The organism is Streptomyces sp. NPDC096323 (assembly GCF_040302845.1).
Classification (GTDB): Bacteria; Actinomycetota; Actinomycetes; order Streptomycetales; family Streptomycetaceae; genus Streptomyces.
In genome coordinates this window covers 342,631-454,679 of record NZ_JBEOSI010000004.1, presented here as the reverse complement: position 1 = coordinate 454,679, position 112,049 = coordinate 342,631, and the positions used below count along the sequence as shown (strand labels likewise).

Sequence of the window (112,049 nt, the reverse complement as noted above, 5' to 3'; positions counted from 1 at the left end):
CGGCGGGACGAGTTCATCACCCGCGTCAACGCCGCTTACGGCCGCGGGGACGAGGCGCTGCTGAAGGAACTGGCCCAGGAGTGGGCGGCCGGCCCGGTCGTGCCCGAGGCGGAGCTCGGCGAGGCCGATGAGCTCTACGCCCGGCTGAACTGGCTGACCCAGCGCAAGGAACTGCTGACGGTGCTCGCCCAGGAGCTGGAGCAGAGCGCGATCGGCGCCATGCTGCGCATGGCTCCGGACGATCCGGACCATCTGCTGGAAGAGATCGCCGAGCAACTGCTGGGCGAGGTCTCACAGCGTGAGACCGAGTTGGCCGGCCTGGTGCAGTAGCGTTTCCGGTGACTTCGGTGCGCATTGACGAGAGAAGGCATGACCCATGAATTTCGCCCAGCTTCCCGCGGTCGACGTCACGGCGGTGCCGGCGGACGGTTTCGTGCTCGACGTCCGGGAGGACGACGAATGGGCGGCCGGGCACGTCGACGGCGCCCTGCACATTCCGATGAGCGACTTCGTGGGCCGGTTCGGTGAGCTGACCGAGGCGGCACAGGACGGTCGGCGCGTGCATGTGATGTGCCGGGTCGGCGGCCGGTCCGCCCAGGTCACCCAGTACCTGGTGCAGCAGGGCATCGACGCCGTGAACATCGACGGCGGCATGCTCGCCTGGGACGCTGCGGGACGTCCGATGGTCACCGACAACGGGGCTCCCGCGTTCGTCGCCTGAGCCTGCTCGGTCTTGCTTGATCTTGTTCAGTCGAGGGCGTGTGCGGCCAGCAGGTCGCCCAGGGCCTCCTCGTGCGCCGCGGCCGGGCCGAGGGACAGCTCGATCTGTTTCGCCCAGGCGTGGAAGCGGTGCAAGGGGTAGTCGGTGTCCGCGCCGAGGCCGCCGTGCAGGTGCTGCGCCGTCTGCACGACGCGGCGGACCCCTTCGGAGGCCCAGATCTTCGCCACCGCGACATCGCCTGCCGGTGGCAGCGGGCCGGTCCCGCCGACGCCGATGCGCCAGGCCGCCTGCCAGAGGGTGACCTCCATGGCCCGCAGGTCGATGTAGCGGTCCGCGGTCTGCACGGCGACGGCCTGGAAGGTCGCGACGGGGAAGCCGAACTGCTCGCGCTTGCCGGTGTACTGGCTCGTCATGGCCAGGACGGCCTCGCCCAGGCCCAGTGCGCGCGCGCACGTTCCGGTGGTGAGCACGGAGCGCAGCCACTCCCAGGCGCCGGCGGCGTCGATCAGCCGGCGGCCCTCGATCCGGACCGCGTCCAGCGTCACCTCGCCGAAGAGTTCGCCGCTGGTGGAGACCTGCTCGGCGATGGTGACCCCGGCGTCGTCACGGCGGACCAGGGCTACCACGGTGCGGTGGTCCAGGGTGTGGGCGGGCACCGCGATCCAGTCCGCGGCCTGGGCCCATGGGACCGCCGACTGCACGCCGTCGAGCACCCATGATGTCTCCGTGCCGTTGGTGGCCCGGCTGCCGCTGCCGCTGCCTCTGCTGGTCCTGTTGCTGTTGCTGTTGCTGCCGCCGTCCGGCCTTGCGGTGACGGCGAGTTCGGCCGGGTCGTGGCCGGTGCGGCCGTTGGCGCCGACCGTGAGCACCAGGCTCCCCCGGCCGACGAGCGGCAGGAGTTCGGCCGCCAGTTCCCGGTCGCCGTACCGCTGGACCGCCATCGCGACCGCGCACGTCTCCAGCAACGGGACCCGGGCGAGAACCTTCGCGGACTCGCGCAGCACCAGGCAGAGCGCGACCATGTCCAGGCCCGCTCCGCCGTGCTCCGGAGCCAGTGTCAGGCTCAGCAGGTCGCCCGCGGCGAGCCCGGCCCACAGGGGACGGTCGATGTCCTCGGCCACCGCTCCCGGTACGAGCGCCGGACTGGCCACCCCATCGGGGGCGACGCCGGAGAAGACCGCCCGCGCCGCCTCGGTGGCTGCCCGCTGTTCCTCGGTGAAGGTGAAGTCCACTGTCCCGGCCTCCCGCGAACCGCTGCGCCCGTACATGACCTGACGGAGCGTCAAGATAGAACAGGTTCTAGAAGAAGGGAAGCCCGCGGTCAGCGGTCGAAGTCGAGCTCCACCTCCCCGGTCACCGGGTGCGACTGGCAGGCGAGCACATAGCCCGCGTCCGTCTCCTCAGGCTCCAGCGCGAAGTTGCGGTCCATCCGCACCTCGCCGGAGACCAGGAAGGCCCGGCAGGTCCCGCACACCCCGCCCTTGCAGGCGTACGGCGCATCGGAACGGCTCCGCAGCACGGTCTCCAGCAGCGACTCGTCCTCCCGCACCGGCCACTTTCCCGAGCGGCCGTCCAGGGTCGCCGTGAGGGTGCTGTGCGTGGAAGCCGCGACCCGTGGTGCCCCGACCGAGGGGTCCGGGCTGTCCTCGACGTGGAAGATCTCCTGGTGGACGCGGGTCCGGTCGACGCCCAGATCGCGCAGCGCGCCTTCGGAGGCCCGGACCAGGCCGAGCGGACCGCAGAGGTACCAGCCCTCGACATCGGCCACCGGGAGCAGCGCGGGCAGCAGGCCGGTGAGCCTCTCGCGGTCCAGCCGGCCGGAGGGGAGGCCCGCCTGCTGGTCCTCCCGGGAGAGCGCGGTGACCAGCTGGAACCGGTCCGGGTAGCGGTCCTTGAGATCGGCGACCTCGTCCAGGAACATCGTCGAAGCTGCGGTCCGGTCGCTCCGGATCAGGCAGAACGAGGCGTCGGCCTCCCTGGCCAGCAGGGTCGACGCGATGGACAGCACCGGAGTGATCCCGCTCCCGCCGACGATCGCCGCGAACTGCCCGGCGCGCGGTGCGAGGACGAAGCGGCCCATCGGAGGCATCGCTTCCACCTGGTCGCCGACCGCCAGCTCCTTGAGCGCGTACGTGGAGAAGGCGCCGCCGTCGACGAGCCGGATGCCCACGCGAAGTGCGGGTTCGGCGGGGTGCTCGGTGGCCGGGGCGCAGATCGAGTACGAGCGCCGGATCTCCTCGCCGCCGACGGCGTAGCGGATGTTGAGATGCTGGCCGGGCTTGTGGCGGAAGGTCTCGCGAAGCTTCGGCGGCACGGCGAAGGTGACGGCCACCGAATCGTCCGTGAGCCGCTCGATCGCGCTGACCCGGAGCGGATGGAACATCTACAACTCCTTGAAGTGGTCGAACGGTTCACGGCACGCCACGCAGCGGCGCAGCGCCTTGCAGGCGGTCGACGAGAACCGGCTCAGAAGCTCCGTGTCGGTCGAGCCGCAGTGGGGACAGCGCACGGACAGGGTGAGGGGTACGGGCCCGGCGGCCGCGGCATCGTGGGGCCGCGGGGGCGCTATGCCGAACTCGGCGAGCTTGCGCCGCCCCTCCGCGCTGATGTCGTCCGTGGACCAGGCGGGGGAGAGGACGGTGACCACGGAGACCTCCGTCATGCCGTGGTCGTACAGCACCCGCTCGATGTCCGTGGACATGGCCTCGATCGCGGGGCAGCCGGTGTAGGTCGGGGTGAGCCGCACCGTGACGCGGCCCGGCGCGAGCACCTCCACGCCCCTGAGCACGCCCAGCTCCTCCAGGGTCAGTACGGGCAGCTCCGGATCGGGGACGCCGCCCGCGAGGCTCCGCAGCTCCTCCTCCAAGGTCGTCCAGGTCACCATGACGCCCCCGGGTGGCTGCGGTGCAGATGCTGCATCTCGGCGATCATCGGGCCGAAGGGTTCCGTGTGGATGCCCTGACGGCCGGCGCCGGCGGTCCATGCGCCGGTCTGCGGTCCGGTCGGCACGGTCAGCGTGGCCCGCTCCAGCAGGGGGGTGAGGGAGTCCAGCCAGCGGCTGTGCAGAGCCTGCCAGTCCACGTCGACGCCTTCGACCGGCTGGAACAGCTCGCCGGTGAAGCGCCACAGGGCGTCCACCGCGCGCTGCATGCGCTCGTGGCTCTCGGCTGTGCCGTCGCCGAGGCGCAGGGTCCACTGCTCGGCGTGGTCCCGGTGGTAGGCGACCTCCTTGACGGCCTTGGCCGCCAGACCGGCGAATGCGCCGTCCCCGGCTGCCAGCTGCTCGTACAGGCCGTGCTGGTGGAGCGAGAAGTACAGCTGACGGGCGATGGTGTGGGCGAAGTCGCCATTTGGCTGCTCGACCAGCTGAACGTTGCGGAAGGCGCGCTCCTCGCGCAGATACGCCAGCTCGTCCTCGTCACCCGCCAGGGAGAGTAGGACCCGGGCCTGACCCAGCAGGTCGAGGGCGATGTTGGCGAGAGCCACTTCCTCCTCGAGCACCGGGGCGTGGCCCGCCCACTCCCCCAGCCGGTGCGAGAGCACCAGCGCGTCGTCGCCGAGGGCGAGGGCCGCGGTCACAGGTGCTTCACCCCGTCCGGGATCGCGTAGAAGGTGGGGTGCCGGTAGGGCTTGTCACCCGCCGGTTCGAAGAAGGTGTCCTTCTCGTCGGGCGAGGAGGCCGTGATCTGGCTGGACGGTACGACCCAGAGGGAGACGCCCTCGGAGCGGCGTGTGTACAGATCGCGCGCGTTGCGAAGGGCCATTTCGGCGTCCGGGGCGTGCAGGCTGCCGGCGTGGGTGTGGGAGAGCCCTCGCCGTGAGCGCACGAACACCTCCCACAACGGCCAGTCGGTCGAGCTGCTCATGCTGTCGCCTCCCCGTTCGGTGCGGCCGTGTCGTCTGCGGCCGTGCTCGGTACATCCGTGTGGTTCTGTGCGGCGGCATGCTTCTGTGCGTACGCGGCGGCTGCGTCGCGGACCCAGGCGCCTTCCTCGTGCGCCCGGCGGCGCTGGGTGAGGCGCTGCTCGTTGCACGGGCCGTTGCCCTTCAGGACCTCCTGGAACTCCGTCCAGTCGATCGCCCCGAAATCGTGCCGGCCGTGCTCCTCGTTCCACCGGAGGTCCGGGTCGGGGAGGGTGAGACCCAGGACCTCGGCCTGGGGGACGCAGATGTCCACGAAGCGCTGCCGCAGCTCGTCGTTGGAATGCCGCTTGATCTTCCAGGTCATCGACTGCGCCGAATGCGACGAGGCGTCGTCGGGCGGGCCGAACATCATCAGGGACGGCCACCACCAGCGGTTCACGGCGTCCTGGGCCATCTCGTGCTGCGCCGGCGTGCCGTGGCTGAGGGCGAGCAGCAGTTCGTAGCCCTGGCGCTGGTGGAACGACTCCTCCTTGCAGATGCGCACCATGGCCCGGGCGTAGGGGCCGTAGGAGCAGCGGCAGAGAGGGACCTGGTTGGTGATCGCGGCGCCGTCCACCAGCCAGCCGATGGCGCCGACGTCCGCCCAGGTCAGGGTCGGGTAATTGAAGATCGATGAATACCGCTGGCGGCCCGCGTGCAGCTTGTCGAGCAGCTCCTCGCGGCTCGTGCCGAGCGTCTCCGCGGCGCTGTACAGATACAGCCCGTGTCCCGCCTCGTCCTGCACCTTGGCCATCAGGATGGCCTTGCGGCGCAGCGAGGGGGCGCGCGAGATCCAGTTGGCCTCCGGCTGCATGCCGATGATCTCCGAGTGGGCGTGCTGGGCCATTTGCCTGACCAGCGAGGCGCGGTAGGCGTCGGGCATCCAGTCGCGTGGCTCGATGCGATCGTCGGCCGCCACCGCGGCGTCGAAAGCCGCCTCCAGGGCCCCGTCCGCCCCATCGGTACTGCCTGCTGCCGCCTGCGCTGTCTGGCCCGCAGTCACTGCCGCCATCCCGGACTCCCTACCGACCGATCGTTCGGTTCAATGTCTTCAATGGTGAGTCTGCGGCCCGTAGGGTGTCAACCCTGTGGATAACTGACAGGGATCGACGGGGATCGGGGCGGGATGGATTCGTACGACGACAAGGGCGTCGGCGGGGGCACCGGCGGAAGTGTCGGCGGCGGCAGCGAGGCTGCGGCCGATCTCGACCCGCGGACGGTTCCCGGGCCCCGTGGCGAGCCGGGTCCGCGCGCCGTCGGAGGCCGCCCGGCGACTCCCCTTGATCCGGGCCCCGCGGAAGACGGTCCGCGTACGGCGGACGGTCCGCGTACGGACGAAGATCCGCGTACGGACGAAGATCCGCGCGTCCGTGTGGGTCCCGGTGCCGGGGCCGGGCCGCGAGTCGGTATGGCCGGGCTCTCGTTTCCGTACCAGGTCGTCGCCGCTGTGGCCCTGTCGGTGATCGGGCTGCTGGGCTGTATCCAGCTGGGCATGGTGTTCCTGCACGTCGCCCCCGCCAACACGCTGACCAAACAGCACGGCGAGGCGGTCGACCAGTGGATCTATCCGGAGTTCGAGCAGAACTGGAAGCTCTTCGCGCCCAACCCCCTGCAGCAGAACATCGCCGTGCATGTACGCGCCGAGATATCCGGCCCGGACAAGCGCCGGACCACCCCCTGGATGAGCCTCTCCGGCGAGGACGGCAAGGCGATACGCGGCAATCTGCTGCCCAGCCACGTCCAGCAGAACGAGCTCCGCCGGGGCTGGGACTTCTATCTCGGCTCGCACGACAACCAGAACCGGGCCAACGGACTGCGGGGCAGACTCTCCGAGCAGTACATTCGGCGCATCGTGATGCTGCGCCTCAGTGAGCACGACTACGGCGGCGACGTCCTGAGGATCCAGGTCCGGTCCGAGACCCGGTCCGTGGCGGCCCCCGCCTGGAGTGGCGAGACGATCAGCACGAAGCCGTCCTACCGGGTACTGCCCTGGTGGACCGTCACTGCGGCCGACCTTCCCCAGGGCTCGGCCGCCTCCGTGGAGGCGGACCAGTGAGTACACCCGACTCCGACCGTGCGCTCGCCCGCGGCATCCAGCGCATCACGGCCTCGTCCCTGGGGCCGTACCAGAGCGCCGTCATCCGGATCGGCTTCTCCGCCACATACTTCCTGTTCCTGCTGCGCGAGCTTCCGCACCGGCGGGAGCTGTACGGCCCCGATGCCCCGTGGCGCTGGGACATGGCGCAGCAGCTCATCTCCGGCAACCAGGCCTTCACCACCCTGATGTGGTCGGACAGCGCCATCTGGTTCGAGGTCGTGTACGCGCTCGCCCTGGCCGCCGCCGCTCTGCTGATGGTGGGCTGGCACACGCGGGCCATGTCCGTCCTCTTCATGGCCGGCGTGCTCTCCCTGCAGAACCGCAGCATCTTCATGGGCGACGGCGGCGACAACGTCATCCACCTCATGGCGATCTACCTGGTGCTGACGCGGTGCGGGCAGGTCTGGTCCCTGGACGCCCGCCGTGCGCGGCGGGCGGTCGGCGAGGACCCGGGCCCGGGTGGTGTGGCCGGTTCGCGCGGCGTTGCGGGCCCGTTGCTGTGGGTGGCCCTCGGCGCGGTCCTCTGCGGCGCCACGGTGACCGACAGCCTGGGCGGGACGGCCTGGCTGCCGCTCTTCTTCTGGCTCCTGTGGATCGGGCACGGCGTCTGGTGGGCCGTGAACCGGTACGCACCGCACAGCGAGCCGCGCACGCTGCTCGACGTCATCGCCAACCTCGCTCACAACGCGACGCTCGTCGTGATCATGGCCGAGGTCTGTCTGATCTACGCGACCGCCGGCTGGTACAAGATCCAGGGGTCGCGGTGGCAGGACGGCACGGCGCTGTACTACCCGCTCAAGCTGGACTACTTCACCCCCTGGCCGGGGCTCTCGGACCTTCTCGCGTCGAGCGGTCTGATGGTGATGGTGCTGACGTACGCCACGGTCGTGGTGCAGGTCGCCTTCCCCTTCACTCTGTTCAACCGGCGCGTCAAGAACGTGCTGCTCGTCGTGATGATCTGCGAGCACGCGGGCATCGCCCTGTTGCTGGGGCTGCCCTTCTTCTCGATGGCCATGATCGCCGCGGACGCCGTCTTCCTGCCGACCGTCTTCCTGGTGTGGATCGGTGGGCAGGCGGTGCTCGGGTGGGATCTGCTTCTGCGCCGGCTGCGGTGGCGTGGGCGTGGGCGTGGAGAGGTGCCGGGGCCGCGGGAGGGTGGTGGCGGTGCTGCCGGTGCTGCGGGTGCTGGTCCGGGGGAACGGGAGGCACCGCAGCAGCGCGGCGGTGAGGGCCATACGCTCGTCGGGTGAGCGAGACAGGCAGTACAGGCAGCACTGAGGGTGCGGGCGCAGCGGACGAGCCGTTCGTGGGCTCGGCGACGGGCGAGCCCGCGCAGTACGACGAGGGGTTCGGGACGGAGATCGGCGTCGGGCCGCATCCGCTGCCCTGGCCCGAGGGTGAGCGGTACGACCCCGAGCTGCTCGCCCACGGCGACCGGCGCAATGTGGGCGATGCGTACCGCTACTGGACCCGGGAGGCGATCGTCGCCGACCTCGACCTGCGGCGGCACGACTTTCATGTGGCGGTGGAGAACTGGGGCCACGACTTCAATATCGGGTCCGTCGTACGCACCGCGAACGCGTTCCTGGCCAAGGAGGTGCACATCGTGGGGCGGCGGCGCTGGAACCGTCGCGGAGCGATGGTCACCGACCGCTACCAGCACGTCCGTCACCACCCGGACACGGCGGACCTGACCGCCTGGGCGGAGGCCGAGGGGCTGCCGATCATCGGCATCGACAATCTGCCGGGCGCGGTGCCGCTGGAGCGGACCGAGCTGCCGCGGCGCTGTGTGCTGCTCTTCGGGCAGGAGGGTCCGGGGCTGACCGAGGAGGCCCGCAAGCACGCGTCGATGGTGTGCTCGATCGCGCAGTTCGGGTCGACGCGGTCGATCAATGCGGGGGCTGCGGCGGCGATTGCGATGCATGCGTGGGTGCAGCGCTATGCGGATATTTCGGGGCCGGGTGGTGGGCCCGCCGGGCCCGGGGGCGCGGCCGGGGCGTAAGCGCTGGGCGGGGTGCGCGGGGTGCGCCTGCGGCGGGCCTTTCCCCTACCCGCCCCTTCCCGTAACCGGGGCTCCGCCCCGGACCCCGCTCCTCAATCGCCGGAGAGGCTGAGAAGGGGGCCCGGGGAGCGGTCGGAACCGGGAAGGGGCCAGCCCCCATCCGGGGTCCGCCGCCCTCCTCAGCGCTGGCGGCGTACTTCTACGGTGCGGAAGCGGTTGGACACGAACGCGCCGTCGCACAGAGCCGCGTTTGCCGCCGGGTTTCCTCCCGAGCCGTGGAAGTCGGAGAACGCCGCGGTCTGGTTGACGTACACCCCGCCCGTGAGGTTCAGGGAGAGCTGGGCCGACTCGTCCAGGCAGACGTCCTCGACCGCGCGCTCCACCTCCGGTGAGGTGGTGTAGGCGCCTACCGTCATGGCTCCCTGGTCGCGGATGGTGCGACGCAGCAGCTCCACCGCGTCCGCCGTCGAATCGACCGCGACCGCGAACGAGACCGGGCCGAAGCACTCCGACAGGTAGGGCGGCTCGTCGTCCTGCTTGCCGCCGTCGAGCTTGACGATCAGCGGGGTGCGGACGACCGCCTCGGGGTAGTCCGGGTTGGCCACTTCCCGCGAGGGCAGAGCGACCTCGCCCAGCTGCGCGGCCGTGTCCAGGCGGGCCTTCACCTCCGGGTTGACCAGGGCGCCGAGCAGGCCGTTCGCCCGGGCGTCGTCGCCCAGGAGGCCGGTGACGGCGGCGGCGATGTCGGTGACCACGTCGTCGTACGACTTGTCGCCGACATCCGTCGTGATGCCGTCCCGGGGGATCAGGAGGTTCTGCGGGGTGGTGCACATCTGGCCGCTGTACAGGGACAGGGAGAACGCCAGGTTGGCGAGCATGCCGCGGTAATCGTCCGTGGAGTCGAGGACGATCGTGTTGACCCCGGCCTTCTCCGTATACACCTGGGCCTGGCGGGCGTTGGCCTCCAGCCAGTCGCCGAACGCGGTGGAGCCGGTGTAGTCGATGATCCTGATCTCCGGACGCACCGCCAGGGTCTTGGCGATGCCCTCGCCCGGATACTCGGCGGCCAGCGCGACCAGGTTGGGGTCGAAGCCCGCGTCCGTGAGCACTTCGCGCGCCAGCTGAACGGTGAGGGCCAGCGGGAGCACCGCACGGGGGTGCGGCTTGACCAGGACCGGATTGCCGGTGGCGAGGGAGGCGAAGAGGCCCGGGTAGCCGTTCCACGTGGGGAAGGTGTTGCAGCCGATCAGCAGCGAGATGCCGCGCCCTGCCGCGGTGAACGTCTTGTGCAGGTCGATCGGGTCGCGCTTGCCCTGCGGCTTGGACCAGTCGGCGGTCCGGGGCGCGCGCATCTGCTCCTCGTACGCATACGCCACCGCCTCCAGGCCCCGGTCCTGGGCGTGCGGGCCGCCGGCCTGGAACGCCATCATGAAGGCCTGCCCGCTGGTGTGCATCACCGCGTGGCCGAACTCATGCGTGCGGGCACTGATCCGCGCGAGGATCTCCAGGCAGACCAGGGCCCTGGTCTCCGGGCCGGCCTCGCGCCAGGCGGGGACGGAGGCCCGCATCGCCGGGAGCAGCACGTCGAGGTCGGCGTGCGGATACTCGACGGCCAGCTCCGGACCGTACGGAGAGGTCTCGCCGCCCGTCCAGCCGTCGGTCCCGGGCTGGTTCAGGTCGAGACGTGTGTACAGCACGGCGTCGAAGGCGGCCTTGCCCTCGGCGGCGCCCAGGCTGCCGGGTGCGCCGCCTTCGCCGTACGCCTTCGGATGCTCGGGATGCGGTGACCAGTAGGCCCGCGTACGGATCGCGTCGAGGGCCCGGTCGAGCGTGGGACGGTGCTTCTCGGACAGCAGGTGCGGGGAGAGCGCGGCGGTCATGACGGACCCACTCCTCATCGAGCTGGGCAGGGACGGGCGGACAGAGTTAGAGTAACCGAACGATCGGTCGGGACAAGGGGCCCCACGAAACCTGTGGATAACTCGTAGGGGAGGATCGCGGGCATGACCACGGCCAAGCGGGACACGTACACCCCGGAGACTCTCCTCGCCGTCGCCGTCCGTGTGTTCAACGAGCGCGGCTACGACGGCACGTCGATGGAGCACCTGTCGAAGGCGGCGGGCATCTCGAAGTCGTCCATCTACCACCATGTCACCGGCAAGGAAGAGCTCCTTCGGCGTGCGGTCAGCCGGGCGCTGGACGGACTCTTCGGAATCCTCGACGAGCCGGGCGCGACGCGGGGCCGCGCGATCGAGAGTGTCGAGTACGTGACGCGCCGCACCGTCGAGGTGCTGATAGCCGAACTGCCCTACGTCACGCTGCTGCTGCGGGTGCGGGGCAACACGAGGACCGAGCGCTGGGCCCTTGAACGGCGGCGCGAGTTCGACCAGCGGGTGGCCGATCTGCTCAAGGCGGCGGTCGCGGACGGCGATCTCCGCTCCGACGTGGACATACGGCTGGCCACGCGGCTGCTGTTCGGGATGGTGAACTCGCTGGTGGAGTGGTTCCGGCCGCTGCCCGACGGTGGCGCCGAGGGAGAACGGCTCGCCGATACCGTCGTACAGCTGGCGTTCGAAGGCATGAAGTCCAGCCGTGGATCAACCCGGCCGTTGATCAACCCGGCCGTTGATCAGTCCAGCCCTTGATCAGTCCGGCCGCTGATCCGTCGTCCCGAGGGCGGTGCGCCCCGGTCAGGTGAGTTCCGTGGGGCGGTCGGAGCCCGGGGCCAGGTCCGTCTCCTCGAACACCAGCAGGGTGCGCGTGGACAGCACCTCCGGAATGGACTGGATCCGCGTCAGGACCAGCTCGCGCAGCGACCGGTTGTCCGGAGTGTGCACCAGCAGCAGCACGTCGAAATCGCCGCTGACCAGCGCGATGTGTGTGGCGCCCGGCAACGCCTGGAGCTGTTCCCGGACCGTGCGCCACGAATTCTGGACGATCTTGAGCGTGATGTACGCGGAGGCTCCCTGCCCCGCCCGCTCATGGTCCACCCGCGCGCTGAAGCCGCGGATCACGCCGTCGTCGATGAGCCGGTTGATGCGGGCGTACGCGTTGGCCCGCGATACGTGGACGCGGTCGGCCACCGACCGTATCGATGCGCGGCCGTCCGTCTGGAGCAGTCGGAGGATGGCGCGGTCGATGGAGTCGAGCGGCCTTGCCGGGTTGATCTCGCCGGGCTCCCCGCCCCCGTCGGCCATTTGTTCAGCTGCCATGTTCCCGTGCCTCCCCGTCCTGGACGACCTGTTCCCATCCCAGGCTGTGGAGAACCGTTTGTCCACAGGCTGAAGGTGCCTGTAGCCAAATTGCGCTCGCGACCGAACAATCGGTAGGTGAGGCACACCACATCCACGCCTCGCACGGCTTTCGTTATTTCGACATATATCAACACCACTCGGCGCCGGGCACCCCCGGGCCGCCGGATGCCGCTCGATACCCCTCGACGCCAGGAGGTGCTTGTCATGACGGTCCAAGAGCTGCCCGGCGCGGCCGCCTACCGGCCCACGCCGCCCCCGGCCTGGAAGCCGCTCACCGATCCCGCGCCCCTGCTCCCGGACCCCGAGCCGTACCGTGTGCTCGGTACGGACGCCGTGGCCGACGCCGACCCCGGGCTGCTGTTGCGGCTCTACGCGGAGCTCGTGCGCGGCCGGCGGTACAACGCGCAGGCGACCGCCCTCACCAAGCAGGGACGGCTCGCCGTCTATCCGTCGAGCACCGGGCAGGAGGCCTGCGAGATCGCGGCCGCCCTGGTGCTGGAGGAGCGGGACTGGCTCTTCCCCAGCTACCGCGACACGCTCGCGGCGGTGGCACGGGGCCTCGACCCCGTCGAGGCCCTGACCCTGCTGCGCGGCGACCGGCACACCGGGTACGACCCGCGCGAGCACCGCATCGCCCCCCTGTGCACCCCGCTCGCCACCCAGTTGCCGCACGCGGTGGGTCTGGCTCACGCGGCGCGGCTCAAGGGGGACGACGTGGTGGCGCTCGCGATGGTCGGTGACGGTGGCACCAGCGAGGGCGACTTCCACGAGGCGCTGAACTTCGCGGCCGTCTGGCGCGCCCCGGTCGTCTTCCTCGTGCAGAACAACGGCTTCGCCATCTCCGTCCCGCTGGCCAAGCAGACCGCGGCGCCGTCCCTGGCCCACAAGGCCGTGGGGTACGGAATGCCGGGCCGGCTGGTCGACGGCAACGACGCGCCGGCCGTGCACCAGGTGCTGTCCGAGGCCGTGGCACGGGCCAGGAGCGGCGGCGGGCCGACGCTCGTGGAGGCCGTCACCTATCGCATGGACGCGCACACGAACGCGGACGACGCCACGCGCTACCGCGGCGACAGCGAGGTCGAGGCCTGGCGCGCCCACGATCCGGTCCAGCTCCTGGAGCGCGAGCTGACCGGTCGTGGACTGCTCGGCGACGACGGCATCGAGGAGGCGCGCGTGGCCGCGGAGCGGATGGCGGCGCAGCTGAGGGAGCGGATGAACGCGGACCCGGTGCTCGACCCGATGGACCTCTTCGCCCATGTGTACGCGGAGCAGACGGCACAACTGCGCGAACAGGCGGCCCGCCTGCGGGTCGAGCTGGACGCGGAGCACCACGGACACGGCACGGAAGACGGGGGTGCGGGGCGATGACCACCGCAGCGGCCACGGCCCGGGAGTGGACGGCGAAGGCCAAGCCCGCGACCATGGCGCAGGCACTCGGGCGCGCGCTGCGCGACTCGATGGCCGAGGATCCCTCGGTGCACGTCCTCGGTGAGGACGTCGGGACGCTCGGCGGGGTCTTCCGGATCACCGACGGCCTGGCGAAGGAATTCGGCGACGAGCGGTGCACGGACACTCCGCTGGCCGAGGCCGGCATTCTCGGGGCAGCCGTCGGCATGGCGATGTACGGGCTGCGGCCCGTGGTGGAGATGCAGTTCGACGCCTTCGCCTATCCGGCGTTCGAGCAGCTCATCAGCCATGTCGCCAAGATGCGGAACCGGACCGGGGGCGCGATGCCGCTGCCGATCACGGTCCGGGTCCCCTATGGCGGCGGGATCGGGGGCGTCGAGCACCACAGCGACTCCTCGGAGGCGTACTACATGGCGACCCCGGGTCTCCATGTCGTCACGCCCGCCACGGTCGAGGACGCGTACGGGCTGCTGAGGGCCTCGATCGCCTCCGACGACCCCGTGGTCTTCCTGGAGCCCAAGCGGCTCTACTGGTCGAAGGCGGACTGGTCGCCGCAGGCCCCGGCCGCCGTCGAGCCCATCGGACGTGCGGTCGTGCGCCGACCGGGCCGCAGCGCGACGCTGATCACGTACGGGCCGTCGCTGCCGGTCTGCATGGAGGCTGCGGAGGCCGCCGTCGAGGAGGGCTGGGACCTCGAAGTCGTCGACCTGCGTTCGCTGGTGCCGTTCGACGACGAGACCGTGGCCGCGTCCGTACGGCGTACCGGCCGCGCGGTTGTCGTCCACGAGTCCACCGGCTTCGGCGGCCCCGGCGGCGAGATCGCCGCTCGCATCACCGAGCGCTGCTTCCACCACCTGGAGGCGCCGGTCCTGCGCGTCGCCGGTTTCGACATTCCGTATCCGCCGCCGATGCAGGAGCGCCACCATCTGCCGGGCGTGGACCGGGTGCTGGACGCCGTCGCGCGACTGCAGTGGGAGGCGGAGAACTGATGCCGCAGGTGCTCGAATTCAAGCTTCCGGACCTCGGTGAGGGCCTGACCGAGGCGGAGATCGTGCGCTGGCTGGTGGAGGTCGGCGATGTCGTCGCCATCGATCAGCCGGTCGTCGAGGTCGAGACGGCCAAGGCGATGGTGGAGGTGCCGTGCCCGTACGGGGGTGTGGTGACCGCCCGGTTCGGCGAGGAGGGGACGGAACTTCCCGTCGGCGCCCCGCTGCTGACGGTCGCTGTCGGGACCATGGAGCCCTCGGGCCCGGTGACGGGTGACGGGCCGGGCTCCGGTACGGCGGACACCGGCGCGGAGCCGTCCGGGTCCGGGAATGTGCTGGTGGGGTACGGGACGGGGGCGCCGCCGGTACGACGACGGCGGGTCCGGCCCGAGGGTCTTCGGACTCCCGCGGCAGCGGCCGGCGCGCCGGTCGCCGCGTCCCCGGTCGCCGGCGCGCCTGCGGAGACCGCGGGATCCACACGGGTTCCGGACGGCGTACGGGGTCCGGTCGCCGTCGTCTCTCCGCTGGTGCGGAAGCTGGCGCGGCAGCACGACCTCGATCTGCGGCAGCTCGCGGGTTCGGGGCCCGATGGGTTGATTCTGCGGGCCGACGTCGAGTCGGCCATCCGGTCGGCGACATCCGGTTCTCCTGTCGCTGCCCCTGCTGCTCCCGCCGCTTCTTCTGCTCCCGCCGCTTCTGCCGCTCCCGCCGTGTCGCCGGGGGTGCGGTCCGCGGCTGCTCCTGGCGCCGAGCGGATCGCCTTGCGCGGGGTACGGGGTGCGGTCGCCGACAAGCTGGCGCGCAGCCGGCGTGAGATCCCCGACGCCACGTGCTGGGTGGACGCCGATGCCACTGAGCTGATGGCGGCCAGGGCGGCGATGAACGGCACCGGCGGGCCCGGTGCGGGCCCCAAGGTGTCGGTGCTCGCGCTCCTCGCCCGCATCTGCACGGCGGCCCTGGCCCGTTACCCCGAACTCAACTCCACGGTGGACATGGAGGCGCGCGAGATCGTTCGGCTGCCGGGCGTCCATCTCGGGTTCGCGGCCCAGACCGAGCGCGGTCTGGTCGTCCCCGTCGTCCGCGACGCGCACACGCGCAACGCGGAGTCGATCGGGGCGGAGATCGCCCGGCTGACCGAGGCGGCGAGGACCGGGACGCTGAAACCGGCCGAGTTGACCGGTGGCACCTTCACGCTCAACAACTACGGGGTGTTCGGGGTCGACGGATCGACGCCGATCATCAACCACCCGGAAGCGGCGATGCTCGGCGTCGGCCGGATCGTCCCCAAGCCGTGGGTGCACGAGGGCGAACTGGCCGTGCGCCGGGTGGTGCAGCTCTCGCTGACCTTCGACCACAGGGTCTGCGACGGCGGAACGGCGGGCGGATTCCTGCGGTACGTCGCCGACTGCGTGGAACAGCCGGCGCTGCTGCTGCGGACGCTGTAAGCGGGGCGTACCTCGCCCCGTGCCCGCTCCGTCCACGTTCCGCGTTGATCCACCGGAACGTGGACGGGCACGATCCACCGGGCGTTGGGCACGCATACTCGGGGCATGGGCATGACCGCGTATGACGCCATCGTTCTCGCCGGAGGGGCCGCCAAGCGGCTCGGCGGCGCCGACAAGCCGGGACTCCGGGTCGGCGGCCGCGCGCTGCTCGACCGAGTGCTCGGCGCATGCACCGGAGCCGCGACCACCGTGGTGGTGGGTGGACGGCGGCCCACCGCGCGTGCGGTGACGTGGACGCGCGAAGAGCCGCAGGGCGGCGGCCCGTTGGCCGCGCTCGGTGCGGGGGTTCGGCACACGGCGGCGGAGCGCGTACTCGTGCTCTCCGCCGATCTGCCGTTCCTGGGCGCGGAGACGGTCGGCGCGTTGCTGGACGCGGCCGGTCAGGGGGACGCCGAGGGCGCTGTCTGCACCGACCCGGACGGCCGGGACCAGCCGCTGGTCGCCGTCTACCGCTCGGAGCCGTTGCGCCGCGAACTGGCGCTCATAGCCACCGAGCACGGCAGCCTGGCCGGGCTGCCGCTCCGGCTGCTCACCCAGGAGCTGAGGCTTTCCAGGGTGGCGGCGGACCCGCTCGCGTCGTTCGACTGCGACACCTGGGAGGACATTGCCTCGGCGCGGGCCCGGATCAGGGAGCATGGGACCGTGCTGGACGAATGGATCACCGCAGTCAAGAACGAACTGGGCATCGAACTCGACGTCGACACCGGCGTTCTGCTCGACCTCGCCCGTGATGCCGCCCATGGCGTCGCCCGCCCCGCCGCGCCCCTGACGACCTTCCTGGTCGGCTACGCGGCGGCGAAGGCGAGCGGTGACGGTGGTGGCCCGGAGGCAGTGGCCGAGGCCGCCCGGAAGGCCGCCGCGCTCGCCCTCCGGTGGGCGGACGAGACCGAGACGCCATGACAGGCCCCAGCGGCAACGGCGAATGGCCGGCCGGGTCGGACCGGTTGCCGCCCACTGCGTCGGACGGGTTGCCGCTCACCGGGTCGGACTGGCTGCCGTCGACCCCGGAGGGCCGGCTTCCGCCGGAGGGGGGTGGCGCGGCACGGGAGACCGGGCGAACAGCTCCGGGGCCCGGCCGGGTGGCCGGGCGCACCAGCGCCGCCGAAGCGGAACCGGAAGCCGAAGCGGAACCGGAAGCCGTAGCCGAAGCGGAAACGGAAGCCGAAGCCGAAGCCAAGGCAGAGGCCGAAGCCGAGGCCGACGAGGAGCGGGCGGTGGCGCAGGCCCTCGCGCTGGTCGGCCGACGGGCCCCGCAGAGCGCGGGCGCAGGGGGCGAGCCGGGCCCCGGGCTCCAGGCCTCCGGCCGGCCCCACAGCCGCCCCGGCGCCACGGACCCGCCCGGCACCGATTCGGCCCGGACCGATCCGGCCGCTTCCCCGCCCGACCGGGACTCCCCCGCAGCCTCCCACCGCGCCACCCCCGACTCCCCCGCACCGCACGGCCGGGCGCATGGCCGTGCGATCGCGTGGCGCGAGGCCTGTGCTGTTGCCGCCAGGGCCGGGCGTGCGGTGCTTCCTCGCACCGTGAGGCTTCCGCTCGACCAGGCGCTCGGGCAGGTGCTTTCCGAGCCGCTGGCCGCGCTCACCGATCTTCCGTCCTTCGACACCTCCGCCATGGACGGGTGGGCCGTCGCGGGGCCGGGGCCATGGACCATCCGGGACAACGAGGGGATCCTCGCCGGCCATGCCGCGCCCGCCCCGCTCCCCGACGGCGAAGCCCTCCGCATCGCCACCGGAGCCCGTATCCCGGCGGACGTGACCGCTGTCATCCGTAGCGAACACGCCTACGCCGACGAGGCCAAGGGGTTGCTGCACGCGCAGCGCCCGGTGGATCCCGGTCAGGACATCAGGCCGCGTGGACAGGAGTGCCGCTCGGGCGACGAACTCCTTCCCGCCGGGACGCTCGTGACGCCCGCCGTCCTCGGACTGGCCGCGGCAGCCGGATACGACGAGCTGCCGACCCTGCCCCGGCCGCGCGTCGACGTCCTCGTCCTGGGCGACGAGCTCCTCACTGCCGGGCTGCCGCACGACGGGCTGATCCGGGACGCTCTCGGGCCGATGATCGGTCCCTGGCTGCGTGCGCTGGGCGCCGAGGTCTCCGCACCGCGTCGCCTCGGCGACGACGCGGAAGCCCTGCGCCAGGCACTCACCGGCTCCAAGGCCGACCTGATCGTCACCACCGGCGGCACCGCCGCAGGTCCCGTCGACCATGTGCACCCCGTCCTGGCCCGGATCGGTGCCGAACTGCTCGTCGACGGGGTCGCCGTACGCCCGGGCCACCCCATGCTGCTCGCCCGGCTCGGCGACCGGGGCCCCTATGTCGTCGGGCTGCCCGGCAATCCCCTGGCCGCGGTGTCCGGACTGCTCACCCTGGCGGAGCCGCTGCTCGCAGGGCTGGCGGGCCGGACCGCGGAGGCCCCCTACCGCGTGCCCGTAGGCGACGACGTGCACGGCCACCCGCACGACACCCGTCTGGTCCCCGTGGTCCATCGCACGGCCCGTACCCCTGGTCCGGGGCACGCCTCGGCAACTCACCCGGGCGGCACGGGAACCGGCGGGGATACGGAGTACGTCGTACCCCTGCATTACAACGGTCCTGCCATGCTGCGCGGCGTCGCCGCCGCGGACGGGCTGGCTGTTGTGGAGCCGGGCGGGGTACGGTCCGGCACCGAGGTGGAGATCCTCGATCTACCGTGGGCCCCGGCGACGCCGTGGACGGAAGGGTGTTTCACGTGAAACTTCCCGGCCATGACGCGATGGCCAGGCGCGCCGACGAACATGTCGTCCCCACCCGGGTCATGCTCCCGCGCAGGGTCGTCGACGGACCGGCCCGTCAGGTCGTCAAGCGGCTGATGATGGCTCTGATGGTGCTCGCCATCACGGTGTTGATCGTCTGGCTCGACCGTGACGGCTACCACGACGCGGCCGACGACAAGGTCGACCTCCTGGACGCGGTGTACTACGCGACGGTCACCCTCTCCACCACCGGATACGGCGACATCACCCCGTACGACGACGGCGCCCGGCTCGTGAACGTGCTGCTCGTGACCCCGTTGCGCGTGCTCTTCCTCATCATCCTGGTCGGCACCACCCTTGAGGTCCTCACCGAACGGACCCGCGAGGACTTCCGGCTGAAGCGTTGGAGAACCAACTTGCGTGACCACACCATCGTCGTCGGCTTCGGCACGAAGGGCCGTTCGGCCATCCAGACCCTCTGCTCCACCGGGCTGCGGAAGGATCAGATCGTCATCGTGGACCCGGCGTCCAAGGTGATAGAGATCGCCAACGCCGAGGGCTTCACCGGAGTGCTCGGGGACGCGACACGCAGCGATGTGCTGCTGCGGGCCGAGCTGCAGAAGGCGCGTCAGATCATCATCGCCACCCAGCGCGACGACACGGCGGTACTGGTCGCACTGACCGCACGCCAGCTCAATCGCGGCGCGAAGATCGTGGCGGCGGTGCGCGAGGAGGAGAACGCTCCGTTGCTACGGCAGTCGGGTGCGGACGCCGTGATCACCAGTGCCAGTGCGGCGGGCCGGCTACTCGGCCTCTCCGTGCTCAGCCCCAGCGCGGGCACGGTGATGGAGGACCTGATCCAGCAGGGCAGCGGGCTCGACCTCATCGAACGGCCGGTGATAAAGGCCGAGGTGGGCCGGAGCGTCCGGGAGACGGATGACCTCGTGGTCAGCGTCCTGCGCGGCCATCGGCTCCTGGGGTACGACGATCCGGCGGCCAGTCCCCTGCAGCTGACGGACCGGCTGATCACCATCGTGCGCGCCTCCAACGAACCACCTCTGAACCACCCGCCGCACACCGCCCCCCGGGGCTGAGCGAGCGCCCCTGCGAGCGACCGTTCGAGAGTCCTGCCCCGGGACGGGCCGCACCGCGGTGGTACGCCGCCGGAACAGCGCCACGGAGTAGCCTCGCGGCCATGCATGCGATCACGATCCCTGAACCCGGTGGCCCCGAGGCGCTCGTGTGGGCCGAGGTGCCCGATCCCGTACCCGGCGAGGGCGAGGTCCTCGTCGAGGTGGTGTCCAGCGCGGTCAACCGGGCCGATGTGCTCCAGCGGCAGGGCTTCTACAACCCACCGCCCGGCGCGTCCGCCTACCCCGGCCTGGAGTGTGCGGGCCGCGTCTCGGCCCTGGGCCCCGGCGTCGTCGGCTGGTCGGTCGGCGACGAGGTGTGCGCGCTCCTCGCGGGCGGCGGCTACGCGGAGAAGGTCGCCGTCCCCGCGGGGCAGTTGCTCCCCGTGCCTGACGGGCTCGATCTCACCCTCGCAGCGGCGCTGCCCGAAGTGACCTCCACCGTCTGGTCCAACGTGTTCATGGTGGCGCATCTGCGCCCCGCCGAGACGCTGTTGATCCATGGTGGGTCCAGCGGCATCGGCACGATGGCGATCCAGCTCGCCAAGGCGGTCGGCGCCCGGGTCGCCGTGACCGCCGGCGGCCCGGAGAAGCTCGCGCGCTGTGCCGAGCTCGGCGCCGACATCCTGATCGACTACCGGGAGCAGGACTTCGTCGAGGAGATCCGCAAGGCGACGGACGGCGCGGGCGCGGACGTCGTCCTCGACATCATCGGCGCGAAGTACCTGGACCGGAACGTGCAGGCGCTCGCCGTCAACGGGCGGCTCGCGATCATCGGCCTCCAGGGCGGGGCCAAGGGCGAGCTGAACCTCGGCACCCTGCTGAACAAGCGTGCCGCGGTCACGGCGACCTCGCTGCGCGGGCGCCCGCCGGCCGAGAAGGCCGCGATCGTCGCCGCCGTACGCGAACACGTCTGGCCGCTGATCGCCGACGGCGTCGTCCGGCCGGTCGTGGACCGCACCCTGCCGATGCGGGACGCCGCGGAGGCCCACCGGGTGATGGAGTCCAGCACCCACGTGGGCAAGGTGCTCCTTCGGACGGCCGCAACGAACTGAGCCCGGCGGGATCCGGAAAGCGCGAAGGGCCCGGCACAAGCAGGCGTGCCGGGCCCTTCGCGCGAAACGGTAGATACGGTAGATACGGGTCCGGCCTGATTTCAGCCGTGAATTCAGCTGCGATTTCAGCCGGGATTGCAGCCGGGGCCAAGGCCAGGACTACAGGTAAGGGCCGGAGCGGATCGCCCCGTGCGGGTCCGCGCCGCCGCCGTCCTCCTCCTCGTGCCCACTGCCGGGAGGCAGCGCCCGGCGCATCTGCTCCAGCTGTGCCCGGGCCGCCATCTGCTGGGCGAACAGCGCCGTCTGGATGCCGTGGAAAAGGCCCTCCAGCCAGCCGACCAACTGAGCCTGCGCGATCCGGAGTTCGGCCTCCGAGGGAACCGACTCCTCGGTGAACGGCAGGGAAAGCCGCTCCAGTTCCTCCACGAGCTCCGGCGCGAGGCCGTCCTCCAGCTCCTTGACCGAGCTGGCGTGGATCTCCTTCAGGCGCACGCGGCTCGCCTCGTCGAGGGGAGCCGCCCTGACCTCCTCCAGGAGTTGCTTGATCATGCTGCCGATGCGCATGACCTTCGCGGGCTGTTCGACCATCTCCGTCACCGGGACCTCACGCGACTCGTCGTCAGTGCTACCGCCACCGCCGCCGATCGCCATTCCGTCCTGCCCCACCACGAGGACTTGGGGGTGCTCCTGCGACCGTTCATTCCTCGGCATCTCCATGTCACCCATTGTCTCGCACACGGGCCGTACAACACTGTGGTGCCCCCGGAAACGGATGATCCACCGTTTCCGGGGGCACCGGATGTGCGTCGAAGCCGCCGGTCAGGCGGCCGTCGCGATCTGCCGCCCGTTCACCCGGCGCGCCGGGCCAGCGTCAGCCGGGAGCGGGTGAGCCCCGCCGCCAGCACTCCGGCCAGCAGTGGAACGACCACGGCGAGCAGCCCGATCGTCGCCCAGGGCAGCACGATCGGCGTGAAGGCGGACTCCATGGGCTCCTCCCGCATGGCCGCCATCGCGTCGCGCAGGTCGACCAGGCGCAGAGCCACAGCCGGTACCAGGCCCGCCCCCGTACCGAGAAGCACCCCGGTGAGCGCGACCACCACGCACTGGAAGCCCGAGAGCGTCCGTCGTACCCGCGGGGGCGCCCCGACCGCGCTCAGCGTGGTGAGGTCGGCCTCCGCGTCGGCCTTGGCAAGGCCGGTGGTGATGGCCGCCGCACCCAGGGTCACCACACCGGCGAACAGGGTGAGGATCAGCAGAACGATGCTGTCCCGGTCGCCCTGTCCGGATTCGGTCTGGAGCCAGATCCCGCCGCCGGCCTGCTCGAGGGCGGCCGAGACGCGCTGCTCCTCGGCGTCCTTGGGCGGGTGCGGCACGGCGTAGACGGTGCCGGAGGGCTCGGTGTGCAGGCCGAGCCGCTCGGCGGTCCGCTGCGGAAGGACCATGCGCATGCCGGGAGTGGCGGCGTACCCGGCGTCCGCGACGTACACCTTCAGCCGGTCCGTGGACGTGCGGGCCGGGCCGGGATGCAGCTTGTAGTTCTTCTTGTCCTTGGCCGCGTACTTGTGGACGACCTTGAGCGTGATCTCGCCGTCCTTCGCGTACGCCCGGTTCAGCAGGACGGGCGTGCCGGCCTTCAGCGCCGCGGCGGCCGCGGGGTCGTCGAGTTTCGCGTACGTGCGGAGCAGGTCCGGGCCGCCCACCACGATGTTGTTCGGCTCGGAGGTGAAGCTGCCCGAGGAGAGGTACTCGTCCATGCACTCGGGGGAGCGCATCATCTTCCGGTGCTCCTCCGCGGAGAGCTGTGCGGCGAGCTTCTTGGCGCCCTCGGCCTGGAGCGGGCACGTGTGGCCCTTACCGGTGGGCTTGACCAACTCCAGGGTGCCGCAGCCGTTCTCCTCCTCGTAGTAGACGCTGCAGTCGCTGCCCGCCCAGACCCGGGAGAAGTCGGCGGGAGCGCCGGTCACCGCGATGTTCCGCTCGACGGACGTCCGGGCCAGCGGAAGGCGCTCGGCCGACTTGGCGTCCATGGACGACAGGACCATGGTTCCCTCGGTCAGCATGGGCATGTAGTCGTAGTCCGACTCGGCCAGACTGCTCGACATGTACGTCGCGATGGCCACCGACCCCGCGACGGCCGCCATCACGGCGGCGACCGCCGGAGCGGTGCGGCCCCGGTTGCGGGCGGCGTCGCGCAACGCCATCCGCGGCGAGAGCGGCAGCCTGCGGCCGAGCCGGCCCAGCAGCCCGACGATCACGGGAATGCAGGCGAGCAGACCCAGTTCGGCGACGACGGAGCCGCCGGCGACCCACGTGGAGTCGCCGGTGGTGCCTCCGTAGACGGCGACGGCGATGCCGAGGGCCAGCGCACAGGAGCCCACGGTGGGCAGGACCCGCGAACTGCGGCGCACCCCGCGGCGGCCGGTGAGCGATTCCAGTACGGACTGCCGGGCGGCCACGATCGCCGGAGCGAACGCCGCCAGGAGTCCGGTGACCAGACCGAGTGCGGCGATGACGAGGAGCTCCGTCGGTTTCACGACCAGAGAACCGAAGCGCTGCCCGGCCCAGCCCTCGATCAGCGGCCGGAGGGCCACGGTGAGCACCAGACCGGCCGCGACGCCGGTCACCGCCCCGACGGCGCCGAGCACCAGCCCGCCGGAGAGCACCACGGCGCGTACGTGGCGCCGGTCGCCGCCGCAGGTGCCGACGAGTCCGAGCTGACGGCGCGAGCGGCGCGCGCCGACGGCGAAGGCCGGTCCGGCGAGCAGGACGATCTCCAGGAGGGCCATGGCGACGACGGTGACGACGGCCGCGCTCGTCTCGCCGGAGCCGCTCATGTCGTAACTGTGCACCGACTGCGCCAGCGGGACCTCGGAGTCGGGCGGCGGGTCCAGGACCACCTGACGGGACAGGACGAGGGCGCCGGCCTTGTTGGCCGCGAGCACGTCGTTCCAGTCGATTCCCGCCCGGCCGGGCCCCTTGACCAGCCACTCGGGCGAGCCGGTGTTGGGCGGCAGCACCTTTTTGTCGCGGTCGGCGGCGGCCTGCCAGGGGGCGATGACGGCGCCCGGGTCGGCGTAGAGCTTCTGCGCCTTCAGGTCGTCGGGCTGTTCGACGACACCGGTGATGGTGTACGTCCGGTCGGCGCTCTTCACGGTGGTGCGGGAGCCGATGTGCAGCCCGGACGATTCCAGGAACGGCTCGGTGGCCGCCATCTCGCCGGTGCCGCGAGGGAACTCGCCGTCGACCAGGTCGACCTTGCCGCGGGCCAGGGGGTCGGAGGTGGGGAACTCCACGATGTCGGTGTTGGTGAGGCCGTACGCGGTCGTGACGCTCGCGGGCACGGACCGGATGGTGATCGCCCGCGCGCCCTTGGGGAAGGCGGTGCGCATGTCGACCGGCGGGACGTCCCCCTCGGGAGGGGTGTCACCGGCCACGTCGTACTGGTTCCCGTCGGGCATCTGCTGCAGCGGCCCCATGCGCGGGTCGCTGAACAGCGCGTCGGCCGAGCCCATTTCGGCCGTCAGCCGCTCGGCCTCGGTGGAGGTCGCACTGCGGTACGTGACGTCCGCGGCCGTCACCCCGAGCACGGGCAGCGCGATCATCGCGACGACCAGGGCGCTGCGGCCCTTCGCCCGCAGGGCGTCGCGGCGGGCTATCCGGAGGGCGGCGCGCCACCCCGTGAACGGGCTCACTCGGCGCTCCCGGCGGCCAGCAGCGAGTCGGCCCCGACGGTCAGGGTCTGGTCGACGATCGAGCCGTCCCGCAGGAAGACGACCCGGTCCGCCCAGGCGGCGTACCGGGGTTCGTGCGTCACCATCACCCCGGCGGCGCCCTGGTCGCAGCGGTTGCGGAGCAGGGCGAGGACGGCCTCGCCGGTCTCGGAGTCGAGGGCCCCGGTCGGTTCGTCGGCGAGCACCAGGCGGCGGTCCCCCACGAGTGCGCGGGCGATCGCGACGCGCTGCTGCTGGCCGCCGGACATCTCGTCCGGGAAGCGGTCGGCGACGTCCAGGAGGTTCATCTCCTCCAGCGCCGCCCGCGCCTCCTTGCGTGCCTTGCGGACCGAGACCCCGTCGAGTTCGCGCGGCAGGGCGATGTTCTCGGCGGCGGTCAGGGCGGGGATCAGGTTGTAGTCCTGGAAGACGTAGCCGACGCTGCGGCGGCGCAGGGCGGCTATGCCCTTGCGGCCGAGCGTGGAGATGTCCTGGCCCTCGATGACGACCTGGCCGCCGGTCGCGGTGTCGAGGCCGCCGGCGAGGGTCAGCAGGGTGGACTTGCCGGAGCCGGAGGGGCCCATGACGGCGACGAGCTCACCGGGGTGCACCGCCAGGTTGATGCCGCGCAGGGCGTGCACTTCGGCGATGCCGGTGCCGTGGGTGCGGGTGAGGTCGCGCAGTTCCAGCACGGGCGCGTCCACCGACAGGGGTGGGGCGGCCGGGGACGGGACGTTCGAGGACATGACGGTGGGTTCCCCCTCGGAACAGGTCTGTGGTCGGTGCCCGGCGGTCGCCCGGGCCCGGGGTGGAGCGGGGTGGGGCACCGGCTCAGCGGCGGGTGCGGGTGTGGGGCCGGGCCGCGGTGCGCGGGGACGCGTTCGGCTCCGGCTCCGTGGCGGCGGCCTCGGCGAGGCGGACCAGCCGGGACTCGCAGTGGTCCAGCCAGCGGGCCTCGGCCTCGGCCTGGAAGATCAGCTGTTCCAGTACGAGCAGCCAGGCGACCTCGTCGCGGTTGGCGGGTACGTCGCTGAGGGCCTGCGCCTTGAGCCGGGTGTAGTCCTGCATCGCCTTCACCGTGTGGTGGCGCTGGGACTGGATGACGGCGCGGATGTCGACGCCGGGGGCGCCGACGGCCATGGCGAGCTTGATGGCCAGCTCGTCACGGGGCGGGCTGCTGCGGTCGACGGGCGTCTCGAACCAGGCGCGCAGTTCGGTCCGTCCTTCGTCGCTGATCGAGTAGAGCGCGTGCCCCTGGTCGTCCTCGCCGTCCTGGACGACCAGGCCGTCGCGTTCGAGTCTGCTGAGCGTCGTGTACACCTGCCCGACGTTCAGCGGCCAGGTGGAGCCGGTGCGCGACTCGAATTCGGTGCGGAGCTGGGAGCCGTACCGAGGCCCCCGCTCCAGGAGGGCGAGGAGCCCGTGACGGATCGACATACTGAGTATGTATACCGAGTATGTTGCTCAGTGCAAGTCGCCCCGGCCGGTGCCGCGGCGGTCAGCCGGAGCGGCGCATGCGGAAAGCGAGGAAGCCGAGACCCAGTCCGACCAGGGCGATTCCCGCGCCGAGCGACACCTGCTGGACCTGCTCGACGGCCGGTCCCTCAAGAGCCTGCTGTGACATCCGGCCGGTTTCGGGGGACGTCCGCGCGGCGGGAGTGATGACCGGTACGGCGGCGGGCCGCGTCTCCGCGGCCTCCTCGGCGGCCTCTTCGAGCGCGTCGGCCCGGGCGATCTCCTTGGCGGTCATCGTCCGTCCGGGCCGCGGCCGCCCCTCCCCGGCGGGCCGCCCGGCCAGCGGCGACCACGTGCCGTCCGGGCGCGGCGATCCGGCGCTCGGTGAGGGCGTTCCCGAGGCGGCGGACGAGGACGCCGTGGGGGCGTGGGGCGGCGCCGCGGGGTGCGCGGGCGCGGAAGGGGAGTGGGAGGCGGACGGCGGCGGCGCCGGGTGCGCGGGCGCGACCGACGGGCCGGCGGGCGCGCCGGGGTGCGAGGCGGAAGGGGAGGGGGACGCCGACGACGGAGCAGGCGACGGCGCGGGTGCGGACGGCGAATCCGACGGCAACGGCGCCCGGAGTGTCACGGATGCCCCGGCCGTCGCCGGACCCCGGAGGGCTGCGCGCTGCCCGGCCGCTTGCGCCTCTCCAGCGGTCATGGCCCCCAGTGCCGCGGCTGCCGTCAATGCCAGGCAGGCCACGCACCTTGAGGGCCGTGAGGCGAGGTGTCCTGAAGCCATGACGTCAGCGTCACATGTGACGGTATGTCCGGCATCTCAGGTAATCCGGACGGATGGCGCGGGGACCTGAGCAGGGCCCTCGCCCCCGCCGACCCCACTCAGAGACGTAAACGGGCAGCTCCTTGCGCCGGAGCGCAAGGAGGGCGGCTAAATGGGCAGCGCCCTGCGCCGGGGCGCAAGGAGCCCCGCAGGGCGCCCCTACGCCGGGTCGCCGGTAGCGATGCGCAGCTCGAAGTGGGCGCCCGTCTCCGGAACCGCGGTCCCGGGCGTGGGGAACTGGTCGACGACCTGGTCCTCCGCGTAGGCGTTCCCGGGGACCTTGATCTGCTTGATGGTCCAGCCCGCGGCGTCCGCACACGCGCGCGCCGAAAGGATGTCCTTGTAGAGGAAGCTCGGAGCGTCGACCTTGTTCGGGTCGTCGCTGTTCTCCCTGGCGTCCGTGCAGTCCTCGGTCTTCATCGTGCGGTTGCGCTCGGGATCCTTGTGGTCACCGGACGGGGACTCGCTCGAGGTGGCCTCGGCGCCCTTGCCCGGGTCGTCGTCGTTCAGCGCGAGCGCCGTGATCAGGCCGCCGATCGCGATCAGGGCGACCACGATCGAGCCCACGATGACCGGCATGTTCCGCTTGGAGCCGCCGCCGGAGGACGGGGCGTGCGTCTGCGGGGAGACCGAGTACGGCGCCGGGGTCTGGTGCTGCATCGGCGACATCGCCGCCGGCGTCTGGTACGCCGGAGCCGACTGCGGATAGCCGTAGCCCGGCGCCGGGGTGGGCGTGCCGTAGGGGCCGGGCTGCTGCTGCGACTGGTAGGGGCCCGGCTGGTACGGCGTCTGGACGTTCTGCGGGGCGGGGGCGGACTGGTCGACGGGCGGGAAGACCGCCGAACCGACACCCGAGCCGCTGTTCGCCGGGGCGCCCGAACCGCTGACGATCACGGGGGCGCCGCTCTGGCCGCTCGCGCTCAGCACGCGCGCGATCTCGTCCTGCATCGCGGCGGCGCTCGGAAAGCGCTCGTTCGGATTCTTCTTCAGGGCGCGGGCGACGAGGGCGTCCATCGCCGGGGTGAGCGACCGGTTGATGGTGGACGGGGCGACCGGCTCCTCCTGCACATGCGCGTACGCGATGGCGAGCGGGGAGTCCGCGTCGAAGGGGATGCGGCCGGTCAGCAGCTGGAACAGCATGATGCCGACCGAGTACAGGTCGGAGCGCGCGTCCACGCCGCGGCCGAGGGCCTGTTCGGGGGAGAGGTACTGCGGGGTGCCGACGACCATGCCGGTCTGCGTCATCGACGTGACGCCCGACTGCATGGCGCGGGCGATGCCGAAGTCCATGACCTTCACGATGCCGCGCTTGGTCACCATCACGTTGCCGGGCTTGATGTCGCGGTGGACGAGGCCCATCTCGTGGCTGGTGTCCAGCGCGGCCAGCACGTCGGCCGTGACCTTGAGCGCCTTGTCGGCGGGCATCGCGCCGTAGGTGCGGATGTCCGCCTGGAGGACGGAGCCGAGCGGCTGGCCCTCGACGTACTCCATGACGATGTACGGCATCAGCGCACCGCCGAGCTCGTCCTCGCCGGTGTCGAAGACGGAGACGATGTTGGTGTGCTGGAGCTTGGCGACGGCCTGTGCCTCGCGCCGGAACCGCTCGCGGAACGACTGCTCGCGGCCGAGCTCCGTGTGGAGCGTTTTGATCGCGACCTGCCGGTCGAGGGCGGAGTCGTAAGCCAGGTATACGGAGGCCATGCCGCCTTCGCCCAGCAGGTCGCGCAGCTGGTAGCGGCCGCCGGCGACCGAACCGCCCGCGTAGCGACCCTGGGCACCCTGTGCGCCGTCCTGGCTCATGACTTGCTTCCCCCTAGGGCGCGCGACAGCGCGAAGATCCGTATTACTGGCCAAGTCTGCCCGAGGGGTACGACACGTCAAGCCAGGTGCCCGTTCCGTGACCCTACGCACAAGAAGCGTCTCGGAAGCGTTACAGGAACCGTACGGAATTTGCGCGGAGGGCGCGCCAGCCGGTTGGATGACCCGTCCCTCTCGGAAACGGTGTGTCCGACGAAGGCTGTAGCGTGACGTGGCAATGCAGCAAGGCACCGTGAGAACCCGCGGACGCGCGGACAGAAACGACGGCGAGGACTGATGGCACCCGAACCCGAAGCAAACGGCGGCGGAGTTCCGGATGGCAGCGACTCCTTCGGCATCGGCGGTGTCGTCGGCGACGGACGCTACCGGCTGTCCGGCCGCCTGGGCCGGGGCGGTATGGCCGAGGTCTTCGCGGCCGAGGACGTCCGGCTGGGACGTACCGTCGCGGTGAAACTGCTGCGCTCGGATCTTGCCGAGGACCCGGTCTCCAAGGCCCGGTTCACGCGCGAGGCGCAGTCGGTCGCAGGCCTCAACCACCACGCGGTCGTGGCGGTGTACGACTCCGGCGAGGACACCGTGAACGGCCAGACCGTTCCGTACATCGTCATGGAGCTGGTCGAGGGCCGCACCATCCGCGACCTGCTCCTCAACGCCGAAGCCCCGCCTCCCGAGCAGGCGTTGATCATTGTCTCCGGGGTGCTGGAGGCGCTCGCCTACTCGCACCAGCACGGGATCGTGCACCGCGACATCAAGCCCGCCAACGTGATCATCACGCACTCCGGCGCGGTCAAGGTGATGGACTTCGGTATCGCCCGTGCGCTGCACGGCGCGCAGTCGACGATGACCCAGACCGGCATGGTCATGGGCACGCCGCAGTACCTCTCCCCCGAGCAGGCGCTGGGCAAGGCCGTCGACCACCGCTCCGATCTGTACGCCACCGGCTGTCTGCTCTACGAACTCCTCGCGCTGCGGCCCCCGTTCACCGGCGAAACGCCACTTTCCGTGGTTTATCAGCACGTTCAGGATATTCCGGTCCCGCCCTCGGAGATCTCGAACGGGGCGGTGCCGCCGGAGCTCGACGGGCTCGTCATGCGTTCGCTCGCGAAGGACCCGGACGACCGGTTCCAGAGCGCCGAGGAGATGCGCGGGCTGGTCCAGTACAGCCTGCAGATGCTTCAGGTGCAGGGCGGCCACACCGGTACGTGGAACACCGGCCCGGTCGTGATGAACGACGGCCCCGGCACCCCGCCCCGGGGCATGACCGGCTCCACCCGCGCGATGGGGTACCAGCAGCAGGGGGACACCTCGCAGGGCCCGATCCTGCCCCCGATGAACCCGGACGACGGCGGCTACGCCGGCGGCAGCACCCGGCAGGGCGGCAGCGGCAAGGGCAAGCTCTGGCTGTTCGTCGTCCTCGCGCTGATCGCGATCGGCGCGGGTGTGGCCTTCGCGGTCAACGCGACGCAGAACCACACCAAGAAGCCCGAGCCCACGACGACCTCGCCCTCCAGTACCCCCTCCCCGACGAAGACGTCGGCTTCGCCGACCGAGGAGGAGACGACGGCGGACACCGAGCAGCCGGGCAACTCCAGCGGTGACCAGCACGAGACGCCGGTGAAGCCGTCGTACACCCCGTCGTTCACCGCGAGCGAGACCACCGACCCGACCCCCTCGGCCACGCCGACGGAGACGGCCACGGAGGGTACGACCGAGGGCAACACGAGCGAGGGCAACACCGACGAGGGCGCGGACGCGGGTGCCGACGGGGGCGCGGACGCCGGTACGGACGCGGGCGCGGACGCCGGTACGGACGCGGGCACGGATGCGGGCACGGGCACGACCACCGGCACCACCACGGGCACCGGAACCACCGCCGGAAACACCGCTGCCGGAGCCGCCGCGGGCGCCGACGGTGGCACCACCGATTAATCGCACCCCGCAGTAACCCGTCTCACCCCGTGAACGCGTCGCGCACCGCCTCGTATTCACGGGTCCACCAGACCGCCAGGGCTGACACCGCAGGGAACTGCGGGTCGGCCCTGCGGTCGTTCAGGCAGTAGCGCCAGTGCAGTATCCAGAAGTCGTTGAGCCGCTCCCACCACACCCGGTGCACCGCCGCGGCCAGTTCGTCCGCCCCCGCCCCGGCCGCCCGCCGGTAGGCGCGCGCGTAGGCCCGTACCTTCGCCAGCTCCAGCTCCCCGGCGGGCTGCACGAAGAAGATCGCCGCGGCCCGTACCGCCTCCTCCGCGCGCGGCTGCACCCCCAGCCGGTCCCAGTCGAGGATCGCCACCGGATCGGCGCCCCGGTAGAGCACGTTCAATGGGTGGAAGTCGCCGTGCACCCAGCCGGTCGCCGGACCGTCCGGGGCGGGCGGCCGGCGGTCCGCGTGCTGTTCCAGCAGGGTGCGCCGCTCCAGGAGCCGGTGCTCGGCCAGTTCGTCGAAGGCGGACCGGGGCCGGCGACCGCGCGCGGCGGTCAGCAGCTCGTCGATCAGCGCGAAGGTGTCGGCGGGATCGGGGCTCGCATGGCAGGACCGCCCCCCGGCCCCCGCTCCCGGCTCCATCACCTGCTCAAGACCCGTGTGTACGGCTCCGAGCAGCGCCCCGAGACGCAGCGACTGGGCGAGGGTGAGCTGGGCGCCTGCCCGGTGCAGCCCGTCGACCCAGGGGTGCAGGGCGTAGCAGCGGCCGCCGATCTCGGTGACGGTGTCGCCGTCGCTGTCCACGACGGGCGGTGCGACGGGCACGCCGAGTGACTGGAGCCGCTGGGTGGCACGGTGCTGGCGGACGATGGTGGCGCGGTCGCCGGTGGAGTCGTCCAGGTGGTGTTTGAGGAAGTAGGAGCCGCGGGTGGTGGACACCCGGTAACCATGGTTGAGCAGGCCCTGGTCGACGGGCTCGCAGGTGAGCGGTTCACCGGCGCCGGGGTAGCGGCGCAGCACCTCGCCTACCGGAGGAACAGGCGGGAAGGTTACAGATGAGCGCGGCACCCGACAGATGTTAGATCACGCTGTGTTGCGGGATCTGCGGAGTTGCGTGGAAGTCCAGAGTGTGCACGGTGACGAAGTGCGGGTCGAGCCGGAGGTAGGCCGGTGCGTAGGGCTCCCCGTTGACCTCGCTCGGGGTGGGGCCGAACAGCTCGCGCTGGGCGCACGTCGGCTCGATGATCCGCGCGGGTCCGGTGAATTGCACGGACCACAGGTCGCGGCTCCCCGCGGAGGTGGCGGCGTTGTAGTTGTCCGCTCCGTACGCCACGACCGCGCCGTCGCAGGCGTCGTGGTAGCCGAGGCCGCTGTGCATGCGCAGCAGGACGCGGCCGCCGGCCACGATGTGGCGGGCCACCGTCAGGATCGGGAGGGCGCGCATGCTGGTCGCCAGCCGGCCGTAGGGGACCCGGCCGAGCAGGTCGATCGCGTGGAGTTCCTCGGAGGACATGCCCTCCACTGTCCGTCACCTGTGTGGGCGGGATAAGAGGCCGGGGCCCCGGGTCGGCCGGGACCAAAGTCCCGAACCGGGCGCTCCGCCCGCCCGCTCGGGGCCGAACCCGCATCCCGCGGCCGGCGCTTCTTCGCCCCACCCCTCAGCGCTTCTCGGCCTGGAGCCGGGCCACGTATGCGGCGGCCTGCGAGCGCCGTTCCATGCCCAGCTTGGAGAGCAGGCTGGAGACGTAGTTCTTGATGGTCTTCTCGGCGAGGTGGAGCCGCTCACCGATCACCCGGTTCGTCAGCCCCTCGCCGATCAGGTCCAGGATCTTGCGCTCCTGGTCCGTGAGGCCCGCGAGTTTGTCGTCGCCCCGGCCCTTGTTCCCGTCGCGCAGCCGTTCCAGTACGCGTGCTGTCGCCACCGGGTCGAGCAGCGACTTCCCGGCCGCCACGTCCCGTACCGCGCTCAGCAGCTCATTGCCGCGGATCGCCTTCAGCACATATCCGGAGGCACCCGCCATGATCGCGTCGAACAGCGCCTCGTCGTCGGCGTACGACGTCAGCATCAGGCAGTGGATCGACTCGTCCTGCGAGCGGATCTCGCGGCAGACCTCCACCCCGCTGCCGTCCGGCAGCCGTACGTCGAGGACGGCCACATCGGGCCGGGTCGCGGGGATGCGTACCAGCGCGTCCGCTGCCGTACCGGCCTCGCCCACGACCTCGATGTCGTCCTCGGAGGCGAGCAGCTCATGGACGCCGCGGCGGACGACTTCGTGGTCGTCCAACAGAAAAACAGTGATTTTTCCTTCTTTGCGCACAAACGCAGTCTCACACACTCCCCTCTTCCCTGCCGCTGTCCGGCGGGATAACGTGCCGTTGTTCCGGCGGCCTGCAAGGCTGTTACCAGTGCTGTGACCAGCGAGAGTTCCCGAATTCCTCGATTTACTTGGATATCCAAGCAAAATCGCAGGTCAGGAAGGGTTTCGCAGTTATGCGAAGCACTGGGTAACGTGCCTTTGACAGGGCGCTCGCCGGGGCACCTGTCACGCCTGTTCCCGGACCGAGCGGCACCCACCCCGTGCACGGGTACGGACACAGGCGAGCCGCACTGGTCTCCCGGCAGACCCCGGGGGCCGGACCGACGGAGGAGCACGCACGTGACCGTGGAGAGCACTGCTGCCGCGCGTAAACCGCGACGCAGCAGCAAGCGGACCAGCGCCGCGAAGACGCCCGCGAGGACGCCACAGAGTTCCGGACCCGAACTCGTACAGCTGCTGACGCCCGAGGGCGAGCGGATCGAGCACCCGGACTATTCGATCGACCTGACCACGGACGAGCTGCGCGGGCTGTACCGGGACATGGTCCTCACCCGCCGCTTCGACGCCGAGGCCACCGCGCTGCAGCGGCAGGGCGAGCTGGGCCTGTGGGCCTCGCTGCTGGGCCAGGAGGCCGCCCAGATCGGCTCCGGCCGGGCGCTGCGCGACGACGACTACGTCTTCCCGACCTACCGGGAGCACGGCGTCGCCTGGTGCCGCGGCGTCGACCCGACCAATCTGCTCGGGATGTTCCGCGGCGTGAACCACGGCGGCTGGGACCCGACCACCAACAACTTCCACCTGTACACGATCGTCATCGGCTCGCAGACCCTGCACGCCACCGGCTACGCCATGGGCGTGGCCAAGGACGGCGCCGACTCGGCCGTGATCGCGTACTTCGGCGACGGCGCCTCCAGCCAGGGCGATGTCGCGGAGGCGTTCACCTTCTCCGCCGTCTACAACGCGCCCGTCGTGTTCTTCTGCCAGAACAACCAGTGGGCGATCTCGGAGCCGACCGAGAAGCAGACCCGGGTGCCGCTCTACCAGCGCGCCCAGGGCTTCGGCTTCCCCGGCGTCCGGGTCGACGGCAACGACGTCCTGGCGTGCCTCGCCGTCACCCGCTCCGCCCTGGAGCGGGCCCGGCGCGGTGAGGGACCCACCCTCGTCGAGGCGTTCACCTACCGCATGGGCGCGCACACCACCTCCGACGACCCGACGAAGTACCGGGCCGACGAGGAGCGCGCCTCCTGGGAGGCCAAGGACCCGATCCTGCGCCTGCGTACGTACCTGGAGAACGAGGGCGCCGCCGACGAGGCGTTCTTCACCGCTCTCGAAGAGGAGAGCGAGACCCTGGGCAAGCGGGTGCGTGAAGCGGTACGGGCCATGCCCGACCCGGAGCCCCTGGCGCTGTTCGACCACGCCTACGCCGACGGGAGCCCCCTCGTCGACGAGGAGCGCGCCCAGTTCTCCGCCTACCAGGCATCGTTCGCCGAGGAGGGCAAGTAGCCATGGCCATGGAAAAGATGTCCATCGCGAAGGCGCTCAACGAGTCGCTCCGCAAGGCCCTCGACACCGACCCCAAGGTCCTCATCATGGGTGAGGACGTCGGAAAGCTGGGCGGGGTCTTCCGGATCACCGACGGCCTCCAGAAGGACTTCGGCGAGGACCGGGTGATCGACACCCCGCTCGCCGAGTCCGGCATCGTCGGCACGGCGATCGGCCTCGCGCTGCGTGGCTACCGCCCCGTCGTGGAGATCCAGTTCGACGGCTTCGTCTTCCCCGCGTACGACCAGATCGTCACGCAGCTCGCGAAGATGCACGCCCGCTCGCTTGGCAAGATCAAGCTGCCCGTCGTCGTGCGGATTCCGTACGGCGGTGGCATCGGCGCCGTCGAGCACCACAGCGAGTCGCCCGAGGCGCTGTTCGCGCACGTCGCGGGCCTGAAGGTCGTCTCGCCGTCCAACGCGTCCGACGCGTACTGGATGATGCAGCAGGCCGTCCAGAGCGACGACCCGATCATCTTCTTCGAGCCGAAGCGCCGCTACTGGGACAAGGGCGAGGTCGACACCGAGTCCATCCCCGGCCGACTGCACCGGGCGTCCGTCGCCCGCACCGGCACGGACCTGACGCTCGTCGCGTACGGCCCGATGGTGAAGGTCTGCCTGGAGGCCGCCGCGGCCGCCCAGGAGGAGGGCAAGTCGATCGAGGTCGTGGACCTGCGCTCGATGTCCCCGATCGACTTCGACGCCATCCAGGCCTCGGTCGAGAAGACCCGCCGGCTGGTCGTGGTCCACGAGGCGCCGGTGTTCTACGGCTCCGGCGCGGAGATCGCCGCTCGCATCACGGAGCGGTGCTTCTACCACCTGGAGGCGCCCGTGCTGAGGGTCGGCGGCTACCACGTCCCGTATCCGCCGGCGCGGCTGGAGGACGAGTACCTTCCGGGTCTCGACCGCGTGCTCGACGCCGTCGACCGCTCGCTGGCGTACTGAGGACTGGGACGTGACAACGATGACCGACACTTCCAACGCTGCTCGCTTCCGTGAGTTCAAGATGCCCGACGTGGGCGAGGGACTGACCGAGGCCGAGATCCTCAAGTGGTTCGTCCAGCCGGGCGACACCGTCACCGACGGCCAGGTCGTCTGCGAGGTCGAGACGGCGAAGGCCGCCGTGGAGCTGCCCATCCCGTTCGACGGCGTGGTGCACGAGCTGCGCTTCCCCGAGGGCACGACCGTCGACGTCGGCCAGGTGATCATCGCGGTGGACGTGGCGCCGGGGTCGGATGACGCGGTGCCGGCGCAGCCGGCCGCGGAGCCGGCGCCCGCGGTTGCGGCCGCCGAGGCCGAGCCCGAGGCGCCGAAGGGCCGTCAGCCGGTCCTGGTGGGTTACGGCGTGGCCGAGTCCTCCACGAAGCGGCGCGCCCGCAAGGGCACGGAGGCGGCTCCCGCGGCCGCTTCCGCCGCGATCCAGGTAGAGATGAACGGCCACGGCCCCGCCGCGGTCGCCGAGTCCCGTCCGCTGGCCAAGCCGCCGGTCCGCAAGCTCGCCAAGGACCTGGGCATCGACCTGGCGACGGTCACCCCGACCGGCGACGGCGGGGTCATCACCCGCGAGGACGTGCACGCGGCGGCGACGCCCGCGCCCGCCCCGGTGCAGGCCGAGGCTCCGGCCCCGGCCGCGGCTCCGGTCGCAGCGGCACCCGTGGCGTCGGGTGCGCGCGAGACGCGTATCCCCGTCAAGGGCGTGCGGAAGGCCATCGCGCAGGCCATGGTCGGCAGCGCGTTCACCGCGCCGCACGTCACGGAGTTCGTGACCGTCGACGTGACGCGCACGATGAAGCTCGTGGCGGAGCTCAAGGAGGACAAGGACATGGCGGGGGTGCGGGTCAACCCGCTCCTGATCATCGCCAAGGCCCTCCTCGTCGCGATCAAGCGGAACCCCGAGGTCAACGCCGCCTGGGACGAGGCGAACCAGGAGATCGTGCAGAAGCACTACGTCAACCTGGGCATCGCCGCGGCCACCCCGCGCGGCCTGATCGTCCCGAACATCAAGGACGCCCAGGACCAGACGCTGCCGCAACTGGCCGCGTCCCTGGGCGAGCTGGTCTCCACGGCGCGCGAGGGCAAGACGTCCCCCGCCGCGATGGCGGGCGGCACGGTGACCATCACCAATGTCGGCGTCTTCGGCGTCGACACGGGAACGCCGATCCTGAACCCGGGCGAGTCCGCGATCCTCGCGGTCGGCGCGATCAAGCTCCAGCCCTGGGTGCACAAGGGCAAGGTGAAGCCCCGACAGGTCACCACGCTGGCCCTCTCCTTCGACCACCGTCTGGTCGACGGCGAGCTCGGCTCCAAGGTCCTGGCGGACGTCGCCGCGATCCTGGAGCAGCCGAAGCGCCTGATCACCTGGGCGTAGGTACGTGAGATGGGCCCGCGCCGTGTTGTGCGTGGGCCCATCGGCATGTCCGCGAGGTGTTCCCCTTGCGGACTGGGTGCGCGGGTGACGTAAAACCGCGGAGGGTGTGGGGCGGGCGGCGGCGGAAGCCGCCACGAGACGGGCAGACGGCGGGCCGCCGCCGGCCCCGGCCGTCGAGGTGGCAGCGGGCGGTCAGGCGTCAGGGTCGACTTCGGGGTGCGTGAACCGCACCGGTTTGCCCAGCGACCGGGCGTAGTCGATTTCGGCTCGGGTGCTGTCTCCGATGTAGTCGCCGACCACGAGCGCCTCATCAGCGAGCCGGATCTTCGCCCGGTGCAGTTCGTCGAGCTGAACCTTCAGCGCCTCGGCCTCGACAGGATCGGACCACAGTTCGTGCGGCGACTTCATGTCGCAGCCCGGTTTGACGACGATCCTTCCGGCTTTGGTCTCCCGCACGTCGGCCTCGTTCATTTCGGTCATGAAGCGGGTGGAGCCGCAGATCACGACGATGCGCGGGAGGCCCAACTGCTTCTTCGCGTCGGTGAGCTTTGCCTCGGAGGTGAGCAGTTGCGGGTATGACACTGGTTGCTCCTGGCGGTGTGGCCCAAGGGGGACCTGCGGAGACGAGAGCGAGGGTTGTCCAGAACGTTCGGTCAACGGTCGACGGCCCAGCGCGCGTCCGCAGGCCAAGACCCTGTCCTGACGATGTGGTCGACGATCCTGAACGCCTCTTCAAGCGGCACGGTATCCACGTCCGGGTATTCGTCGTACTGCCCATTGGACAGGACGAAACCGCCGCTCCATCCCTCGGCTCCGGGGTCGACGGCGTGCTCGCCGGCATCATCCTCGCCCTCCATCAACACGACCATCGCGCGCTCGGCGTTGGTCACGAAGGCCAACTTGCGGCCGGACGAACTAGCCAGCCATGTCTCGAGCCGGCCTTCGCTGACTTTCGCGCGAAGCGTGTCCAGTAGCACCTCTCCAACGCTTCCGTCATCGACAGCCCAGGACTCGGTCATGAGCCCGACGATGCCATAGACATCTGAGGAACAGTCCCCAGCCGGCCAGGGGGCGGTGACCCGGAATCGAGATCGATGTGGGCACTTTTTCACCCCCACAGGGCCTTCAAATGCGCCCACATCGATCTCAACTTCGCTGCGGGCCACCGGCGACGGGCCGCACGGTGAGTTCGGCGAAGACGGTCTGCTGCGAGTTCTACGGTCTTCAGGATGCGAAGCTCGTTGGCCGGCTGCTGGAGGTGGCCCGGCTGGACCGGGAGCGTCGCAAGGCCAAGGGCTGGTGGAATCAGTACCCGGAGCTGCGATCGCTGGTCGAGTACGTTGCCCTCGAAGACATCGCGACGGCGGTCAGGACGTGGCAAGGGGCCTTTGTGCCGGGCCTGCTTCAGACGCCGGACTACGCTCGGGCTCTCGCGGTGGGCAATGCGGACTGGGATGACCCGGACGAAATCGAGCGGTTCGTCGAAGCGAAGATTGCTCGGCAGGTGCGCCTCACGGACGACAGTCCGCTTGCGCTGTGGGCGATCGTTGCCGAAGGTGCCCTGCGGCAATTGGTCGGCGGGCGCGAGGTGATGCGCATCCAGTTGGCGCGTTTGACGGAGGTGGCTGACGAGCCAAATGTCACCGTGCAGGTTGTCCCCCCCCTGGCTGGTTCTCACCCGGGCATGACCAGCGCTTTTAGCGTCGTGTCGTTTGGTGAACCCGGTGCGGTGGACGTTGTCTACATGGACACGACGTCGTCTACGCTGTGGCTGGAGAGCGAGACGGATGCCGCGCGTCATAACGCCACATTTGGGCGCATCGCCAGAAGCGGGCTCGCACCCCGCGATTCCATCGCTCTCATCGAGCGTATTCGTAAGGAGCTGTAACCGTGCCGCACTTCGAGTTCGTCAAGTCCAGCTACAGCAGCGGCAATGGCGAGTGCGTCGAAGTGGCCCGCAACATTCCCGGCACCGTCGCCGTCCGCGACTCCAAACTGCTGAGCGGCGCTGTACTGGTGGTCACCCCCGCTGTGTGGGACGCTTTCCGGCACGGCCTGGGTAGGCAGTCGGCCATGGGGATGAAGCGCTGAGGGGCCAGCGATGACTGGTTTCCGCTTTACGAAGTCCAGCTACAGCGGAGGCAACGCCGGACAGGAGTGCGTCGAGGTCGCCCGCAACATCCCCGGCACCGTTGCCGTCCGCGACTCCAAGTCCCCCGCCGGCCCCGTCCTTCTCCTCGCCCCTGCCGCGTGGGACGCCTTCCGGGCGGGCTGCGTCCGGCCTGACGTGGTCGTCCTCCGCCGTGTAACAAGGATGTATTAGCCACGAGTTGGGCGCAACGCATCACCGCCCCAGACAGTTCTTGTTGATCAGAAGCGCTCGCTCGTACGTCTCGTACCGAGCAGCCGGCACTGTCAACGGATACTGAGGACGAACCATGCGCGCTCACAAGTTCACCTTCGCAGCCCTGGTCGTCGCCGCGGGGCTTTCACTCACGGCCTGCCAGAACGACGATGCCGCCGTGGGGCAGACCGACCCGTCGACCGCGGCGTCCGCGTCGGCCACCGGTGGTGGTTCGGACGCGGAGAGCGGGAAAGAGTCCGCCGGGGCGAGCCCTGGTGGGAAGAGCACCGCTGCCCCCGCCGGTTCCGACGACAGCGGCAAGGTCGCCAAGTGCAGCACCGACGGGCTGGAGATCACCGCGAAGGACAACTTCATCGGCGGCGATCCCGACGGCACCGTCGTCGTGGAACTCAAGAACCGCAGCGGCGGCGACTGCGTGATCTCCGGTTTCGCGGGCGTCGACCTGAAGACCACTGCGGGGACGCTGTCCGCTACGCGCACGGGAGAGCCCGGCGATCCGTACGTCCTCAAGGGCGGCAAGGTGATCGCCTTCGCCGTCAACTACCCGCTGAATGAGACGGGTGGCTCCGGCGTCCGCATCACCGGGCTGGTGGTGACCCCGCCGAACGAGACGAAGTCGGTCACCCTCGCCTGGCCGGGCCAGGGTTCGCTGCCCGTTACGGACGGCTCCGACTCCGGCTCCGTGAAGGTCGGTCCGATCGGCAGCGCCGGGCAGGGCGGCTGAGCGTACGGCCAGGGCGGCTGAGCCAACGGCCGGGCGCGGCGTCCGGAGGAGATGCCGGACCTCTTTACGGGTAACCCCCGGGACCCCCCTGACGGCAGCGCCTCCGTGCGTCGGGGGAGGGCCGGATGGGCGGATCGCCTCGCCACTGGTGGGATGGGCCGACCACAGGCCCTCGGCGCTGAAGAGCCGGGGGCCAGGGACGGAAGAGGCCCCTCATGCAGGTGTTACGAAGGCGTCGGCGCGCGCTGTTCGTCCTGACCGGCCTGGCCACGATCCTCCTCGCCACATCGAGCGCGCTGCCGGCGGCGGCGAACCCGCGGCCGCCCGATCCGCTCCAGCGGCAGGTGGACGCGATCCACGCCACCGGAGCCGTCGGTGTTGCCGCCGAGGTGACAACATCACCGCGGACACGGAACCGGGCGCGGGCAGGGACGGCCGAGCGGGGAACCAGGAAGCCGATGCCCCGTAACGGCCGGTTCCGGATCGGCAGCGCCACCAAGACGTTCACCGCCACGGTCGTGCTGCAACTCGTCGGCGAGGGGCGTATGTCCCTGGAGGACACGGTCGAGCGGTGGCTGCCGGGCGTGACGGGAGGCGACGGCCTGGACGGCAGGGCGATCACCGTGCGACAGCTGTTGCAGCACACCAGCGGGATTCCCGAAGTCCTGCCGGAGGTTGCCGCGTTGAACAGTACCGGGGGGTACTGGGCCGAGCGGTTCCGTACGTACACCCCGCAGGAATTGGTGGGGCTGGCGATGCGGCGCTCGGAGGGTGTGCCGACCGATGCGGCGTGGTCGTACTCCAACACCAACTACATTCTCGCCGCGATGATCATCCGTGAGGTGACCGGCCGGAGCTGGGACCGGGAGGTGGAGGACCGGATCATCCGGCCGCTGGGCCTGAGCGGTACCAGCACACCTGGCACCGCGCCGTTCATCCCCGGCCCCCACGCCCGGGCCTACGCAGCCTTCGGCACGGGCGCGGGCACCGGCATCGACGTCACGGCGCTCAACACGAGCATGGCCATCGGCTCCGGTGCGATGATCAGCACCACGCACGACCTCGGCCGGTTCTACGCCGCACTGCTCGGCGGCCGCCTCCTGGAACCGGCGGAGCTGGCCGAGATGACGGCCACCGTGGCCGCACCCGGCCTGGGCGTGCGGTACGGGCTCGGCCTGGGGGAGATCCGGCTGACCTGCGGCGGCACCTACTTCGGGCACCCGGGCGAACTGCTCGGCTACCGCACCTGGGCCGGTATCACCCGGGACGGCTCCAGGACGGCCGTGGTGTACGCCACGAGCGACGGCGGACCGGACACGCAGCAGGCGATGAGGACGCTCGTGGACCAGGAGCTGTGCGGGGCCGCCGCCCCTGGGGAGGGGCGTACCGGCTGAGGGAGCGACCGTCCCGGGACCCGGTGCGCGGAGAGGCCCGGCGTATGCGGTGTGCGTACGCCGGGCGTCTGCGTCACGCGCGGTTGATATACCTCGTGAACCCGTAGTCCATGAGCTTCTTCGCGTCCGCCGTGCGGGTCGCCTCCGAGGTGGAGGTCAGGACCGCGCCGATGACCGTCTTGCCGTTGCGGGTCGCGGCGAAGACCAGGCAGTACTTGGCCGTCGGGCCGGAGCCGGTCTTCACACCGATCGCGCCGCTGTAGGTGCCGAGCAGCTTGTTGGTGTTGGTCCACGACATGTAGCGGTATCCGCCGGTCTTCGTGGTGACCTTCTGCTTCGTCGACTTCGTCTTCACGATCGTGCGGAACGCGGAGTACTTCATCGCGCTGCTTGCGATCTTCGTCAGGTCGCGCGGGGTCGAGTAGTTGGACCCATTGTCTATGCCGTCGAACGAGTCGAAGTGCGTGTTCTTCAGACCGAGGCTCGTGGCCGTGCTGTTCATCTTGCCGATGAACGACTTCACCCGGGCCGCGCGTGTCGAGCCGGAGCCGAACTTGTCGGCGAGCGCGTACGCGGCGTCGCAGCCGGACGGCAGCATCAGGCCGTACAGCAGCTGACGGACCGTGGGCTTGTCGCCCACGACAAGGTGGGCCGAGGACGCGCCCTTGGCGACGATGTAGTCGCTGTACGCCTTCTGGACCGTGACCCTGGAGTCCAGGTTGAGGCCCTTCTGGGCCAGCACCACACGAGCGGTCATGATCTTCGTGGTGGAGCCGGTGGAGCGACGGGTGTCCGCGGCCTTGGTGAACAAGGTCTTCCCGCTGCCGTCGCTCATCACGAAGCCGCCCTTGGCGACGATCGTCGGAACCGGCGGCGCGGCGGCCTGCGCCGTGGTGGCGAAGGCGCCGCCGGTGAGGACGGCGCCCGCGGTGAGAGCCACCGTGGCGGTTACGGAAACGCGCCTGACGCGTTGAATGCCGAGTTTCAAGTTGACGCTCCAAAGGCCCTTGGAATGCGGCTACATGGGGGTGCCGCGCGCTGATGAGACCGATGGGGCAGGCAAAAGGTTGTGGCGTGCGGGAGGGTGATTTTGTACGACATCCGGGGGCTCGCGTTCCGGATGCCCGGCACCGGGCCGGCCGTCCGCATCGTGGAACCGGTTCACTCTTGCGTGCATGTTGTATCTATGCTGTGCGCATGCCTGCGCCAGCCCACTCGCCCGTCCGCCCGCCCGTGAAGCAGCCCCCTGCCGCCGAACGCGTCTACGCCCATATCAAGGATGCGGTCCTGGACCGCCGCTACGAGGGCGGGACGCTCCTGACCGAGGGCGACCTCGCCGAGGCCGTGGGGGTCTCCCGTACGCCCGTGCGCGAGGCGCTGCTGCGGCTGGAGGTCGAGGGGCTGATCAAGCTCTACCCGAAGAAGGGCGCCCTGGTGCTCGCCGTGTCCGCGCAGGAGATCGCCGACGTGGTGGAGACCCGGCTGCTCGTCGAGGAGTTCGCGGTGCGCAAGGCGGTGCCCGCGTCGGCGAAGCTGATCGCCCGTCTGGAGCAGCTCCTGGAGGAGCAGCGGCAACTGTCCGAGGCCGGTGACCTGGCCGCCGTCTCCGTGAAGGACCGCTGCTTCCACGCCGAGATCGTCAAGCACGCGGGCAACGAGATCCTGTCCCGCCTCTACGACCAGATGCGCGACCGTCAGCTGCGGATGGGCGTCGCCGTCATGGAGTCCCACCCGGGCAGGATCGCCGCCAACATCACCGAACACGGTGAGCTGCTGGAGGCGATCAGGGCCGGTGACGCGGACGGTGCCGCGCAGGTCGTGCGCCGCCATGTCAGCCGGGTCAAGGTGCTGGTCCGGGGTGAGGACCGGTGAGCTCCGCCGCCGCACCCGGCCTGTCCCTGCCCGGTGATCCGCCCGGTGGCCGGCGTGCCGCCCGGGTCTGGGGCATCGGCGTCGCCGTCTACTTCGTCGCGATCATCTTCCGCACCAGTCTCGGTGTCGCGGGGCTCGACGCCGCCGACCGCTTCGACGTCAACGCCTCGGCGCTCTCCACCTTCTCGATCCTCCAGCTGCTCGTCTACGCGGGCATGCAGATACCCGTGGGCCTGATGGTGGACCGGCTGGGCACCAAGAAGGTGCTCGCCCTCGGGGCCGCCCTGTTCACCCTCGGCCAGCTCGGCTTCGCGCTCTCCCCCTCGTACGGCACCGCACTGGCCTCCCGCGCGCTGCTCGGCTGCGGCGACGCGATGACGTTCATCAGCGTGCTGCGGCTGGGGGCGCGCTGGTTCCCGGCCCGGCGAGGCCCGCTGATCGGCCAGGTCGCCGCCCTCTTCGGCATGGCGGGCAACCTCGTCTCGACGCTGGTCATCGCCCGGTCCCTGCACGGCTTCGGCTGGACCACCACCTTCGTCGGCAGTTCGCTGGCCGGAGTCATGGTGCTCGTGCTGCTCCTGCTCTTCCTCAAGGACCACCCCGAGGGGTTCGAGCCGCCGCCCGCGGAGCACGCCGGCGCCACGTACGTACGCAAGCAGATCGCCGCCTCCTGGCGGGAGCCCGGCACCCGGCTCGGGATGTGGGTGCACTTCACCACGCAGTTCCCGGCCATGGTGTTCCTGCTGCTGTGGGGCATGCCGTTCCTGGTCGAGGACCAGGGGCTGAGCCGGGGCACGGCGGGGGAGCTGCTCACCCTGGTGGTGCTCTCCAACATGGCCGTCGGCCTCGTGTACGGGCAGGTCATCGCCCGCCACCACGCGGCCCGGATCCCGCTCGCGCTGGGGACGGTCGCGATGACGGCGCTGCTCTGGGCCTCGGCCATCCTGCACCCCGGGGACCATGCGCCGATGTGGCTGCTGGTCACCCTGTGCGTGGTGCTCGGCGCGTGCGGGCCCGCCTCGATGATCGGTTTCGACTTCGCCCGCCCGGCCAATCCGCCGGAGCGCCAGGGCACCGCGTCGGGCATCGTGAACATGGGCGGGTTCGTCGCCTCCATGACCACGCTGTTCGCCGTCGGCGTCCTGCTGGACGCGACCGGCGACAACTACCGCATCGCGTTCGCCTCGGTCTTCGTCCTGGAGGCGCTCGGCGTCGTCCAGATCCTGCGGCTGCGGCAGAAGGCCGCGCACCGGGAGCGCGAGCACCATGTGATCAGCCGTGTGGAGGCCGTGCACGTGCCGGTGTAGCAGCTCCGGAAACGGCGGCGCGCCCGTCCCCCGTGCGGGGCGGGCGCGCCGTGCCGGGGCTTTAGGGGGTGATGGTGAAGTTCTGCAGGATGGCCGCGGCCAGGTCCTGATCGCCCTCGGCCTTGATGCGGTCCGCCACCGCGCTCGCCCGCACCCGCCCGCACGCCAGGCGGACGTACGTCTCCCAGTCCATGGCCAGCGTCACCGCGGGGCCCAGTGACGGCGCGCCGTCCACCGAACCGCGGCCCTCCGCATCGACCCTGACGGTGCGCAGGAACTCCATCGGCCCGTGCACATCGAGCACGACCGCCGAGTTGGGCGGGGCGCCCGCGTCCTTGGCCACGACCTTCGGCAGCGCCAGGAGCAGCGCGTCCCGGACGATCGCGGCACCGGGGGAGTCCAGATTGCCGGGCTTGCCCAGGGTCGTCCGCAGATCCTGCTCATGCACCCAGACGTCGAAGGCGCGCATCCTCAGCGCCTGTTCGAGGGTCTGCTCGGCGCCGAGCGGCGCCCGCGTCATGGTTTCGGGGTCACGCGTCTCGTTGCGCAGCTGACGGGCCCGGCGGATGATCGTGTACTCCAGCTCGGAGGTCATCTCCGGTGCGGTGTGGTGGCGCCGCACGTCGACCTGCATCTCCATGTAGCGGGCGAAGTCGCTCTGCACATGGAAGAGATCACGCGGAAGCGTGTGGATGGGGCGCGGATCGCCGAGCTGCTCGCACTCCATGCCGATGATGTGCGAGACGATGTCGCGCACCGACCAGTTGGGGCAGGGTGTACGGCCGTTCCACTCGCCCTCGGTGAGCGGGCTCACCAGCTCGGCTATCGACTCGATGGAGTGGGTCCAGGCGTCGGCGTAGGTCTGGAGGCTGGGATGGACGGTCACGGGACCCCTCGTGCGGTTCTGCGGTGCATGGGCTGGAGAGCTGGACGCGGACGGGATGCGGCCTGCGGGCTGCGATGAGGTTCGGTCGCTAAGTTACGCTGCGAGCAGGCACCCCGGCAGTGCTTTCGTGTGACGATCGTAGGCCCGTGTTGACGGCTCGAATGCCAGGACGGTGGTAGTGTGCGCGCCTCCCTCATCCAGATCGCAGTAGACCCGGACGAATCCGTCAATTCCCGTAGGGAACGCGCCGCTTCGCTGGTAGCGGCCCAGCGGGGCGCGGATCTGGTAGTTCTGCCCGAACTCTGGCCGGTGGGAGCCTTCGCCTACACGGCGTTCGAGGACGAGGCCGAACCACTGCAGGGCCCCACGCACGAGGTGATGGCCAAGGCCGCCGCCGAGGCCGGGGTCTGGCTGCACGCGGGCTCCTTCGTCGAGCGGGCAGCCGACGGCACCCTCTACAACACCACCGTGGTCTTCACGCCCGAGGGAGAACGGGCCGCCGCGTACCGCAAGATCCACCGCTTCGGCTTCGACAAGGGCGAGGCGGTCATGATGGGCGCCGGCGACGAACTGGTCACGCTCGCCCTGCCGCACACCACGCTCGGCCTCGCGACCTGCTACGACCTGCGCTTCCCCGAGATGTTCCGCGGTCTGGTCGACGCGGGTGCCGAAACCCTCGTGGTCGCGGCCGGCTGGCCCGAGCGCCGCCGCGCCCACTGGACGCTGCTCGCCCAGGCCAGGGCCGTGGAGAACCAGGCCTATGTCCTGGCCGTCGGCTCCGCCGGCACCCACGCGGGGATCCAGCAGGCGGGGCACAGCATCGTTGTCGACCCCTGGGGCGAGGTGCTCGCCGAGGCGGGTGCGGACGAGGAGGTGCTGACCGTGGAATTCGACCCGGCCAAGGTCGCCGCCACCCGGGAGCAGTTCCCCGCGCTCAAGGACCGCCGCCTGGGACTCGAACGGCCGAGGGGCCGGGTGTAGCCAAGCGCAGGGCCGCCCTTGTTTCACGTGAAACAAGGGCCGTCCTCTCTCACTCCTCCTGCTCCTTCTCCGCCAGCACGATCACGCACACCGCCACCGCGATCAGCAGCCCGGCATCGGCGTCCTCGCGCACGATGTCGATCCCGTACGTGTCCCGAACGGTCAGCCAGCGACGCGAGATCTGGGCCAGCAGCTCCCCGTCGTAGTCCACGGCGAACTCGCGGTCCAGGATCTTGCCGCTGACGTCGAGTTCGGTGCCGTCCACCAGCGTCACCCGGTAGTGGTTGCGCAGCAGTGACAGCCGCTTCCGCTTGACCTTCGCGAGCTGCTCGCCGTCCCGCTCGATGAGCATCGTGTCGCGCAGGCTGAGCAGCTTCTGCCTGATCTCGACGACGATCCGGCCCTGCGCGTCCTTCAGCTGGAAGGTGTCGCGCATCCGCATGGCCTTGCCGTCGACGAGGAAGGCCTTGCGGCCGTCCGCGTCCTCGATCCAGTAGTCGTCGCCGATGCCGAACAGCCGCTCACGCACGAGAAGTCTCATGGCTCACAGGTTCCCCGAGGCCCCTGCGGAATGTGTGGACGCCACGGTGATGTTGACTCTCCACATGGCAACACGTGCGCGCGTCAGGGCCCCCGAACTGATCGGCAAGGGCGGCTGGCTCAATACAGGCGACCGGCAGTACACCCTCGCTGATCTGCGAGGACGCATTGTGATCTTGGATTTTTGGACGTTCTGCTGTGTGAACTGTCTGCATGTCCTCGATGAGCTGCGCGAGCTGGAGGAGAAGCACCGCGACACCGTGGTGATCATCGGCGTGCACTCGCCGAAGTTCGTCCATGAGGCGGAGCACCAGGCCGTCGTCGACGCCGTCGAGCGGTACGGGGTCCACCACCCGGTGCTCGACGACCCCGAGCTCGCCACCTGGAAGCAGTACGCCGTCCGCGCCTGGCCGACGCTCGTCGTCGTGGACCCCGAGGGTTATGTCGTCGCCCAGCACGCCGGTGAGGGGCACGCCCACGCCATCGAGAAGCTGGTCGAGGAGCTGGAGGCCGAGCACGCGGCGAAGGGCACCCTGCGCCGCGGTGACGGGCCCTACGTGGCGCCCGAGCCGGTGGCCACGCATCTGCGGTTCCCCGGCAAGGCCCTGCTGCTCGCCGACGGCGGTTTCCTGGTGTCCGACACCACCCGCCACCGCCTGGTCGAGCTGGAGGCGGACGGCGAGAGCGTCAGGCGGCACTTCGGGTCGGGTGAGCGCGGACTCGTGGACGGTGGGCCCGACGAGGTCGGGTTCAGCGAGCCGCAGGGGCTGGCGCTGCTGCCCGACGGCCGGATCGCCGTCGCCGACACGGTCAACCACGCCATCAGGGCGCTCGACCTCGCGACCGGGGTGACGACCACCCTCGCGGGCACCGGCCGCCAGTGGTGGCAGGGTGCGCCCACCAGCGGCGCCGGTCACGAGGTCGACCTGTCCTCGCCGTGGGACGTCGCCTGGTTCGACGGCCGGCTGTGGATCGCCATGGCGGGCGTGCACCAGCTGTGGACGTACGACCCCGAGGACGGCACCGTACGGGTCGCGGCCGGGACTACCAACGAGGGCCTGGTCGACGGTCCGGGCGCTGAGGCATGGTTCGCCCAGCCGTCCGGGCTCGCGGCGACCGAGGACCGGCTGTGGGTCGCCGACTCGGAGACGTCCTCGCTGCGGTACGTCGACCGTCAGGGCGCCGTGCACACCGCCGTCGGCACCGGGCTCTTCGACTTCGGCCACCGCGACGGGGCTGCCGCACAGGCCCTGCTCCAGCACCCGCTGGGTGTCACCGCGCTGCCGGACGGGTCCGTCGCCGTCTGTGACACGTACAACCACGCCCTGCGCCGCTACGACCCCGCGAGCGACGAGGTCACCACGCTGGCCACGGACCTGCGCGAACCCAGTGACGCGGTGCTGGTGGACGGCGACCTCGTGGTCGTCGAGTCCGCCCGGCACCGGCTGACCCGGCTGCGGCTGCCCGAGGAGGCGGTACGGGTCGCGGACCAGGCGCACCGGACCCAGCGCGCGGCGACCGGGATCGCCCCGGGCACGCTCCGGCTCGACGTCGTCTTCCAGGCGCCCGCCGGTCAGAAGCTGGACACCCGCTACGGGCCCTCGACCCGGCTGTTGGTGTCCTCGACCCCGCCGGAGCTGCTGGCCGGGGGCGAGGGAGCGGGGACCGACCTCTTCCGTGACCTGGTCCTTGCCGACGGCGTGACCGAGGGTGTCCTGCACGTCTCCGCGATGGCCGCGTCGTGCGACGACGACCCGGCGAACGAGTACCCGGCGTGCCACGTCCACCAGCAGGACTGGGGGGTCCCCGTCACCGTGACCGCCGAGGGGACCTCGCGGCTGCCGCTGGTGCTCGCGGGCATGGACGAGCAGGGCTGAGCCGTCCGTACCGGGGCGGGGCCACGAAGGCCCGCCCCGGTGACCCTCACGCGTCGCCGGCGAGGCGCCTGACCGCGTCCTCGTACCGGCGCACGTACTCCGGCGCCGAGGCCACCCGCAGCAGCGCCTCCAGGGCCCGCACCGCGCCCTCGTCGTAGCCGGCGCGTTCGGCCTCCGTGGCCGCCAGGTCCAGCAGCCGGATTCCCTCGTCCTCCGCGCCCAGGGCGATCCGGGCCTCGCCGCTGACGGTCGTCAGCAGCACCCGGCGGCCCGCCTCCTCGTGCTCGGGACCCAGGTCGAACGCGGCGCGGGCGGAGTCCAGGGCGTCCTGCGGGCGGCCCGCGGTGAGCTGCATGCGTGCGAGGTGCTGAAGGGCGAGCATCTCGGTGTGCGCGTCGGGTTCCGCCCTGGCCAGCTCCAGGGCCTGCTCGCAGCCCTCCATCGCCACGTCGAGACCGCCCTGCTCGGCCTGGACGATCGCCAGGTTGATCAGGGCCGTCGCCTCGCCGAGCCGGTCCCCGGCCTGCCGGGCGAGCCCCGGCGAAGGCTCCAGGAGGGCCACCGCCTCGGCGGTCCTGCCCTCTTCCGACAGCACCCACCCCAGCAGATTGCGCACCCGGGACTCGGCGTACGGATCGCGGCGCGCGGCCGCGGCGGCCAGGGCCAGTTCCAGCATCGGCGCCCAGCCGTCCCGCGGCCGCCACACCACGTGCGGCCACTGGAGCAGGATGATCCGCCAGGCCCGGTCCTCGAGCCCTGCGGCGCGGGCGGCGGCAGCGGCCAGGGCGAGGTCCTCGCGTTCGGCCGCGAGCCAGGCCATCGCCGCCTCCCGGGCGGTGAAGTCCCGTACGGCGGCGGGCCGCCGGAACCCGTCCGGCAGCACGAAGCAGGGCTCGCCACCGGGTTCGGCCGTGTCCGCGGCGGCCAGCGCGGTGGCGATGTAGTGGTCGAGTACCCCGGTCAGCGCGGCGGTCCCGGCCTCGGCGTCGAGCCCGCGGGCGTAGAGCCGCACGAGATCGTGCAGTATCCAGCGCCCGGACCCGGCCTCGGTGACCAGGTGCGCGGCGGCGAGCCGCTCCAGTGCGGCCGCGGCGACGACCGGGTCGGTGCCGGCGAGGGCGGCGGCCGTGTACGGGTCGAAGTGGCCGCCCGGGTGGTGGCCGAGCCGGGCGAGGTGGTGGACGGCGTCCGGCGGCAGTTGCTGCACGGTCAGCCGCAGGGCGGCGGAGACCCCGGTGTCCTCCACGGCGAGATACGTGAGCCGGCTGCGCTCGTCGGCCAGTTCGTCGGCCATGTCGGCGAGCGTCCACTGCGGGCGGCCCGCCAGCCGGGCCGCCGTGACCCGCAGGGCCAGGGGCAGTCCGCCGCAGAGCTCGGCGAGCCGCCGGGCCGCCACCGGCTCGGCGACGACCCGCTCCTCGCCCAGCACCCCGGCCAGCAGCGCGGTGCCGTCCACCGGCTCGAACACGTCGAGCGGTACGGGCACGGCGGCGTCCGAGGCGATGAGCCCCTCCAGCCGGTGCCTGCTGGTGATCAGCGTGACGCAGTCGGCGCCACCCGGCAGCAGATGGCCGACCTGGGCGGAGTCACGGACGTTGTCGAGGACGACGAGCAGGCTGAGCCGGTCGGTCAGCGAGCGGAACAGCGCCGCGGCACCGGCGACGGACTCCGGGATCCGGCGGGGCGCGACGCCGAGGGCGAGCAGGAACTCGCGCAGGACTTCCAGGGGCGTCGGCTCGCCGGTGTCGGAGAACCCGCGCAGATCGGCGAAGAGCCGCCCGTCCGGGAAGGCCGCGGGGGACCGGCGCGCCCAGTGCAGGGCCAGCGCGGTCTTGCCCACCCCGGCCGGTCCGGTGACCAGGCAGACGGGCGCCTCGCCCGCCGCGGCCCGGGAGAGCGCGGTGAGCTCGGCCCCGCGCCCGTGGAAGCCGCGGGGAGCGCGCGGCAGCAGATCCGTGGGGTGGGGCGGGGTGCCGGGGTGCGCCGGCGAAGGCAGGACGCGCGGCGGGCGGGGCGGTGCGGCGGCCTCCACCGCCAAGGGCTGGGCGACCTCCGCGGCGGCCGTCGCAGTGGAGGCGCCCCCGGCGGACGGACCACCGCCGGCCACCGGAACGGCTCCCGAACCGGACGGGGGCAGCGGATCGGCTCCCGAGCCGGACGGGGATACCGGAACGGCTCCCTGGCCCGATGCCGGGCCGCCTCCCGCCACGGACTCCGGTTCGCCGCGCAGGATCTGCGCGTACGCGTCGGCCAGCTCGCGCCCCGGATCGATGCCCAGTTCGTCGGCGAGTAGCCGACGGGTGCGGTGGAACCGGTCCAGCGCCTCGGACTGCCGCCCCGACCGGTACAGCGCCGTCATCAGGGCCGCGGCGAGGGACTCCCGCATGGGGTGGGCGTCGGCCTCGGCCCGGAGCACCGCCGCCGCCCGGTGGTGCTCCCCCAGCACCGCGTAGGCCCGCGCCAGTTGCTCGACCGTCGTGAGCCGGGACTCCTCCAGCGTGTGCGCGGCCGCCTGGAGCGGTGCGCTGGCGTACGTACCGGTGAGCGCGGGTCCCTGCCACAACGACAGGGCCTCCTTCAGCATGAGCACCGTGTCGGCTGTGTTGCGCTGCTCGCGGGCCAGCATCAGCAGTTCCTCGAACCGCTGGGAGTCCAGCAGGGTTTCCGGCGCCCGCAGCACGTACGCGTCGCCGAGCGTGGCCAGCTCGACCCCGTACGCCTCCGCGTCCGCCTCCACCAACAGGGCGCGCAGCCGGGAGACATGGCCCTGGATGACGGTGCGGGCGTGCAGCGGCGGGGAGTCGTCCCACAGGCAGTCCGTCAGCCGTGCCATCGACACGGGCGTGTTGGCGCGCAGCAGCAGTGCGGCGAGCAGGCTGCGGCGCTTGACGGGGCCGAGCGGCAGCGGCCCGGTCAGCGTGTCGACGCAGACCGTGCCGAGCAACCGGAACTCCACGAGCGGCTTCCCTTCCGGGTGTGACGCGCCCGGTTCCGGGTCACGGACAGGCACCCAGAATATCGGGGACCACGAGCTGCCCGTGAAGGGGTGCGCCCGGGGGGCGGGGCATACCCACGCAGGTCACAGCCGCAGTGAACGGGGCGCGCCCCCGCAGGTCACAGCCGCCGTTCGTCGTCGGACACCACGGTGGTGGTGGGCGGCACGACCATCCGGCGCCGTCGCATCACGCTCGCGTAGACGCAGACCCCGATGATGCCGACGATCATCATGATCCAGCCGACCAGGTCGACGTTGACGGTGTCCATGTGCCAGTCGGTGGCGAAGGCGAGGATCGCCCCCGCGCCGATGAGGATGATGCATCCTCCGAGTCCCATGAGATCCGCCTCCTTCGGACCCGGAAGCTCCGGGCCGTGTACGCAGCGGGTACCCGGCCCGGTGGCGGGCATTCCCCGGAACACCCCCGCAGAAATCGTCAGTTCAGGGAGCCCTGCGAAGGGACGACGACCCCGTACAGGTCGGCGATGGTGGCGAGGGCGCTGGAGTGCACCTGGTCGGCGTCCAGTTCGATGCCGGTGACCGGAAGGGCGCGGGTGGCGCAGGCATCGGCGACCACGGTGGGGCGGTTGCCGCGAAGGAAGGCGCCCTGAGCGGTGAACTGGACGCACATGTGGGTCATGAAGCCGGCGAGGACCAGGTCGTTCTTCCCCGCGGCCTCGACGTGCTCGGCCAGGTCGGTGCCGACGAACGAGTCCGGCACCCGCTTGACGACGACAGTCTCCCCCTCGGCCGGTGCGACGCTCGGGTGGATCCGGCCGATCTCGGCCCGGATGTCGTACGGGCTGCCCTCGCCGCCGTCGTTGATGACGTGGATGACCGTCGTGCCCGCCTCGCGGGCCCGGGCCAGGAGCCGGGCGCCGGCGTCGAGCGCGGACTGCCAGCCGTCCAGTTCCATCACGCCGGTCGTGTAGGTGTTCTGGTAGTCGATGAGGACGAGGGTCGAGTCGGCGAGGGTCGCGGGGGTGTCGTCGAGGCCGTTGAGGCGGCGCAGTGTGGTTCGGGGCATGGCTGTGGCACCTGTGATTTCCGGTCGGGGAGGGCGGGCCCGCCGGTCCGGCGGCCGCACTACGACGTTACGACCCGCCCGTCGTGTCGGCAATGTCGTCTAACATGCAGAAACCGACACCGCGCCGCGTCGGAGCAACAGGACGGCAGGAGGCCCATGAGTACCATCGACCGGCTGATCGTCATCGTTCTCTTCGAAGGCGTCGACCTGCTCGACGTCACCGGGCCGCCCGAGGTCTTCTCCCTCGCCCGCCGCGAGACGGAGGAGGCGGCGGGTTACGAGGTCGTCCTCGCCGCCGAGACGACGGCCCCGGTCACCACCTCGGCCGGGGTCCGGATCCTCCCCGACGCCACCTTCGACGACCTCGCCGACAGGAGGATCGACACCCTCATCGTCCCCGGAGCCGTGGAGACCGACGGCCAGGGGCGCGTGCATCCGCTCACCGACCCGGCCGTGGTGCGCCGGGTGGAACAGCTCGCCGGGCGCACGCGCCGGGTCACCTCCGTCTGCGTCGGCGCGCACATCCTCGCCGCCGCCGGACTCCTCGACGGCAAGCGGGCCACCACGCACTGGTCGACCGCGCAGCGGCTGGCCGCCGACCACCCGCTGGTCGAGGTGGACGCCGACCCGATCTTCATCCGCGAGGGGAACGTGTGGACCGGGGCGGGGATCAGTGCCTGCCTCGACCTGTCGCTCGCCCTCGTAGCCGACGATCTGGGCGAGGCCGTCGCGCTGCGGGTCGCCCGGCAGCTCGTGATGTACCTGAAGCGGCCGAGCGGGCAGAGCCAGTTCAGCGTTCCGCTGGAACAGGTCTCCATGACCCGGCGCATCGAGGACCTGCGGCACTACATCCTGCGCAACATCGGCGAACCGCTCACCGTCGCGGACCTCGCCGGGTACGGGCACATCGGCGAGCGGCAGCTCACCCGGATCTTCAAGTCCGAACTCGGCACGACACCGCACGCCTACATCGAGTCCGTCCGCGTCGAACGGGCGCGCAATCAGCTCGAATCGACCGATGCCACCCTCGAACGGGTCGCCGCCTCCTGCGGGTTCGGCACCACCGACACCCTGGTCAGGGCGTTCCGCCGCAGGCTCGACACGACACCGACCGAGTACCGGCGCCGGTTCCGCACCGGCCCGGAATGACAGGGGCCTGCCGTCGCCGACAGGGGGCCCACCGGACCACACGTGTCGTCAGCCGGCGAGGAAGGCGGCCAGCGCGTTCGCCAGGAGGAACGGGTCGTCGGCGCCGCACAGTTCACGGGCGCTGTGCATCGACAGGATCGCCACACCGATGTCGACGGTCTGGATGCCGTGCCGGGCGGCGGTGATCGGGCCGATCGTCGTGCCGCAGGGCATGGCGTTGTTGGAGACGAACGTCTGCCACGGCACGCCCGCCTTCTCGCACGCCGCGGCGAACACGGACCGGCCGCTGCCGTCGGTCGCGTACCGCATATTCACGTTGATCTTGAGGATCGGCCCGCCGTTGACGACGGGGTGGTGCGTCGGGTCGTGGCGCTCCGCGTAGTTGGGGTGGATCGCGTGGCCGGTGTCGGAGGAGAGGCAGACGGTGCCTGCGAAGGCGCGCGCCCGGTCCTCGTACGTACCGCCGCGGGCGAACACCGAGCGCTCCAGGACCGTGCCGAGCAGCGGCCCGTCCGCGCCGGTGTCGGACTGCGAGCCGTTCTCCTCGTGGTCGAAGGCGGCCAGCACCGGGATGTACGGGAGCTCGGAGTCGGGCTGCCCGGCGACGGCGGCGAGCGCGGCGGTCGCCGCGTGCACCGACAGGAGGTTGTCCATGCGCGGCCCGGCCACGAGTTCGCGGTCGCGGCCCAGGTAGGACGGCGCCTCGACGGGGTGCGGCATCAGGTCCCAGCCGGTGATGTCGCCGGCGTCGACGCCCGCTTCCTCGGCGACGAAGCGGATGAGGTCGCCCTCCTCGACGTCACCGAGCCCCCAGATGGGCTGCATGTGCTTCTGGCGGTCGAGCTTGAGCCCGTCGGTGTTGGCCGACCGGTCCAGGTGCACGGCCAGCTGCGGGACGCGCAGCAGCGGCCGGTCGATGTTCACGAGACGGTGCGTGCTGTCGCGCAGCGTGATCCGGCCGGCGAGACCGAGGTCGCGGTCCAGCCAGGTGTTGAGGAGCGTGCCGCCGTAGATCTCCACGGCGACCTGCCGCCAGCCGTAGGCACCGGAGTCGGGCAGCGGCTTGACGCGCAGGTTCGGCGAGTCGGTGTGCGCGCCGACGATCCGGAACGGGGTGTGCGCCCCGGCTCCCTCCGGCACGTACCAGGCCACGATCGCGCCGCCGCGCAGGACGTACTTCCCGCCGGTGGTCCCGTCCCAGGCCGCGGTCTCCTCGACCTGCCGGAAACCGGCCTTCTCCAGCCTCGCCGCGGCGCTCGCGACGGCGTGGTACGGGGAGGGGGCGGACATCAGGAAGGCCATCAGGTCGTCGGTGTGGCCGCGGTCGAAGAGGAGGGAGGGACTCATGTTCTTCACTGTAACCAGGCCCGGTCCGCAGGATTCACCGTAGTGCCCCGCAGGCCGCCGCTATCCTCCGGCGACGGCCGCGGAGGGCTTCTCGCCGTTCTGCGCCTGCTGGGCCCGCTCGGCGAACATGGCGGCGAAGCCCTTCGCCTCCTGGTCGGCAACCGCCTCCTTGGCCGCTGCCGCAGCCGGCGAGCAGCAGCAGGGCCGCCCCGGCTTCCGCAGCCGTATGTACCACCGCTTGTTCGCATGACCCACGCGCCGGCCTCCCCCTCGTCAACGAGGACCGATCGTAAGGAAGAAGGCGCAGGCAGCGGCTGCTACAGCGCGTCGATCGCCGTCAGATCGATATCGATGTCGTAGGGAACCGAGAGCTTGAGCCGGTCGTGGTGGACGCCGGTGGAGACATAGGTCTTGTGCATCGCGTCGTACTCGTACGTCCACACCGCGGGCCGGTCGTGCTCGCCGCTCATCTCGACCCGCCAGAAGTGCGGGATGCCCGCCGCCGCGTACTTGGTCGGTTTGGCCGCGCGATCGCGTTCCTCGGAGTCGGGCGAGACGACTTCGACGGCGAGCAGGACGTCAGCGGCTTGGTAGCGGGTCTGCCGGAGGCCCCCTGCGCCGTCCGCCTTCACCACGACGAGATCCGGCTCAGGTACATTTCGCCTGCCCAGTACGACGGCCATCTCCCGGCGCACCCGCAGAGCCTCGGGAACGCGCAGGCGCAGCCCTTGCTCCAGCAAGTACATCGTCAGCGTGTGGAAATTCCGCTGCGGACTCACGAAAACCAGGCTCCCGTCGATCAGCTCTGTGTGCGGCGGGAGGTCAAGCGTGAAGAATTCGTCCACGGTGTAGCCGTCCGTCGGCGGGACCGGCCACTTGGAGCCGTCCGGCTGGCGGTGCGGCGAGTCGGGCAGTGCCTCGGCAGTCATTGGTTCCTCCCATGGACGGGATTCTCGGACCTGCACTCAGCGTACCCAGCCGATACGACGACACCGCCACCCGAAAGCGTGTCCGGGTGACGGTGCGTGTTGACGATCTTGGCGGCGCGGGCCTTAGAACGCGGCCTCGTCCAGCTCCATCAGGGAGTTGTCGACGGCCTCGGCGAGCGCGCGCTCGGCGCCGACGCCCGGCAGGATGTTCGCGGCGAAGAACTTCGCGGCGGCGATCTTGCCCTGGTAGAAGGCGACGTCCTTCGGGGAGGCGGTGGGCAGCTTCTCGGCGGCCACGGCCGCGCCCCGCAGCAGCAGGTAGCCGACGACGACATCGCCGGAGGCCAGCAGCAGACGGGTCGAGTTGAGGCCGACCTTGTAGATGTTCTTGACGTCCTCGCCGGTCGCGGTGAGGTCGGTGATCATCGTGCCGACGATCGCCTCCAGGTCGACGGCCGCCTTCGCGAGGTGGTCCAGCGCACCGGACAGCTCCTCGTTGCCGTGGGCGCCCGCGAGGAACTTCTTGATCTCCTCGGAGAGCGTGTTGAGCGCGGCGCCCTGGTCGCGGACGATCTTCCGGAAGAAGAAGTCCTGGCCCTGGATGGCCGTCGTTCCCTCGTACAGCGTGTCGATCTTGGCGTCACGGATGTACTGCTCGATCGGGTACTCCTGGAGGTACCCGGAGCCGCCGAACGTCTGGAGCGACTGGGCGAGCTGCTCGTACGACTTCTCGGAGCCGTAGCCCTTCACGATCGGGAGCAGCAGGTCGTTGAGACCGTTCAGCGCCTTGGCGTCCTCGCCCGCGGCCTCCTTCTCCTGGATCGCGTCCTGGACGGAGGCGGTGTACAGCACGAGGGAGCGCATGCCCTCGGCGTACGCCTTCTGCGTCATGAGGGAGCGGCGCACGTCGGGGTGGTGCGTGATGGTGACCTTGGGGGCCGTCTTGTCCATGAACTGCGACAGATCGGTGCCCTGGACGCGCTCCTTGGCGTACTCCAGCGCGTTGAGGTAGCCGGTGGAGAGCGTCGCGATCGCCTTCGTGCCGACCATCATGCGGGCGAACTCGATGATGCGGAACATCTGGCGGATGCCGTCGTGCTTGTCGCCGATCAGCCAGCCCTTGGCGGGGTGCTGGTCGCCGAACGTCATCTCGCAGGTGTTGGACGCCTTGAGGCCCATCTTGTGCTCGACGTTGGTCGCGTACACGCCGTTGCGCTCGCCCAGCTCGCCGGTGGTCCAGTCGAAGTGGAACTTCGGGACCAGGAAGAGGGAGAGGCCCTTGGTGCCGGGTCCGGCGCCCTCGGGACGCGCGAGGACGTAGTGAAGGATGTTCTCGGACATGTCGTGCTCGCCCGAGGTGATGAAGCGCTTCACGCCCTCGATGTGCCAGGAGCCGTCCTCCTGCTCGACGGCCTTCGTGCGGCCGGCGCCGACGTCGGAGCCGGCGTCCGGCTCGGTCAGCACCATCGTCGAGCCCCACTGCTTCTCGACGGCGATCTCGGCGACCTTCTTCTGCGCCTCGTTGCCCTCGTCGAAGAGGATGCCGGCGAACGCCGGGCCGGAGGAGTACATCCACACGGCCGGATTCGAGCCGAGCAGCAGCTCCGCGTAACCCCAGATCAGGGAGCGCGGCGAGGTGGTGCCGCCGATCTCCTCGGGGAGGCCCAGGCGCCAGTACTCGGAGTCCATGAAGGCCTGGTACGACTTCTTGAACGTGTCCGGGACCGGTGCGGTGCTGGTCTCCGGGTCGAAGACCGGCGGGTTGCGGTCGGCGTCGGCGTACGAGTCGGCGATCTCGTTCTCCGCGAGGCGGGCGACCTCGTCGAGGATGCTCTTCGCCGTCTCGACGTCCATCTCCGCGAACGGTCCGGTGCCGTACAGCTTGTCGCGCCCGAGTACCTCGAAGAGGTTGAACTCGATGTCGCGGAGATTCGACTTGTAGTGCCCCATGGGAAGGCTCCGTAATCAATAGCAGTGGCGCGCAGCGCCCCGTGGAGGGGTGGCCCGGACGTAGCAGGTGACCTCTCCGATGATGCTACCCGCCAGTAATAAGATGCAACCCCTCAAGGGTCGGATGTGTCCGATTACTCTTTGCCTCATGTACGGCTACGACCAGAACCAGGGCGCACAGCAGCCGATGGGTGGCGGCTACGGCGAGCAGCCGCTGTATCCCGAACCCTCGCCGCCCTCGCTGGGCGACGCGGTACGGGCCTTCACGACCGGCTCGCTGTCCGCCGAGGACTTCCAGCAGGTCTTCGCGACGTCGAAGGTCTATTGCCCGCGCGGCGACAATCCGGGCTTCCTCGCGCTGCACAACACCCAGCAGCCCGTGATCCCGATGTTCACCACGCTCAAGGAGCTGAGGCTGTACGCGGGCAAGGAGTCCAAGTACTTCGTGATCACCGGCGCCGAGGTGATCGACCTGCTGCCCACCGGCTACGGCTTCGTCCTGGACATGGAGGGCGAGCACCGCATGGTCTTCGACGCCAAGGCCGTGGAGCAGATGGTCGACTTCGCGATGCGCCGCATGTACGGCTGATCGCAGGCCCTCCTCGCAAAGGGGTCCGTACCGCTGGGCGGTACGGACCCCTTTCTGCTGCTCCGGCAGGCGCGGGAATGCGGGGCGCCTTGCAGGATGTTCACCATTCAACTAAATTGATTCCAGAACAGTCCCCCCGGAGGTGGCTCCCATGCCCGCAGTGACCGTCGAAAACCCGCTGACCCTGCCGAAGGTCGCCGCAGCCGGCGACGCCACGGCCCGTCCCGTGCTCGCCGTGACCACCGCGCCCACCGGGTTCGAGGGCGAGGGCTTCCCCGTCCGCCGCGCCTTCGCGGGGATCAATTACAAGCACCTCGACCCGTTCATCATGATGGATCAGATGGGTGAGGTGGAGTACGCCGCCGGGGAGCCGAAGGGCACGCCCTGGCACCCGCACCGCGGCTTCGAGACCGTGACCTACCTGATCGACGGCACGTTCGTCCACCAGGACTCCAACGGCGGCGGCGGCACCATCCAGAACGGCGACACGCAATGGATGACCGCCGGTAGCGGGCTGCTCCACATCGAGGCGCCGCCGGAGTCCCTCGTCATGTCGGGCGGTCTGTTCCACGGCCTCCAGCTCTGGGTGAACCTGCCCAAGGCCGACAAGATGATGGCCCCGCGCTACCAGGACATCCGCGGTGGCCAGGTCCAGCTCCTCGCCTCCCCCGACGGCGGCGCGCTGCTCCGGGTGATCGCGGGCGAGCTCGACGGTCACGAGGGCCCGGGCGTCACGCACACCCCCATCACGATGATCCACGCCACCGTGCGCCCCGGTGCCGAGGTGACGCTGCCGTGGCGCGAGGACTTCAACGGCCTCGCGTACGTGCTCGCCGGCCGCGGCACCGTCGGTGCGGAGCGCCGTCCCGTCCACATGGGCCAGACCGCCGTGTTCGGCGCCGGTTCCTCGCTGACCGTCCGCGCGGACGAGACGCAGGACGGCAACACCCCCGACCTGGAGGTCGTGCTGCTCGGCGGCCGTCCCATCCGGGAGCCGATGGCGCACTACGGGCCGTTCGTGATGAACAGCCAGGCCGAACTGAAGCAGGCCTTCGAGGACTTCCAGTCCGGTCGCCTCGGCACCGTGCCGGCCGTCCACGGCATGTGAGCAGTCCTTCGGCCCGCCTGCTGCCGGCCGTCGTGTGACGATGCGTCGCTCATACGGCGGCACAGGCGGGACACCGCTGCCGCGGCGTGGTCGGGTGAGAGGGTGCAGACCCCGAAGCCCCTCCTGCCCGACGGCGCCCGGCGCACGGCCGCCTGGTGCGGAGTCGTCCTGCTGGTCGCCGGTGTCGCGGGGGTCGCCATCTGGCTGTGCGTCACCCTCAAGACCGCCGTCACCCCGGTGCTCCTCGCCCTGCTCGGTACGGCGCTGCTCGGCCCGGTCCACCGGCGGATGACCGCGCACGGCGTGAACCGCTCGGTGGCCGCCGCCCTCACCTGCGCCCTGCTCGTCGCGGTGGTCGGCGGCGCGGCATACATCGTGGTCACCGCGCTCGTGGACACCGGCGACCAGATCGTCCGGTCGCTCAAGGACGCCGGCCAGTGGGTCATCGACCACTTCGGGATCGAGAAGGGCGCGAATGTCGACCACCTCGCGTCCAACGCCGGGAAGCTCTTCGAGAAGTTCGGCGCAAGCGCCGCGGGAGGGCTCCTCAGCGGTATCAGCCTGCTCGGCTCACTCGTCGCCACCAGCGTCCTGGCGCTCCTGCTGACCTTCTTCTTCGTTCGCGACTCCGACCGGGCCGCGCACCTCGCGCACGCCGTCGCCCCGCGCGGCACGGGCGACCTGGTCGAGGCGATGGGACGCAGGGCGTTCGAGGCCGTCGAGGGTTTTATGCGCGGGACCACGTTCATCGCCCTGATCGACGCCCTCTGCATCACTGTGGGCCTGCTGATCCTGGGGGTGCCCGGCGCGGTGGGGCTGGGTGCGCTGGTCTTCGTCGGCGCCTACATCCCGTATCTGGGCGCCTTCATCTCCGGCGCCGTCGCGGTCCTCGTGGCGCTGGCTGACCGGGGGCTGGCGATCGCGCTCTGGGCCCTCGGCGTTGTCCTCGCCGTCCAGGTGCTGGAAGGGCACGTCCTGCAGCCGGTGATCCAGAGCCGTACGGTTCAGATGCACCCCGCCATGATCCTGATCGCGCTCACGGCGGGGGCAAGTGTGGCGGGAATCCTCGGGATGCTGCTCGCGGTCCCGCTGTGCGCCGCCGTCTTCGGCATCATCGGCGAACTGCGCGAGGGCCGGCCGGACGCCCCGGAGGATCCCGCCGCACCGCCCGGGACGCCCGCGCCTTAGGGCCTGTCCGGCGCGTCTCCTACGGCGCCGGGTCCGCCGACTCGTACAGCTCGAACCAGATCGACTTCCCCGAGCCCTGAGGATCCACCCCCCAGGCGTCGGCGAGCATCTCCATCAGCACCAGGCCCCGGCCGCTGGACGCCATCTCGCCGGGCCGCCGCTTGTGCGGGAGTTCGTCGCTGCCGTCGGACACCTCGACCCGCAGCCGCCGCTCCCCGCGCTCACCGGTCGCCTGGGCGGCCATCATGGCGTCGCCGTCCGTGTGCACCAGCACGTTCGTGGCCATCTCGGACAGCATCAGCACGGCCGAGTCGACCTGCTCCGGGTCCGCCCAGTCGTGCAGCATCTCGCGCAGCAGCGTCCGGGCCGCGGCGATCCGCTCCGGCTCGGCCTGGGCGATGGTCAGCACGGTCCGCCGGGGCGTGGCAGGGTGCGCCTTGGAGGCCTCGCGCCGCAGCAGCAGGACCGCGATGTCGTCCTCGCGGCGGTCGGGGAGCGGACCCGTCGTGTAGTGCGAGGGAGGCCCGTGCACGGCCTCCACCAGTGCGTCCGCGAGCTTCTCGAGATCGCCGGTGTGCCGCTCCAGGACCGGTCGGAGCCGCACCCAGCCGGTGGCCAGGTCGTGCCCCCCGGTCTCGATCAGCCCGTCCGTGCACAACATGATCGTTTCCCCGGCCCCCAGCGTGATCCGGGTCGCCGGATAGTCGGCGTCGGCCTCGACGCCGAGCGGCAGCCCGCCCTCGGTCCGGCGGATGACGGCGGTCCCGTCGCCGGTCATGACCACGGGATCGGGATGGCCGGCCCGCGCGATGTCGAGGGTGCCGGTCTCCGGGTCCGCCTCCGCGTACAGACAGGTCGCGAAGCGTGCCTCCGGCTCCTCGCCGTCCTCGTAGGCGTCGGTGAGCCCGGACAGGAAGCGCGAGGCACGGGAGAGCACCGCGTCCGGGGGGTGCCCCTCGGAGGCGTACGCGCGCAGGGCGATCCGCAACTGGCCCATCACGCCCGCGGCCCGCACGTCGTGGCCCTGGACGTCGCCGATGACGAGGGCGATGCGGCCGTTGGGCAGCGGGATCATGTCGTACCAGTCGCCGCCGACCTGGAGACCGCCCCCGGTCGGGACATAGCGGGCGGCCACCGTCATCCCCGGGATATCGGGCCCCAGGGACGGCATCATCGAGCGCTGGAGCCCCAGCGACAGCTCCCGCTCCGTCTCGGCGACTCCGGCCCGGGTGAGCGCCTGCGCGAGCATCCGGGCCACGGTCGTCAGCACCGCGCGCTCGTCCGGCGAGAAGGAGACCGGATGCCGGAATCCGGCCATCCAGGTGCCCATGGTGCGTCCCGCCACGATCAGCGGCAGGAAGGCCCAGGAGCGGCGCCCGAACCGGCGGGCCAGCGGCCAGGTGGCGGGGTAGCGGTCGCGGTAGTCGTCGGGGGAGGGCAGATAGACCGCCCGCCCGGTCCGTACGACCTCGGCGGCCGGGTAGTCGGTCTCCAGCGGCATGTCGCTGAAGGGGCCCTCGTCGCCCATGTTGTGCCCGTGGTGCCCGATGATCGTCAGCCGATCCCCCTCGACCCCGAAAACGGCCAGCCCGTCCGGCGAGAAGCCCGGCATGGAGAGCGAGTAGGCCACCCGCAACACCTCCGCCGTCGACCGGGCCTCGGCCAGCGCCCGCCCCGCGTCCAGCAGGAACGCCTCGCGGGAACGCCGCCAGTCGCCGGTGATCGGGGTGTGCGCCCCGGTGGTGCCGGGCTGCGGTTCGGCGACCTCCTGGAGGGTGCCGACCAGCACGTAGTCCGACTCCCGGCAGCCGTCCTCGTGGGGGAGCGGCTTGGAGCGGCTGCGCACGGTCCGCAGGACCTGGCCCTGCTCGTCCATGATCCGCAGCCGGGCCTCGGCGAGCGTGCCATCGGCGACGGCGAGGTTCACCACCCCGTAGATCTCGTTCCAGTCGACGGGGTGGAAGCGCGAGCGCACCTCCGACTCGCGGAAGACGCCGGGCTCGGCGGGCAGCTCCAGCAGCCGGGCCGCTTCCGCGTCGAGGGTGACTGTCCCGGCCCGGTTGTCCCAGCGCCAAAGACCGGTCGCGGTCGCGGCCAGTACCTCCTCGGTGCGCATTGCCCCACTTTAAACCGGCTTGTGCGTACGGGGCAGTACCGAGGGCGCGCCGACGATCTTGGTCGGGGCAATGACAATGAACCGGCCCGGTCGCGGGCGGTAGCCTGGGGTGGCTGAATCATCCCCAACCGCGAAGACTGGATGAACGACGATGCATCGGTACAGGTCCCACACCTGCGGCGAGCTCCGCGCCTCTGACGTCGGCACCGACGTCCGGCTGAGCGGCTGGCTGCACAATCGCCGAGACCTGGGTGGCATCCTCTTCATCGATCTGCGCGACCACTACGGCCTGGTGCAGCTCGTCGCCCGTCCCGGCACCCCCGGCAACGAGGCCCTGGCGAAGCTGACCAAGGAGACCGTCGTACGGATCGACGGCAAGGTCTCCGCACGCGGCGCCGACAACGTCAACCCGGAGCTGTCCACCGGCGAGATCGAGATCGAGGTCACCGAGGTCGAGGTGCTCGGCCAGGCCGCCCCGCTGCCCTTCACGATCAACGCCGAGGACGGGGTCAACGAGGAGCGGCGCCTGGAGTACCGCTTCCTCGACCTGCGCCGCGAGCGCATGCACCGCAACATCATGCTGCGCTCGTCCGTCATCGCCTCCATCCGCTCCAAGATGGTGGCGCTCGGCTTCAACGAGATGGCGACCCCGATCCTCGCCGCGACGTCCCCCGAGGGCGCCCGTGACTTCGTGGTCCCCTCCCGGCTGAACCCGGGCAAGTTCTACGCCCTTCCGCAGGCCCCGCAGCAGTTCAAGCAGCTGCTGATGATCTCCGGCTTCGACCGCTACTTCCAGATCGCGCCGTGCTTCCGCGACGAGGACGCCCGTGCCGACCGCTCGCCGGGCGAGTTCTACCAGCTCGACGTCGAGATGTCGTTCGTCGAGCAGGAGGACGTCTTCCAGCCGATCGAGAAGCTCATGACCGAGCTCTTCGAGGAGTACGGCAACGGCCGCCACGTGACGTCGCCGTTCCCGCGCATCCCGTTCCGCGAGTCGATGCTGAAGTACGGCAACGACAAGCCGGACCTGCGCGCCCAGCTGGAGCTCGTCGACATCTCCGACATCTTCGCGGACTCGGAGTTCAAGGCCTTCGCCGGCAAGCACGTCCGTGCCCTTCCGGTGCCGGACACCGCGGGCCAGTCCCGGAAGTTCTTCGACGGCCTTGGTGCGTACGCGGTCGAGCACGGCGCCAAGGGCCTCGCCTGGGTCCGCGTCGGCGAGGACGGCACGCTGGCGGGCCCGATCGCCAAGTTCCTCACCGAGACGGACATCAAGACCCTCACCGAGCGTCTGTCCCTCGTCCCCGGCCACGCGGTCTTCTTCGGCGCGGGCGAGTTCGACGAGGTCTCCAAGATCATGTCCGTCGTCCGCGTCGAGGCCGCCAAGCGCGCCGGCCACTTCGAGGACGGCGTCTTCCGCTTCTGCTGGATCGTCGACTTCCCGATGTACGAGAAGGACGAGGAGACCGGCAAGATCGACTTCTCGCACAACCCGTTCTCCATGCCCCAGGGCGGCATGAAGGACCTGGAGGAGAAGGACCCGCTCGACATCCTGGCGTGGCAGTACGACATCGTCTGCAACGGCATCGAGCTGTCCTCCGGCGCCATCCGTAACCACGAGCCCGAGGTCATGCTGAAGGCCTTCGAGATCGCCGGATACGAGGCGGAGACGGTCGAGCGGGAGTTCGCGGGCATGCTGCGCGCGTTCCGCCTGGGCGCCCCGCCGCACGGCGGCATCGCCCCGGGCGTCGACCGCATCGTGATGCTGCTGGCCGACGAGCCCAACATCCGCGAGACGATCGCCTTCCCGCTCAACGGCAACGCCCAGGACCTGATGATGGGCGCCCCGAGCGAGCTGGACGAGACCCGGCTGCGCGAGCTGAACATCCAGCTCCGCAAGCCGGTCGCGCCGGCCAAGGAGAAGGCGGAGGCCAAGGACTCCGTGGCGAGGGACACCGGCGCGAAGTAGGCGTCAGCGGTCCGCTTCGGTTTCACGTGAAACAGCCCCCGGCTCATCCGCCGGGGGCTGTTTCCTGTCCGGGGGGGGCAGTCCGGAGTCGCACAGGAACGCACAGCCCGCGCTCATGCCCCTGCCAGCTGCGCTGCCTAGCCTCCCCCGCATGACAGAGAATCAAGGACCCGCACACAAGAAGGACTTGTCGCGCCGCCGGATGATGATCGCCGGTGGTGCGCTCGTCGCCGCTGCCGGGATCGGAGCCGGGGCCGTCGCCAACGCCTCGACCGGGGAGAGCGGCGGCGAGAAGAAGGCGTCGGGACAGGGCGAGGCGTGTTACCGGCTGACCTCGGAGGCCACCGAGGGCCCGTACTACATCGACGCCGACAAGATCCGCAAGGACATCACCGAGGGCAGGGAGGGCATTCCGATGACCCTCCGGCTCAAGGTGATCGACACCGACACCTGCAAGCCGCTCCCGCAGGCGGCCGTCGACATCTGGCACTGCGACGCCCTGGGCGTCTACTCCGGCTACGAGAGCATGAGCCAGGGCGGCCCCGGCGGCGGAGGCACCCCGCCGAGCGGCGCCCCCACGGACGCCCCCACCGGTACGCCCCCAACCGGCACACCCCCGTCCGGCGGCCCCGGCGGTGGCGGAGGGCACAGCGAACCGACCGACGACGAGCGCTACCTGCGCGGCACCCAGCTCACCGACAAGCACGGCTATGTGGAGTTCGAGACGGTCTTCCCTGGCTGGTACCAGGGCCGGGCCGTGCACATCCACACCAAGGTGCACGTCGGCGGGAAGATGACCGACGCCGGCTACGGGGGCGGACATACCTGCCACACCGGCCAGTTCTTCTTCGCGGAGTCCGCGGTCCTCGACTCGGCGAAGGCCGCACCGTACTCCACCAGCACCACCACCCGGACGACCCTGACCGAGGACACCATCTACGACCAGAGCGGTGTCACGGGCGGGCTGCTGAAGCTCTCGTACCGGAAGAAGCAGATCGAGCGCGGCGTCGTCGGCTCGATCACCGTGGGCGTGGACCCCGACGAGACGCACGACGGAACGGGGATGTGATCACCCAGGACTGATCCAGCCGCACCACCCCGCAGCCTCCTCAGGCCTCCGTTCCCCCGCGGAGACGAAGGGCCCGGCACCGGACATCCACCCCGGTTCCGGGCCCTTCGAGCTGCCCACGGGCACATGGCCGGCCGCATACAAGTACACGAATCACCCGAACGGTGAGACCCGGATGGCCCCGGCGCCGGATTGACGGGCTCCGGCTGCGGCAAAGACTGCCTGGGCCGACCCCGGCGCCGCGCGGACCCCGGCCCGTGTCCGCAGAGCCCCGCGCCCGGCCACCTACCGCTGAGGAGCTCTCCGTGCCCGTGCCCCGTTCGCGCGTTCCGCTGCGCCTCCCGTACGTCGTCTGCGCCGCCTTCCTCCTGCTGCTGGCCGGATGCGGCGCGGGCTCCCTCACCGGCATGGACGGGAACGGCGCCACCACGAAGGCCGCGAGCGCCACCGGCGTCCCGGGACCGCCCGGCGCGGCCGGCGCACCGGGCGCGCCCGCCGCGTCCGCTCAGCCCCGGACCGCCGCACCGCCGCCCCCCTCACCCCCCGCCCCGCCGCGGGAGATCCCCGGGCTCGGGCCGCGGACCCGGGCGCAGATCCCGGCCGGGGCCCGCCAGGCGTTCGTCGTCACCGGCGAGTCACCGGACTCCAACCGCTCCACGGCCGTGCTCTACACCCGGGACGACCCGGCCGTCGGCTGGCGGGCGGCCCTGGCCCCCTGGCCCGCCCACAACGCCCTGAACGGCTGGACGGCCGAGCACTACGAGGGTGATCTGCGCTCACCGGTCGGCGTCTTCACCCTGACCGCCGCGGGCGGCCGCCTCGAACCTCCGGCAACGACCTTCCCGTACGACCAGAGCCCGGACTTCCGGGTGGAGGGCGAGGGCTTCCACGGGGAGCCGCTGGAGGGCTCCTTCGACTACGTCATCGCGATCGACTACAACCGCGTCCCCGGCACCTCCCCGCTGGACCACACCCGCCCGCTCGGCAGCGACCGCGGCGGCGGCATCTGGATCCACGTGGACCACGGCGGCCCCACCCAGGGCTGCGTCTCGGTCACCGAGGACCGGATGCGAGAACTGCTGACCGCGCTCGACCCGGCGAAGGAACCGGTCATCGTGATGGGGGACGCGGGGTCGCTGAGCAGGTGAAAGCGATCGCGCGCCGGGGCGCCGGTCCGTTACCCGGTTCCTGCCCGACCGGTGCGTGAAGAGGCAGGCGTGAGCCCGACGGGGTGCGGTACGAGACGGTGGTGACCGTCCCGTTCGGCAAGACCGTCCGGCTGCCGGACCCGGTGGGCATCGAGCTGGACACCGAGTCGCTCAAGAACTGGGTGCGCTGACCTGGGACACGAGGGAGGGGCGGGACCGAAACGCGGTCCCGCCCCTCCCTCGTACGGACAGCCGTTACGCCGGCTTCTCCTCCAGGCGGGGGAACAGCACCGCGCCCTTCGTCACCGTCGCGCCCGCCGGCAGCTGACCCCACGTGCTCGCGTCCTGCACGCGCTGGTCGGACAGCGCGCCCAGGGACTCCTCGGCGCCGAGGGACTCCCACAGCTTCTGCGAGGTGTCCGGCATGACGGAGTTCAGCAGGACCGCGACACCGCGCAGCGCCTCGGCGGCCGTGTACAGGATCGTCGCGAGGCGGGCCTTGCCCTCCGGCGACTCGTCCTTGGCGACCTTCCACGGCTCCTGCTCCGTGATGTAGCCGTTGACCTGCTTCACGAAGTCGAAGACCGCCAGGATGCCGCCCTGGAAGTCCAGCTCCTCGCCGATCTTCCGGTCGGCCGTGGTGACGGCCTTGGCCAGGCCGTCCCGGACCGCCTGCTCCGGCTCGCCCGAGGCCGCGGCCTCGGGGAGCTTGCCGCCGTAGTACTTACCGACCATGGCGGCGAGGCGCGAGGCCAGGTTGCCGTAGTCGTTGGCGAGCTCGGAGGTGTAGCGGGCGGTGAAGTCCTCCCAGGAGAACGAGCCGTCGCTGCCGTACGCGATGGCCCGCAGGAAGTACCAGCGGTAGGCGTCCACGCCGAAGTGCGAGGTCAGATCCTGCGGCTTGATGCCGGTCAGGTTCGACTTCGACATCTTCTCGCCACCGACCATCAGCCAGCCGTTGGCGACGACCTTGCCGGGCAGCGGCAGGCCCTGCGCCATCAGCATGGCCGGCCAGATGACCGAGTGGAAGCGCAGGATGTCCTTGCCGATCAGGTGCACGTTCGCCGGGAACGTACCGTCGAACTTCTCCTGGTTGGCGCCGTAGCCGACCGCCGTCGCGTAGTTGAGCAGCGCGTCGACCCACACGTAGATGACGTGCTTGTCGTCCCACGGGACCGGGACGCCCCAGTCGAACGTCGAGCGGGAGATCGACAGGTCCTGGAGACCCTGCTTGACGAAGTTCACGATCTCGTTGCGAGCGGACTCGGGCTGCACGAAGCCCGGGTTGGCCGCGTAGAACTCGAGCAGCTTCGGGCCGTACTCACTGAGCTTGAAGAAGTAGTTCTCCTCCTTGAGGATCTCCACCGGCTTCTTGTGGATCGGGCACAGCTTGACGCCGTCCTCGTCCTCCACCAGATCGCCGGGGAGCTTGTACTCCTCGCAGCCCACGCAGTAGGGGCCCTCGTAGCCGCCCTTGTAGATCTCGCCCTTGTCGTACAGGTCCTGCACGAACTCCTGCACACGGTCGGTGTGCCGCTTCTCCGTCGTACGGATGAAGTCGTCGTTGGCGATGTTCAGGTGCTCCCAGAGGGGCTTCCACGCCTCCTCGACGAGCTTGTCGCACCACGCCTGGGGCGTGACGTCGTTCGCCTCGGCCGTGCGCATGATCTTCTGACCGTGCTCGTCCGTGCCGGTGAGGTACCACACCTTCTCGCCGCGCTGGCGGTGCCAGCGGGAGAGCACGTCGCCTGCGACGGTCGTGTAGGCGTGGCCCAGGTGAGGAGCGTCGTTGACGTAGTAGATGGGGGTCGATACGTAGAAACTCTTCACGCCGTCGCCCCCTTGCTTCTCGGATCCAGTGGCCGCCATGGTCGAAATCCTAACGGTCCGGGGGAGATCCCCTCACACCGATAAACCCGTCAGCGGCCGGGGAGGGCCGGACCCGGGCCGGGGTTTCGCTCGTACGTTCTACTGCCATGGCGTACGGCGGTACGGTCACGGCGCCGCCGGGCCCGGAGGGCGGCTCGCCGTGACCGTACGCCGGCCGGTGGATCAGGCCTGGGCGGCGACCCAGGCGGGCAGCGCGGCGAGCGCCTCGCGGTAGAAGGCGGCGTCCGCGACCTCGCGCGGCGCGGGGCCCGCGTGGAAGAAGCCGGCGTTCGGGGCGTCCAGCTTCCGCAGGAAGTCGAAGCCCTTCGCGTCCTCGTCGCCGAACGCGACGAACTGGAAGAACAGCGGCAGCCGTGCCGCGTCCTCGAGCGCCTGGCGGGCGGCCTGCTTGACGTCCGGCGGGCCGTCCGTCTGGAAGATCACCAGTGCCGGTCCGGTGGCCCCGGACTTCTCGTAGTGCGCGACGACCTCCTCGACGGCGCGGTGGTAGTTCGTCCGGCCGAGCCGTCCGAGACCCGCGTTGAGCTCGTCGATGCGGCCCTCGTGACCTTCCAGGCCGACCGTGCCGGTGCCGTCGATGTCCGTCGAGAAGAAGACGACCTGGACGGTGGCGTTCTCGTCGAGGTGCGCGGCGAGCGCGAGCGTGCGGTCGCCCAGGTGCTGGGCGCTGCCGTCCTTGTAGAACGGCCGCATGGAGCCCGAACGGTCCAGGACCAGGTAGACGGTGGCGCGAAGACCGGTGAGGCCGTGCGCCTTCAGCCCGGCCTGGGCGGCCTTGTACGGCCCCACGAGCTCGGGCGCGCGGGCCTTGACCTTGGCGAGCGTGAGCGCGGGTTTGCCAGTGGGGGCTGCGGGGGCAGCGGGGGTGGCGGCGACCGGTTCCGGTGCGGCCGATGCGGGCTCGGCCTCGGCCTCGGGAGCGGGCTCGACGACGGCGATCGGCTCCGGCGCCGGTTCGGGCTCCGGGTCCATGTCGATGGTGAGGGGCTCGGGGGCGGCCTGGGCGGTGACCGGTTCCGGTTCCGGTTCCGGTTCCACGGCGGCGGGGGCCGGGGCCTCGGCCGGAGCCTTGACCGGCTCAGCCACCTCCGCAGCCTCAGCCACCTCCGCGGTCTCCACCACCTCCGCAGCCTCAGCCACCTCCGCGGTCTCCACCACCTCCGCAGCCTCAGCCACCTCCGCGGTCTCCACCGGCTCAACGGCCTTCGGCTTCTTCCGGGGGCCCGAGCCCTGCGACGGAACCGTGGGCGCCGCCTTGGGGGAGGGCGCGGCGGCCTTGTCGAAGGCCTCGGCCACCAGGTCCGCCGCCAGCCCGCTCTCGCCCGTCGTGGTGCGGGATGTGGTGGACCGGGACGTCGTGGACCGGGCCGGTTCCGAAGAGGCCGGGGCCGGCACCGAGGCCTTGGCGGCCGGGGCGGGTTCGGGCATCGACTCGGTCTGCGCAACCGTCTCGTCCACCGTCACCGACTCCGGCTCCGTGGCCCGGGTGCGCTCGCCCTGCGGCGGGACCGTGGCCGTGGTCGGCTCGTCCTGCTCCGTGCGGTCACGGCCGAACACCTTGCGCAGCAAGCTCCGAATGCCCATGGGCGAGGCCTTTCGCATGAGTTGGGTGCGATGAATGTCCGTACTGCGGGAATTGATCCCTGGCCAGGGCGGATACGTAAGGTTAGCGGCCGGATCCGGCCCTTCGTCGGCGCGGCCCGCCTGCGGGACAACCGATCCCCAACTGATTCCGGCTCGAGTCCCGTTGTCGGTTATCAGCAGATGCGACAAGCGTGCCGCCACTGCTCTCCCGCGCCCGCGCCGGTCTAGAGTCGGACCCATGGTTTCCGGTGAGGCGCCGCAGGCGGCAGGCAGCGTTCGGGTCGATGTCTGGATCTGGTCGGTCCGGCTCACGAAGACGCGTGCGCAGGCCGCCGCCGCGTGCCGTGCGGGTCATGTGAAGGTCGCGGGCGAGCGGGCCAAGCCGGCCCAGGCGTTGCACGTGGGCGACGAGGTGCGGCTGCGGCACGCGGGCCGGGACCGGGTCGTGGTCGTATCGAAGATCGTGAAGAAGCGGGTCGGGCCGCCGGTCGCGGCGGAGTGCTTCATCGACAACAGCCCTCCCCCGCCGCCGCGCGAGGCCGCGATCCAGGTTCCGGTACGGGACCGGGGCGCGGGACGGCCGACGAAGCGGGACCGGCGCGAGATGGACCGGCTGCGGGGTGCGGGGCCCGACACCACGGAGTGACGGGCCGCAGGAGCCACGCCTACGGCTCGGGCGATGCGATGGCCCGGGCGGCCGCCACCTCCTGGCGCAGGGGCGCCAGGACGCCCTCCTCGTCCCCGGGGAGTTCGGCGCGTACCGCCACGAGGACCTCGCTCGCCCGCAGCCCCTCGGCCAGGTCGCGGAGCTGGGCCTGGACCGCGGCCACTTCCGCCGGTTCCGGTTCCGGGGCGCCGTGGTTGACGCGGACCCGGGCCGCCGTCGTGGCGTCCACGATGCGCTCCACGGCCACGACCAGCGGCCACCACGCGGCGGCGCGCGTCCCGGTGGGGGGCGGCTCCGTCAGGGCGCGCTGGAACTCGGAGCGTACGGACGACAGATCGCGGTAGATGCGGCGGCGGGCGCGGACCCGTTCGGCCCGGTCGCCGTCGCCGCCCGGCTCGAACGCATACCCCACATAGTCCGCGATGTCCGCGACGGCGTCCGCCAGACGGCGGCCGATCCGGGTGTGCCAGCTCTCCGGCCACAGCAGATAGCCGGCGACGAGCACGACGGCGCAGCCGATCAGGCTGTCCAGGAGCCGAGGCCAGACCAGGTGCACGCCCTGGTGGTTCAACAGGTCCGACAGGAGCAGGATGACCGGCGTGATGGCGGCGGTCTGGAAGGCGTACCCCTTCGCCGTGAGTGCCGGGATCAGCGCGCCCAGCAGGACCATCACCGGCACGTCCCACCAGCCGATCGGCACCTCCGCCAGCACCGGGGCCGCGATGACGAGCCCCGCGACCGTGCCCACCGCACGCAGCACGGCGCGGGAGAACACCGAGCCGAAGTCGGGCTTGAGCACGAAGGTGACGGTCAGCGCCACCCAGTAGGAGCGCGGCACGTCGATCAGCGAGGTCAGCGCCTGGGCCAGCCCGATGCAGAGCGCCAGGCGCAGCCCGTACCGCCACGAGGACCCGGAGAGCAGGACGTTGCGGACGGCGCGCCGGACGCGTACGCCGAGGGCCGCCGGCCGTCCGAGCCGGTCGTCCACGTTGTACGGGTCGGGCTCGGCCTTGTGGACGACCACGGCGGCGTGGCGCAGGGCGCTGTCGACCGCCCGGGTGGCGGGCGAGCCCGGGGCCGGCAGGTCCGGTTCGGCGCCGCCGGTGCGGCCCTCCGCCACGTCCGCCGCCAGCTGCCGCACCGCCGCCGGGACGGCGTCGGGCAGCGGACGCCGCTGTACGTGCACCGCGGGCGCCGCCTCGACCAGCGGGATGACGACGTTGAGCTGGGACAGCAGCCGCACCAGCGTGCCGCTGCGGCCGTGGTAGCGGGCGCGGCGGGCGAGGACCAGGTCGTAGGAGGTGTTGAGGGAGTCCGTGACGGCCTGCCGCTGTTCCTCGTACGCGTCGGTCCCCGCGGCGGCGAGCAGGTCGGCGACGGCGACGTAGGTGCGGGTGACCGCGACCCGTTCCGGCAGTTTCCCCCGCAACGGCCAGGCCAGCAGCGACAGGGCGAGGACGAACAGACCGCCGACCGCGATCAGCAGGGGCGCCACCCACCACGGGTCCGGCAGCGGAAGCCCGGCGCCGACCACGGAGTTGAGCAGGAGCAGCAGCCCCGACACGGAGGCGACGGCCCCGATCGTCGACATCATCCCGGAGACGAGGCCGATGACCGTGAGCACGGCGACGGCCGCCCAGCCGGTCACGTACACGAGGGTGCCGGCCATGATGCCGAGGGCGCCGAACAGTTGCGGCACCGCGATGTTGAGGACGCGCATGCGGTACGCGTCCGCGGTGTCGCCGATGACGCCGGAGAGCGCGCCCATGGAGACGAGCGCCCCGTACACCGGCCGGTCGGCGGCGAATCCGACGGCCAGCGGTGCGGCCAGGCCGACACCCGCGCGGGCGACGGCGGCCCACGGGACGGGCGTGGGCAGGGGGCGCAGTCCGTAACGCAGCCAGACGGGCGGCGTCCCCCGCCGTGGCGCCGCGGTGGATCCGTCGGTCCCGCTGCCGGTCAACGCGTCCCCCTCCGCCACTCAGTGATCAGCTTCGATAGTCCTCGACCTCATGGGCCGGGCGGACCCGGGCCTGTGACGGGTCCTCGCCGTACTCGCTCAGTGCCCGGCGCTGCCGCAGCAGATCCCAGCACTGATCCAGCCGGACCTCCACGGTACGCAGGCGTGTCTTCTCCTCGTCGGTCAGGCCGGGGTCGCGTGCGCCGCGGTCGCGCAGGGCGCGTTCCTCCGCGACGAGTCCGTCGATGCTGCCGATGATGTCCCGTTCCTGCTCGTCCATGGCGTCTTCCTTCTTTCAGGCGCACCGGATGTCAGCGATGCGATGCTCGTGCCTCCTCAGCACGATGACGGCCCTGCCGCGAGCGCGGGTCCGCCGGCGCGGCGACGCCGCCCTCGGCCGGGGGCGGGGCCGGCCCGCGGCGTGCTGACGGCGCCGGCTCGCACACGTACGACCTCCCATGGCCCCGGCGGTCACCCCTCCACTCTTCCCCGGCCCGGCGGGGGCCGCACGTCGGCGCGGGGCGGCTCCCTCACGCCCCTGGCGGCCCGGGCGGCGCCCGCCGGGCCCGGGCCCGGATCCGTGCCGCCATCGCGCACACGGCCACCGCGAGGCCCGTGCCGAAGACGATCCACACCGTGGTGCGCAGGGACCCGGTCAGCGCGTCGTACACCGCCGCCGCCGCGTCTCTCTCGCTGCCGGGCACCTCGGCCAGCACCCGGTTGCGCGCCAGCGCGATCGCCCCGCGCAGCACCAGCGCGCCGAGCGCGAAGCCGGCCCCGGCGACGGCGGTGGCGGTGAGCGCGGCGACGGCCGAGCGGCGGCCGGGTCCGCCGCGCGCCCAGGCCAGCAGGACGGCGAGAGCCGCGAACACGACCGTGCCGACGGCCGGCCACACACCGGCGGCCCGCAGCCACCGGAAGCTCTGGCGCATCTGGTCCGCGCGGTCGGCGGAGATGATCCGGATGTCCGTGTGCTGGACGGGGATCTGGTCGGCGAACGGCACCCCGTTGTCGACCAGGTTCTGCTTCACCTTCTCCGTCACGGGCGCCAGATCGATCGTGACGCTCTCCCCGCTCTCCCCGTCCAGGGCCGCCGTGACGGCCTGGTGGGCCGTGCGGTTGGCGGCGTTCCAGGCGGCCTGGAAGGCGTCGGTGGTGGTGAAGGACTGCACGGCCTGGTGGAGGAACTCGCGGACCGTGTCCTGGAGCGGGCCGACGTCGATCTGCTTCATCGCCTCGTCGGTGATCAGGTCGGAGACGGTGTTCCGGACATCGGGGTCGGAGGCGAGCGGCGCCACCGCGGCCACGTAACGGTCCGTGTCGTCGATCTCGAGATGGACCCAGGCGGAGAGCGCGCTCACGGGCACCAGGACGGCGAGCAGCACCAGGAGAGCCGCCGAGAGAGCCGCCGAGATGTAGGTCCGCACCCCACCAGGGAACCGCGAACGGCGTCGTCGCGCCCCGGCCCGGGGGCCATCCGAGTTGCCGGGCGGCGGGACCGGGTGTGCCCTTGAGGAAAGCGGGGGGAAGCGGGGGGAAGCGAGGGAATGCGGGGGCGACGGAAGGAGCTCTCTGCCATGGCCGCACATGCTTCGGTGCAGGCACGCGGCACGCGCACGCGTGCCCGGCGCCACTCCACGACGAGCTGGGCCGTGCCCGTCACGCTCGGCGTGATCCTCGGCTGGTACGCGACGTCCATCGTCCGGGGCGGCGGTGTGCTCACCGGCACGCAGCTGGCCCTCGGTCTCGTCTCCGGAGCGGTGCTCGCGGTGCTCTGCTTCGGTCTGGGCCGGGTGCAAAGGCGCCTGCCGACGGGGATCAAAGCGGCCGCGTACGGGGCGCTCACCGGCGGCTCGATCGGCTTCCTCAGCAGCCTGACCGGCAGGAGCGTGATGAGCGCGTCGCTGTACGGCGTGCTGACCGGGGCGGGCATGCTGCTGGCCGCGTTCTACTTCTTCTATACGCGCGAGGAGTGAGCGCCGCACGGTGCCGCAACGCGCGAGGAGTGAGCGCCGCACGGTGCTGCCGCCCGGTCCGGCATCGCGTCCGGGAGCGGGCCCGCGCATCCGAGGCGCGGGCCCGCTCCCGCCGTCAGCCTGTCAACTGCGGACCACGGTCACCGGGCACGCCGCGTGCTGGGTGACATGCAGACTGACCGAGCCGAGCAGCGTGGCCTTGAAGCCGCTGTACCCGCGCGCGCCCACGACCAGCAGGTTCGCGCCCTCGGCCCGGTCCAGCAGAGCCTGCGCCGGGTTGCCGATCACCACGATCTTGCTGACGGACGCCGCGCCCTCGGCGCCCAGGGCCTCCTCCAGCGCCTCGGTGAGCGACACCGTGGCCAGGGCCTGCGGATCGAAGTCCTCGGGCAAGCCCGGCATCATGGACGCCCAGCTGGTCGCGGGGTACTCCCAGCTGTTGACGGCCTCCACCGTGTCGCCGGTCAGCCCGGCCTGGCGTACGGCCCAGTGCAGCGCCTTGATCGACGACTCGGAGCCGTCCACGCCCACCACGATCCTGCCCATGTCTGCCTCCAGCTCGGTCGTGCGCGTGCGTGGTGCGGGATGCCCGCACCACGCACCTTCTCGCGCAACTGTAGTCAAACCGGACGAAACCGCGTGTTCCCGGTCGTTCAGTCCAGCCGGAGGTCGGCCAGCTGCCGCTCGAAGGGGACCACCTCGTCGTCCAGCCCGAGGGCCTTGGAGGCCCCGGAGACCGCCCGGCCGCCCGTGACCGCCTGTGCGAGCTCGCCACCCGCGCGCCGGATCCGGGCCGGCAGGCCCTCGGTGTACTCGTCGCCCGACGAGCCCCAGTCCTCCGACGCCGCGTACACCGACGTCGGCAGCGTGACGGCCCGCAGATAGGCGAAGAGCGGACGCATCGCGTGCTCCAGGACCAGCGAGTGCCGGGCGGTGCCGCCGGTCGCCGCGACGACCACGGGCTTGCCGGTCAGTGCGGTGTTCTCGACCAGGTCGAAGAACGACTTGAACAGGCCGCTGTACGAGGCGGTGAAGACCGGGGTCACGGCGATCAGCCCGTCGGCCCCCGTGACCGCGTCGATGGCCTCCTCCAGAGTGGCCGACGGGAAGCCGGACACCAGGTTGCCCGCGATGTCGACGGCCAGATCACGCAGCTCGATCACCCGGACGTCGACCGTGCGGTCCTGCCCGTCCTCCAGCCGTTCCCGGGTGGCGGCGGCCAGCCGGTCGGCCAGCAGCCTGGTCGACGAGGGGCTGCTCAGCCCGGCCGAGACGGCGACGATCCTCAGCGGTTCGGTGGCGAACACGGTCAGCTCTCCTTCGTGACGGCGTTGGCGGTGACGGCCGGGTGCAGGGGCGCGGACTCCGGCACCCCGGCGGGCCGCAGGGCGGCGAACTCCTTGCGCAGCACCGGGACGACCTCCTCGCCGAGGATGTCGAGCTGCTCCAGGACCGTCTTCAGCGGCAGTCCCGCGTGGTCCATCAGGAACAGCTGGCGCTGGTAGTCGCCCACGGCGTCGCGGAACGACAGGGTCCGCTCGATGACCTCCTGCGGGGAGCCCACGGTCAGCGGCGTCTGCTCGCTGAAGTCCTCCATCGAGGGCCCGTGCCCGTAGACCGGCGCGTTGTCGAAGTACGGACGGAATTCCCGTACCGCGTCCTGCGAGTTCTTGCGCATGAACACCTGGCCGCCGAGGCCCACGATGGCCTGCTCGGCGGTGCCGTGGCCGTAGTGGGCGTAGCGCTGCCGGTAGAGGCCCACCATCTTCTTCGTGTGCTCGATGGGCCAGAAGATGTTGTTGTGGAAGAAGCCGTCGCCGTAGTACGCGGCCTGCTCGGCGATCTCCGGGGAGCGGATGGAGCCGTGCCAGACGAACGGCGGTACGCCGTCCAGCGGGCGCGGTGTCGAGGTGAAGGACTGCAGCGGCGTACGGAACTTCCCCTCCCAGTCGACGACGTCCTCGCGCCACAGCTTGTGCAGCAGGGCGTAGTTCTCGATGGCGAGCGGGATGCCCTGGCGGATGTCCTTGCCGAACCAGGGGTAGACCGGTCCGGTGTTGCCGCGGCCCATCATCAGGTCGACGCGGCCGTCGGCGAGGTGCTGGAGCGTGGCGTAGTCCTCGGCGATCTTCACCGGGTCGTTGGTGGTGATCAGGGTCGTCGAGGTGGACAGGATGATGCGCTCGGTGCGGGCGGCGATGTAACCGAGGGTGGTCGTCGGCGAGGACGGGACGAACGGCGGGTTGTGGTGCTCGCCGGTCGCGAACACGTCGAGCCCGACCTCCTCGGCCTTGCGCGCGATGGCGACGGTGGCCTTGATCCGCTCGTGCTCGCTCGGCGTCGTGCCGGTCGTCGGGTCGGTGGTGAGGTCCCCGACGGTGAAGATCCCGAACTGCATGGCGCCCGCCTCCAGGTGATCCGTCATGTGGTTGAACGTTGAACTATCTGAACACACCCTACAACGGGGCACCCCCCTCCCCTATTCCGCCGCCTCCGAAGCCGCCCCGCACCCCGGCCGACCGCCCCGTCCGGGCCCGTACGCTGGACGGATACGGAGGCCGCCCGAGCCCCGGGCGGACGGAGGCGACCATGAGCGGAACCGGAGCGACGAGCGACGGCGGGAGCCTGCCCGAGCGCGCGAGCGACGAGGGGGGCGGGGCCGGAACCGAGGGCTGGAAGGAGCGCGGCGTCGCGCTGCGCGTCTTCGTCTACGTCTTCGCGACGCACCTGTTCGCGGGGTTCGTCTGGATCCTCTTCTACGTGGGCGAGCACGCGAAGAAGTAGGGCGCGGGCGGTGCCGCTCCTGACGGCCGGGTAATCCCCGCGCTTGCGCCCCCGCGCCCCGCTGAACTCGCCGCCATGACCTCCGTACCGCGCCGGAACCGGTGGCGCTCCTCCTAGGAGCGGCCACCTCTTCAGCGCGGACCAGGGCCGTTCGTCACGGACGGCCCTTTTTCTCTGCCCTCTTCCGGCAGGGGCTCCCAGCCCGGCGGGGGCCGTCCTCCACGCACACACCACCGCGAGGAGAGACCAGCCATGACCACGATGTACGCCGACAGCACCGCCACGCTCGACGAGCGGATCCGCCGGGACCCCGCCGCCTTCCGCGCCCTGTCCGGTGACCGGCCCACCGGGGCCCTGCACGGGGGTGCGGGAAGCCATGGGGGGCCTGTTCCAGGGCGGAAGGAGCCGCCTGCCGTCACCGCCGGGTCAGCGACCCATGCCTCCCCAGGAGCTCCGCCAGCCCGCGGCGGGTCGCGGCGATGACGACGCGGTCGGTGGGCCGGAGTACGTATCCGGGGTGCAGGTTCCACACCAGGCCGCCCGGCCGGCCCTCGGCGCTGCCGCCCGTTCCCGGCGCGGCCAGGTCCGGCCAGCGGTCGGCGGGCGGGGCCGCGTCCAGGGCGAGCACCCGCCAGGCCCCCGCCCGGAACGCCTGCTCCACGGTCCGGCCCTCCAGCTGCGGGTGCCCGGCCACCTCGACCGCGGCGAACAGCATCACCTTCCGCTCGACCGGAATCGCACCCAGGATCTGCCGGCCCATCATGGCGACCGCGAACGACGGCCCTGCCAGGTGCGAGACCGAACGGGAGCGGGTCACGGCCTGCGGGTGGGCCGTGCGCAGGGTGCGGTAGACGGCGGTGGCGAACTCGTCGTCGAACAGGCGCAGCGTCACCCGCAGGTCGGGCTTGAGCGAACGGGCGTACAGCGCGGCCTCCAGGTTCGTCGTGTCGGCGCTGGTCAGGGCGAGCAGCGCACGCGAGCGCCCGATCTTGGCGGCCTCCAGGACACCCTCGTGCGTGACGTCCCCGAGGACCACCGGCACATGCAGCCGCCGCGCCACCGGGATGCCGCGCGCCTCCGGATCGCCCTCCACGCACACCACGGGGATGCCCAGCTCCCGCAGGTGCACCAGCACGCGCGTGCCGACCTTGCCGAGGCCGAGCAGCACCACATGCCCGGACAGACCGCGCGGCGGGCGCCGCAGCGACGACGCAGTACGCAGCGATCCGAAGGCCTCCAGCACGCCCGCCACCAGCAGCGGCAGGAGCATCAAACCGGCCACCCCGGAGAGCAGTTGGATGACCTGCCGGGCAGTGGACGCGCCGATCGCCGGGTCGCCCATCGCGAACAGGTCGAGCAGGGTGAGGTAGCCGGCGTGCAGGGGATGGTCGCCCGTGGTGACCGAGGACGCGATCGCGAGCCCCAGGACGGCCAGGCCGACGCCCAGCGCCGACCAGCGCAGCCGCCGCGAGAAGAACTGGCTCAGCGGTGCGCTCCGGCCGCTCATCCGGGGCTTGTGAGCGGCCGGCCCCGACTGGCTGACGGCCTCCAGGACCACCGTCCTGCGCCCGGCCGCCGCGGCCACCTGGGACTGGTCGGGCAGAAGTTGGGGCCCCTCGGCACCGCTGCTGTCGGAGCCCTCGGTGCCGGCCGGGTCGTGGGTGGTGGAGGACAGGAGCGCCAGCGTGCACAGTCCGGGGTCGGCGACCTGGCCGTCGCCGGCCGGGGTGCGTTGGGCCGCCCGCAGGAACAGGCCCTCCGCGCGGATCACCTTGGTGGATCCGGCGAGCGCGGTGGCCGCGAGGGACGGGGCCGCGGTGTCGGCGTCGGACAGGACCGTCGTGGAGGTGTCGAGCGCGGACGGGTCGAGCCCGGGAGAGGCCACGGCGGCCGCCTGGTCGAGCAGGGTCTCCAGGTGCTGGCCGAGCTTGCGGTTGTAGAGCCGGATCACCAGCCGGACACGGGGGTTGAGCCGGCGGGCGGTCAGCGCGGCCCGGATGTTGCGCTCGTCGTCGTCGTAGACGAGGGCCACCGCGGCGGCCGTGTGGATGCCCGCCTCGCCGAGCGCCTCGTCGGAGGGCTCCGCCGCCTGCAGAATGCGTACCGCCTCCACCCCGGCGTTGGTGTCCCCGTCCCCGTCCCCGGTGCTGCCGTGCGCCAGGCCGCCGTTGCGGCTGCTCATCGCCGCGGACATCCGGCCGAAGAGGGCGGCGGCCCGGCCGCGCCCGGTGAGCGGCAGTTCCGGCCGGGCCGCGCCCGGCTCCGGCGGCAGGACCAGGGTGACCCGCTCCCCGTAGACGTACCGCAGCTCGACGGCGAGCCGCTGGGCGAGCGCGTCGTCGCCGCAAACGACCATGTGGCCGGAGAACGGGGAGCGTTGAGGCTGCTGGGGAAGGGGAGACACGTGTCCCAGCATGCCTTGTTCGCCATTCCCTTCGGGTGATCTGCGCGGTCAGCGGTCCTCGGGTGTTCCGGACGGCGGCCGCGCGAGCAGGTGGCGCGGGTCCGCCGCCCGGCTGATCGCCGATTCGACGGCCGCGATCCGGTCCGCGAGGAGTCCGAGCGCGGCCACCGCACGGGTCAGCGGGTCGCCGTCGGGCCCGCCGAGCGCCTGGACGCGGACGTACGAGGCGGTGACGGCGGACCAGCGTGCGGCCTGCTCGGGGGTGAGCGTTCCACGCAGGGCGGCGAGCTTCAGCAGGGCGGCCTCGGCGCCGGTGGCGAGCGTCTGGGCCTCGCCCGTGTAGTGGTCGTCGATGACGGCGGACAGCTCGGCGTCGTTCATCACGGGCACGATGCGCTCCGCGATGCGGTTCAGGTTGCGGTACGAGCCCTGCAGCCGGAACGGCGGCTCGGTGCGCGTCGCGTCCGTCCGCGCGGATGAGGCGATGTACGCGGCGTTGACCGCGAGGACGGTGTCGCGGGCGTGCAGCAGGTGGCGCAACACGGCGGTGATGCGGTCCACGTCGGCGGGCGCGTAGGGATGTCCGAGCTGGTCCGCGCGGGCCGTCGCGTCGGTGCCGGAGGCGAGCCGCAGCAGCAGCGCGAGGTCCTCGCGGGACCGTCCGGCGAGCGGCGCGAGTACCGGGTTGGCGGTCAGCGCGTTCTCGACGAAGCTCAGCGCGAAGACGTCCTCGTACCCGCTCAGCACCTCCCCCAGATTCCAGACGTCGGCCCGGTTGGCCAGCATGTCGGGGATGCGGAAACGCTCACCGGACTCGGTGTACGGATTGCCCGTCATGCACACCGCGAACCGCTTGCCCCGCAGGTCGTGGCTGCGCGGCTCGCCGTCCCGTACGCCCTCGATCCTGCGGGTGGCGTCACAGAGCGGGATGAACTTCTGGAGGAGCTCCGGTGAGGTGTGCTGGATGTCGTCGATGTGGAGCAGGGTGTTGTTGCCCGCCTCCAGCGCGAAGTTGATCTTCTCGATCTCCTGGCGCGCGGTCGCGCTGCGGGCCTGCGCGGGGTCCAGCGAGGTCACGTCGTGGCCGAGGCCGGGCCCGCTGACCTTGACGAGGACCAGCCCGAGCCGGTCGGCGACGTACTCCATGAGGGTCGTCTTGCCGTAGCCGGGCGGCGATACGAGCAGCAGCAGGCCCTGCGAGTCGGTGCGCCGGCCGGCGTCGGCGGTGCCGAGCTGCTTGGCGAGGCTGTCGCCGATCAGCGGCAGGTACACCTCGTCGAGCAGCCGGTTGCGTACGAAGGCGGACATGACGCGGGGCCGGTGGTCGTCCAGCCGCAGCCGGGCGCGTTCGGCTGCGACCAGGGCGGTGCGCCGGCGCTGGTACGCGCGGAAGCCGGGGAGGATGGTGGCGCGGAACTCCTCGGTGCGGGCGAGGAGTTCGTCGACGCGTACGGTCAGCCGGCCCCGTTCGATGCGCGGATGGACGCCCAGGAGGCCGTCCACGGTCGCGGTGAGCGGGGCGTCGCCCTCGTAGCGGGCCAGGACCGGCTCCGGGCAGAGTTCGACGGCGACGGCCTCCGCGAGATCGCCCGCGTCGAGGTCCGTTCCGCTCGCCCGGGCGTACGAGCTGAGCCAGCCCTCGACGAGCTGACGGCGGGCCGGCAGGTCGTCGCCGAGAGCGGCGAGGTCGTCGTCGTACGCCGGAGTGCCGGTAGTACGGCGGAACTTGTCCAGAAACGTGCGGACGGACGCCGCAGTGACGAACCCCTCGGGGCCGCTCGTCAGCTCCTCGAAGAGGTAGGCGGCGACGGTGCGGGAGGTGTCCCCCGGGATCTCCGCCGCCCACTCCTCCTGGAGCGCGGCGACCGCCGGGGTGAGGCCGAAGGTCTCGCGGGCGCGGGCCAGGGAGCGGGCCCGGCGCGTCCATGAGGTCCGGCGGGCGTCGTCCGTGCCGTACGCCCAGAAGAGCTGGGCGGCGGCCCGCGCGGCGGGCGGGAAGCGCAGCAGCCCCGCGGAGGCGTGCAGCCGCAGGAGGGTGGCCAGGATGGCCGTGGCGTCCTCGTCGTGCACTCCGCGCTGGTACCCCTCGTCGTACGCGGCCGCGGCCGACTCCCGTACGAGTGCGGCCAGTTCGCCTCCGGTCAACGAGCCCAGGCGGTCGGCTCCCTGCTCGGCGAGGAGGCGGGCGGCCAGGTGCTCGCCGCGGTAGACGGACGGGGACTCGGAGGGCAGCACCTGCTCCCAGTACGGGCGGGTGGCGGCGAAGTCCGGGTCGGTGACCGGTGCCCGGTAGTCGGTCCCGGTGACGGCGAACGCGAGCCCGTCCCCCTGCGGGACCAGCGTCAGCTCGAACGGCTGGGTGTTCACCGCGAACCGGTGCCGGCCCAGCCGGATCTTCGCCCCGCCGTCCGCGTACAGCTCGCTGCGGTCGCGCAGGGCCCGCCCCGCCTCCTGGCGGGCGGTCAGGAGCCGTCCGTCGAGCTCCTCGGCCCTGACCGTGTCGCCGAGTCCACGCAGTTCGTCGGCGGTGCGGCGGACCTTGGCGACCATCGGGTCCGAGGCGAAGTAGGTGTGCACGGCGTCCGCGTCGGGCAGCGTCGAACTGCGGCGCGCGACGGTCTCCAGCACGCGGGCGGCGGACGCCGCGAGCCGTTCGGTCCGGCGGGCGAGGGCGTCCTGAAGGGTCTGCCTGCGGGCCGAGAACGCCTCGTACATCTCCGTCCGCCGCTCGCCCAGCTCGGCCAGGAAGTCGTCGGACTCGGCGAACCGCGCCTCCAGGTTCTCCAGCTGGAGCAGCAGCCGCGCGAGCTGGTCGTCACAGGCGTCCGGGGTGTCCGCGGCGGCCAGGGCGGCCGTGACGGCCTGCCCCAGCAGAGCGGACTCGGCGGCGAACTCGGCCCGTCCCTCCTGGTCGAGCAGCGCGCGCCGGCGGGCGTCGAGCGTGGCGCGGGCCCGGTTCACCCCGCCGAGGACGTCGGCGATCCGCTCCAGGATCGACGTACGGACCACGCCGTCACCGATGTCGAGACCGGCGACGACGTCCGTCACCGTGCTCAGCCCGTCCGTCATCCCCGCCAGCCGCGCGCCGAGCGCGGCGGCGTCGGTGACGGTGGCGAGGGTGGCGGCCTGCTCGGTGAACCGGGTGACGTCCTCGTGGTAGCCGGCGAACGCGTCGGCTCCGGCCAGGAACGCGACCGCGCGCCGCCCGGCTGCGGTGATGTCGTCGTCGGTGGCGGCGGTGAGCTCGGCGATCCGTCCGGTGTCCGCGTACCGCATTTCCGAGAGGGTCGCCAAGTGGCCGTGCGCCGCACGCAGTTCGGTCAGCCGCTCGACCCAGTCGGCGGCGGAGCCGGGTGCCTCGCCGCGGACCCGGCGGACCAGGGCGGTGATCCGGTCCGCCGTCTCGCTGAGCGCATCGGCGGCGCGCCGTGTCTGCTCCCGTACGGCGTCGAACTCGGCGAGGACCTGCTGTGCGGTTGCGCGCAGGTCCGCCAACGCCCGGCCCAGAGAGCCGAGTTCGCTGTCGTCCAGCCAGTGGTAGCGGTCGGTGGCACGGGCGCAGTCGGCCACGAGCCGGGCGTGGACGGCTGCCGTCGGGGTGGTGCCGCCGGCGCTGTGCGCGAGCGCGAGGCAGTCGGAGATGCCGCGTACGAGGTCGGCGTTGCCGACGCGGGCGAGCGGGCCCGATCCGGCGGGGCGGGAGGCGGCATGGGTGTCGGAGACGTAGGGCGTCTGCCAGCGCTGCACGGCGTGCACGCGGGCCGGGCCGCCGTCCGGACCCTCCACCGGGTCCCGCAGGAGCACGAGCGTGCCGTCGTCGAGCAGCGCGTGACCGCGGCCCAGGAGCGGGGTGGCGACCTCCTGCCGGATCACGTTGTACGGCAGCAGCAGGCTGCGCCCGTCCTCCCGCGAACGGAACACGTACAGGACGTCCTCGCCGTTGGGGGAGCGGACGGCGCCCTCGAAGACGGGGTCGGCGAGCGGCTGGGGAATGTCGAAGGTCTTGGCCGTGCCGGCGGTCAGGTAGAAGCCGCCGGGGAAGATGATCCCCTGGTCCTCGGGGAGCCGGTGGCAGGCGGGCCCGATCCCGTCCAGCCGCTGCACGGTGCCCAGGAGCCGGTTGAAGACGAGATGGCGCCACGCCTCCTCCTTGTACGGGCGGATGCGGATCAGTACGAGCTGCCCGCAGTCCGCGTACGCGACCTCGGCGTCGGCGAGGGACTGGAGCGGTTCGGAGACCGGCTCGCGGTAGATCCCGTCGGGGGTGTCCGTGTCGTCGGCGGTCTTGAGCGTGAGGTGGCCGCCGAGCGTGGAGACGAAGAGCGGCGCTCCCTTGCCGGTGGCGCTCGTGCCCACGGCGATGTGGGGGTGCCGGCCGTCGATGTGCGCCTCGCGTCCCGCGACGGTCCAGGTGAAGTCGTGCGACGGCGGGAACACGTGGTCGCGCTCGCCGCGGGCGTCGAGGAACGCGCCGGGTGAGCCGTCGGCGTCCAGCACCCAGCGCAGGACGCGGATGTCCTCGGCATGCTCGCCCGTACGGAATACGGCCAGGAGCCTGCCCTCGGTACGGCGCAGCCTCAGGAGCCGGGCGTCGCGGTAGTAGCGGTGCAGGCCGCTGAACTCCCTTACGAAGGTGTCGTCGGCGAGGAGCGGGGCTTTCGCGGGCGCGAACTCGGTGTCGTACAGCGCGAGTACATCGTCGACGACCGGCTCGTCGGCCCGGCCGGGGCCGCGCTCGAAGCCGAACAGGAGGTGCCCGCCGATCGCCACGAGGTCGCGGGGTATGGACGGCTGCGCGGTCCGGACCCGCTCGCCGCCGAGCAACCGGAGCCCGGTGGAGCCGAACTCCTCGGTCCGGCGTGTGTTCAGTGCCTCGGCGCGGCGGGCGAGCTCGGCGGCCTGGGTACGGAGCCGCCGCCGCAGCACGTCGTAGTCCCCGCCCTCGGGGCCGGCCGGGGGCGGCGGGGTGACGGTGTCCATGCGGCTCCTTACGGGGCGGGGCGGGTGTGTCCTGCGGCCGGCGGGTGTCCTCAAGCGCCGGACGGGCTGGGGGTTGGCCCGGGTCCGGCGTGGTCCGGGTGTCCTCAAGCGCCGGACGGGCTGGGCGGGTGGGCGTTTGCTGCGAGCTTCGGGTGGGGGTCGCTGAACGGCCGTCCTCAAGCGCCGGACGGGCTTGATGTGGCCACCGTTGTGGTGAGTCCGCGGACAGGTCGGTCCGTCCGACCACCCCCAGCCCGTCGGGCGTTCGAGGACGGACAGGGCGTCGGGGGCTTCGTGTGAGCAGGGCCGGTCCCTTTCAGCCCGTCCGGCGCTTGAGGACGGACGCCGCCCAGAGGCTCCCGGGGGACATGTTCCGGCCCCCACCCAGCCCGTCCGGCGCTTGAGGACACGGGGACAAGAGGGACAGACGCACCGTTACCCCACCGGCGCCCCGTTCCGGGCCGGGGCCGGGCCCGGGCCCGGGGCCGGGGCCCCGGGGATCGGCGTGTCCGCCAGGCCCAGGGACCGCGCGTGGTCCAGCAGCGCGCGGACCTGGTCCGCACCCGCCCCGCCCCCCGGCGCAGCCATCATCCGCATCAGCAGCGCCGACACCGTCAGGTTCTGTACGTCACCCGACGACACCGACCCCAGCACCCGCGTCACGTCGTCCGTGAACGACGAGGTGCCGTTCAGCCACGCCCCGCCGAGCGCCTTCGCCGTGTCCGAGTTCTCGACGAACGCGTCGAGGCTCCTGCCCATGGAGATGGAGGAGACCAGCCGGTCGAAGAAGACCGACTCCCCGCCGACGATGTCGATGTCGGCGTTCTCCAGACCCGTGGCCAGCACGGTCGCCTGCGCCTCGGCGACGTGGCGCTGGACGTCCAGCCCCGCGAGCCGGATCTCCTTCTCCGCGGCCAGCCGCAGCCGGTACTCCTCGTGTCCGCGCGACGCGTCGTCGAGCGCCGCCATCGCGGCCGCCTTGTCGGTGAGGCCGGCCGCCTCCGCCTTCAGCTTCTCGCCGATCATCGCCGCGTCGGCCGTCGCCTGGGCCTGCGTGCCCTCGGCCGCGGCGAGCGCCTTGAGCCGGGAGCCCTCCGCCTCGGCCCTGAGCCGGGCGGACATCGCCTCGGCCTCCGCCAGGCCGGTCTTCTCGATGACCTCGGCCGCCGCGTCCCGCACTTGCACGTCCGCGAGTCCGGGGGCCGCCGCCTCCGCCTGGACGCCCTCGGCCATCCGCAGCTTCGCCCGGGCGTCCAGGTCGGCGGTCTTCAGCCGGGCCTCGGCGAGCGTCAGCTGCTCGGCCGCCCGGTGCGTGGCCGCGGCCTCGGCGGCCTCCGCCGCCTTGATGTCCTTGACCAGCTGCTCCTGCGCCTCCGCCTCCGCGGCGATGATCACGGACTTGCGGGTGCGCTCGGACTCCTCGACGGTCCGCAGGGTCTTGATGGACTCCTCCTGCTCGGCGACCGTACGGTCCACCGCGATGCGTTCGCGGATCACGTCGGCGACCTCGCGGCGCTCCGCCTCGACCTCCTTCGTCGCGGCGATGCGGTTGAGCTCGGTCTGCCGCTCGCGTCCGATGACCTCGATCAGCCGGTCCTTCTCGATGCGTTCGTTCTCCACGGCGATGACCCGCTCGCGGTTCTTCTGCGCCACCGCGATCTCGCGGGCCTGGTTCTCCCGCTGGATGCCGAGCTGCTCCTCGGTCCGGATGAACGCGGCCTGGGCGCCCAGGCGTTCCTCCTCCTGGACCCGGGCGGTGGCGGCCTCCTCGCGGGCCCGGAGCGTCTCCACCTCGCGGCGCTGCTTGATCTCGGCCTCGGCCTGCCGGCGCTCCAGTTCCAGGATGGTCTCCCGGGCGTCGACGTCCTGCCGGGTGATCTCCTTCTGCTCGGTGCGCTGGAACTCGTTGGTCCGCACGTGCTCGATCGCGGTCAGCTCGGTGATCTTCCGGATGCCCTGGGCGTCGAGGATGTTGGCGCCGTCGAGCTGGACCATCGGGGTCTGCTCGAGGAAGTCGATGGCCGCGTCGTCGAGGTGGTAGCCGTTGAGGTCGGTGCCGATGACCCGGATGATCCGGTCCCGGAACTCCTCGCGCTTGGTGTAGAGATCGACGAAGTCCAGCTGCTTGCCGACGGTCTTGAGCGCCTCGGAGAACTTCGCGGCGAAGAAGTCCTGGATGGCCACCTTGTCGCTGGCCCGTGCCGTACCGATGGCCTGGGCGACCTTGATGACGTCCTCGACGGTCTTGTTGACCCGGACGAAGAAGGTGATGTGGATGTCGGCGCGGATGTTGTCCTGGCAGATCAGGCCCTCGCGTCCGGTGCGGCGGATCTCGATCGTCTTCACCGAGATGTCCATGGACTCGGCGTTGTGCAGCACCGGCAGGACGACGGCGCCGGTGAAGGTCACGTCGACCTTCCTGGTCTTGGAGATGATCAGGGCTTTGCCCTGCTCCACCTTGCGGAAGAGCCGGGTGACGACCAGGAGCAGGGCGATCGCGATGAGCAGGACCACGGCGATGATCAGGCCGAGGCCCAAGGAGATGGCTTCCATGACAGTCCTTGGCGGCTGGTGGTACGGAACAGGAGAGGAGCGGTGCGGTGCGCGCCGGCGCGGGCAGCGCCCGGCAACACCGGGCAGTCCGGTGCGGAGTGGAGTGGGGACGCGGGTGTGCGCCGGGATCAGGCGGTGCGGCCGGGCCTCGTACGGCGGCGCGGACGCGGCGGGACCGGTGGCGGTCCCGGGTCGAGCGCACGGTCGTACGGGGAGACCCAGAAGAACTCGCCCCCGTCGTCGTACGCGTACAGGAGCCCAGGACTCCCCGCCGACAGCGCTTCGTCCGCCGACGTCAGTTGGCGTACCTGAACGATCGCGGTGGATCCGTCGGCCGCGGCGACCTCGGCCTGGCCGAAGTCCGTGCCGACGGAGCCGGTACGGATCGTGCAGACCCGGCCCAGGAAGTCCTGGCGCGAGGGAGGCGGCTGGTCCGCGAAGAACCGGCGGGCGTGGTGCACCAGCAGTCGCGCCGCGGCCCAGGCCGCCAGCAGGGCAACGGCGAGGACGCCGAAGGCGAGTGCGGCCCGGACGGTCCCCGTGGTGTGGCTGCGGTGCAGCAGGACCGAGCCGGTCAGCGCGGTGAACCAGCCGACGGCCACCATCACCGAGACCGAGACGGCGACGGGCACGCCGCCTATGCCGACGAGATCGGTGTCGAGATCGGCGTCGAAGGAGTGGTGGTCGGCCGTACCGGTCAGGACGAGCAGCCAGAAGGCGATGACGACCACCAGGGCCGCGGAGAAGAGCACGGCCGGGAAGGACTGCGTCGCGGTCAGGAACTCCTGCATCGGTCCACCCCCTGCCCTCGGCCGGCGGTCCGGCCGGTGCGTGTCGCGGGCCCGGGGTGAGCCCCGGAGCCGCGGCGCCGTCCCAACGGTGCCGCGGCAGCCGGGTCTTCCCCCGCCCCCTGCACCCCCGTGTTCCCCCGTGGCCCCCCGGTTGGTGCTGACAGGATCGTGTCATTCGCGGCCCGCCGACCGCATTGCCGGAATCCGGCAGTCTTTCTCCGTGCTCCATGCCGGGCACCGGCATGCGCGCGCAGGCGTTGTGGAACTATCGGAGCGGTATCGGCGAGGGGGGCGGGCGCGTGGCGGAACCGGTGATTTCCGAGAGTTTCCTGGAGGGCTACGACCGGATCCTGGGCGAGGTGGCCGTCACCGGCCGACGGCTCACCCGGGAGGAGCTCGACACCCGCCGCGCCCTCGGCAGGCAGGCCGCGGAGGCCGGGCACCAGTTGCGCGCGCTGGTCCGGATGCACCTGGCCGCGACCCGCACCATCTGGCCGGCCGCCGTGCCCGGCGTGACCGCGGCCGCCACCGCCGCGGCCACCGAGAGCGTGCTGGCGGCGGTGGAGCAGACGGTCGACGCGTTCGCCGAGGGTTTCGAGCGGGCCCAGCGCCTCACCGTGCGGCGGGAGGAGGCGGCCCGCCGGGAGTTCATCGACGATCTGCTGTACGGGCGCAGCGACCTGGGCCGGCTCGCCGAGCGAGCCACCCGGTTCGGGCTGCGGCTCTCCCGCGCCCACGCCGTCGCGGTGGCGGCGGGCCCGGAGGCGTACACCGAGACCGACGCCGTCCCGCGGCAGGTGGAGACGGCGCTGCTGGCCAGGTTCGACGGCCGCAAGATCCTGCTCACGACGAAGGACGGCCGGCTGATCTGCATCGCGCCCGGCAGCCAGCCCGATGTCCTGCGGTACTTCGCCAAGCAGGCGCACGCGGCGACGGACGGCGGCCGGGTGGCGGTCGGCCGGCCCCACCGGGGGCCCGGCGGCGTGGTCCAGTCGTACGACGAGGCGCTGGACGCGCTGGACCTGGCGGACCGGATGGGGCTGGAGGACCCCGTGCTGTACGCCGCAGATCTGCTGGTCTACCCCGTGCTGACCCGGGACCGGCAGGCGATGGCCGATCTGGTGCGCAGTGAACTCGGCCCGCTCCAGCAGGCGCGGGGCGGCGCGGAGCCGCTGCTCAAGACGCTCTCCGTGTACTTCGACGCGGGCTGTGTCGCCGCCGAGACCGCCCGGCGCCTCGCGCTGAGCGTACGGGCGCTGACCTACCGGCTGGAGCGGATCCACCAGCTCACCGGCTCCGACCCGTCCGACCCGATGCACCGCTACACCCTGCAGACGGCGGTGATCGGGGCCCGGCTGCTGGACTGGCCGGCCAAGGAGGTCTGAGCCGCCCCGCTCCTGTGCCCGCTGCCGGGTTCCGGCAGCATCTGCCCGGCGCCGGGCTTCCCGCATGCGGGGACGCCGACCTCCGTTTAGCGTGATCAGTCGGGGGATTCCGGTGTCGTGTGCAGCGAGGGAGAACCGCACCATGGCCCGTCATTCACGTCAGCCGGGGGAACCGGACGAGGACGGACGACAGGGGCGGGTGGCCACCGAGCGGCCCTCCCCGGACACACCCGGCCAGGAGCGGGGGCCCTCCCACCGGTGGTGGGTGCTGGGTGTGATCGGGCTGGCCCAGCTGATGGTGGTCCTTGACGCGACGATCGTGAACATCGCGCTGCCCTCCGCCCAGCAGGACCTCGGCTTCAGCGACGGCAACCGGCAGTGGATCGTGACGGCGTACGCCCTCGCCTTCGGCTCGCTGCTGCTGCTGGGCGGACGGATCGCCGACCTGGTCGGCCGGCGGGTGGTGTTCCTGACCGGTCTGGTCGGCTTCGCTGTCGCCTCGGCCATCGGCGGAGCCGCCCCGAGCTTCGAGATCCTGGTGCTGGCCCGCGCGCTCCAGGGCATGTTCGGGGCGCTGCTCGCCCCGGCCGCGCTCGCGCTCCTCACCACGACGTTCACCGTGCCCAAGGAGCGGGCGAAGGCGTTCGGGATCTACGGGGCCATCGCGGGTGCGGGCGGCGCGGTGGGGCTGCTGCTCGGCGGGGTGCTCACCGAGTACCTGGACTGGCGCTGGTGCCTGTACGTGAATCTGCTGTTCGCGCTCCTCGCCTTCGTCGGCGGCGCGCGTCTGCTGACCGCCGGTGCGCCGGCCGACCGCCCGAAGCTGGACATCCCGGGGACCGTGCTGGTCTCCGCCGGTCTGTTCTGCATCGTGTTCGGGTTCTCCAACGCCGAGACACACGCCTGGAGTTCGCCGCAGACCTGGGGATACCTGCTGGCCGGCGCGGTGCTCGTGTCGATGTTCGCGTGGTGGCAGACCCGGGCGGCGCATCCGCTGCTGCCGATGCGCGTGGTGCTGGACCGGGACCGCGCGGCCTCGTTCCTCGGCATGTTCATCTCCGGCGCCGGGATGTTCGGCGTGTTCCTGTTCCTGACGTACTACCTCCAGAAGAGCCTGCTGTACTCGCCGGTCTCCACGGGGGCGGCGTTCCTGCCGATGGTTGCCGTCATGATCGTGACGTCGGTGATGACGACCAACAACCTGGTGCCGCGGTTCGGGGCCAAACCGATCGTGCCGCTCGGCATGGGTCTGTCGGCGGCCGCCATGGTGTGGCTGACCACCCTGGACCTGAGCAGCAGCTACCTCGCCCATGTGCTGCCGCCGCTGCTCTGCCTGGGCCTGGGGCTCGGCATGATCTTCGCCACGGCGATGAACCTGGCCACGGCCGGGGTGGCGGCGCGGGACGCCGGTGTGGCCTCCGCGATGGTCAACACCAGCCAGCAGGTCGGTGGCTCCATCGGTACGGCGCTGCTGAACACCCTGGCCACGAGCGCCGCCACCCACTACCTGGCGGGACGCAAGCCGACCCCGGCCGCTGTCGCCCAGGCCCAGCTGGAGAGTTACTCGACCGCGTACTGGTGGTCGGCGGGCTTCTTCGTCCTCGGCCTGCTGGTCACGGTCGTGCTCTACCGCCGGGGCGTGCCGCGCCCCCACGAGGTGGCGGAGACGGAGGCGGTACGGGCCTGACCCACGCGGCCGCGCACGGATTCAGCGGCGGGGCCCGGTGCTCTCCACCAGACGTACGAAGGGAACCGACTCGCCGGCCCGCCGGTAGCCGGCCGTGCTCCCATCGGCCGGGAGCCCTATGAAGGCGCAGAGGCGGCGGGCGGCCCGGGGACGGCGGGGCGCGTACCGTGCCATCAGCTCTCCGCCCTCCTCGGCCGGCAGGACGTGCGCGGTCACGGCGTGGAACCTGCGCCCGGCCTGCACGGTGGCATGCGGCGTACGGAGCAGATCGAGGTACCAGTCGGCTTCCGGGCCGAGGCCGGACGCCACCGTCCAGGTCCGCCGGCCGTCCACGGTCGCGGACTCGACGACCTCGATCACCGTCCGCCGGGGAAGGCCCGTGGTGCGCCCGGTGTGCACGAGGAGCAGCAGCCGGCCCCGGAACAGCGGGCCCAGCCCCGCACGGAACATATGAACGGGCAGCCGGGCGGTGGTGCGCCGCAGTCCGGTCGGCAGGGGTGGGCGCTGGGGCTCGTGCGGGGGCGCGGATTCAGGCGTCACCGGGCCAACGTCGCACAGCCCGAAGGGGGGAGGCATGGCGTTGTGCCGGGGATTCGGTGACGGTTCGACACCTCTTTCGCGGCTCGCCCAGGGCCTCACTCCCGCCACCCGTACCGGTGAACCCGCGCTGAGACGCCCGCGCCGGGAACTATCGTCGCGGGCATGGTCGATCACGATGCCCTCAGTGTCACCCGCGAGGCCTACGACGCCGCCGCCCACACCTACGCGGAGTTGTTCGGCGACGAGTTGCGCCGGCGGCCCCTGGACCGCGCGATGCTGAGCGCCTTCGCCGAACTCGTACGCGCGAGTGGGAACGGCCAGGTCGCGGATCTGGGCTGCGGGCCCGGCCACATCACCGCTCATCTGGCCGCGTCGGGGCTTTCCGTGCGCGGCGTCGACGCGTCCTCCGCCATGATCGAGGCGGCCCGGCACGCCCATCCGGGCCTGCGGTTCGACACGGGCTCCATGGCCGCGCTGGACATCGCCGACGGGGTGCTGGGCGGCGTGCTCTCCCGGTGGTCCGTCATCCACACGCCGCCGCCGGAGCTCCCGGTGATCCTCGCGGAGTTCCACCGTGTCCTGGCCCCCGGCGGTCACCTTCTGATCGGCTTCTCCGCCAGTGAGGGGCCCTCGCACCCCACGCAGGGCTTCGATCACGCGGTCGCGCGGGCCTACCGGTGGTGGCCCGATCACCTCGCCGCGCTGCTGCGCGCGGCCGGGCTGGCCGAGGTGGCCCGGATGGTGCGCGAGCCCGAGCCCACCGACCGGCGGCAGTTCCGGGAGATCCATCTGCTCGCCCGCAAGAACTGAGGGCGCTCGCGGGGTCAGTCCGCGGACTTGGCCAGTTCCTCCTGCGGGGTGGCGGACGCGGCGGGTGCGCGCTCGGCGGGGCTGCCCACCGGGCCGTCGTTCCTGGCGCGCCACTTCCGGATCAGCTCGACCGCCGGCTGGGTCCAGCGTGCCGTGAGCGGGCCGACGATGACGAGGATGAGGACGTACGCGGTGGCGATGGGCCCGATCCGGGGCTCGGTCGCCACGGCGAGTCCGGCGATGACGATGGAGAACTCGCCGCGGGCCACGAGCGTGCCGCCCGCCCGCCAGCGCCCGCGCGATCCGATGCCCGCCCGCCGGGCCGCGTACCAGCCGGTGGCGATCTTCGTGAAGACGGTGACGACGGCCAGCAGCGCGGCCGGCAGGAGCACCGGCGGGATCTCCGCGGGATCGGTGGACAGGCCGAAGAACACGAAGAACACGGCGGCGAACAGGTCCCGCAGCGGGGTCAGCAGCTTGCGCGCCCCCTCCGCGACCTCGCCCGAGAGCGCGATGCCGACGAGGAACGCGCCGACGGCCGCCGACACCTGCAGCTGCTGGGCCACCCCGGCGACCAGGACGGTCAGCCCGAGCACGACGAGCAGCAGCATCTCCGGATTGTCGGAGGAGACGGCCCGGCTGATGAGCCGGCCGTGCCGCAGGGCGAGATAGAGCACGAAGCCGACGGTGCCGAGCGCGACGAGCAGCGCGATGCTGCCCCCGGCGAAGCCGACGCCGGCGAGCATCGCGGTGAGGAGCGGCAGGTAGACGGCCATCGACAGGTCCTCGATGACCAGCACCCCGAGGATGACGGGCGTCTCCCGGTTGCCGAGCCGGCCCAGGTCGGTCAGGACCTTGGCGATCACGCCGGACGAGGAGATCCAGGTGACTCCGGCCAGCGCCACCGCGCCCACCGGCCCCCAGCCCAGCAGCAGGGCGGCGACGGCGCCCGGGGTCGCGTTGAGGACGAAGTCCACGGCACCCGACGGGTACTGGGTCTTGAGGCTGGTGACGAGTTCGGATGCGCTGTATTCGAGCCCCAGCAGGAGGAGCAGCAGGATGACGCCGATCTCGGCGCCCACGGCGGTGAACTCCTCGCTCGCCCCCAGCGGCAGCAGCCCGCCCTCCCCGAAGGCGAGCCCGGCCAGCAGGTACAGCGGGATGGGCGAGAGCCCTACGCGGCCGGCGAGCCGGCCGATGATGCCCAGGCCCAGGATGACGGAGCCGAGCTCCACCAGCAGTGCGGTCGTGTCATGCACGGTCAGCCCTCCGCAATGATCTCGGAGAGCGTGTCGACGCCCTCCCTGGTACCGACGGCGACGAGAGTGTCCCCGATGGCGAGCCGGAAGTCCGGCCCCGGAGACGGATGCGCGCTGTGGGTCCGCAGCACCGCCACGATCGAGGCGCCGGTCCGGGTCCGCGCCCGGGTGTCCCCGAGCAGCCGGCCGCCGTACGGGGAGCGCGTCCCTAGCGGGATGTGCTCGGTGACCAGGTCGATGCCCTCGGTCCGCACGGCGTCGATCGGCGCCGCGTCGATGAGGTGGGCGAGCCCGGTGGCCTCCTGTGGGGTCAGGGGGACGGAGAGGCGGCAGGAATCGGGATCGTCCTGGTCGTAGAAGCCGAGGAACCGGCGGCCGTCGTGGTGGACGACGACGGAGATGTGCTGTCCCGACTCGGTGGTGTAGTCGTACTGCACGCCGACTCCGGGCAGCGTGGTGCGGTGGGTTCCCATGGCTTCCTCCCGAGGAGCGCGGCGCGCGCCGTGATGTTCTTGGTCAACTCTTTAGCTTCGCATTACCCTATCTGGGTGATTCTTCCGTCATTGCGTACGGGGGTCGGGCGAGCCTTTCCGTACGGACCGGGTCCGCACACACGCGTGCCCGGCCGGTGATGCGGAACCGGCCGGGCACCATGCATGGGGCGAGGGCCGGGATCAGTCGGCGATCTCGATCTTTCCGCTGGGCGCGGCCGCGTCCTGCTGGGCAGGGACGTCCGGCCGGGGGCTCGCGCCCTTGAGGTTGCGCAGCAGCGCGGCGAGGTCGACTCCCGTGGTGGAGCTGAGGAGTTCCATGCCCTGCGCGACGTTGTCCGTGACCGTGCGCGACAGCTGGCTGGCGCCGTCCGTCGAGATGACGGTCAGCTTGTCGATCGCGCTCAGCGGCTCGGCCGCCTTCGCGACGACCTGCGGGAGCACCTCGACGAGCATCTGGAGGACGGCCGCGTCGCCGTACTGCGCGAAGGCGTCGGCCTTCTTCCGCATGGCCTCGGCCTCGGCGGCTCCCCTCGCGGCGATGGCGGCGGCCTCGGACTCGCCCTCGATGCGCACGGCGTCGGCGAGTGCGGAGCGGTGCAGCTTCTCGCCCTGACCGGTCAGCCGGGAGCGCTCGGCGTCCGCCTCGGCCTCCTTGACCTGGGCGATGCGGCGGGCCTCCGCCTCCTGCTCGGCCTGGTAGCGCGCGGCGTCGGCGGGCTTGCGGACCTTGGTGTCGAGCTCACGGTCGGTCAGGGCGGCCTGGCGCTCGGCGACCTTCTCCTGCTCCTGGAGGACCTCCTGCTGACGAGCGGCCTCGGCGAGCGGGCCCGCGGCGTTCGCCCGGGCGGCGGCCGCTTCGGTCTCGGCCTTGATCTCGGCCTGCTTGAGGTTGAACGTCCGCTCGGCGATCGCGATCTCCTCGGCGGCCTTCAGCCGCGCCTGCTCGGAGGCGCGGCGGGCGTTGGCCTCGGCGATGTCCGCCTCCTGCTTGGCACGGGCGGCCTCGGGGCGGCCGAGGTCCTCCAGGTAGGAGCCCTCGGTCGTGATGTCCTGGATCTGGAAGGCGTCCAGGATCAGGCCCTGACCCGACAGGCTGGCCTCGGCCTCCTCCGCCACCTGACCGGCGAACGCGGCCCGGTCGCGGATGATGTCCTCGACCGACATCCGGCCGACGATGGCGCGCAGCGCACCGGAGAGCACTTCCTGGGTGAAGCCGACGATGCCGTCCTGCTGCCGGAGGAAACGCTGGGCGGCGGCCCGGATGGCGTCCTCGCTGCCGCCGACCTTGACGATCGCGACGCCTTCGAGGTGGGACTTCACCCCGCGCAGGGTGACGGCGCCGCGCACGGCGACGGGGATGTGCCGGCTGGACAGGTCCAGGGTGAACTTCTGCTGGACGAACGGCACGACGAAGACGCCGCCGCCGACGACGACCTTCTGGCCGCTGTTGTCGATGCTGGCCCGCCCGGTCACCGGGTCCACGGACTTCTTGCCGCGGCGGCCGGTGATGATGAACGCCTGGCTGGGCCCCGCGACCTTGTAGCGGGTGATGACGGCGAGGGCGAGCAGGAAGAGGAGTACGACGACTCCGACGATGGCGATCAGGACTGGACTCATGAGGCTGTCCCCCTCTGCCTCCCGGGACGGGGACGGCAGTTGCGTGGCGAGCGGTGGTGTGCCGGCCGGAGTGCCGGCTCAGCGTTCGACGGGACGGACCGAGACCGAGGTGGTCGAGAGCGTGGCCTCGACCCAGATCTCGGTGCCGCGCGCGACCGGTACCGGGCTCTTCGCCGCGAGCTTCACGGGCTGGCCCCCGAGGCGCAGCAGCACCTCTCCGTACCCGTCGGCCGGAATGGCCGTGACCACGGATCCGGAGGTGCCGATGAGGTCCTCGTCCCGGGGTGTGGCATGGGTCTGGTCCCGCATCAGGGCCCGGCTGAACCTGAGGGTCAGCCAGGCCGCGACCAGCCCCGCGAGCGCCCCGGCCGCCGTGGCGGCGATGGGGCCGGCGCCCGTCGTGCCGAGCACGATGGCGCCGCCGAATCCGAGCATCGAGAGGAAGCCGGCCACCACCGGAAGGGAGACCAGCCCGCCGAAGAGACCTTCCAGCAGGCCCCCGAAGAGTCCTTCGAGGATTCCGTCGAAGATCAGTGACAGGGCGAGAAGTGCGACCCCCGCAATGCCGAGACCGAGAAACAAGGTCACGTGATCGCCCCTCCCCGGCTGCGGAACCCCCCGAACATTTCCGTCGAACTGGCTGGATGATCCCATACATACCCGCGCGGAGACACTGCCGGGATCCGGCAGTCTTCTAGTCTTTGCCGATGCCGGAGAGGTGGCCCGCCAGGGTGTCCAGCGACTGGAAGGTGGCCCCGAGCAGCGCCACGTGCTTCCAGCGCAGCACTCCTTCGGCGTCGACCAGGAACACCGCGCGCCGCACCCCGATCCCGGGCGCCGCCACCCCGAACGCGCGGGCCGTCGCGCGGCCCGGGTCCGCCAGCAGCGGCATGCGCAGCCCATGCCCGCGGGCGAACGCCTCGTGGCTGTCCACATCCTGTGGACTGATTCCCCAGACCTCGGCGTCGAGCCCCTCGAAGGTCTCCATGCCGGAGGAGTACGAGCAGAGTTGCCGGGTGCACACGGCGGTGTTGTCGCCCGGGTAGAAGGCGAGGACGAGGGCCCGGCCGCGCGCGGCGGAGAGCGTGTAGTCGCGGCGTTCGAAGGAGTCCTCGTCCAGAACGCCTCCCGCGAGCGTGAAGTCCGGGACAGGCTGACCGAGTTGGAGTGTCGCTCCCATGCGGTGTCCTTAGGTGTACGGAAGTTGAGTGCGGCGCCGCTGCGTGAGGGCGCCACCCGTGCTCCGTACAGCATGCTTGGTCCCGTCCGCAGTGTTCACCCCGGATCAGCCGTGGGCGTCCGGCTCCGTAAGGAACAGGCCGAGCACCAGGGCGAGGACCGGGATCGCGCACAGGATCGTGAACACGCCCTGCGGGCCGTACGCCTGGGCCGCGGCGCCGAGCGCGGGCGCGATCAGGCCCCCGATGCTGACGGCGAGGCCGAGCGTGACGCCCGCCGCGGTGCCGGGGCGGCCCGGCAGGTAGTCCTGGCCGAGCTTGACCAGGACGGCGAACGGGATGTTCAGGGCGAGGCCCGACAGGATCGCGAAGAGCAGCGGCAGGACCGTGCCCGGGGTCAGCCGCAGGGCGATCAGCGCCGGTACGGTCATCAGGCCGCCGAGCTGGACCGTACGGACCATGCCGATCCGGTCGGCGATCCGGCCGCCGAGCAGCGTCCCGGCCACCCCGCCGACGAGGAAGCAGGCGAGCGCCACGCCGGCGAGCCCCCGGCCGGAGTGCAGATGGCGGATCCAGAACAGCTCGATGAACGTGATCGCGCCGAAGAACGCCACCGACCGCACCACTTCGATGCCGGTGAGCACGAGGAAGGGCCGCCACCGGTCCCGCCCCGCCCGCGCTGCCGTGCGCACCGCGGTCGCGGCGGGGCGGTGCCGGAGGAGGACGAACGCCATCAGGACGGCCGGCGGGATGAAGAGCGCCGTCGCGCCGACCCCCATCGCGACGAGGGCCGGAGTGGCCAGTACGGGAGCGAGGAAGAAGCCCACGCTGCCGCCCGCGGCGAAGACGCTCATCGCGGACGCGCTGTCCCCGGCCGCCTCGCGGGCCGCTTTGCCGGCCGCCGGATGGAACATCGCCACGCCCAGGCCGGACAGCAGGATGAGCAGCCAGACCGCGGCGTACGGCCTGACCAGCCCGGACAGGCCCAGGCCGATCCCGGCGACGGCCAGTCCGGCCGGGGCGAGCCGGCTCAGCCGGTAGCGGTCCACGGCGACGCCGATGAAGGGCTGCGGGACCGAACTGCCCAGCGCCGCCGCGAGGGTGAGCCCCGAGGCGGCCACATAGCTGTAGCCGCGGTCCAGTACGAAGTACGGGACACAGGCGGGGACGAGCCCCTGGTACAGGTCGTCCACGGCGTGCGCCACGCCCCACATCCGCATCCGCCGCCACGCGGAGGCGGGGGGCGGCTGCGGATGTGGGGCGTCCGGGGGCGAGGTCTCGGCGTCGGGGGGCTGGGGCGAGGTGTCGGGGGACGACGGGATCGGTCGGGACGTCGGGCCGGTCATGAGGGCTCCTTCCGGGGTCCCTTCGAGGATTCCGGCCGCGGGGATCAGCGGGCTAGCGATATTCTGCCGATCTATGTCGACAACCTGCCGCGTGCTCCACGGCCCGGCCCGGGTGCCGCTCGCGCACCGGGAGCGCATCGAGCGCCACCATCACCTGGAGCACCAGCTCGTGTGCCCGTCCCGCGGGGTGCTGGAGGTGTCCACGCCGCTCGGGGTGTGGGCCGTGCCGCCGCACCGGGCGGTGTGGATCCCGGCCGGTGTGGTCCACGCCCATCTGGCCTTCGGGCCCACGGAGGTACGGGCGCTCTCCTTCGGTCCGCGGGACAACCCGCTGCGGCTGGACCGGCCGACCGTGCTGGCCGTCACCCCGCTGCTGCGCGAGGTCGTGGCCTGTCTGACGGACGACACGGAGCTGAGGGGGGACGCGCGGCAGCGGCGGAATCTGGAGCGGGTCGCGCTCGACCAGCTGCGCCGGGTGGAGCCGCTGGCGGTCTGTCTGCCGTCACCGGCCGACGCCCGGCTGCGGGACATCGCCCGGATCCTGCGGGACGACCCGGCGGACGGGCGGACCCTCACCGAGCTGGGCGCCGCAGTCGGCTCGGCGTCCCGCACCCTGTCCAGGCTGTTCCGCGCCGAGACCGGGATGTCGTTCCCGCAGTGGCGCACCCAGCTGCGGTTGCACCACGCGCTGACACTGCTGGCGTCGGGCGGCTCGGTCACCGCGGTCGCGGTGGCGTGCGGCTACAGCGGGCCGAGCGCGTTCATCCAGTCGTTCCGGCACGCATTCGGCACCACGCCCGGCTCCTATGCGGCGGGCTCCTACGCGGCGGGCTCCCACGCCGCAGACTCCTACGCGGCGGGTGGGACCGGCGCGGCGTAGTAGGCCAGGAACATGTCCACCCCATGGGTGATCAGCCGGTCGGTGGCGCCGTCGTCGATCGTCGTGCCGTAGGAGCCGAAGACCAGGTGCGGGAAGACCAGTAGCGCGTACAGCTGGATGATCGCCGTCTCCAGGTCGGGGACGACCAGCCGGCCGCGCCCGGCCAGTTCGCGCAGGGCTTCGGCGACGGCGGGGTGGTGGCCCTCGGGGCCGTGGCCCTGCCAGGCCTGCGCGATCTCCGGGAAGCGGTGCAGCTCGGCGGCCACCAGATTGCGCAGGGCTATGACATCGGCGTTGCCGCGGACGGCCGCGACCCAGGTCCTGGCCGCGTCGATGAAGGCGGCCCGCAGATCGGGGGCGTCGGCGAGGGCGGCGAGCGCTGTCGCCGACGCCCCGTCGAGCGGCTCGTCGAGTGCCGCGGCGACCACGGCGGTGAACAGTGCTTCCTTGCTGCCGAAGTGGTTGTAGACGGTCACCTTCGAGACGCCCGCCCCGGCGGCGATGGCATCCATGCCGACGCCGAATCCGGCCTGCAGGAACGCCTCGCGGGCCGCCTTCAGGATGGCCCGCCGCTTGGCCTCGGCGCGCGGTCCTGCGGGGCGGGGCTTGATGTCCATGACTCGATGCTAACAGCGAGCTGAACTGAACGGTTGAGTTCATTTGTACTGGCCCGTACAGTTCAGTTCATGACCCACGACACCTCTCCGAAAGCCACCGCGCCTGCCCACGGGCCCGGCCCCCACACTCACCCGGCCGCAGTCCGCCGCCCCGGCGCGATGCTCGCGGTCATCTGCGCGGCCCAGTTCATGCTGGTCCTCGACGTCACCGTGGTGAACGTCGCGCTGCCCGACATGGCCGCCGACCTCCACCTCAGCCGCACCGCGCTGACCTGGGTGGTCACCGCGTACACCCTCTGCTTCGGCGGGCTGATGCTGCTCGGCGGACGCCTCGCCGACGCTCTCGGCGCCCGGCGCACCCTCCTCGCCGGTCTGACCGTCTTCACCGCGGCCTCACTGGTCTCCGGGCTCGCCGGCAGCGCCCCGGTCCTGATCGGCGGACGCGTCGCGCAGGGCGTGGGGGCCGCGCTGTTGTCCCCGGCGGCCCTGTCGCTCGTCACCACCTCGTTCCACGGCGCCGCCCGCAACAAGGCGCTCGGGGTGTGGGCCGCGATCGGTGGCACCGGTTCGGCGATCGGGGTGCTGGCGGGCGGTGCGCTGACCGGCGGACCCGGGTGGAGCTGGGTCTTCTACGTCAACGTGCCCGTCGGCCTTGCCCTGCTGGGCGCCGTCCCCGTCCTCGTACCACCGCGCGCGCCGCAGCCGTCGGCCGGCCGGCTCGACGTTCCCGGGGCGGTGCTCGTCACGGGCGGTACCGGCGCGCTGATCTACGGACTGGTCAAGGCGGGCGACGGCGGCTGGAGCGCCCCCGCCGCGCTGCTCCCGCTCATCGGTGCCGTCGTGCTGTACGCGGGGTTCGCGGCGGTGGAGCGGGCGGCCCGGGAGCCACTGATGGACCTGCGGATGTTCACCCGCCGCCCGGTGCTCGCCGGGGCGTTCCTGATGCTGATCGCCACCGGGCTGCTGATCGCGTTCTTCTTCCTCGGTTCGGTCTACCTCCAGCACGTCCGCGGCTTCGGGGCGCTGCGCACCGGGCTCTTCTTCCTGCCGGTGGCGGTGGCCGTGGGCGCCGGCGCGCACCTGGGCTCGCGGCTCGTCACGTCGGTGGGCAGCCGGGCCACCGCGGTCGGCGGAATGGTGATCGCCACCGCCGGCTGCGTCCCGCCGGCCCGGATCGGTGCGGACAGCAGTGTGTACGGGGTGCTGCTGCCGGGTCTCGCGGTGGCCGCCTTCGGCCTCGGGGCGGTGTTCGTCACCGCCACGACGACCGCACTGGGCATGGTCGCGCACGAGGAGGCGGGGCTGGCTTCGGGGGTGGTCAACACCTTCCACGAGGTGGGCGGTTCGATCGGTGTCGCGGTCGTGTCCACCGTGGCCGCTGCGGGAATCGGCGGCGCCCCGGGCACGGTGACCGGCTTCGCGGACGCCTTCCTCGTGTGCGCGGTGGCGGCGGGCGGCTGCGCCGTGGTGTCCGCGGTGCTGGTGCCCCGGGGGCAGCCGGAGATGGGGGGCGCGATGCCGGTGCACTGAGGCCGGCCGGCGCGGGCGGCGCAGGGGCGACGGGACGGATCCGGGGCGTTGTCAGTGGCGGGTGCGACGATCGGACCATGAAGCCGTTGCTCCTCGCCGGCATCGAGGCCGCCGTCCGCAGCAGTTGGGGCGTCGACACCACGACGCCCGAGTACCGCCCGCACTGGACCCCGGACAATCCGGCCCGCGACCAGTGCGGGGTCACCGCCCTGGTCGTGCACGACCTGCTGGGCGGCGAGCTCATACGCGGCGAGGTGCATGTCGACGGCGTGCGCACTGACTACCACTGGTGGAACCGGCTCGGACCCGGGACGGATATCGACCTGACGCGCGAGCAGTTCGCCCCCGAGGAGATCGTCTCGGGCGGCACGGTGATTTCCCGCCCGCCGCAGATAGCCCGCCTGCGGGAGGAGTACGAGTTGCTGCGCGGACGGGTCCTGGAGCGCCGGCACGCTCCCGCGTAACAGGGCCCGGGCGGTCAGTCACCCAAGTTCGAGGCTGGTGATGCCGAACAGCCCGGTGTGATCGATGTCCGGCGCCGGCCCGGTGTACATGCGGGCCGTCTCGAACGACGGGGTGAGCCCCAGCTCCTCGGCCAGCCCTGCCGCCGCCGGATTCACGTCGGGTACGTCGACGGCGACGGGCGCGGAGGGATCGGTGGCCGCCAGCGCGCTCACCAGGGCCCGGGCGATCTCCGGCGTGGCCGCGTACAGCGGGCCGATGCGCGAGGACGTGCGGCAGGCGCGCAGCACGGCGAGGCCCCGCACCTCGCCCTCGGAGAGCGCGACCAGCGCGGTGCGCCCCGGCGTGGTGGTCCAGGCCGCGAGGAAGCTGTCCCGCGGTGCCGGGAAGAACCGGCGGTCGTACGCCGTGACCTGGCCGAACGGCAGCGTGCGGGCGTCCACCAGCGTCACGCCGGCCGGCGGCGCGATGTCCACCGGTGCGAGCCCCTCGTACCTCAGGTTCGTCCAGGCCGGAAGGAAGCCGGACTTGCGGTAGTTGGGCTGCTGCTCGACCACTCCGTCGAGGCCGGTGTTCCGCCCGGCCAGCCGGGCCGTCCCGGTGGCCCAGAGCCGGCTCCCGTACCCCTGGCCCCGCAGCTCCGGGCGGGTCAGGTAGAAGCCCAGAAAACCGAAGTCGGAACCGTAACGCACCACGGAGACACAGGAGGCGGGCACACCGTCGAGCCGGCCGATCAGGAAGCCGCACGGATCGGCGGCGAAGAACGCCTGACCGTCGGTCAGCCCGGGGTTCCAGCCCTCTGCGTGGGCCCAGTCCGCCATCATCCTGATGTCGTCCGCGCTTGCTGTGGTGATCTCGAAAGTCGGCACGCCCCCACCATGGACCCCGCGCGCGGCCTGTTCAACGATGCCGGGCCACGTGGACCGTTCACGGACGCCCGGCCCTCGGCTCACCCCAGCAGGAAGGCGCCCGCCGTCGCCGCACCCAGCGCCGTCCCGGCCGTCACCTGGCCCACCGTGTGGTAACCGAGCGCGACCCGTGACCAGCACACGGCGGCCGTCATCGCGTACCCGAACAGCCACCACGGCGAGTGCACCGCGGCGAGCAGCGCGACCACGGCCGAGGCGACCGAGGCGTCCACCGAGATCTTCCAGACCGTGTTGACGGCCAGCAGGACGACGGTCATCGCCCAGAGCCCGAGCATCGCGGTCAGGATGCCGGAGGGGGCGCCGCCCAGCACCATGACCGCCGAACCGGTGCCGATGGAGCCGAGGATGACGAAGAAGATCGGGGCCCGCTTGGTCCGGTCGACGACATGACGGTCGCCCCAGGTGCCGCGACCGCGCTCCCACTCGATGTATCCGGCCGGGACGAGCCCGGCGCACAGGGCGCCGAGGAAACCCCAGAGCAGCCCGGTCCAGTGGCCGGCCGCCGCCAGCCCGATGGCGAGCATGCCGGCCAACAGGAGGTTGCGGGGCTGGAGGACGTCGGTCACGGTGCGCGCGGGGGACGACGTGGTGGACGACGTCCCGGCGTTGTGCGTGGTGCTCATGCCCGCTGCTCCTGCTCCCGATCCCGTTGTTGTTCCCGGTCCTCGACCGCTGCGGCGGATGCGAGGACCTGCCGGGCACGCTCCGGCGTGACCGCGCGGAAGGCCGCCGCCACCCGGACCAGCCAGGCGACCTCGCCGTCCTGGTCGGTGGCGTGCTGGGTGCCGACGGCGGCCGCGGCGCCCGCCGGTGCCCCGGCGCTCCGGGCCGAGAGCGCCGCCTTGATCCAGTAGGCGTCGGCCAGCGGCCCGGCCTGCTCACGGTCGGCGTTCCCGTCCGCCGCGGCGGCCTCGGCGGCCGGCAGCAGCGCGTCCGGCACGTAGTGACGCAGTTTCTCGACCGCGTCGGCGATGTCCGCGGCCCACCGGTCGACGCGCAGGTCGGCCGGGGTGCCGAAGCGGGTCAGCTCGCGCAGCAGCGGCGCCGGAGGGTCGAAGGGCTGGTCGGGGAATGCTGCCATCAGCTCGTACCAGAGCGCGTGCAGCTTCACCTGGGCGCGCCAGAGCTTCGCCCGGCGGCGGACGCTGCTCAGCGCGGGGATGGAGGCGCCGATGGCGAAGAAGGCGAACAGCGCCACCTGCGCGGCCTCGGTGACCTCGTCGAACTTCAGGGCGAAGGCCTCGCCGGGCTGGTCGATGACGCTGACCCAGAGGAACAGCGTCCGGCTGACGGTGTAGGCGACGCCGATGAACATCGCGAACGTCATCATCCCGAGGCCCACCCGCAGATGGCGCAGCCCGGCGCCGGCGGTGGCGAGGGCCCACTGGTAGGCGCAGACGGCGGAGGCGGCGCCGAGATAGAGGTAGAACACGCTCATGTAGAGCGTCGCCCCCCACTGCCCGGCGTGGTCGGCGACGAAGCGGTCCGAGGGCGTGGACCGGTCGACCACGGTGAAGAACAGCACCGTCAGCAGCACGAGCGTGGCAACGGACGCCTTCGCGGCGACCTGCTGGATCGAGCGCGCGAACCGTACGTGGCGCGGCACGTCCCCGGCATCGGCGTACTGGCCGTAGATCGCGACGATGTAGCTGAGAATGGCCAGAATCGCGACGGTCGCCGTGTAGTGCTTGATCAGTACCGAGAGGTCGGTGACCGGGCTGTCGTTGAGCCCGATGCGCACGGCTCGGGTCTTGGTCCACAGCGCGGCGGCGAATCCCGCATAACAGCCCCACAGTGCCCGGCGGCGCCGGTCCTCCTCGTCGCCCCACAGGGCGGCCGGCATGCGCCACAGGGCGACGGCTGTCATCAGGCCGGCTATCAGATAGCCGGCGACGTCGAGCGGGGTCACGGCAGAAGTCCTTGTGGTGGGGGGACGGGGGGCGAGGGCGGGGGAACGGGGGTAGCGGCGCTACGTACGGCGGAACAGGCCGCGGCGGCGGTGGGCGACCGGGCGCGAGAGCGAGTTGGCGAGGCGCCCCACCATGTCATCGCTCGTCACGTCCCTCGCCATACGGGGGATGAGCGAGGCACCCAATTCGGCCATGCGTTCGTCATGGGTGTCGTACTGGGCGCGGGCCTGCACGGCGTCCGGGCTGTCCAGCGCGTCCGGGCCGACGACCCGGGCGATCAGAGAGGTGTCGAAGACGGGCAGCAGCCGCCGCAACTGCTCCGCGTCCAGCGAGGTGCCGTGGTCGAACCACTCGTGGCACAGCTCATGGAGGATGACGTGCTGGGTCTGGTAGGCGGTGGGGCGCCGGCGGTAGAGCACGAAGCTGGTCCCACCGGTCTTCAGCCGCAAGCCGCAGGCCGCGTTGACGCGGGCCAGCCGGTCGGGCATCTCGTGCAGCACGATGGTGCGGCCGCGGGCCGCCTCCATGTTCGCCACCAGCCCCTCGACGGTGAAGGGGGAGGGGAGCGGGAGGCCGGCGAGCCCGTCCTCGCACTCCTTCCGCAGTTCGCGCATGGACACCGCGCTAGCTCCGTGGTCCGCCGTCGGCGGGCGGCTGCCGGTCCTTCGCGTCCTGGAGCAGGGCGAGCGCGAACTGCAGCAGCTCCGGCGGCAGTCCGTCCTCGTCCAGTCCCCGCCCGGCCAGCCCGCTGATCTCGCCGGTACGGCGCTTGGCCAGGAACTGCAGTCCGGCGACGACGTCGTCGACGACTTCGGACTCCGCCTTGAAGAAGCGCCAGTCCACCCCGAAGCCGAGGCCGAGCGCCTTGAGAATGTCCTCGGACGGCTGGGTGACCTTGCCGGCCAGGATGTTGGAGAAGTAGCTGTGGGAGAGGGACCCGCCGCGCTCCTTGACCAGGTCGGCGAAGACACGGCCCGATATCTTGCGGCCGGGGAAGGTCTTCTCGACCATGTACTCGACCTTCTGCCGCAGCGTTCGCAGCTCCGGCGCGCGTTCTTCGCCGCTGTCCATCCGGCCCCCACGTGTCCGTCCACCGCACGGGTGTCTGTCCGGCTCCGCGCGGTGCTCGATTCGGTCAACGGGCTCGTACTGTAACGAACCCCGACGCGGCCTCTGCCGCCCGGGAGGCCCGGTGGCATGCCGTAAAGGGATGAAGAGGAGCATCTCGCTCCGGTCTGCGGAGCGGGCTTGCGCAAACACTCTACGTCACTGTTAACTCGAAAAAACATGGGCAGGGGACCACGAGGGGAGTCCCTTGCCCATGAAGACGTCTGCGCGGTAACGGCTTCGCGTGCGAGAGCCGGGCGCACATGGGTGTAGCCCTTCACGACGGGGGATGCGTGAAGGGCTACACCCGCATTATGGCCCCTGGTCAGACAGTCATCAACTGACCGGTCGGTCAGTGTTCTTGGTGAGCCCCGTCGGGCCCTGCCGCAGGACATCGCCGGTCCCCGTGGGGGGCCAGGGCGTCAGGTTCGGCCTGGCGTCCGGCGACGGGCCGCAGGCGGCGGAACCGGGCCGGACCAGATAAATTCCCCTGCCCGACCCGGGAAATCTATCGCGGCTATGCTAGAGACGATGGCTCGCACAATGAGATCTCCTCTTTCGGTCAACGAAGTCAGCGACACGCGGCAGGTGCACATGCCCCCCGAAACCCCTCCGCATGCCACTGCCCGCCTCGATGACGACGACTACCCCGCCTACACCATGGGGCGCGCCGCGGAGATGATCGGCGCCACGCCCGGATTCCTCCGCGCCATCGGTGATGCGCGGCTGATCACCCCGCTGCGGTCGGAGGGCGGTCACCGCCGCTACTCCCGCTATCAGCTGCGCATCGCGGCCCGCGCCCGTGAACTCGTCGACAGCGGAACGCCGATCGAGGCCGCGTGCCGCATCGTGATCCTGGAGGACCAGCTCGAAGAGGCGCTCCGGCTGAACGAGGAGCTGCGTCGGCCCACCCCGGGCCGGGGCACGGCCTGAGCGGGCGGCGCGGCCCGGGAGCAGGCGGCGGTGGCCTGAGCGGCGGCGGTGGCCTGAGCGGGCGGCGCCGGCGTGGGGGGCGGCGCGCGGCATGGCTGGTGCGTGGCGCGTGGTGCGCGGTGGTGCGTGCGGGGCCATGGCCTGCCTGCTGCGGGCGTCACGGGTGCCGTAGCACGGAGCGACGAATATCTATAGCCGCAAGCATAGAATTTTATGCAATGGCCGGTGAAGGTTTATGACGCGCCGGGTGGAGCGCAATTAGTTGCCGCCCCTGCTCGCATTCATTGTGCTACTGTAGATCTCAGTTGCAGTTGTGGTTCCCAAAGACTCCAAGTGCTCTCCTCGGCTAAATGGGCCGATGGGTGCACTTTTGTATTATCCGGCTCATTATCCGGATGGGGTAATCATCGCGGCGACGCGGAACTCGCACAGTGCGAGTCCCCGGGCTCTGCCCCAGAAGGAGATAAAACATGGCTACTGGCACCGTCAAGTGGTTCAACGCGGAAAAGGGCTTCGGCTTCATCGAGCAGGATGGTGGCGGCGCTGACGTCTTCGCCCACTACTCGAACATCGCCGCCAGCGGCTTCCGTGAGCTGCAGGAGGGCCAGAAGGTGAACTTCGACGTCACGCAGGGCCAGAAGGGCCCGCAGGCGGAGAACATCACCCCCGCGTGAATCTGATGACACCGGCGCTCACGCGCTGAGTGCGCATCCACAGCTGGGGCCCGCACCTTGGGTGCGGGCCCCAGCTCGTTGCTTTTCCCGGGTCCGCCCCCGTGCACGCCGTGCCGGTACCACCGCACGAGCCGCCGGGGAAGACAGAGGACCCGACCCACGCTCTTCACCTTGCGGCGGACGATCCGCCATGGCTCCCGGACCACCGGTCCGCCGGAGCCCCCTGACGAGACACGCAGGCCCGCATCCCGGGCCGGCTCGTCCGTCATTGCGAAGCACCGGACCCGGTTCTGCCGGGCCCGTATCGGCTCAAGACAGGCTGCCGGGCTTCGTTCACGTATGCCAACGGCCCGTTCTTGCGATTCTTGTGCCGCTCGTCGCGCAATGAATTCCTCGATACGCGCCATATCGAGGAAAGGTTCTGTATGAACCGCGATCGCACAGCTCGCTCCAATGACCGTTTCTCCCGTACCCGCAGCGGTGGAGCCACCGGTTCCGGCGGTTCCCGTTCGGGTGGCGGCAGCTTCCGCTCGCAGGCCCCGGGCCGTCAGGGTGGCGGACAGGGACGCTTCGGCTCCACGGCCCAGCGCTCTGGTGGTGGCTACGGCCGCCGCCCCGCCGCCAAGCAGGGCGAGTTCGCTCTGCCGACGACCATCACACCCGGGCTGCCCGCCGTCGAGGCCTTCGCCGACCTCGACATGCCCGCACCCCTGCTCGCGGCACTTGCCACCGAGGGCGTCAGCGTGCCGTTCCCGATCCAGGCGGCCACGCTCCCGAACTCGCTCGCGGGCCGTGACGTGCTCGGCCGCGGCCGCACCGGGTCCGGCAAGACGCTCGCCTTCGGCCTGGCCCTGCTGGCCCGTATCGAAGGCCGGCGCGCCGACTCCCGCCGCCCGCTGGCCCTGATCCTCGTGCCCACCCGGGAACTGGCCCAGCAGGTCACCGACGCGCTCACCCCGTACGCCCGCTCCCTCAAGCTGCGGATGGCCACCGTCGTCGGCGGCATGTCGATCGGCCGGCAGTCCGCGGCGCTGCGCGGCGGCACCGAGGTTGTCGTCGCCACTCCCGGCCGCCTCAAGGACCTGATCGAGCGCGGCGACTGCACCCTGGACCGGGTCTCCATCACCGTCCTGGACGAGGCCGACCAGATGGCCGACATGGGCTTCATGCCGCAGGTCACCGAGCTCCTCGACCAGGTGCAGCCGGAGGGCCAGCGGATGCTGTTCTCGGCCACCCTGGACCGTAACGTCGACCTGCTGGTCCGCCGCTACCTGCACGACCCGGTCGTCCACTCGGTCGACCCGGCCGCCGGTGCGGTCACGACGATGGAGCACCACGTGCTCTACGTCCGCGGCGCCGACAAGTACGCCACCACGACGGAGATCGCCGCCCGCGACGGCCGGGTGATCATGTTCCTCGACACCAAGCACGCCGTGGACAAGCTCACCGACCACCTGCTCAGCAGCGGGGTACGGGCGGCGGCGCTGCACGGCGGGAAGTCCCAGCCGCAGCGCACCCGGACCCTGACGCGGTTCAAGACCGGCCACGTCACGGTGCTGGTCGCCACGAACGTCGCGGCCCGCGGCATCCACGTCGACAACCTCGACCTGGTCGTGAACGTGGACCCGCCGAGCGACCACAAGGACTACCTGCACCGCGGCGGTCGTACCGCCCGGGCCGGTGAGTCCGGCAGCGTCGTCACGCTGGTGCTGCCCAACCAGCGCCGGGAGATGACGCGCCTGATGGCCGACGCCGGGATCACCCCGCAGGTCGCCGAGGTCCGCTCCGGCGAGGCCGAGCTGAGCCGGATCACCGGTGCGCAGGCACCCTCGGGCGTGCCCGTGGTCATCACCTCGCCGCCGTCCGAGCGCCCCAAGGGCGGCTCCTCCTCCCGCGGCCGGCGCAGCCGCCCGGCCCAGGCCCGCCGCACGTCGTCGCCCTCCGCTTCGTCGCCCTCCTCTCAGCCGCGGGGCGGCGGCGCACCGCGCCGCTCGGCCGGCGGCCGCGCCGCCTGACCGATACCCCGCGTTTCCGCCCGGTTCCGCCCCCCGACCCCGTTGAGGCACTATGCGCTGCGTCATCGCCCGTTTCCCGTTCGACCTGTTCAAGCACGAGGTCGAGGAATCGATGAAGGGCATCAAGCCCGAACCCGTCACCGGGGAATCGGTGATCATCAGCCGTCGTGTGTACCCCGTCAAGCAGGTGGGCGAGGTCATCACCCGGCAGGACCGCCGCGACTTCTCGGCCGGTGAGGTGACCAGGGCGCTCTCGCGCCTCGGCTTCACCTGCCGTCCCGTCCCGGCCCCCGCCGCGCCCGTGGTGCTCAGCCCCCTGGAAGTGGCGTCGGCCGCACTGGGAACGCCGGACGCCTGAGCCGCACGGTCATCTGACGAGACTTACCTACCGAGGCCCGGTCTCCCCGAAAGGGGGGCCGGGTTTCGGCGTGTGCGGGGGGTGGGGGGTCGGGCGAGAGGCCCGGAAGGGCTTGGCGTGTGCGGGGGGTGGGCCTGCGGGCGTGAGACCCGGAGGGTCTTGGCGTGTGCGGGCGGCGGGCGTGCGGGCGTCAGGCCGGCCTCAGGCCCAGAGGGCCTCGGCTATGGTGACGCCGGCGAACGCCGCCCCGAGCCCGGCGACCACGCTCGCCACCGCATTGGCCGCCGCGTAGAGCCGGGCCCCGCCCTCGGCCAGCCGCAGCGTCTCGTAACTGAACGTCGAATACGTGGTCAGTGCCCCGCAGAGCCCCGTCCCGAGTAGCAGCTGCAGGTGCGAGGACGCGGCGCCGGCCGCCACCGCGCCGGTCAGCAGACCCAGCACCAGACAGCCGGTCACGTTCACCGTAAAGGTCCCCCACGGGAAGACGGTGTCGTGCCTGGACTGCACCGCACGGTCGGTCAGATACCGGAGCGGGGCGCCGACCGCCGCGCCGGTGATCACCAGCAGCCAGTTCACCGGCTCTCCCCGGAATCCGGCCCGGGACGGACGATCTCGCAGGCGTCCAGCGTGACCATGCCGTCGCCGCCACCGGTCAGTTCCGTGATCAGCGGCAGGAACGCCCGGACCTTGGCCTCCGTGTCCACGATCACCACCGCCACCGGCAGATGCTCGCTGAGCGACAGCAGCCGCTGGGTGTGGACCACCGACGACGCGCCGAAGCCCTCGATCCCACGGAACACGCTGGCACCCGCCAACCCCGCCGCGTGCGCCCGGTGCACGATCTCCGTACAGAGCGGGCGGTGGTGCCAGGTGTCGGACTCGCCGACCAGGACGGTCAGCCGCAGACCCGGTGCTGTGCCCGTCGTCGTCATGCCTGCCTCCACGCCAGTGCGCGGCGCGTCAGCCACACCGCGCTCCACACCGCCGCGAGGGCCGCGAGCAGTGTCAGTCCCAGATAGGCCAGACCGGTACGGGTCCGGCCGCCGTCCACGAGGCGCTCGATGTCCACGGCGTACGTCGAGAACGTGGTGAACCCGCCCAGCACCCCGGTGCCGAAGAACGGCCGTACCAGGCGGTGGGCCGTCCATACCTCGCTGATCACCACCATGAACACACCGATCATCGCGCAGCCGACGACGTTCACCATGAGGGTCGTCCACGGGAATCCACCCGTCGCGGTGGGCCACAGGAGCGCGGCCCCGTAGCGGGCGGACGCGCCGGCCGCGCCGCCGAACGCGACCGCGACGACGACGGCGGCCTGAGGGTCGCCAGATTTCGTGGACCCAGATCTCGTGGACCCAGATTTCGTGGACCCGGACTTCGTGGACACGCGGCTCCTACCTGCTCGGACGCCCGCCGGACGCGGGTGCGCGCTCGTACGCAAGTAGGGAC

Annotated in this window: 104 protein-coding genes and 2 pseudogenes (1 of these 106 running past the window's edge); 48 read left to right on the top strand and 58 right to left on the bottom strand. The window is 71.6% G+C overall.

Features of this window, described 5'->3' with window-relative positions; all coding sequences use genetic code 11:
* A protein-coding gene (locus ABTX18_RS13405; protein WP_352122857.1) for a J domain-containing protein crosses the window boundary here: on the top strand, nt 1-330 show its 3' portion. Its footprint begins 633 nt before the window's first position; only the last 330 of its 963 coding nucleotides appear in the window; its start codon lies beyond the left edge, outside the window; the stop codon is at nt 328-330.
* Nucleotides 331-376: 46 nt separating this feature from the next.
* On the top strand, nt 377-721 hold the full coding sequence (locus ABTX18_RS13400) for a rhodanese-like domain-containing protein (protein ID WP_352122856.1): 345 nt from the start codon (nt 377-379) through the stop codon (nt 719-721).
* 26 nt (nt 722-747) lie between these two features.
* Here ABTX18_RS13400 and ABTX18_RS13395 read toward each other — a convergent pair whose 3' ends face one another.
* From ABTX18_RS13395 to paaA, 6 genes are all read right to left on the bottom strand, one after another.
* Nucleotides 748-1,953, bottom strand: coding sequence for an acyl-CoA dehydrogenase family protein (locus ABTX18_RS13395; RefSeq protein ID WP_352123092.1), 1,206 nt, complete (start codon nt 1,951-1,953; stop codon nt 748-750).
* Between the two features lie 89 nt (nt 1,954-2,042).
* A complete protein-coding gene (locus ABTX18_RS13390) occupies nt 2,043-3,104 on the bottom strand; it encodes a 2Fe-2S iron-sulfur cluster-binding protein (protein ID WP_352122855.1) in 1,062 nt (353 codons plus the stop codon).
* Nucleotides 3,105-3,605 carry a 1,2-phenylacetyl-CoA epoxidase subunit PaaD gene (gene paaD, locus ABTX18_RS13385; RefSeq protein WP_352122854.1) on the bottom strand — a complete coding sequence of 167 codons (501 nt, stop codon included), beginning with the start codon at nt 3,603-3,605 and terminating at the stop codon, nt 3,105-3,107. It lies immediately after the preceding gene.
* Nucleotides 3,599-4,300 carry a 1,2-phenylacetyl-CoA epoxidase subunit PaaC gene (gene paaC / locus ABTX18_RS13380; RefSeq protein ID WP_352122853.1) on the bottom strand — a complete coding sequence of 234 codons (702 nt, stop codon included), beginning with the start codon at nt 4,298-4,300 and terminating at the stop codon, nt 3,599-3,601. The genes paaD and paaC overlap by 7 nt, the downstream gene beginning before the upstream one ends.
* Nucleotides 4,297-4,587, bottom strand: coding sequence for a 1,2-phenylacetyl-CoA epoxidase subunit PaaB (paaB, locus tag ABTX18_RS13375; protein WP_219572877.1), 291 nt, complete (start codon nt 4,585-4,587; stop codon nt 4,297-4,299). Before paaB ends, paaC begins: the two co-directional genes overlap by 4 nt.
* Nucleotides 4,584-5,636 (bottom strand): 1,2-phenylacetyl-CoA epoxidase subunit PaaA, encoded by a 1,053-nt coding sequence (gene paaA / locus ABTX18_RS13370; protein WP_352122852.1) that lies wholly within the window; start codon nt 5,634-5,636, stop codon nt 4,584-4,586. Before paaA ends, paaB begins: the two co-directional genes overlap by 4 nt.
* A 114-nt stretch (nt 5,637-5,750) precedes the next feature.
* Between paaA and ABTX18_RS13365 the strand changes: the two genes are divergently transcribed.
* The 3 genes from ABTX18_RS13365 to ABTX18_RS13355 are packed head-to-tail and all read left to right on the top strand — an operon-like array spanning nt 5,751 to nt 8,724.
* Nucleotides 5,751-6,680 carry a DUF5819 family protein gene (locus ABTX18_RS13365; RefSeq protein ID WP_352122851.1) on the top strand — a complete coding sequence of 310 codons (930 nt, stop codon included), beginning with the start codon at nt 5,751-5,753 and terminating at the stop codon, nt 6,678-6,680.
* Nucleotides 6,677-7,972: an HTTM domain-containing protein gene (locus ABTX18_RS13360; protein WP_352122850.1), complete on the top strand. Its 1,296-nt coding sequence runs from the start codon at nt 6,677-6,679 to the stop codon at nt 7,970-7,972. The genes ABTX18_RS13365 and ABTX18_RS13360 overlap by 4 nt, the downstream gene beginning before the upstream one ends.
* 56 nt (nt 7,973-8,028) lie before the next feature.
* The gene (locus ABTX18_RS13355; RefSeq protein WP_352123091.1) at nt 8,029-8,724 is read left to right on the top strand and encodes a TrmH family RNA methyltransferase; all 696 of its coding nucleotides are present in this window, start codon (nt 8,029-8,031) and stop codon (nt 8,722-8,724) included.
* Nucleotides 8,725-8,903: 179 nt separating this feature from the next.
* Here the strand turns inward: ABTX18_RS13355 and paaN are convergent, their stop codons facing one another.
* Complete coding sequence (gene paaN, locus ABTX18_RS13350) at nt 8,904-10,604, bottom strand: phenylacetic acid degradation protein PaaN (RefSeq protein ID WP_352122849.1); 1,701 nt, start codon at nt 10,602-10,604, stop codon at nt 8,904-8,906.
* Between the two features lie 123 nt (nt 10,605-10,727).
* Here paaN and ABTX18_RS13345 point away from each other — a divergent pair, with 123 nt between their 5' ends.
* The gene (locus ABTX18_RS13345; RefSeq protein ID WP_352122848.1) at nt 10,728-11,369 is read left to right on the top strand and encodes a TetR/AcrR family transcriptional regulator; all 642 of its coding nucleotides are present in this window, start codon (nt 10,728-10,730) and stop codon (nt 11,367-11,369) included.
* Between the two features lie 45 nt (nt 11,370-11,414).
* Here the strand turns inward: ABTX18_RS13345 and ABTX18_RS13340 are convergent, their stop codons facing one another.
* Nucleotides 11,415-11,921, bottom strand: coding sequence for an Lrp/AsnC family transcriptional regulator (locus ABTX18_RS13340; protein ID WP_503061147.1), 507 nt, complete (start codon nt 11,919-11,921; stop codon nt 11,415-11,417).
* Between the two features lie 261 nt (nt 11,922-12,182).
* Here ABTX18_RS13340 and pdhA (ABTX18_RS13335) point away from each other — a divergent pair, with 261 nt between their 5' ends.
* From pdhA (ABTX18_RS13335) to ABTX18_RS13305, 7 genes are all read left to right on the top strand, one after another.
* On the top strand, nt 12,183-13,346 hold the full coding sequence (gene pdhA, locus ABTX18_RS13335; RefSeq protein ID WP_352122846.1) for a pyruvate dehydrogenase (acetyl-transferring) E1 component subunit alpha: 1,164 nt from the start codon (nt 12,183-12,185) through the stop codon (nt 13,344-13,346).
* Nucleotides 13,343-14,374: an alpha-ketoacid dehydrogenase subunit beta gene (locus tag ABTX18_RS13330; protein ID WP_352122845.1), complete on the top strand. Its 1,032-nt coding sequence runs from the start codon at nt 13,343-13,345 to the stop codon at nt 14,372-14,374. Before pdhA (ABTX18_RS13335) ends, ABTX18_RS13330 begins: the two co-directional genes overlap by 4 nt.
* The gene (locus ABTX18_RS13325) at nt 14,374-15,816 is read left to right on the top strand and encodes a dihydrolipoamide acetyltransferase family protein (protein ID WP_352122844.1); all 1,443 of its coding nucleotides are present in this window, start codon (nt 14,374-14,376) and stop codon (nt 15,814-15,816) included. The genes ABTX18_RS13330 and ABTX18_RS13325 overlap by 1 nt, the downstream gene beginning before the upstream one ends.
* Before the next feature lie 111 nt (nt 15,817-15,927).
* Nucleotides 15,928-16,776, top strand: coding sequence for an NTP transferase domain-containing protein (locus tag ABTX18_RS13320; RefSeq protein WP_352123090.1), 849 nt, complete (start codon nt 15,928-15,930; stop codon nt 16,774-16,776).
* A complete protein-coding gene (locus ABTX18_RS13315; RefSeq protein WP_352122843.1) occupies nt 16,773-18,611 on the top strand; it encodes a molybdopterin molybdotransferase MoeA in 1,839 nt (612 codons plus the stop codon). Before ABTX18_RS13320 ends, ABTX18_RS13315 begins: the two co-directional genes overlap by 4 nt.
* Nucleotides 18,569-19,705, top strand: coding sequence for a potassium channel family protein (locus ABTX18_RS13310; RefSeq protein ID WP_352122842.1), 1,137 nt, complete (start codon nt 18,569-18,571; stop codon nt 19,703-19,705). Before ABTX18_RS13315 ends, ABTX18_RS13310 begins: the two co-directional genes overlap by 43 nt.
* Nucleotides 19,706-19,806: 101 nt before the next feature.
* Nucleotides 19,807-20,796: an NAD(P)H-quinone oxidoreductase gene (locus tag ABTX18_RS13305; protein ID WP_352122841.1), complete on the top strand. Its 990-nt coding sequence runs from the start codon at nt 19,807-19,809 to the stop codon at nt 20,794-20,796.
* 159 nt (nt 20,797-20,955) lie between these two features.
* Here the strand turns inward: ABTX18_RS13305 and ABTX18_RS13300 are convergent, their stop codons facing one another.
* From ABTX18_RS13300 to ABTX18_RS13275, 6 genes are all read right to left on the bottom strand, one after another.
* Nucleotides 20,956-21,513 carry a bacterial proteasome activator family protein gene (locus ABTX18_RS13300; protein WP_352122840.1) on the bottom strand — a complete coding sequence of 186 codons (558 nt, stop codon included), beginning with the start codon at nt 21,511-21,513 and terminating at the stop codon, nt 20,956-20,958.
* A gap of 131 nt (nt 21,514-21,644) precedes the next feature.
* Complete coding sequence (locus ABTX18_RS13295; RefSeq protein WP_352122839.1) at nt 21,645-24,488, bottom strand: FtsX-like permease family protein; 2,844 nt, start codon at nt 24,486-24,488, stop codon at nt 21,645-21,647.
* Complete coding sequence (locus ABTX18_RS13290) at nt 24,485-25,252, bottom strand: ABC transporter ATP-binding protein (RefSeq protein WP_352122838.1); 768 nt, start codon at nt 25,250-25,252, stop codon at nt 24,485-24,487. The genes ABTX18_RS13295 and ABTX18_RS13290 overlap by 4 nt, the downstream gene beginning before the upstream one ends.
* An 85-nt stretch (nt 25,253-25,337) precedes the next feature.
* Nucleotides 25,338-25,943 carry a PadR family transcriptional regulator gene (locus ABTX18_RS13285; protein WP_352122837.1) on the bottom strand — a complete coding sequence of 202 codons (606 nt, stop codon included), beginning with the start codon at nt 25,941-25,943 and terminating at the stop codon, nt 25,338-25,340.
* A 61-nt stretch (nt 25,944-26,004) separates the two neighbouring features.
* Complete coding sequence (locus tag ABTX18_RS13280) at nt 26,005-26,256, bottom strand: hypothetical protein (protein ID WP_352122836.1); 252 nt, start codon at nt 26,254-26,256, stop codon at nt 26,005-26,007.
* Between the two features lie 684 nt (nt 26,257-26,940).
* The gene (locus ABTX18_RS13275) at nt 26,941-28,581 is read right to left on the bottom strand and encodes a protein kinase domain-containing protein (protein ID WP_352122835.1); all 1,641 of its coding nucleotides are present in this window, start codon (nt 28,579-28,581) and stop codon (nt 26,941-26,943) included.
* 294 nt (nt 28,582-28,875) lie between these two features.
* Between ABTX18_RS13275 and ABTX18_RS13270 the strand changes: the two genes are divergently transcribed.
* Entirely contained in the window at nt 28,876-30,528 is a 1,653-nt protein-coding gene (locus tag ABTX18_RS13270) for a protein kinase domain-containing protein (protein WP_352122834.1), read from the top strand.
* Between the two features lie 22 nt (nt 30,529-30,550).
* On the opposite strand, the gene ABTX18_RS13265 is transcribed toward ABTX18_RS13270, so the two are convergent.
* From ABTX18_RS13265 to ABTX18_RS13255, 3 genes are all read right to left on the bottom strand, one after another.
* Nucleotides 30,551-31,540, bottom strand: coding sequence for a phosphotransferase enzyme family protein (locus ABTX18_RS13265; RefSeq protein ID WP_352122833.1), 990 nt, complete (start codon nt 31,538-31,540; stop codon nt 30,551-30,553).
* Nucleotides 31,541-31,598: 58 nt separating this feature from the next.
* Nucleotides 31,599-32,033, bottom strand: coding sequence for a pyridoxamine 5'-phosphate oxidase family protein (locus ABTX18_RS13260; RefSeq protein WP_352122832.1), 435 nt, complete (start codon nt 32,031-32,033; stop codon nt 31,599-31,601).
* Nucleotides 32,034-32,178: 145 nt separating this feature from the next.
* Complete coding sequence (locus ABTX18_RS13255) at nt 32,179-32,838, bottom strand: response regulator (protein ID WP_352122831.1); 660 nt, start codon at nt 32,836-32,838, stop codon at nt 32,179-32,181.
* A gap of 339 nt (nt 32,839-33,177) precedes the next feature.
* Here ABTX18_RS13255 and pdhA (ABTX18_RS13250) point away from each other — a divergent pair, with 339 nt between their 5' ends.
* Genes pdhA (ABTX18_RS13250) through ABTX18_RS13240 form a run of 3 tightly spaced genes read left to right on the top strand, consistent with a single transcriptional unit; the run spans nt 33,178 to nt 36,747 of the window.
* Complete coding sequence (gene pdhA, locus ABTX18_RS13250; RefSeq protein WP_352122830.1) at nt 33,178-34,341, top strand: pyruvate dehydrogenase (acetyl-transferring) E1 component subunit alpha; 1,164 nt, start codon at nt 33,178-33,180, stop codon at nt 34,339-34,341.
* 2 nt (nt 34,342-34,343) lie between these two features.
* On the top strand, nt 34,344-35,324 hold the full coding sequence (locus tag ABTX18_RS13245) for an alpha-ketoacid dehydrogenase subunit beta (RefSeq protein WP_352122829.1): 981 nt from the start codon (nt 34,344-34,346) through the stop codon (nt 35,322-35,324).
* A 10-nt stretch (nt 35,325-35,334) separates the two neighbouring features.
* The gene (locus ABTX18_RS13240; protein WP_352122828.1) at nt 35,335-36,747 is read left to right on the top strand and encodes a dihydrolipoamide acetyltransferase family protein; all 1,413 of its coding nucleotides are present in this window, start codon (nt 35,335-35,337) and stop codon (nt 36,745-36,747) included.
* Between the two features lie 192 nt (nt 36,748-36,939).
* Here the strand turns inward: ABTX18_RS13240 and ABTX18_RS13235 are convergent, their stop codons facing one another.
* Together ABTX18_RS13235 and ABTX18_RS13230 are read right to left on the bottom strand one after the other, a co-directional pair.
* Nucleotides 36,940-37,329: a hypothetical protein gene (locus tag ABTX18_RS13235; protein ID WP_352122827.1), complete on the bottom strand. Its 390-nt coding sequence runs from the start codon at nt 37,327-37,329 to the stop codon at nt 36,940-36,942.
* A 71-nt stretch (nt 37,330-37,400) separates the two neighbouring features.
* On the bottom strand, nt 37,401-37,766 hold the full coding sequence (locus tag ABTX18_RS13230; protein ID WP_352122826.1) for a hypothetical protein: 366 nt from the start codon (nt 37,764-37,766) through the stop codon (nt 37,401-37,403).
* A gap of 164 nt (nt 37,767-37,930) precedes the next feature.
* Here ABTX18_RS13230 and ABTX18_RS13225 point away from each other — a divergent pair, with 164 nt between their 5' ends.
* From ABTX18_RS13225 to ABTX18_RS13205, 5 genes are all read left to right on the top strand, one after another.
* Nucleotides 37,931-38,635, top strand: a complete 705-nt coding sequence (locus tag ABTX18_RS13225; RefSeq protein WP_352122825.1) for a DUF5753 domain-containing protein — start codon at nt 37,931-37,933, stop codon at nt 38,633-38,635.
* 2 nt (nt 38,636-38,637) lie between these two features.
* Nucleotides 38,638-38,838 (top strand): DUF397 domain-containing protein, encoded by a 201-nt coding sequence (locus ABTX18_RS13220; protein WP_352122824.1) that lies wholly within the window; start codon nt 38,638-38,640, stop codon nt 38,836-38,838.
* Nucleotides 38,839-38,848: 10 nt separating this feature from the next.
* A complete protein-coding gene (locus ABTX18_RS13215; RefSeq protein ID WP_352122823.1) occupies nt 38,849-39,070 on the top strand; it encodes a DUF397 domain-containing protein in 222 nt (73 codons plus the stop codon).
* A gap of 115 nt (nt 39,071-39,185) precedes the next feature.
* Nucleotides 39,186-39,836 carry a DUF4232 domain-containing protein gene (locus tag ABTX18_RS13210; protein WP_352122822.1) on the top strand — a complete coding sequence of 217 codons (651 nt, stop codon included), beginning with the start codon at nt 39,186-39,188 and terminating at the stop codon, nt 39,834-39,836.
* A gap of 215 nt (nt 39,837-40,051) precedes the next feature.
* Nucleotides 40,052-41,230, top strand: coding sequence for a serine hydrolase domain-containing protein (locus ABTX18_RS13205; RefSeq protein WP_352122821.1), 1,179 nt, complete (start codon nt 40,052-40,054; stop codon nt 41,228-41,230).
* A gap of 73 nt (nt 41,231-41,303) precedes the next feature.
* Here ABTX18_RS13205 and ABTX18_RS13200 read toward each other — a convergent pair whose 3' ends face one another.
* Nucleotides 41,304-42,218: a D-alanyl-D-alanine carboxypeptidase family protein gene (locus ABTX18_RS13200; RefSeq protein ID WP_352122820.1), complete on the bottom strand. Its 915-nt coding sequence runs from the start codon at nt 42,216-42,218 to the stop codon at nt 41,304-41,306.
* Nucleotides 42,219-42,427: 209 nt separating this feature from the next.
* Here ABTX18_RS13200 and ABTX18_RS13195 point away from each other — a divergent pair, with 209 nt between their 5' ends.
* Entirely contained in the window at nt 42,428-43,102 is a 675-nt protein-coding gene (locus ABTX18_RS13195; protein WP_352122819.1) for a GntR family transcriptional regulator, read from the top strand.
* Nucleotides 43,099-44,409, top strand: coding sequence for an MFS transporter (locus ABTX18_RS13190; RefSeq protein ID WP_352122818.1), 1,311 nt, complete (start codon nt 43,099-43,101; stop codon nt 44,407-44,409). Before ABTX18_RS13195 ends, ABTX18_RS13190 begins: the two co-directional genes overlap by 4 nt.
* Before the next feature lie 61 nt (nt 44,410-44,470).
* On the opposite strand, the gene ABTX18_RS13185 is transcribed toward ABTX18_RS13190, so the two are convergent.
* Nucleotides 44,471-45,295: a maleylpyruvate isomerase family mycothiol-dependent enzyme gene (locus ABTX18_RS13185; RefSeq protein ID WP_352122817.1), complete on the bottom strand. Its 825-nt coding sequence runs from the start codon at nt 45,293-45,295 to the stop codon at nt 44,471-44,473.
* A 180-nt stretch (nt 45,296-45,475) separates the two neighbouring features.
* Between ABTX18_RS13185 and ABTX18_RS13180 the strand changes: the two genes are divergently transcribed.
* Nucleotides 45,476-46,276 (top strand): carbon-nitrogen family hydrolase, encoded by an 801-nt coding sequence (locus tag ABTX18_RS13180; RefSeq protein ID WP_352122816.1) that lies wholly within the window; start codon nt 45,476-45,478, stop codon nt 46,274-46,276.
* A gap of 49 nt (nt 46,277-46,325) precedes the next feature.
* On the opposite strand, the gene ABTX18_RS13175 is transcribed toward ABTX18_RS13180, so the two are convergent.
* Entirely contained in the window at nt 46,326-46,817 is a 492-nt protein-coding gene (locus tag ABTX18_RS13175; RefSeq protein WP_352122815.1) for an LURP-one-related/scramblase family protein, read from the bottom strand.
* A 64-nt stretch (nt 46,818-46,881) separates the two neighbouring features.
* Between ABTX18_RS13175 and ABTX18_RS13170 the strand changes: the two genes are divergently transcribed.
* A complete protein-coding gene (locus tag ABTX18_RS13170) occupies nt 46,882-48,693 on the top strand; it encodes an NHL domain-containing thioredoxin family protein (RefSeq protein WP_352122814.1) in 1,812 nt (603 codons plus the stop codon).
* Nucleotides 48,694-48,739: 46 nt separating this feature from the next.
* Here ABTX18_RS13170 and ABTX18_RS13165 read toward each other — a convergent pair whose 3' ends face one another.
* The 3 genes from ABTX18_RS13165 to ABTX18_RS13155 all read right to left on the bottom strand — a co-directional run bounded on the left by ABTX18_RS13165 (nt 48,740) and on the right by ABTX18_RS13155 (nt 52,715).
* On the bottom strand, nt 48,740-51,649 hold the full coding sequence (locus tag ABTX18_RS13165; protein ID WP_352122813.1) for an AfsR/SARP family transcriptional regulator: 2,910 nt from the start codon (nt 51,647-51,649) through the stop codon (nt 48,740-48,742).
* A 158-nt stretch (nt 51,650-51,807) separates the two neighbouring features.
* Complete coding sequence (locus tag ABTX18_RS13160; protein WP_352122812.1) at nt 51,808-52,026, bottom strand: DUF6458 family protein; 219 nt, start codon at nt 52,024-52,026, stop codon at nt 51,808-51,810.
* Between the two features lie 98 nt (nt 52,027-52,124).
* The gene (locus ABTX18_RS13155) at nt 52,125-52,715 is read right to left on the bottom strand and encodes a cysteine hydrolase family protein (protein ID WP_352122811.1); all 591 of its coding nucleotides are present in this window, start codon (nt 52,713-52,715) and stop codon (nt 52,125-52,127) included.
* A gap of 156 nt (nt 52,716-52,871) precedes the next feature.
* Here ABTX18_RS13155 and ABTX18_RS13150 point away from each other — a divergent pair, with 156 nt between their 5' ends.
* Nucleotides 52,872-53,864 (top strand): GlxA family transcriptional regulator, encoded by a 993-nt coding sequence (locus ABTX18_RS13150; protein ID WP_352122810.1) that lies wholly within the window; start codon nt 52,872-52,874, stop codon nt 53,862-53,864.
* A gap of 48 nt (nt 53,865-53,912) precedes the next feature.
* Here the strand turns inward: ABTX18_RS13150 and ABTX18_RS13145 are convergent, their stop codons facing one another.
* The 4 genes from ABTX18_RS13145 to ABTX18_RS13130 form a co-directional block, all read right to left on the bottom strand.
* Nucleotides 53,913-55,211 carry a M18 family aminopeptidase gene (locus tag ABTX18_RS13145; RefSeq protein ID WP_352122809.1) on the bottom strand — a complete coding sequence of 433 codons (1,299 nt, stop codon included), beginning with the start codon at nt 55,209-55,211 and terminating at the stop codon, nt 53,913-53,915.
* A 60-nt stretch (nt 55,212-55,271) separates the two neighbouring features.
* On the bottom strand, nt 55,272-55,466 hold the full coding sequence (locus ABTX18_RS13140) for a hypothetical protein (RefSeq protein ID WP_352122808.1): 195 nt from the start codon (nt 55,464-55,466) through the stop codon (nt 55,272-55,274).
* Between the two features lie 62 nt (nt 55,467-55,528).
* Complete coding sequence (locus tag ABTX18_RS13135; protein WP_352122807.1) at nt 55,529-56,140, bottom strand: Uma2 family endonuclease; 612 nt, start codon at nt 56,138-56,140, stop codon at nt 55,529-55,531.
* A 123-nt stretch (nt 56,141-56,263) separates the two neighbouring features.
* On the bottom strand, nt 56,264-58,090 hold the full coding sequence (locus ABTX18_RS13130; RefSeq protein ID WP_352122806.1) for an acyl-CoA dehydrogenase: 1,827 nt from the start codon (nt 58,088-58,090) through the stop codon (nt 56,264-56,266).
* Between the two features lie 148 nt (nt 58,091-58,238).
* Here ABTX18_RS13130 and ABTX18_RS13125 point away from each other — a divergent pair, with 148 nt between their 5' ends.
* From ABTX18_RS13125 to ABTX18_RS13115, 3 genes are all read left to right on the top strand, one after another.
* A complete protein-coding gene (locus ABTX18_RS13125; RefSeq protein WP_352122805.1) occupies nt 58,239-58,679 on the top strand; it encodes an SseB family protein in 441 nt (146 codons plus the stop codon).
* Nucleotides 58,680-58,830: 151 nt separating this feature from the next.
* Nucleotides 58,831-59,787: a pirin family protein gene (locus ABTX18_RS13120; protein ID WP_352122804.1), complete on the top strand. Its 957-nt coding sequence runs from the start codon at nt 58,831-58,833 to the stop codon at nt 59,785-59,787.
* Between the two features lie 102 nt (nt 59,788-59,889).
* Nucleotides 59,890-60,975 (top strand): AI-2E family transporter, encoded by a 1,086-nt coding sequence (locus ABTX18_RS13115; protein WP_352122803.1) that lies wholly within the window; start codon nt 59,890-59,892, stop codon nt 60,973-60,975.
* Between the two features lie 19 nt (nt 60,976-60,994).
* Here ABTX18_RS13115 and ABTX18_RS13110 read toward each other — a convergent pair whose 3' ends face one another.
* Nucleotides 60,995-63,091, bottom strand: coding sequence for an ATP-binding SpoIIE family protein phosphatase (locus ABTX18_RS13110; RefSeq protein ID WP_352122802.1), 2,097 nt, complete (start codon nt 63,089-63,091; stop codon nt 60,995-60,997).
* 151 nt (nt 63,092-63,242) lie between these two features.
* Here ABTX18_RS13110 and aspS point away from each other — a divergent pair, with 151 nt between their 5' ends.
* The 4 genes and pseudogenes from aspS to ABTX18_RS13090 all read left to right on the top strand — a co-directional run.
* Nucleotides 63,243-65,060 carry an aspartate--tRNA ligase gene (aspS, locus tag ABTX18_RS13105; RefSeq protein ID WP_352122801.1) on the top strand — a complete coding sequence of 606 codons (1,818 nt, stop codon included), beginning with the start codon at nt 63,243-63,245 and terminating at the stop codon, nt 65,058-65,060.
* A 151-nt stretch (nt 65,061-65,211) separates the two neighbouring features.
* The gene (locus tag ABTX18_RS13100; RefSeq protein ID WP_352122800.1) at nt 65,212-66,129 is read left to right on the top strand and encodes an intradiol ring-cleavage dioxygenase; all 918 of its coding nucleotides are present in this window, start codon (nt 65,212-65,214) and stop codon (nt 66,127-66,129) included.
* 305 nt (nt 66,130-66,434) lie between these two features.
* A complete protein-coding gene (locus ABTX18_RS13095) occupies nt 66,435-67,277 on the top strand; it encodes a L,D-transpeptidase family protein (protein WP_352122799.1) in 843 nt (280 codons plus the stop codon).
* 71 nt (nt 67,278-67,348) lie between these two features.
* A pseudogene (locus tag ABTX18_RS13090) lies at nt 67,349-67,468 on the top strand (Uma2 family endonuclease); the annotation flags it as partial.
* A 64-nt stretch (nt 67,469-67,532) separates the two neighbouring features.
* On the opposite strand, the gene metG reads toward ABTX18_RS13090, so the two are convergent.
* Nucleotides 67,533-69,146 carry a methionine--tRNA ligase gene (metG, locus tag ABTX18_RS13085; protein ID WP_352122798.1) on the bottom strand — a complete coding sequence of 538 codons (1,614 nt, stop codon included), beginning with the start codon at nt 69,144-69,146 and terminating at the stop codon, nt 67,533-67,535.
* A 47-nt stretch (nt 69,147-69,193) separates the two neighbouring features.
* Here metG and ABTX18_RS13080 point away from each other — a divergent pair.
* Nucleotides 69,194-69,381 (top strand): annotated as a pseudogene (locus ABTX18_RS13080) (two-component sensor histidine kinase); the annotation flags it as partial.
* On the opposite strand, the gene ABTX18_RS13075 reads toward ABTX18_RS13080, so the two are convergent.
* Nucleotides 69,330-70,751 (bottom strand): VWA domain-containing protein, encoded by a 1,422-nt coding sequence (locus ABTX18_RS13075; protein ID WP_352122797.1) that lies wholly within the window; start codon nt 70,749-70,751, stop codon nt 69,330-69,332. The pseudogene ABTX18_RS13080 and the gene ABTX18_RS13075 sit on opposite strands and share 52 nt — an antisense overlap.
* Nucleotides 70,752-70,989: 238 nt before the next feature.
* On the opposite strand from ABTX18_RS13075, the gene ABTX18_RS13070 reads away from it, so the two are divergent.
* Nucleotides 70,990-71,397 carry an RNA-binding S4 domain-containing protein gene (locus ABTX18_RS13070; protein WP_352122796.1) on the top strand — a complete coding sequence of 136 codons (408 nt, stop codon included), beginning with the start codon at nt 70,990-70,992 and terminating at the stop codon, nt 71,395-71,397.
* Between the two features lie 19 nt (nt 71,398-71,416).
* Here ABTX18_RS13070 and ABTX18_RS13065 read toward each other — a convergent pair whose 3' ends face one another.
* From ABTX18_RS13065 to ABTX18_RS13055, 3 genes are all read right to left on the bottom strand, one after another.
* Entirely contained in the window at nt 71,417-73,381 is a 1,965-nt protein-coding gene (locus tag ABTX18_RS13065; RefSeq protein ID WP_503061137.1) for an FUSC family protein, read from the bottom strand.
* A 25-nt stretch (nt 73,382-73,406) separates the two neighbouring features.
* A complete protein-coding gene (locus ABTX18_RS13060; RefSeq protein ID WP_352122795.1) occupies nt 73,407-73,658 on the bottom strand; it encodes a DUF2630 family protein in 252 nt (83 codons plus the stop codon).
* Nucleotides 73,659-73,908: 250 nt separating this feature from the next.
* The gene (locus ABTX18_RS13055) at nt 73,909-74,805 is read right to left on the bottom strand and encodes a hypothetical protein (protein WP_352122794.1); all 897 of its coding nucleotides are present in this window, start codon (nt 74,803-74,805) and stop codon (nt 73,909-73,911) included.
* Nucleotides 74,806-74,955: 150 nt separating this feature from the next.
* On the opposite strand from ABTX18_RS13055, the gene ABTX18_RS13050 reads away from it, so the two are divergent.
* On the top strand, nt 74,956-75,354 hold the full coding sequence (locus ABTX18_RS13050) for a hypothetical protein (protein WP_352122793.1): 399 nt from the start codon (nt 74,956-74,958) through the stop codon (nt 75,352-75,354).
* A 123-nt stretch (nt 75,355-75,477) separates the two neighbouring features.
* Here the strand turns inward: ABTX18_RS13050 and ABTX18_RS13045 are convergent, their stop codons facing one another.
* The 3 genes from ABTX18_RS13045 to ABTX18_RS13035 form a co-directional block, all read right to left on the bottom strand.
* Nucleotides 75,478-75,900, bottom strand: coding sequence for a universal stress protein (locus ABTX18_RS13045; RefSeq protein ID WP_352122792.1), 423 nt, complete (start codon nt 75,898-75,900; stop codon nt 75,478-75,480).
* A 107-nt stretch (nt 75,901-76,007) separates the two neighbouring features.
* Nucleotides 76,008-76,661 carry an FMN reductase gene (locus ABTX18_RS13040; protein WP_352122791.1) on the bottom strand — a complete coding sequence of 218 codons (654 nt, stop codon included), beginning with the start codon at nt 76,659-76,661 and terminating at the stop codon, nt 76,008-76,010.
* A 2-nt stretch (nt 76,662-76,663) separates the two neighbouring features.
* Complete coding sequence (locus ABTX18_RS13035; RefSeq protein WP_352123088.1) at nt 76,664-77,752, bottom strand: LLM class flavin-dependent oxidoreductase; 1,089 nt, start codon at nt 77,750-77,752, stop codon at nt 76,664-76,666.
* A gap of 227 nt (nt 77,753-77,979) precedes the next feature.
* Between ABTX18_RS13035 and ABTX18_RS13030 the strand changes: the two genes are divergently transcribed.
* Nucleotides 77,980-78,138, top strand: coding sequence for a DUF6126 family protein (locus tag ABTX18_RS13030; RefSeq protein ID WP_352123087.1), 159 nt, complete (start codon nt 77,980-77,982; stop codon nt 78,136-78,138).
* 415 nt (nt 78,139-78,553) lie between these two features.
* Here the strand turns inward: ABTX18_RS13030 and ABTX18_RS13025 are convergent, their stop codons facing one another.
* The 4 genes from ABTX18_RS13025 to ABTX18_RS13010 form a co-directional block, all read right to left on the bottom strand.
* Nucleotides 78,554-80,554, bottom strand: coding sequence for an NAD-binding protein (locus ABTX18_RS13025; RefSeq protein ID WP_352122790.1), 2,001 nt, complete (start codon nt 80,552-80,554; stop codon nt 78,554-78,556).
* A gap of 36 nt (nt 80,555-80,590) precedes the next feature.
* Nucleotides 80,591-85,522, bottom strand: coding sequence for a DNA repair ATPase (locus ABTX18_RS13020; RefSeq protein WP_352122789.1), 4,932 nt, complete (start codon nt 85,520-85,522; stop codon nt 80,591-80,593).
* A 435-nt stretch (nt 85,523-85,957) separates the two neighbouring features.
* Nucleotides 85,958-88,075: a flotillin family protein gene (locus ABTX18_RS13015; RefSeq protein ID WP_352122788.1), complete on the bottom strand. Its 2,118-nt coding sequence runs from the start codon at nt 88,073-88,075 to the stop codon at nt 85,958-85,960.
* Nucleotides 88,076-88,203: 128 nt separating this feature from the next.
* Nucleotides 88,204-88,866 (bottom strand): hypothetical protein, encoded by a 663-nt coding sequence (locus tag ABTX18_RS13010; protein WP_352122787.1) that lies wholly within the window; start codon nt 88,864-88,866, stop codon nt 88,204-88,206.
* A 299-nt stretch (nt 88,867-89,165) separates the two neighbouring features.
* Between ABTX18_RS13010 and ABTX18_RS13005 the strand changes: the two genes are divergently transcribed.
* Complete coding sequence (locus ABTX18_RS13005) at nt 89,166-90,251, top strand: PucR family transcriptional regulator (RefSeq protein WP_352122786.1); 1,086 nt, start codon at nt 89,166-89,168, stop codon at nt 90,249-90,251.
* Between the two features lie 142 nt (nt 90,252-90,393).
* Nucleotides 90,394-91,938, top strand: a complete 1,545-nt coding sequence (locus ABTX18_RS13000) for an MFS transporter (protein WP_352122785.1) — start codon at nt 90,394-90,396, stop codon at nt 91,936-91,938.
* Between the two features lie 21 nt (nt 91,939-91,959).
* On the opposite strand, the gene ABTX18_RS12995 is transcribed toward ABTX18_RS13000, so the two are convergent.
* Nucleotides 91,960-92,478 (bottom strand): nitroreductase family deazaflavin-dependent oxidoreductase, encoded by a 519-nt coding sequence (locus ABTX18_RS12995; RefSeq protein ID WP_352122784.1) that lies wholly within the window; start codon nt 92,476-92,478, stop codon nt 91,960-91,962.
* A gap of 162 nt (nt 92,479-92,640) precedes the next feature.
* Between ABTX18_RS12995 and ABTX18_RS12990 the strand changes: the two genes are divergently transcribed.
* Entirely contained in the window at nt 92,641-93,288 is a 648-nt protein-coding gene (locus tag ABTX18_RS12990) for a class I SAM-dependent methyltransferase (RefSeq protein WP_352122783.1), read from the top strand.
* Between the two features lie 14 nt (nt 93,289-93,302).
* Here the strand turns inward: ABTX18_RS12990 and ABTX18_RS12985 are convergent, their stop codons facing one another.
* From ABTX18_RS12985 to ABTX18_RS12960, 6 genes are all read right to left on the bottom strand, one after another.
* The gene (locus ABTX18_RS12985; RefSeq protein WP_352122782.1) at nt 93,303-94,547 is read right to left on the bottom strand and encodes a cation:proton antiporter; all 1,245 of its coding nucleotides are present in this window, start codon (nt 94,545-94,547) and stop codon (nt 93,303-93,305) included.
* Between the two features lie 2 nt (nt 94,548-94,549).
* Nucleotides 94,550-95,020: a cation:proton antiporter regulatory subunit gene (locus ABTX18_RS12980; protein ID WP_352122781.1), complete on the bottom strand. Its 471-nt coding sequence runs from the start codon at nt 95,018-95,020 to the stop codon at nt 94,550-94,552.
* A gap of 201 nt (nt 95,021-95,221) precedes the next feature.
* A complete protein-coding gene (locus tag ABTX18_RS12975; protein ID WP_352122780.1) occupies nt 95,222-96,658 on the bottom strand; it encodes a flotillin family protein in 1,437 nt (478 codons plus the stop codon).
* Nucleotides 96,659-96,736: 78 nt separating this feature from the next.
* On the bottom strand, nt 96,737-97,246 hold the full coding sequence (locus tag ABTX18_RS12970) for an NfeD C-terminal domain-containing protein (RefSeq protein ID WP_352122779.1): 510 nt from the start codon (nt 97,244-97,246) through the stop codon (nt 96,737-96,739).
* Nucleotides 97,247-97,352: 106 nt separating this feature from the next.
* Complete coding sequence (locus tag ABTX18_RS12965; RefSeq protein ID WP_352122778.1) at nt 97,353-97,838, bottom strand: peroxiredoxin; 486 nt, start codon at nt 97,836-97,838, stop codon at nt 97,353-97,355.
* Between the two features lie 105 nt (nt 97,839-97,943).
* On the bottom strand, nt 97,944-99,050 hold the full coding sequence (locus tag ABTX18_RS12960) for an MFS transporter (RefSeq protein WP_503061146.1): 1,107 nt from the start codon (nt 99,048-99,050) through the stop codon (nt 97,944-97,946).
* A 205-nt stretch (nt 99,051-99,255) separates the two neighbouring features.
* Here ABTX18_RS12960 and ABTX18_RS12955 point away from each other — a divergent pair, with 205 nt between their 5' ends.
* The gene (locus ABTX18_RS12955; protein WP_352122776.1) at nt 99,256-100,062 is read left to right on the top strand and encodes an AraC family transcriptional regulator; all 807 of its coding nucleotides are present in this window, start codon (nt 99,256-99,258) and stop codon (nt 100,060-100,062) included.
* On the opposite strand, the gene ABTX18_RS12950 is transcribed toward ABTX18_RS12955, so the two are convergent.
* Nucleotides 100,032-100,679 (bottom strand): TetR/AcrR family transcriptional regulator, encoded by a 648-nt coding sequence (locus tag ABTX18_RS12950; protein ID WP_352122775.1) that lies wholly within the window; start codon nt 100,677-100,679, stop codon nt 100,032-100,034. The two genes, ABTX18_RS12955 and ABTX18_RS12950, sit on opposite strands and share 31 nt — an antisense overlap.
* Before the next feature lie 69 nt (nt 100,680-100,748).
* On the opposite strand from ABTX18_RS12950, the gene ABTX18_RS12945 reads away from it, so the two are divergent.
* Together ABTX18_RS12945 and ABTX18_RS12940 are read left to right on the top strand one after the other, a co-directional pair.
* Entirely contained in the window at nt 100,749-102,209 is a 1,461-nt protein-coding gene (locus tag ABTX18_RS12945) for an MFS transporter (RefSeq protein ID WP_503061136.1), read from the top strand.
* Between the two features lie 77 nt (nt 102,210-102,286).
* The gene (locus tag ABTX18_RS12940; protein WP_352122774.1) at nt 102,287-102,673 is read left to right on the top strand and encodes a YunG family protein; all 387 of its coding nucleotides are present in this window, start codon (nt 102,287-102,289) and stop codon (nt 102,671-102,673) included.
* Nucleotides 102,674-102,691: 18 nt separating this feature from the next.
* On the opposite strand, the gene ABTX18_RS12935 is transcribed toward ABTX18_RS12940, so the two are convergent.
* From ABTX18_RS12935 to ABTX18_RS12915, 5 genes are all read right to left on the bottom strand, one after another.
* Entirely contained in the window at nt 102,692-103,540 is an 849-nt protein-coding gene (locus ABTX18_RS12935; RefSeq protein ID WP_352122773.1) for a GNAT family N-acetyltransferase, read from the bottom strand.
* Between the two features lie 80 nt (nt 103,541-103,620).
* Nucleotides 103,621-104,223 (bottom strand): hypothetical protein, encoded by a 603-nt coding sequence (locus ABTX18_RS12930; protein WP_352122772.1) that lies wholly within the window; start codon nt 104,221-104,223, stop codon nt 103,621-103,623.
* Nucleotides 104,220-105,509, bottom strand: coding sequence for an MAB_1171c family putative transporter (locus ABTX18_RS12925; RefSeq protein WP_352122771.1), 1,290 nt, complete (start codon nt 105,507-105,509; stop codon nt 104,220-104,222). Before ABTX18_RS12925 ends, ABTX18_RS12930 begins: the two co-directional genes overlap by 4 nt.
* Before the next feature lie 60 nt (nt 105,510-105,569).
* A complete protein-coding gene (locus ABTX18_RS12920) occupies nt 105,570-106,130 on the bottom strand; it encodes a toxin (RefSeq protein ID WP_352122770.1) in 561 nt (186 codons plus the stop codon).
* A gap of 4 nt (nt 106,131-106,134) precedes the next feature.
* Complete coding sequence (locus ABTX18_RS12915; RefSeq protein WP_352122769.1) at nt 106,135-106,581, bottom strand: hypothetical protein; 447 nt, start codon at nt 106,579-106,581, stop codon at nt 106,135-106,137.
* A gap of 630 nt (nt 106,582-107,211) precedes the next feature.
* On the opposite strand from ABTX18_RS12915, the gene ABTX18_RS12910 reads away from it, so the two are divergent.
* From ABTX18_RS12910 to ABTX18_RS12895, 4 genes are all read left to right on the top strand, one after another.
* Complete coding sequence (locus ABTX18_RS12910) at nt 107,212-107,550, top strand: MerR family transcriptional regulator (RefSeq protein ID WP_352123085.1); 339 nt, start codon at nt 107,212-107,214, stop codon at nt 107,548-107,550.
* Nucleotides 107,551-108,020: 470 nt separating this feature from the next.
* Nucleotides 108,021-108,224 carry a cold-shock protein gene (locus ABTX18_RS12905; protein ID WP_015609674.1) on the top strand — a complete coding sequence of 68 codons (204 nt, stop codon included), beginning with the start codon at nt 108,021-108,023 and terminating at the stop codon, nt 108,222-108,224.
* Between the two features lie 425 nt (nt 108,225-108,649).
* Nucleotides 108,650-110,239, top strand: a complete 1,590-nt coding sequence (locus ABTX18_RS12900) for a DEAD/DEAH box helicase (protein WP_352122768.1) — start codon at nt 108,650-108,652, stop codon at nt 110,237-110,239.
* A 52-nt stretch (nt 110,240-110,291) separates the two neighbouring features.
* A complete protein-coding gene (locus ABTX18_RS12895) occupies nt 110,292-110,597 on the top strand; it encodes an SCO5918 family protein (protein ID WP_136326641.1) in 306 nt (101 codons plus the stop codon).
* Nucleotides 110,598-110,798: 201 nt separating this feature from the next.
* Here the strand turns inward: ABTX18_RS12895 and crcB are convergent, their stop codons facing one another.
* Genes crcB through ABTX18_RS12880 form a run of 3 tightly spaced genes read right to left on the bottom strand, consistent with a single transcriptional unit; the run spans nt 110,799 to nt 111,987 of the window.
* Nucleotides 110,799-111,173, bottom strand: a complete 375-nt coding sequence (gene crcB, locus ABTX18_RS12890) for a fluoride efflux transporter CrcB (protein WP_352122767.1) — start codon at nt 111,171-111,173, stop codon at nt 110,799-110,801.
* The gene (locus tag ABTX18_RS12885; RefSeq protein ID WP_352122766.1) at nt 111,170-111,529 is read right to left on the bottom strand and encodes a DUF190 domain-containing protein; all 360 of its coding nucleotides are present in this window, start codon (nt 111,527-111,529) and stop codon (nt 111,170-111,172) included. The genes crcB and ABTX18_RS12885 overlap by 4 nt, the downstream gene beginning before the upstream one ends.
* The gene (locus tag ABTX18_RS12880) at nt 111,526-111,987 is read right to left on the bottom strand and encodes a fluoride efflux transporter FluC (RefSeq protein WP_352122765.1); all 462 of its coding nucleotides are present in this window, start codon (nt 111,985-111,987) and stop codon (nt 111,526-111,528) included. The genes ABTX18_RS12885 and ABTX18_RS12880 overlap by 4 nt, the downstream gene beginning before the upstream one ends.
* Nucleotides 111,988-112,049 lie beyond the last annotated feature (62 nt).

What these genes read in the sequence shown, in the direction of transcription:
- paaA (WP_352122852.1), bottom strand. Translation starts at nt 5,636, where the DNA reads ATGGCGGCAGTGACTGCGGGCCAGACAGCGCAGGCGGCAGCAGGCAGT.
- ABTX18_RS13015 (WP_352122788.1), bottom strand. Translation starts at nt 88,075, where the DNA reads ATGGAAGCCATCTCCTTGGGCCTCGGCCTGATCATCGCCGTGGTCCTG.
- ABTX18_RS12940 (WP_352122774.1), top strand. Translation starts at nt 102,287, where the DNA reads ATGAAGCCGTTGCTCCTCGCCGGCATCGAGGCCGCCGTCCGCAGCAGT.
- ABTX18_RS13195 (WP_352122819.1), top strand. Translation starts at nt 42,428, where the DNA reads ATGCCTGCGCCAGCCCACTCGCCCGTCCGCCCGCCCGTGAAGCAGCCC.
- ABTX18_RS13000 (WP_352122785.1), top strand. Translation starts at nt 90,394, where the DNA reads ATGGCCCGTCATTCACGTCAGCCGGGGGAACCGGACGAGGACGGACGA.
- ABTX18_RS13175 (WP_352122815.1), bottom strand. Translation starts at nt 46,817, where the DNA reads ATGAGACTTCTCGTGCGTGAGCGGCTGTTCGGCATCGGCGACGACTAC.
- ABTX18_RS13400 (WP_352122856.1), top strand. Translation starts at nt 377, where the DNA reads ATGAATTTCGCCCAGCTTCCCGCGGTCGACGTCACGGCGGTGCCGGCG.
- ABTX18_RS13205 (WP_352122821.1), top strand. Translation starts at nt 40,052, where the DNA reads ATGCAGGTGTTACGAAGGCGTCGGCGCGCGCTGTTCGTCCTGACCGGC.
- ABTX18_RS13260 (WP_352122832.1), bottom strand. Translation starts at nt 32,033, where the DNA reads ATGTCCTCCGAGGAACTCCACGCGATCGACCTGCTCGGCCGGGTCCCC.
- ABTX18_RS13130 (WP_352122806.1), bottom strand. Translation starts at nt 58,090, where the DNA reads ATGGGGCACTACAAGTCGAATCTCCGCGACATCGAGTTCAACCTCTTC.
- ABTX18_RS13210 (WP_352122822.1), top strand. Translation starts at nt 39,186, where the DNA reads ATGCGCGCTCACAAGTTCACCTTCGCAGCCCTGGTCGTCGCCGCGGGG.
- ABTX18_RS13145 (WP_352122809.1), bottom strand. Translation starts at nt 55,211, where the DNA reads ATGAGTCCCTCCCTCCTCTTCGACCGCGGCCACACCGACGACCTGATG.
- ABTX18_RS13365 (WP_352122851.1), top strand. Translation starts at nt 5,751, where the DNA reads ATGGATTCGTACGACGACAAGGGCGTCGGCGGGGGCACCGGCGGAAGT.
- ABTX18_RS13340 (WP_503061147.1), bottom strand. Translation starts at nt 11,921, where the DNA reads ATGGCCGACGGGGGCGGGGAGCCCGGCGAGATCAACCCGGCAAGGCCG.
- ABTX18_RS13035 (WP_352123088.1), bottom strand. Translation starts at nt 77,752, where the DNA reads ATGCAGTTCGGGATCTTCACCGTCGGGGACCTCACCACCGACCCGACG.
- ABTX18_RS12950 (WP_352122775.1), bottom strand. Translation starts at nt 100,679, where the DNA reads ATGGACATCAAGCCCCGCCCCGCAGGACCGCGCGCCGAGGCCAAGCGG.
- ABTX18_RS13150 (WP_352122810.1), top strand. Translation starts at nt 52,872, where the DNA reads ATGAGTACCATCGACCGGCTGATCGTCATCGTTCTCTTCGAAGGCGTC.
- ABTX18_RS13305 (WP_352122841.1), top strand. Translation starts at nt 19,807, where the DNA reads ATGCATGCGATCACGATCCCTGAACCCGGTGGCCCCGAGGCGCTCGTG.
- ABTX18_RS13320 (WP_352123090.1), top strand. Translation starts at nt 15,928, where the DNA reads ATGACCGCGTATGACGCCATCGTTCTCGCCGGAGGGGCCGCCAAGCGG.
- paaD (WP_352122854.1), bottom strand. Translation starts at nt 3,605, where the DNA reads ATGGTGACCTGGACGACCTTGGAGGAGGAGCTGCGGAGCCTCGCGGGC.
- ABTX18_RS13215 (WP_352122823.1), top strand. Translation starts at nt 38,849, where the DNA reads ATGACTGGTTTCCGCTTTACGAAGTCCAGCTACAGCGGAGGCAACGCC.
- ABTX18_RS12910 (WP_352123085.1), top strand. Translation starts at nt 107,212, where the DNA reads ATGCCCCCCGAAACCCCTCCGCATGCCACTGCCCGCCTCGATGACGAC.
- ABTX18_RS12960 (WP_503061146.1), bottom strand. Translation starts at nt 99,050, where the DNA reads ATGTGGGGCGTGGCGCACGCCGTGGACGACCTGTACCAGGGGCTCGTC.
- ABTX18_RS13100 (WP_352122800.1), top strand. Translation starts at nt 65,212, where the DNA reads ATGACAGAGAATCAAGGACCCGCACACAAGAAGGACTTGTCGCGCCGC.
- ABTX18_RS13135 (WP_352122807.1), bottom strand. Translation starts at nt 56,140, where the DNA reads ATGACTGCCGAGGCACTGCCCGACTCGCCGCACCGCCAGCCGGACGGC.
- ABTX18_RS13045 (WP_352122792.1), bottom strand. Translation starts at nt 75,900, where the DNA reads ATGGGCAGGATCGTGGTGGGCGTGGACGGCTCCGAGTCGTCGATCAAG.
- ABTX18_RS12905 (WP_015609674.1), top strand. Translation starts at nt 108,021, where the DNA reads ATGGCTACTGGCACCGTCAAGTGGTTCAACGCGGAAAAGGGCTTCGGC.
- ABTX18_RS13125 (WP_352122805.1), top strand. Translation starts at nt 58,239, where the DNA reads ATGTACGGCTACGACCAGAACCAGGGCGCACAGCAGCCGATGGGTGGC.
- ABTX18_RS13070 (WP_352122796.1), top strand. Translation starts at nt 70,990, where the DNA reads ATGGTTTCCGGTGAGGCGCCGCAGGCGGCAGGCAGCGTTCGGGTCGAT.
- ABTX18_RS13075 (WP_352122797.1), bottom strand. Translation starts at nt 70,751, where the DNA reads ATGGGCATTCGGAGCTTGCTGCGCAAGGTGTTCGGCCGTGACCGCACG.
- ABTX18_RS13050 (WP_352122793.1), top strand. Translation starts at nt 74,956, where the DNA reads ATGGCCGCACATGCTTCGGTGCAGGCACGCGGCACGCGCACGCGTGCC.
- ABTX18_RS13170 (WP_352122814.1), top strand. Translation starts at nt 46,882, where the DNA reads ATGGCAACACGTGCGCGCGTCAGGGCCCCCGAACTGATCGGCAAGGGC.
- ABTX18_RS13345 (WP_352122848.1), top strand. Translation starts at nt 10,728, where the DNA reads ATGACCACGGCCAAGCGGGACACGTACACCCCGGAGACTCTCCTCGCC.
- ABTX18_RS12945 (WP_503061136.1), top strand. Translation starts at nt 100,749, where the DNA reads ATGACCCACGACACCTCTCCGAAAGCCACCGCGCCTGCCCACGGGCCC.
- ABTX18_RS13330 (WP_352122845.1), top strand. Translation starts at nt 13,343, where the DNA reads ATGACCACCGCAGCGGCCACGGCCCGGGAGTGGACGGCGAAGGCCAAG.
- ABTX18_RS13245 (WP_352122829.1), top strand. Translation starts at nt 34,344, where the DNA reads ATGGCCATGGAAAAGATGTCCATCGCGAAGGCGCTCAACGAGTCGCTC.
- ABTX18_RS13290 (WP_352122838.1), bottom strand. Translation starts at nt 25,252, where the DNA reads ATGTCCTCGAACGTCCCGTCCCCGGCCGCCCCACCCCTGTCGGTGGAC.
- ABTX18_RS13285 (WP_352122837.1), bottom strand. Translation starts at nt 25,943, where the DNA reads ATGTCGATCCGTCACGGGCTCCTCGCCCTCCTGGAGCGGGGGCCTCGG.
- ABTX18_RS12885 (WP_352122766.1), bottom strand. Translation starts at nt 111,529, where the DNA reads ATGACGACGACGGGCACAGCACCGGGTCTGCGGCTGACCGTCCTGGTC.
- ABTX18_RS13275 (WP_352122835.1), bottom strand. Translation starts at nt 28,581, where the DNA reads ATGAGCCAGGACGGCGCACAGGGTGCCCAGGGTCGCTACGCGGGCGGT.
- ABTX18_RS12990 (WP_352122783.1), top strand. Translation starts at nt 92,641, where the DNA reads ATGGTCGATCACGATGCCCTCAGTGTCACCCGCGAGGCCTACGACGCC.
- ABTX18_RS13020 (WP_352122789.1), bottom strand. Translation starts at nt 85,522, where the DNA reads ATGGACACCGTCACCCCGCCGCCCCCGGCCGGCCCCGAGGGCGGGGAC.
- ABTX18_RS13315 (WP_352122843.1), top strand. Translation starts at nt 16,773, where the DNA reads ATGACAGGCCCCAGCGGCAACGGCGAATGGCCGGCCGGGTCGGACCGG.
- ABTX18_RS13390 (WP_352122855.1), bottom strand. Translation starts at nt 3,104, where the DNA reads ATGTTCCATCCGCTCCGGGTCAGCGCGATCGAGCGGCTCACGGACGAT.
- ABTX18_RS13160 (WP_352122812.1), bottom strand. Translation starts at nt 52,026, where the DNA reads ATGGGACTCGGAGGATGCATCATCCTCATCGGCGCGGGGGCGATCCTC.
- ABTX18_RS13300 (WP_352122840.1), bottom strand. Translation starts at nt 21,513, where the DNA reads ATGGAGATGCCGAGGAATGAACGGTCGCAGGAGCACCCCCAAGTCCTC.
- ABTX18_RS12975 (WP_352122780.1), bottom strand. Translation starts at nt 96,658, where the DNA reads ATGAGTCCAGTCCTGATCGCCATCGTCGGAGTCGTCGTACTCCTCTTC.
- ABTX18_RS13060 (WP_352122795.1), bottom strand. Translation starts at nt 73,658, where the DNA reads ATGGACGAGCAGGAACGGGACATCATCGGCAGCATCGACGGACTCGTC.
- aspS (WP_352122801.1), top strand. Translation starts at nt 63,243, where the DNA reads ATGCATCGGTACAGGTCCCACACCTGCGGCGAGCTCCGCGCCTCTGAC.
- ABTX18_RS13230 (WP_352122826.1), bottom strand. Translation starts at nt 37,766, where the DNA reads ATGACCGAGTCCTGGGCTGTCGATGACGGAAGCGTTGGAGAGGTGCTA.
- ABTX18_RS13025 (WP_352122790.1), bottom strand. Translation starts at nt 80,554, where the DNA reads ATGCTGGGACACGTGTCTCCCCTTCCCCAGCAGCCTCAACGCTCCCCG.
- ABTX18_RS12900 (WP_352122768.1), top strand. Translation starts at nt 108,650, where the DNA reads ATGAACCGCGATCGCACAGCTCGCTCCAATGACCGTTTCTCCCGTACC.
- ABTX18_RS12895 (WP_136326641.1), top strand. Translation starts at nt 110,292, where the DNA reads ATGCGCTGCGTCATCGCCCGTTTCCCGTTCGACCTGTTCAAGCACGAG.
- ABTX18_RS12955 (WP_352122776.1), top strand. Translation starts at nt 99,256, where the DNA reads ATGTCGACAACCTGCCGCGTGCTCCACGGCCCGGCCCGGGTGCCGCTC.
- ABTX18_RS13120 (WP_352122804.1), top strand. Translation starts at nt 58,831, where the DNA reads ATGCCCGCAGTGACCGTCGAAAACCCGCTGACCCTGCCGAAGGTCGCC.
- pdhA (WP_352122846.1), top strand. Translation starts at nt 12,183, where the DNA reads ATGACGGTCCAAGAGCTGCCCGGCGCGGCCGCCTACCGGCCCACGCCG.
- ABTX18_RS12930 (WP_352122772.1), bottom strand. Translation starts at nt 104,223, where the DNA reads ATGAGCACCACGCACAACGCCGGGACGTCGTCCACCACGTCGTCCCCC.
- ABTX18_RS13280 (WP_352122836.1), bottom strand. Translation starts at nt 26,256, where the DNA reads ATGACCGCCAAGGAGATCGCCCGGGCCGACGCGCTCGAAGAGGCCGCC.
- ABTX18_RS13325 (WP_352122844.1), top strand. Translation starts at nt 14,374, where the DNA reads ATGCCGCAGGTGCTCGAATTCAAGCTTCCGGACCTCGGTGAGGGCCTG.
- ABTX18_RS12915 (WP_352122769.1), bottom strand. Translation starts at nt 106,581, where the DNA reads ATGGACAGCGGCGAAGAACGCGCGCCGGAGCTGCGAACGCTGCGGCAG.
- ABTX18_RS12980 (WP_352122781.1), bottom strand. Translation starts at nt 95,020, where the DNA reads ATGGGAACCCACCGCACCACGCTGCCCGGAGTCGGCGTGCAGTACGAC.
- paaN (WP_352122849.1), bottom strand. Translation starts at nt 10,604, where the DNA reads ATGACCGCCGCGCTCTCCCCGCACCTGCTGTCCGAGAAGCACCGTCCC.
- ABTX18_RS13010 (WP_352122787.1), bottom strand. Translation starts at nt 88,866, where the DNA reads ATGCAGGAGTTCCTGACCGCGACGCAGTCCTTCCCGGCCGTGCTCTTC.
- ABTX18_RS13155 (WP_352122811.1), bottom strand. Translation starts at nt 52,715, where the DNA reads ATGCCCCGAACCACACTGCGCCGCCTCAACGGCCTCGACGACACCCCC.
- ABTX18_RS12965 (WP_352122778.1), bottom strand. Translation starts at nt 97,838, where the DNA reads ATGGGAGCGACACTCCAACTCGGTCAGCCTGTCCCGGACTTCACGCTC.
- paaB (WP_219572877.1), bottom strand. Translation starts at nt 4,587, where the DNA reads ATGAGCAGCTCGACCGACTGGCCGTTGTGGGAGGTGTTCGTGCGCTCA.
- ABTX18_RS13110 (WP_352122802.1), bottom strand. Translation starts at nt 63,091, where the DNA reads ATGCGCACCGAGGAGGTACTGGCCGCGACCGCGACCGGTCTTTGGCGC.
- ABTX18_RS13270 (WP_352122834.1), top strand. Translation starts at nt 28,876, where the DNA reads ATGGCACCCGAACCCGAAGCAAACGGCGGCGGAGTTCCGGATGGCAGC.
- metG (WP_352122798.1), bottom strand. Translation starts at nt 69,146, where the DNA reads ATGGCGGCCACTGGATCCGAGAAGCAAGGGGGCGACGGCGTGAAGAGT.